Annotated in this window: 102 protein-coding genes, 1 tRNA gene and 3 pseudogenes (2 of these 106 cut by a window edge); 42 read left to right on the forward strand and 64 right to left on the reverse strand. The window is 61.2% G+C overall.

Features of this window, described 5'->3' with window-relative positions; genetic code table 11:
• From QD408_RS02820 to QD408_RS02830, 3 genes are all read right to left on the reverse strand, one after another.
• Window positions 1-463 carry the 5' portion of a GrpB family protein gene (locus QD408_RS02820; RefSeq protein ID WP_414138413.1) on the reverse strand. Its footprint begins 128 nt before the window's first position, so the window shows 463 of its 591 coding nt (coding positions 1-463); it begins with the start codon at window positions 461-463; its stop codon lies beyond the left edge, outside the window.
• Window positions 367-1038: a DsbA family oxidoreductase gene (locus QD408_RS02825; RefSeq protein WP_414138271.1), complete on the reverse strand. Its 672-nt coding sequence runs from the start codon at window positions 1036-1038 to the stop codon at window positions 367-369. Before QD408_RS02825 ends, QD408_RS02820 begins: the two co-directional genes overlap by 97 nt.
• Before the next feature lie 62 nt (window positions 1039-1100).
• Window positions 1101-2906: an extracellular solute-binding protein gene (locus QD408_RS02830; protein ID WP_414138272.1), complete on the reverse strand. Its 1806-nt coding sequence runs from the start codon at window positions 2904-2906 to the stop codon at window positions 1101-1103.
• A 284-nt stretch (window positions 2907-3190) separates the two neighbouring features.
• Here QD408_RS02830 and QD408_RS02835 point away from each other — a divergent pair, with 284 nt between their 5' ends.
• Window positions 3191-3841, forward strand: coding sequence for an invasion associated locus B family protein (locus QD408_RS02835; protein ID WP_088685059.1), 651 nt, complete (start codon window positions 3191-3193; stop codon window positions 3839-3841).
• A gap of 137 nt (window positions 3842-3978) precedes the next feature.
• On the opposite strand, the gene hspQ is transcribed toward QD408_RS02835, so the two are convergent.
• From hspQ to QD408_RS02850, 3 genes and pseudogenes are all read right to left on the reverse strand, one after another.
• The gene (gene hspQ / locus QD408_RS02840) at window positions 3979-4308 is read right to left on the reverse strand and encodes a heat shock protein HspQ (RefSeq protein WP_088685058.1); all 330 of its coding nucleotides are present in this window, start codon (window positions 4306-4308) and stop codon (window positions 3979-3981) included.
• Between the two features lie 161 nt (window positions 4309-4469).
• Window positions 4470-5879, reverse strand: a complete 1410-nt coding sequence (gene glnA, locus QD408_RS02845) for a type I glutamate--ammonia ligase (RefSeq protein ID WP_003579238.1) — start codon at window positions 5877-5879, stop codon at window positions 4470-4472.
• Between the two features lie 89 nt (window positions 5880-5968).
• Window positions 5969-6307, reverse strand: a pseudogene (locus tag QD408_RS02850) (P-II family nitrogen regulator).
• A gap of 345 nt (window positions 6308-6652) precedes the next feature.
• On the opposite strand from QD408_RS02850, the gene QD408_RS02855 reads away from it, so the two are divergent.
• Window positions 6653-8122 (forward strand): NAD(P)H-hydrate dehydratase, encoded by a 1470-nt coding sequence (locus QD408_RS02855; RefSeq protein WP_414138273.1) that lies wholly within the window; start codon window positions 6653-6655, stop codon window positions 8120-8122.
• 180 nt (window positions 8123-8302) lie between these two features.
• Window positions 8303-9322 (forward strand): DUF808 domain-containing protein, encoded by a 1020-nt coding sequence (locus tag QD408_RS02860; RefSeq protein WP_088685055.1) that lies wholly within the window; start codon window positions 8303-8305, stop codon window positions 9320-9322.
• A gap of 100 nt (window positions 9323-9422) precedes the next feature.
• On the opposite strand, the gene QD408_RS02865 is transcribed toward QD408_RS02860, so the two are convergent.
• From QD408_RS02865 to uvrA, 3 genes are read right to left on the reverse strand one after another with little or no spacing between them, the layout of a single operon-like run.
• A complete protein-coding gene (locus QD408_RS02865) occupies window positions 9423-10229 on the reverse strand; it encodes a DUF72 domain-containing protein (RefSeq protein WP_414138274.1) in 807 nt (268 codons plus the stop codon).
• A 24-nt stretch (window positions 10230-10253) separates the two neighbouring features.
• Window positions 10254-10715: a GNAT family N-acetyltransferase gene (locus QD408_RS02870; RefSeq protein WP_414138275.1), complete on the reverse strand. Its 462-nt coding sequence runs from the start codon at window positions 10713-10715 to the stop codon at window positions 10254-10256.
• On the reverse strand, window positions 10712-13633 hold the full coding sequence (uvrA, locus tag QD408_RS02875; RefSeq protein WP_414138276.1) for an excinuclease ABC subunit UvrA: 2922 nt from the start codon (window positions 13631-13633) through the stop codon (window positions 10712-10714). Before uvrA ends, QD408_RS02870 begins: the two co-directional genes overlap by 4 nt.
• Window positions 13634-13915: 282 nt before the next feature.
• Between uvrA and QD408_RS02880 the strand changes: the two genes are divergently transcribed.
• A complete protein-coding gene (locus tag QD408_RS02880; protein ID WP_414138277.1) occupies window positions 13916-14428 on the forward strand; it encodes a single-stranded DNA-binding protein in 513 nt (170 codons plus the stop codon).
• A gap of 121 nt (window positions 14429-14549) precedes the next feature.
• On the opposite strand, the gene QD408_RS02885 is transcribed toward QD408_RS02880, so the two are convergent.
• Entirely contained in the window at window positions 14550-15197 is a 648-nt protein-coding gene (locus QD408_RS02885; RefSeq protein WP_088685049.1) for a MarC family protein, read from the reverse strand.
• A gap of 226 nt (window positions 15198-15423) precedes the next feature.
• On the opposite strand from QD408_RS02885, the gene gyrA reads away from it, so the two are divergent.
• On the forward strand, window positions 15424-18228 hold the full coding sequence (gene gyrA, locus QD408_RS02890; RefSeq protein ID WP_414138278.1) for a DNA gyrase subunit A: 2805 nt from the start codon (window positions 15424-15426) through the stop codon (window positions 18226-18228).
• 172 nt (window positions 18229-18400) lie between these two features.
• Entirely contained in the window at window positions 18401-20401 is a 2001-nt protein-coding gene (locus QD408_RS02895; RefSeq protein WP_414138279.1) for an ABC transporter ATP-binding protein/permease, read from the forward strand.
• 140 nt (window positions 20402-20541) lie between these two features.
• On the opposite strand, the gene QD408_RS02900 is transcribed toward QD408_RS02895, so the two are convergent.
• The 3 genes from QD408_RS02900 to QD408_RS02910 form a co-directional block, all read right to left on the reverse strand.
• The gene (locus tag QD408_RS02900; RefSeq protein WP_010056528.1) at window positions 20542-20676 is read right to left on the reverse strand and encodes a hypothetical protein; all 135 of its coding nucleotides are present in this window, start codon (window positions 20674-20676) and stop codon (window positions 20542-20544) included.
• A gap of 36 nt (window positions 20677-20712) precedes the next feature.
• Entirely contained in the window at window positions 20713-20898 is a 186-nt protein-coding gene (locus QD408_RS02905) for a hypothetical protein (RefSeq protein WP_414138417.1), read from the reverse strand.
• Between the two features lie 63 nt (window positions 20899-20961).
• Entirely contained in the window at window positions 20962-21291 is a 330-nt protein-coding gene (locus tag QD408_RS02910; RefSeq protein WP_414138280.1) for a hypothetical protein, read from the reverse strand.
• 104 nt (window positions 21292-21395) lie between these two features.
• Here QD408_RS02910 and coaD point away from each other — a divergent pair, with 104 nt between their 5' ends.
• From coaD to tgt, 5 genes are all read left to right on the forward strand, one after another.
• A complete protein-coding gene (coaD, locus tag QD408_RS02915; protein WP_088685045.1) occupies window positions 21396-21890 on the forward strand; it encodes a pantetheine-phosphate adenylyltransferase in 495 nt (164 codons plus the stop codon).
• Window positions 21891-21916: 26 nt separating this feature from the next.
• Window positions 21917-22489: a peptidylprolyl isomerase gene (locus QD408_RS02920; protein ID WP_414138281.1), complete on the forward strand. Its 573-nt coding sequence runs from the start codon at window positions 21917-21919 to the stop codon at window positions 22487-22489.
• A gap of 28 nt (window positions 22490-22517) precedes the next feature.
• Window positions 22518-23027: a peptidylprolyl isomerase gene (locus QD408_RS02925; protein ID WP_088685043.1), complete on the forward strand. Its 510-nt coding sequence runs from the start codon at window positions 22518-22520 to the stop codon at window positions 23025-23027.
• 72 nt (window positions 23028-23099) lie between these two features.
• Window positions 23100-24185: a tRNA preQ1(34) S-adenosylmethionine ribosyltransferase-isomerase QueA gene (queA, locus tag QD408_RS02930; protein WP_414138282.1), complete on the forward strand. Its 1086-nt coding sequence runs from the start codon at window positions 23100-23102 to the stop codon at window positions 24183-24185.
• On the forward strand, window positions 24182-25312 hold the full coding sequence (gene tgt / locus QD408_RS02935; RefSeq protein WP_088685041.1) for a tRNA guanosine(34) transglycosylase Tgt: 1131 nt from the start codon (window positions 24182-24184) through the stop codon (window positions 25310-25312). Before queA ends, tgt begins: the two co-directional genes overlap by 4 nt.
• A 17-nt stretch (window positions 25313-25329) precedes the next feature.
• Here the strand turns inward: tgt and QD408_RS02940 are convergent, their stop codons facing one another.
• The 4 genes from QD408_RS02940 to QD408_RS02955 all read right to left on the reverse strand — a co-directional run bounded on the left by QD408_RS02940 (window position 25330) and on the right by QD408_RS02955 (window position 27929).
• Complete coding sequence (locus QD408_RS02940) at window positions 25330-25758, reverse strand: DUF4864 domain-containing protein (RefSeq protein WP_414138283.1); 429 nt, start codon at window positions 25756-25758, stop codon at window positions 25330-25332.
• A gap of 80 nt (window positions 25759-25838) precedes the next feature.
• Window positions 25839-27104: a beta-ketoacyl-ACP synthase II gene (gene fabF, locus QD408_RS02945; RefSeq protein WP_414138284.1), complete on the reverse strand. Its 1266-nt coding sequence runs from the start codon at window positions 27102-27104 to the stop codon at window positions 25839-25841.
• A 13-nt stretch (window positions 27105-27117) separates the two neighbouring features.
• On the reverse strand, window positions 27118-27621 hold the full coding sequence (locus tag QD408_RS02950) for a winged helix-turn-helix transcriptional regulator (RefSeq protein WP_088685038.1): 504 nt from the start codon (window positions 27619-27621) through the stop codon (window positions 27118-27120).
• Between the two features lie 119 nt (window positions 27622-27740).
• Window positions 27741-27929, reverse strand: a complete 189-nt coding sequence (locus QD408_RS02955; RefSeq protein ID WP_414138285.1) for a hypothetical protein — start codon at window positions 27927-27929, stop codon at window positions 27741-27743.
• A gap of 195 nt (window positions 27930-28124) precedes the next feature.
• Between QD408_RS02955 and QD408_RS02960 the strand changes: the two genes are divergently transcribed.
• The 6 genes from QD408_RS02960 to QD408_RS02985 all read left to right on the forward strand — a co-directional run bounded on the left by QD408_RS02960 (window position 28125) and on the right by QD408_RS02985 (window position 33725).
• Window positions 28125-28520, forward strand: a complete 396-nt coding sequence (locus tag QD408_RS02960) for a hypothetical protein (protein WP_414138286.1) — start codon at window positions 28125-28127, stop codon at window positions 28518-28520.
• Between the two features lie 158 nt (window positions 28521-28678).
• Window positions 28679-29509, forward strand: a complete 831-nt coding sequence (locus QD408_RS02965) for a metallophosphoesterase family protein (RefSeq protein ID WP_414138287.1) — start codon at window positions 28679-28681, stop codon at window positions 29507-29509.
• Window positions 29506-30687: an ABC transporter ATP-binding protein gene (locus QD408_RS02970; RefSeq protein WP_414138288.1), complete on the forward strand. Its 1182-nt coding sequence runs from the start codon at window positions 29506-29508 to the stop codon at window positions 30685-30687. The genes QD408_RS02965 and QD408_RS02970 overlap by 4 nt, the downstream gene beginning before the upstream one ends.
• Window positions 30680-31603 (forward strand): carbohydrate ABC transporter permease, encoded by a 924-nt coding sequence (locus QD408_RS02975; RefSeq protein WP_414138289.1) that lies wholly within the window; start codon window positions 30680-30682, stop codon window positions 31601-31603. The genes QD408_RS02970 and QD408_RS02975 overlap by 8 nt, the downstream gene beginning before the upstream one ends.
• Complete coding sequence (locus tag QD408_RS02980) at window positions 31600-32433, forward strand: carbohydrate ABC transporter permease (RefSeq protein ID WP_414138290.1); 834 nt, start codon at window positions 31600-31602, stop codon at window positions 32431-32433. Before QD408_RS02975 ends, QD408_RS02980 begins: the two co-directional genes overlap by 4 nt.
• Before the next feature lie 26 nt (window positions 32434-32459).
• Window positions 32460-33725: an ABC transporter substrate-binding protein gene (locus tag QD408_RS02985; protein WP_414138291.1), complete on the forward strand. Its 1266-nt coding sequence runs from the start codon at window positions 32460-32462 to the stop codon at window positions 33723-33725.
• 73 nt (window positions 33726-33798) lie between these two features.
• Here the strand turns inward: QD408_RS02985 and QD408_RS02990 are convergent, their stop codons facing one another.
• The gene (locus QD408_RS02990) at window positions 33799-34767 is read right to left on the reverse strand and encodes a substrate-binding domain-containing protein (RefSeq protein ID WP_414138292.1); all 969 of its coding nucleotides are present in this window, start codon (window positions 34765-34767) and stop codon (window positions 33799-33801) included.
• Between the two features lie 342 nt (window positions 34768-35109).
• Between QD408_RS02990 and QD408_RS02995 the strand changes: the two genes are divergently transcribed.
• Together QD408_RS02995 and QD408_RS03000 are read left to right on the forward strand one after the other, a co-directional pair.
• Complete coding sequence (locus QD408_RS02995; protein ID WP_414138293.1) at window positions 35110-35544, forward strand: EF-hand domain-containing protein; 435 nt, start codon at window positions 35110-35112, stop codon at window positions 35542-35544.
• Window positions 35545-35625: 81 nt separating this feature from the next.
• A complete protein-coding gene (locus QD408_RS03000; RefSeq protein WP_414138294.1) occupies window positions 35626-35988 on the forward strand; it encodes a hypothetical protein in 363 nt (120 codons plus the stop codon).
• Window positions 35989-36022: 34 nt separating this feature from the next.
• On the opposite strand, the gene QD408_RS03005 is transcribed toward QD408_RS03000, so the two are convergent.
• The 8 genes from QD408_RS03005 to QD408_RS03040 all read right to left on the reverse strand — a co-directional run bounded on the left by QD408_RS03005 (window position 36023) and on the right by QD408_RS03040 (window position 41524).
• Complete coding sequence (locus QD408_RS03005) at window positions 36023-36484, reverse strand: DUF411 domain-containing protein (RefSeq protein ID WP_414138414.1); 462 nt, start codon at window positions 36482-36484, stop codon at window positions 36023-36025.
• Between the two features lie 57 nt (window positions 36485-36541).
• Window positions 36542-36829, reverse strand: coding sequence for a copper-binding protein (locus QD408_RS03010; RefSeq protein ID WP_414138295.1), 288 nt, complete (start codon window positions 36827-36829; stop codon window positions 36542-36544).
• A 21-nt stretch (window positions 36830-36850) separates the two neighbouring features.
• The gene (locus QD408_RS03015; RefSeq protein ID WP_088685026.1) at window positions 36851-37330 is read right to left on the reverse strand and encodes a plastocyanin/azurin family copper-binding protein; all 480 of its coding nucleotides are present in this window, start codon (window positions 37328-37330) and stop codon (window positions 36851-36853) included.
• 35 nt (window positions 37331-37365) lie between these two features.
• A complete protein-coding gene (locus QD408_RS03020; RefSeq protein ID WP_414138296.1) occupies window positions 37366-38712 on the reverse strand; it encodes a multicopper oxidase family protein in 1347 nt (448 codons plus the stop codon).
• Between the two features lie 14 nt (window positions 38713-38726).
• Window positions 38727-40190 (reverse strand): TolC family protein, encoded by a 1464-nt coding sequence (locus QD408_RS03025; protein ID WP_414138297.1) that lies wholly within the window; start codon window positions 40188-40190, stop codon window positions 38727-38729.
• On the reverse strand, window positions 40187-40414 hold the full coding sequence (locus QD408_RS03030) for a hypothetical protein (protein ID WP_414138298.1): 228 nt from the start codon (window positions 40412-40414) through the stop codon (window positions 40187-40189). Before QD408_RS03030 ends, QD408_RS03025 begins: the two co-directional genes overlap by 4 nt.
• 91 nt (window positions 40415-40505) lie before the next feature.
• Window positions 40506-40901 (reverse strand): hypothetical protein, encoded by a 396-nt coding sequence (locus tag QD408_RS03035; RefSeq protein WP_414138299.1) that lies wholly within the window; start codon window positions 40899-40901, stop codon window positions 40506-40508.
• 119 nt (window positions 40902-41020) lie between these two features.
• Entirely contained in the window at window positions 41021-41524 is a 504-nt protein-coding gene (locus QD408_RS03040) for a cytochrome b (protein ID WP_414138300.1), read from the reverse strand.
• A gap of 73 nt (window positions 41525-41597) precedes the next feature.
• On the opposite strand from QD408_RS03040, the pseudogene QD408_RS03045 reads away from it, so the two are divergent.
• Window positions 41598-41723: pseudogene (locus QD408_RS03045) on the forward strand (cytochrome C); the annotation flags it as partial.
• A gap of 17 nt (window positions 41724-41740) precedes the next feature.
• On the opposite strand, the gene QD408_RS03050 reads toward QD408_RS03045, so the two are convergent.
• The gene (locus QD408_RS03050) at window positions 41741-42421 is read right to left on the reverse strand and encodes a peroxiredoxin-like family protein (protein WP_414138301.1); all 681 of its coding nucleotides are present in this window, start codon (window positions 42419-42421) and stop codon (window positions 41741-41743) included.
• Window positions 42422-42487: 66 nt separating this feature from the next.
• On the reverse strand, window positions 42488-45733 hold the full coding sequence (locus QD408_RS03055) for an adenylate/guanylate cyclase domain-containing protein (protein ID WP_414138302.1): 3246 nt from the start codon (window positions 45731-45733) through the stop codon (window positions 42488-42490).
• A gap of 325 nt (window positions 45734-46058) precedes the next feature.
• Here QD408_RS03055 and QD408_RS03060 point away from each other — a divergent pair, with 325 nt between their 5' ends.
• On the forward strand, window positions 46059-46514 hold the full coding sequence (locus QD408_RS03060) for a pyridoxamine 5'-phosphate oxidase family protein (protein ID WP_088685019.1): 456 nt from the start codon (window positions 46059-46061) through the stop codon (window positions 46512-46514).
• 46 nt (window positions 46515-46560) lie between these two features.
• On the opposite strand, the gene QD408_RS03065 is transcribed toward QD408_RS03060, so the two are convergent.
• Window positions 46561-47391: a universal stress protein gene (locus QD408_RS03065; protein WP_414138303.1), complete on the reverse strand. Its 831-nt coding sequence runs from the start codon at window positions 47389-47391 to the stop codon at window positions 46561-46563.
• A 227-nt stretch (window positions 47392-47618) separates the two neighbouring features.
• Between QD408_RS03065 and QD408_RS03070 the strand changes: the two genes are divergently transcribed.
• Window positions 47619-47984, forward strand: coding sequence for a hypothetical protein (locus QD408_RS03070; protein WP_414138304.1), 366 nt, complete (start codon window positions 47619-47621; stop codon window positions 47982-47984).
• 203 nt (window positions 47985-48187) lie between these two features.
• Window positions 48188-48406, forward strand: a complete 219-nt coding sequence (locus QD408_RS03075) for a hypothetical protein (RefSeq protein ID WP_088685016.1) — start codon at window positions 48188-48190, stop codon at window positions 48404-48406.
• Window positions 48407-48657: 251 nt separating this feature from the next.
• On the opposite strand, the gene QD408_RS03080 is transcribed toward QD408_RS03075, so the two are convergent.
• Both QD408_RS03080 and QD408_RS03085 read right to left on the reverse strand, forming a co-directional pair.
• Window positions 48658-49026, reverse strand: coding sequence for a hypothetical protein (locus QD408_RS03080; RefSeq protein ID WP_414138305.1), 369 nt, complete (start codon window positions 49024-49026; stop codon window positions 48658-48660).
• 67 nt (window positions 49027-49093) lie between these two features.
• Complete coding sequence (locus QD408_RS03085; protein WP_414138306.1) at window positions 49094-49780, reverse strand: hypothetical protein; 687 nt, start codon at window positions 49778-49780, stop codon at window positions 49094-49096.
• A 262-nt stretch (window positions 49781-50042) separates the two neighbouring features.
• Here QD408_RS03085 and QD408_RS03090 point away from each other — a divergent pair, with 262 nt between their 5' ends.
• Complete coding sequence (locus QD408_RS03090; protein WP_088685013.1) at window positions 50043-50651, forward strand: TerC family protein; 609 nt, start codon at window positions 50043-50045, stop codon at window positions 50649-50651.
• A gap of 24 nt (window positions 50652-50675) precedes the next feature.
• Here QD408_RS03090 and QD408_RS03095 read toward each other — a convergent pair whose 3' ends face one another.
• From QD408_RS03095 to metG, 3 genes are read right to left on the reverse strand one after another with little or no spacing between them, the layout of a single operon-like run.
• Complete coding sequence (locus QD408_RS03095) at window positions 50676-51500, reverse strand: MBL fold metallo-hydrolase (RefSeq protein ID WP_088685012.1); 825 nt, start codon at window positions 51498-51500, stop codon at window positions 50676-50678.
• 4 nt (window positions 51501-51504) lie between these two features.
• The gene (locus tag QD408_RS03100; RefSeq protein ID WP_414138307.1) at window positions 51505-52287 is read right to left on the reverse strand and encodes a TatD family hydrolase; all 783 of its coding nucleotides are present in this window, start codon (window positions 52285-52287) and stop codon (window positions 51505-51507) included.
• A 4-nt stretch (window positions 52288-52291) separates the two neighbouring features.
• On the reverse strand, window positions 52292-53842 hold the full coding sequence (gene metG, locus QD408_RS03105) for a methionine--tRNA ligase (RefSeq protein ID WP_088685011.1): 1551 nt from the start codon (window positions 53840-53842) through the stop codon (window positions 52292-52294).
• A 233-nt stretch (window positions 53843-54075) separates the two neighbouring features.
• On the opposite strand from metG, the gene QD408_RS03110 reads away from it, so the two are divergent.
• Window positions 54076-54864, forward strand: a complete 789-nt coding sequence (locus QD408_RS03110) for a sulfite exporter TauE/SafE family protein (RefSeq protein WP_088685010.1) — start codon at window positions 54076-54078, stop codon at window positions 54862-54864.
• A gap of 44 nt (window positions 54865-54908) precedes the next feature.
• Here QD408_RS03110 and QD408_RS03115 read toward each other — a convergent pair whose 3' ends face one another.
• From QD408_RS03115 to QD408_RS03130, 4 genes are all read right to left on the reverse strand, one after another.
• Entirely contained in the window at window positions 54909-55934 is a 1026-nt protein-coding gene (locus QD408_RS03115) for a DNA polymerase III subunit delta' (protein ID WP_414138308.1), read from the reverse strand.
• A complete protein-coding gene (tmk, locus tag QD408_RS03120; RefSeq protein WP_088685008.1) occupies window positions 55927-56610 on the reverse strand; it encodes a dTMP kinase in 684 nt (227 codons plus the stop codon). Before tmk ends, QD408_RS03115 begins: the two co-directional genes overlap by 8 nt.
• 132 nt (window positions 56611-56742) lie before the next feature.
• Window positions 56743-57936, reverse strand: coding sequence for a D-alanyl-D-alanine carboxypeptidase family protein (locus QD408_RS03125; protein WP_414138309.1), 1194 nt, complete (start codon window positions 57934-57936; stop codon window positions 56743-56745).
• 72 nt (window positions 57937-58008) lie between these two features.
• The gene (locus QD408_RS03130; RefSeq protein ID WP_414138310.1) at window positions 58009-59115 is read right to left on the reverse strand and encodes a septal ring lytic transglycosylase RlpA family protein; all 1107 of its coding nucleotides are present in this window, start codon (window positions 59113-59115) and stop codon (window positions 58009-58011) included.
• A 498-nt stretch (window positions 59116-59613) separates the two neighbouring features.
• Here QD408_RS03130 and QD408_RS03135 point away from each other — a divergent pair, with 498 nt between their 5' ends.
• The 4 genes from QD408_RS03135 (at window position 59614) to QD408_RS03150 (ending at window position 61739) form a co-directional block, all read left to right on the forward strand.
• Entirely contained in the window at window positions 59614-60435 is an 822-nt protein-coding gene (locus tag QD408_RS03135; RefSeq protein WP_414138311.1) for an Ig-like domain-containing protein, read from the forward strand.
• A 235-nt stretch (window positions 60436-60670) separates the two neighbouring features.
• A tRNA-Ser gene (locus QD408_RS03140) sits at window positions 60671-60760 on the forward strand.
• 283 nt (window positions 60761-61043) lie between these two features.
• On the forward strand, window positions 61044-61373 hold the full coding sequence (locus QD408_RS03145; protein ID WP_414138312.1) for a hypothetical protein: 330 nt from the start codon (window positions 61044-61046) through the stop codon (window positions 61371-61373).
• Between the two features lie 141 nt (window positions 61374-61514).
• A complete protein-coding gene (locus QD408_RS03150) occupies window positions 61515-61739 on the forward strand; it encodes an alkylphosphonate utilization protein (protein WP_010035073.1) in 225 nt (74 codons plus the stop codon).
• A 45-nt stretch (window positions 61740-61784) separates the two neighbouring features.
• On the opposite strand, the gene QD408_RS03155 is transcribed toward QD408_RS03150, so the two are convergent.
• From QD408_RS03155 to QD408_RS03165, 3 genes are all read right to left on the reverse strand, one after another.
• The gene (locus QD408_RS03155; RefSeq protein WP_414138313.1) at window positions 61785-62612 is read right to left on the reverse strand and encodes a transglutaminase-like domain-containing protein; all 828 of its coding nucleotides are present in this window, start codon (window positions 62610-62612) and stop codon (window positions 61785-61787) included.
• Between the two features lie 94 nt (window positions 62613-62706).
• Complete coding sequence (locus QD408_RS03160; RefSeq protein ID WP_088685142.1) at window positions 62707-63579, reverse strand: transglutaminase family protein; 873 nt, start codon at window positions 63577-63579, stop codon at window positions 62707-62709.
• 464 nt (window positions 63580-64043) lie between these two features.
• Window positions 64044-64199, reverse strand: a complete 156-nt coding sequence (locus QD408_RS03165; protein WP_088685004.1) for an entericidin — start codon at window positions 64197-64199, stop codon at window positions 64044-64046.
• A 539-nt stretch (window positions 64200-64738) separates the two neighbouring features.
• Here QD408_RS03165 and QD408_RS03170 point away from each other — a divergent pair.
• Entirely contained in the window at window positions 64739-64993 is a 255-nt protein-coding gene (locus QD408_RS03170) for a GlsB/YeaQ/YmgE family stress response membrane protein (RefSeq protein WP_088685003.1), read from the forward strand.
• A gap of 72 nt (window positions 64994-65065) precedes the next feature.
• Here the strand turns inward: QD408_RS03170 and QD408_RS03175 are convergent, their stop codons facing one another.
• Complete coding sequence (locus QD408_RS03175; protein ID WP_088685141.1) at window positions 65066-65347, reverse strand: hypothetical protein; 282 nt, start codon at window positions 65345-65347, stop codon at window positions 65066-65068.
• Between the two features lie 219 nt (window positions 65348-65566).
• Here QD408_RS03175 and QD408_RS03180 point away from each other — a divergent pair, with 219 nt between their 5' ends.
• From QD408_RS03180 to glp, 5 genes are read left to right on the forward strand one after another with little or no spacing between them, the layout of a single operon-like run.
• Window positions 65567-67459, forward strand: coding sequence for a peptidylprolyl isomerase (locus QD408_RS03180; RefSeq protein ID WP_088685002.1), 1893 nt, complete (start codon window positions 65567-65569; stop codon window positions 67457-67459).
• Between the two features lie 16 nt (window positions 67460-67475).
• On the forward strand, window positions 67476-68492 hold the full coding sequence (trpD, locus tag QD408_RS03185) for an anthranilate phosphoribosyltransferase (protein WP_088685001.1): 1017 nt from the start codon (window positions 67476-67478) through the stop codon (window positions 68490-68492).
• Between the two features lie 9 nt (window positions 68493-68501).
• The gene (gene trpC, locus QD408_RS03190) at window positions 68502-69314 is read left to right on the forward strand and encodes an indole-3-glycerol phosphate synthase TrpC (RefSeq protein WP_088685000.1); all 813 of its coding nucleotides are present in this window, start codon (window positions 68502-68504) and stop codon (window positions 69312-69314) included.
• 1 nt (window position 69315) lies between these two features.
• Window positions 69316-69813, forward strand: coding sequence for a cyclic pyranopterin monophosphate synthase MoaC (gene moaC, locus QD408_RS03195; RefSeq protein WP_414138314.1), 498 nt, complete (start codon window positions 69316-69318; stop codon window positions 69811-69813).
• Entirely contained in the window at window positions 69810-71033 is a 1224-nt protein-coding gene (glp, locus tag QD408_RS03200) for a gephyrin-like molybdotransferase Glp (RefSeq protein ID WP_088684998.1), read from the forward strand. Before moaC ends, glp begins: the two co-directional genes overlap by 4 nt.
• Window positions 71034-71035: 2 nt before the next feature.
• Here glp and QD408_RS03205 read toward each other — a convergent pair whose 3' ends face one another.
• The 5 genes from QD408_RS03205 to QD408_RS03225 form a co-directional block, all read right to left on the reverse strand.
• Window positions 71036-71707, reverse strand: coding sequence for a class I SAM-dependent methyltransferase (locus QD408_RS03205; RefSeq protein WP_088684997.1), 672 nt, complete (start codon window positions 71705-71707; stop codon window positions 71036-71038).
• A gap of 44 nt (window positions 71708-71751) precedes the next feature.
• The gene (locus tag QD408_RS03210) at window positions 71752-73701 is read right to left on the reverse strand and encodes a DEAD/DEAH box helicase (RefSeq protein ID WP_088684996.1); all 1950 of its coding nucleotides are present in this window, start codon (window positions 73699-73701) and stop codon (window positions 71752-71754) included.
• Between the two features lie 98 nt (window positions 73702-73799).
• On the reverse strand, window positions 73800-75656 hold the full coding sequence (locus QD408_RS03215) for a CHASE2 domain-containing protein (protein ID WP_414138315.1): 1857 nt from the start codon (window positions 75654-75656) through the stop codon (window positions 73800-73802).
• 3 nt (window positions 75657-75659) lie between these two features.
• Window positions 75660-76178 (reverse strand): FecR domain-containing protein, encoded by a 519-nt coding sequence (locus QD408_RS03220; protein WP_414138316.1) that lies wholly within the window; start codon window positions 76176-76178, stop codon window positions 75660-75662.
• Between the two features lie 129 nt (window positions 76179-76307).
• The gene (locus tag QD408_RS03225; RefSeq protein WP_414138317.1) at window positions 76308-77453 is read right to left on the reverse strand and encodes a citrate synthase; all 1146 of its coding nucleotides are present in this window, start codon (window positions 77451-77453) and stop codon (window positions 76308-76310) included.
• An 83-nt stretch (window positions 77454-77536) separates the two neighbouring features.
• On the opposite strand from QD408_RS03225, the gene QD408_RS03230 reads away from it, so the two are divergent.
• Window positions 77537-78625, forward strand: a complete 1089-nt coding sequence (locus tag QD408_RS03230) for a citrate synthase/methylcitrate synthase (RefSeq protein ID WP_414138318.1) — start codon at window positions 77537-77539, stop codon at window positions 78623-78625.
• 72 nt (window positions 78626-78697) lie between these two features.
• Here QD408_RS03230 and QD408_RS03235 read toward each other — a convergent pair whose 3' ends face one another.
• The 4 genes from QD408_RS03235 to QD408_RS03250 all read right to left on the reverse strand — a co-directional run bounded on the left by QD408_RS03235 (window position 78698) and on the right by QD408_RS03250 (window position 82871).
• The gene (locus QD408_RS03235) at window positions 78698-80326 is read right to left on the reverse strand and encodes a CTP synthase (protein ID WP_088684991.1); all 1629 of its coding nucleotides are present in this window, start codon (window positions 80324-80326) and stop codon (window positions 78698-78700) included.
• A 143-nt stretch (window positions 80327-80469) separates the two neighbouring features.
• A complete protein-coding gene (gene secG / locus QD408_RS03240) occupies window positions 80470-80955 on the reverse strand; it encodes a preprotein translocase subunit SecG (RefSeq protein WP_414138319.1) in 486 nt (161 codons plus the stop codon).
• Between the two features lie 119 nt (window positions 80956-81074).
• Window positions 81075-81845: a triose-phosphate isomerase gene (gene tpiA / locus QD408_RS03245; protein WP_414138320.1), complete on the reverse strand. Its 771-nt coding sequence runs from the start codon at window positions 81843-81845 to the stop codon at window positions 81075-81077.
• Window positions 81846-81971: 126 nt separating this feature from the next.
• Complete coding sequence (locus QD408_RS03250) at window positions 81972-82871, reverse strand: alpha/beta hydrolase (RefSeq protein WP_414138321.1); 900 nt, start codon at window positions 82869-82871, stop codon at window positions 81972-81974.
• Between the two features lie 207 nt (window positions 82872-83078).
• Between QD408_RS03250 and parE the strand changes: the two genes are divergently transcribed.
• Window positions 83079-85151, forward strand: a complete 2073-nt coding sequence (parE, locus tag QD408_RS03255) for a DNA topoisomerase IV subunit B (protein WP_414138322.1) — start codon at window positions 83079-83081, stop codon at window positions 85149-85151.
• Window positions 85152-85454: 303 nt separating this feature from the next.
• Complete coding sequence (locus tag QD408_RS03260) at window positions 85455-85874, forward strand: hypothetical protein (protein ID WP_414138323.1); 420 nt, start codon at window positions 85455-85457, stop codon at window positions 85872-85874.
• A gap of 632 nt (window positions 85875-86506) precedes the next feature.
• Here QD408_RS03260 and QD408_RS03265 read toward each other — a convergent pair.
• Window positions 86507-88786: a restriction endonuclease gene (locus QD408_RS03265; RefSeq protein ID WP_414138324.1), complete on the reverse strand. Its 2280-nt coding sequence runs from the start codon at window positions 88784-88786 to the stop codon at window positions 86507-86509.
• A 427-nt stretch (window positions 88787-89213) separates the two neighbouring features.
• On the opposite strand from QD408_RS03265, the gene QD408_RS03270 reads away from it, so the two are divergent.
• Together QD408_RS03270 and QD408_RS03275 are read left to right on the forward strand one after the other, a co-directional pair.
• A complete protein-coding gene (locus QD408_RS03270) occupies window positions 89214-90014 on the forward strand; it encodes a TIGR02391 family protein (protein ID WP_414138325.1) in 801 nt (266 codons plus the stop codon).
• A 146-nt stretch (window positions 90015-90160) separates the two neighbouring features.
• Window positions 90161-91252: a S1 family peptidase gene (locus QD408_RS03275; protein WP_414138326.1), complete on the forward strand. Its 1092-nt coding sequence runs from the start codon at window positions 90161-90163 to the stop codon at window positions 91250-91252.
• A gap of 438 nt (window positions 91253-91690) precedes the next feature.
• On the opposite strand, the gene QD408_RS03280 is transcribed toward QD408_RS03275, so the two are convergent.
• From QD408_RS03280 to QD408_RS03300, 5 genes are all read right to left on the reverse strand, one after another.
• Window positions 91691-92311, reverse strand: coding sequence for a hypothetical protein (locus QD408_RS03280; protein WP_414138327.1), 621 nt, complete (start codon window positions 92309-92311; stop codon window positions 91691-91693).
• Window positions 92304-92717, reverse strand: a complete 414-nt coding sequence (locus tag QD408_RS03285; protein WP_183907997.1) for a hypothetical protein — start codon at window positions 92715-92717, stop codon at window positions 92304-92306. The genes QD408_RS03280 and QD408_RS03285 overlap by 8 nt, the downstream gene beginning before the upstream one ends.
• Before the next feature lie 15 nt (window positions 92718-92732).
• Window positions 92733-93791, reverse strand: coding sequence for a hypothetical protein (locus tag QD408_RS03290; RefSeq protein WP_414138329.1), 1059 nt, complete (start codon window positions 93789-93791; stop codon window positions 92733-92735).
• A gap of 386 nt (window positions 93792-94177) precedes the next feature.
• A complete protein-coding gene (locus tag QD408_RS03295) occupies window positions 94178-99739 on the reverse strand; it encodes a DUF3320 domain-containing protein (protein WP_414138330.1) in 5562 nt (1853 codons plus the stop codon).
• A gap of 190 nt (window positions 99740-99929) precedes the next feature.
• Window positions 99930-100373 carry a hypothetical protein gene (locus QD408_RS03300; RefSeq protein WP_414138331.1) on the reverse strand — a complete coding sequence of 148 codons (444 nt, stop codon included), beginning with the start codon at window positions 100371-100373 and terminating at the stop codon, window positions 99930-99932.
• Between the two features lie 737 nt (window positions 100374-101110).
• On the opposite strand from QD408_RS03300, the gene QD408_RS03305 reads away from it, so the two are divergent.
• Window positions 101111-102211 carry a heparin lyase I family protein gene (locus QD408_RS03305; RefSeq protein ID WP_414138332.1) on the forward strand — a complete coding sequence of 367 codons (1101 nt, stop codon included), beginning with the start codon at window positions 101111-101113 and terminating at the stop codon, window positions 102209-102211.
• Between the two features lie 42 nt (window positions 102212-102253).
• On the opposite strand, the gene QD408_RS03310 is transcribed toward QD408_RS03305, so the two are convergent.
• Window positions 102254-102376, reverse strand: coding sequence for a hypothetical protein (locus QD408_RS03310; protein WP_414138333.1), 123 nt, complete (start codon window positions 102374-102376; stop codon window positions 102254-102256).
• Window positions 102377-102454: 78 nt separating this feature from the next.
• The gene (locus tag QD408_RS03315) at window positions 102455-102649 is read right to left on the reverse strand and encodes a hypothetical protein (protein ID WP_414138334.1); all 195 of its coding nucleotides are present in this window, start codon (window positions 102647-102649) and stop codon (window positions 102455-102457) included.
• 733 nt (window positions 102650-103382) lie between these two features.
• On the opposite strand from QD408_RS03315, the gene QD408_RS03320 reads away from it, so the two are divergent.
• A complete protein-coding gene (locus QD408_RS03320; protein WP_414138335.1) occupies window positions 103383-103691 on the forward strand; it encodes a DUF982 domain-containing protein in 309 nt (102 codons plus the stop codon).
• Between the two features lie 176 nt (window positions 103692-103867).
• On the opposite strand, the pseudogene QD408_RS03325 reads toward QD408_RS03320, so the two are convergent.
• From QD408_RS03325 to QD408_RS03345, 5 genes and pseudogenes are all read right to left on the reverse strand, one after another.
• Window positions 103868-105685, reverse strand: a pseudogene (locus tag QD408_RS03325) (OB-fold nucleic acid binding domain-containing protein); the annotation flags it as partial.
• Between the two features lie 260 nt (window positions 105686-105945).
• Entirely contained in the window at window positions 105946-106752 is an 807-nt protein-coding gene (locus QD408_RS03330; protein ID WP_414138336.1) for an RDD family protein, read from the reverse strand.
• A 113-nt stretch (window positions 106753-106865) separates the two neighbouring features.
• On the reverse strand, window positions 106866-108341 hold the full coding sequence (locus QD408_RS03335; protein ID WP_414138337.1) for an HlyD family type I secretion periplasmic adaptor subunit: 1476 nt from the start codon (window positions 108339-108341) through the stop codon (window positions 106866-106868).
• Window positions 108338-110545, reverse strand: a complete 2208-nt coding sequence (locus tag QD408_RS03340) for a type I secretion system permease/ATPase (RefSeq protein WP_414138338.1) — start codon at window positions 110543-110545, stop codon at window positions 108338-108340. Before QD408_RS03340 ends, QD408_RS03335 begins: the two co-directional genes overlap by 4 nt.
• A gap of 67 nt (window positions 110546-110612) precedes the next feature.
• On the reverse strand, window positions 110613-115343 hold the 3' portion of the coding sequence (locus QD408_RS03345) for a hypothetical protein (protein ID WP_414138339.1). Its footprint extends 2730 nt past the window's final position; the window shows 4731 of its 7461 coding nt (coding positions 2731-7461); the start codon falls outside the window, past its right edge; it ends in the stop codon at window positions 110613-110615.

Consider the following 115343-nt stretch of genomic DNA (forward strand, 5'->3'; position numbering starts at 1 on the left):
GCCTTTGCTTGATCAGCGCATAGGCGCTCGCCGCCGTTGGGTGGGTGCGCAGGAAATCGCGGCAAAGAAGAGAGTAACGCTGATTGAAACGGCCTCTTTCGCGGACGTGAAGATTGGCCGGACGCCCCTTGCTGCGATAGAAAGCCTTGCGCAGTTCGCCTTCCGGCAGATCAAAGCCCGGAGGGCAATGATCGGTGACGACAGGCCTGCGCTCAAAGCCTGCTTGTTCCAACGCGCCGGCATCGACGTCAGTCAGATGATTCACTGTCAGCTGGATATCGATGATATCCTTGGCGGGGAGCCCGGGGACGGCCGTCGAGCCGATGTGATGCAGATAGGCCCCGGCGGGTGCTGCGCCTATGATCGTCAGTTCAGCCCGGACCGCGCCTCGGCCTTCGCCTTGGCGATATCGCGCAAGGCATTCGCCAGCACGTCGGGCGTTTGCGCGCCGCTGACAGCATATTGCTGGTCGAAGATGAAGAACGGTACGCCGTTGACGCCCATCTCCTGCGCTGCCGCGATTTCGGCGACGATGAGATCGCTGTCGGCATCGGAGGCAAGCAGCGAGGTGATGACCGAGCGGTCGAGGCCGGCCTTTTCGGCGATATCGAGCAGTACCGCGTGATCGCCGACATTGCGGCCTTCCTCGAAATTCGCCTTGAAAAGGGCGGTGACGGCCTTGTCCTGCTTTTCGCGGCCTTCGACCATCGCCCAATGGACCAGCCGGTGGGCGTCGAGCGTGTTCGGGCCGATCTTGATCGCTTCGAAATCGAAGGCGATGCCGACCTCCCGGCCGAGGTCGGTGAGCATCTTGTGCGCCTGCGCCACGCGCTCCTCGCCGCCGAGCTTCTGCGCCAACGCCTTCTTCTGGTCGACGCCTTCCTTGGGATAGTCCGGATTCAGGCGGTACGGCCGCCAGTTGATGTCGACGCCGATCTCGTCCTGCACTTCGGCGATGGCGAGCTCCAGCCGCGCCTTGCCGAGATAGCACCAGGGGCAGACGACATCTGAGACGACGTCGATGGTGATACGCTCCATGAGGGTCTTCCTTATTCTATGCGTCTCCGGAGAGACATGGGGCCGCGGCGGTTCGGCGGCGTTTACTGCACGCTCGCATCCCACCATACCGGCAGCTGATAGCCGTAAAGCGGCATCGTATCGGGATGGCCGATGCGCTTGCTGCGCGCCACCCATTGCTGGTCGATATGATAGAGCGGCAGCACGTAATGGCCGGAAAGCAGCAGCCGGTCGTAGGAGCGCACCGCCGCGGTGAAATCCTCAGCCGAGCGCGCCCTGAGCAGATGGTCGATCAGCGCGTCGAGATCGGGATCGTTGGCGCCGGCAAAGCTGTCGGTCCCCTCGCGCGTGCGTGCGGCGGAAGACCAGCGGCCAAGCTGCTCGTTGCCGGGCGAAAGCGAGGACGTGTAGGATTTCATGATCATGTCGTAGTCGAAGCTGTTCGTCCGGCTCTGGTACTGCGAATCATCGACGGTGCGGATCGAGGCTGCGATGCCGATCGCCTGCAGCGAACGCTGGTAGGCGACCGCGAGCTTCTCTTGGTCGGCGTTCTGCGTCATGATTTCGAAGGCGAGCTGGCGGCCGGAGGCATCGAGCATCTTGCCGCCCTGGATCGTATAGCCGCCCTGTTTCAATAATCCGACCGCCTGCTTCAGCACATTGCGGTCGCGGCCGGACCCATCGGTGACCGGCAGCTTGTAAGTGCCGTCGAGAATGTCGGGCGCGATTTTGTCCTTGATCGGCCCGAGTAGGGCAAGCTCGGCGGCATTGGCAGGAACGCCGAAGCTCGAAAGCTCGGAATTCTGCCAGAAGCTCTGCGTGCGCTTGTAGGCGCCGGAATAGAGGTTCTTGTTCGCCCATTCGAAATCGAACACCAGCGACAGGCCTTCGCGCACCTTGGGATCGGTAAAGATCGCCCGGCGCGTGTTGAACACGAAACCGAGCATGCCGCTCGGCAGTTTCGGCGTGTACACATCCTTGACGATGGCCCCGGAAGTGACGGCTGGGAAGTTGTAGGCATTGGCCCAGTGACCGGGGTTGCCGTCGGGATAGATATCGACGTCGCCCTTCTTGAAAGCTTCGAACAGCGTGGTGTCCTGCAGATAATACTGGACGGTGATCTGATCGTAATTGTCGGTGCCGACCTTGGACGGAATATCCTTGCCCCAGTAGTTCGGGTCCCGCTCATAGGTGATGCTTTCGCCGGGCTTCACCGTCTCCACCTTATAGGGACCGGAGCCGACAGGCGGCGTCAGCGAGGTGCGGTCGAAGGCCTCGGGATCGATCGCATGTTTCGGCAACACCGGGAAAAGGCCGAAGATCAGCGGTGTTTCCCGATCGGCTTGGTCATTGAAAGTAAAGCGTACACTGTGCTCGCCGACCTTCTCCATCTTGGCGACGACTTTGAGGCGGTTGGCGAAGGGTACGCGGCCCTTGTCGCGCATCAGCTGGAAGGTGAACATCACGTCTTCGGGCGTCACCGGCTGGCCGTCGGACCATTTCGCCTTCGGATTGAGGTTGAACTGGATGAAGCTCCTGGCGTCATCCCATTCGACCGTTTCGGCAAGCAGGCCATAGAGCGTGAAGGGCTCGTCCCGGGAGCGCTGCATCAGCGATTCGTAGACGAGATTGCCATACTCGGGGTCCCACATGCCGCGCGCCGTCGTGCGCATGCTCTTCAGGATGAAGGGGTTGAGATTGTCGAAGGTGCCGACGACGCCGTAAGTGATCTTGCCGCCTTTCTTGACGTCCGGATTGACGTAAGGGAAGTGCTTGTAGTCAGGCGGCAGGGCCGGCTCGCCATGCATCGCAATACCGTGCAGCGGCTCGGCAGCAACAGTGCCGCAAAGCAGCAGCGAAAGGACGAGGGGGACGACAATCCGGAGCATTCGGCAATCCTTGATCCGTGAAAACGGGCATGATTCACCGCGAGATTACCATCTGGTCGACCGATTCCAACACGTAGACGCCATTTCTTTGGCCTGGCGACGAAATTGCTGCCCGAATTGCCAAAGAAATGCTGGATATCTTGAACGCTGCGATGTAACAGGTGAACCCGAAGTTTCGGGGTCATGCATTTGCCTTATTTTTCCATGAGGTGGAGTGCCGAACGACCCGATGGTTGGGGCGGCACGTCGCTGCTCCGAACGGATATCAGGAGACGGAATTCGTTATGATGTTCAAGTCTGAAAAGAAAATGCGGGCAGCACTGTCCGTTCTGGCAGTGGTGTTCGGCGCTTCGGCACCGGTCTCCTCCTTCGCACAGGATGCGGCGGCGCAGGCGCCGGCCCAAGGTGTCGGCGCGCCCAAGCTCGGTTGGTACAAGACCTGCAGCAAGCAGGAAGACAACGACATCTGCGTCGTCCAGAACCTGATCCTTGCCAATGGTGGTCAATTCGTCACGGCTGCCGGTCTGATCTCGGTTTCCGGCAAGATCAACCGCAAGCTCCTCCAGGTTTCCGTCCCCAGCGCGCGCCTGATTCCCCCGGGCATCATGATGCAGATCGACGGTGGCAAGGGTCAGAAGCTCGACTACGTCGTCTGCCTGCCAGACAAGTGCACCGCCGAAGTTCCGCTGACCGACGCGATGATCGCCAGCCTCAAGAAGGGCAGCGACGTGATCTTCACCTCGATCAACTTCCGCCGTGCCCCGACCCCGATCAAGATCTCGCTCGAAGGCTTCACCGGCGCTTATGACGGCGAACCAGTCTCCGAATCCAAGCTTGCTGAGACCCAGCGCAGCCTGCAGGAAGGCATGCAGAAGAAGGCCGAGGAAGCCCGCAAGAAGCTGGAAGACGCCCAGAAGGCAGCTAAGGCGCAGTAATTCAGCCGACAGGCTTGAACAGAAACCCGGCTTCGCGCCGGGTTTTTTGTTGCACAAGGATCTGCCCGCCATCGCGCAAAGAAAAAGGCCCCGCTGGGAGATGCGAGGCCTTGGTTCATTCAGCAGTCAGACCGATATCAATGGGCGAAACTCATCTTGGGTTTGAGCTGCCCGGACGGGGCCTGATCGAAAATCTGGTAGATCTGCGGATTGCGAAGCGGCGTACCGCTTTCGTCGTTCACAAGGTTCTGCTCGGAGACATAAGCGACATATTCGCTTTCGTCATTTTCGGCGAGCAGGTGATAGAAGGGCTGGTCCTTGCTCGGACGCACCTCGGCAGGAATCGAATTCCACCATTCTTCCGTATTCGCGAACTCCGGATCGACGTCGAAGATGACGCCGCGAAACGGAAAAACCTTATGCCGGACCACTTCGCCAATACTGAACTTTGCAACTCTTTCTTTCATGGTACGACTTCCTTTCATCACCAAAGTTGGTGATTGGCTCTCCATAAATCAAGATTTTTGAGCGCCGTTCGTCACATGAACGTCATGTCCTCGCCATCTGCCGTCCGTGACCTGGGAGGCGAAAGCCCCGGCGGGACCGGGGCTTTCCGTGTTCGGGCCGATCAGGCCGAGTAGTACATGTCGTATTCGACCGGGTGCGGCGTCATTTCGAAACGCATCACTTCCGCCATCTTCAGCTCGATGAAGGCGTCGATCTGGTCGTCGTCGAAGACGCCGCCTGCCGTCAGGAACTTGCGGTCCTTGTCGAGGCTTTCGAGCGCTTCGCGCAACGAGCCGCAGACGGTCGGGATTTTCTTCAGCTCCTTCGGCGGCAGGTCGTAGAGATCCTTGTCCATGGCCTTGCCGGGATGGATCTTGTTCTTGATGCCGTCGAGGCCGGCCATCAGCATGGCGGCGAAGGCGAGGTAGGGGTTGGCGGTCGGATCCGGGAAGCGGACTTCGACGCGCTTGGCCTTCGGGTTGGAGCCGAACGGAATGCGGCAGGAGGCCGAGCGGTTGCGGGCCGAGTAGGCCAGCAGGACCGGCGCTTCGTAACCGGGTACGAGACGCTTGTAGGAGTTCGTCGACGGATTGGTGAAGGCGTTGATCGCCTTGGCATGCTTGATGATGCCGCCGATATAGTAGAGGCAGCTTTCCGAAAGGCCCGCATATTCGTCGCCGGCGAAGGTCGGCTTGCCGCCCTTCCAGATCGATTGGTGCACGTGCATGCCCGAGCCGTTGTCGCCGAAAATCGGCTTCGGCATGAAGGTCGCCGTCTTGCCGTAGGCGTTCGCCACCTGATGCACGACATATTTGTAGATCTGCATCTTGTCGGCGTTGCGCACCAGCGTGTCGAACTTGATGCCGAGTTCGTGCTGGGCGGCAGCCACTTCATGGTGATGCTTTTCGACGACGACGCCCATTTCCGAGAGCACCGTCAGCATCTCCGAGCGCATGTCCTGGGCGCTGTCGACAGGAGGAACCGGGAAATAGCCGCCCTTGACGCGCGGGCGATGGCCGAGGTTGCCGGTTTCGTAATCGGTGTCGTCGTTCGACGGCAGTTCGGTCGAATCGAGCTTGAAGCCGGTATTGTAGGGATCGGCCTTGTACTTGACGTCGTCGAAAACGAAGAATTCGGCTTCCGGGCCGACGAAGATCGTGTCGCCGATGCCGGATGCCTTGAGATAGGCTTCGGCCTTCTTGGCGGTGCCGCGCGGATCGCGGTTGTAGGCCTCGCCAGAAACCGGATCGAGGATATCGCACATGATGACCATGGTCGACTGAGCGAAGAACGGGTCCATATGCACCGTCTCGGTATCGGGCATCAGCACCATGTCGGACTCGTTGATGGCCTTCCAGCCACCGATCGAGGAGCCGTCGAACATTACGCCGTCAGCGAACATGTCTTCGTCGACGCAGACGACGTCCATCGTCACATGCTGCAGTTTGCCCTTCGGGTCGGTGAAGCGCAGATCGACGAACTTCACGTCGTTTTCCTTGATCTGCTTCAGAATTTCGCTTGCGGTCGCCATTAAATACGTTCCTCCGATTTGCAATGACAATAGGTAGGTGTTCGATTTCGCGATGACGGTATCGGACTTTGCGCGATTGGCAAAGTGGCTCAGATGGCGTCTATGCCGGTCTCGCCGGTACGGATGCGGATAACTTCTTCGACATTGGAGACGAAGATCTTTCCGTCGCCGATGCGGCCGGTCTGCGCCGCCTTGCGGATCGCGTCGATGACGGCTTCCGCGTTTTCGTCGGCCAGAACGACCTAGACTTTTACCTTCGGCAGGAAGTCGACGACGTATTCGGCTCCGCGGTAGAGTTCCGTGTGGCCCTTCTGACGGCCGAAGCCCTTGGCTTCCGTGACTGTGATACCCTGCAGGCCGACTTCCTGAAGGGCTTCCTTCACTTCGTCCAGCTTGAAGGGCTTTATGATCGCTTCGATCTTTTTCATGAGAAAATGTCTCTCCGCTTCTCCCGTTATGGCAGGACCGTTCCCGCTCGCCGGATATGATGCAGATATCATGCCAGTTTGAAATCCATCTTTTCGAAAAAAGATGCCGTTTTTGACGAAACCGGTGCGTTTGCGGGGGATTCTATGTCGTTTTGGTGACGGAGATATGGGAAAACTTTCGTCTGCCGATCAAAATCATATCGAAAGCCGGAAAATCCACACGTATTCGCAATTACGAAAATATGGTCCATTGAGATTAAAATATAGGCAAATGCATAAATTGAGTGCTTCTGTTTGTTGTGCTGGGCGGTTGTTTTTTAGGCGTTTTTTGAATTGAATAGGGCCATGAGCGATCTGTCCGACCTTCTTCTCTCGCCTGCTGAAATGTCCGCCGTCGATGCGGCCGCCGCCGCATCGGGTATCGATTCTTTCGGCCTTATGGAGAGGGCGGGTGCTGCCGTCGCGGCAGCCGCGCTGCGGCTTCATCCCGGCTCTCTGCGTTTCGTCGTGCTCTGCGGCCCCGGCAACAATGGCGGCGATGCCTATGTCGCGGCAAGACATCTGCGGGAGAGCGGGGCGGCGGTGGCGCTCTTCCATCTCGGTGATCCCTCCCGGCTGAGGGGCGATGCCGCCCGCGCCCGCGCGGGCTGCGCGGTGGAGGGGGAGGGACTCGGCCTCTACCGGCCCGCAACCGGCGACGTCGTCATCGACGGCCTGTTCGGTGCGGGGCTTACCCGCGAGGTGCCGGAGGATGTGCGTGCTTTGATCGGGCGCGTCGCCGAGGCCGGCCTTCCCGTGCTCGCCATCGATCTCCCGTCCGGCCTCGATGGCCGCACCGGCAAGGTGCTGGGCGCGGCCTTCGCAGCGCATAACACCATCACCTTCATGACGCGCAAGCCCGGTCATCTCCTGATGCCGGGCAGGGAGCTTTGCGGTGAGCTGGAGGTGTTCGATATCGGCATTCCCGCCCGCATCATCAGGGCCGAGGCAAGCGGTATCGTCGCCGAGAACACGCCCGAGGCCTGGAAAGGGGTGCTGCCGGCCGAGCATCTGGAAACACACAAATATAAGCGCGGCCATCTGGTGGTCTTCTCAGGCGAGGCCGACAAGACGGGCGCCGCGCGGATGTCGGCCATCTCCGGCCTGAAGGCCGGCGCCGGCCTTGTGACGATCGCAGCGCCCCGGGCGGCGATGGCTGCGAATGCGGCCCATCTGACTGCCGTCATGCTGCACGCGGTCGACGATGAAGCCGAGCTCGAAGACTGGCTCTCCGACCGACGGATGCAGACCTTCATCCTCGGTCCCGGCTTCGGTATCGGCGCCAGGGCGCGGGGTTTCGTCAAGGCTCTTGCCGAACGCCGGCTGGTGCTCGATGCCGATGGTATCTCCTCGTTCAAGGACGATCCGCATGAGCTCTATGACCTTTTCCGCGGCGAGCCGCGTCTGGTGCTGACGCCGCACGAGGGCGAATTCACGCGGCTCTTTCCCGATATCGGCGGCGACAAATCGCTCGGCAAGGTGGACAAGGCAGTGGCCGCCGCCCGCCGCGCCAATGCCGCGATCGTTTATAAGGGGGCCGACACCGTCATCGCCTCGCCGGACGGGCGTGCCCTCATCAACACCAATGCCCCGGCATGGCTCGCCACGGCCGGTTCCGGCGACGTGCTTGCCGGCATCATCGGCGGATTGCTCGCCCAGGGCCTGCCGGCCTTCGAGGCCGCGGCCGCCGGTGTCTGGCTGCATGGGCAGGCCGGCCATCGCGCCGGCAAGGGGCTGACGGCGGAGGAGCTCGCGGCAGCGGTGTTGCCGCTTTAGCGCTTGCGCCAGGATTCTCCGATGCGCACTTCCTTCCATCGACGCGAGGGATGCTGCAACAGTTTAAATTACTGAACGATTTTATCCTTGGATCGATTTCGATTTAAGGAATTATGCAGTAGGTCTCGGGTAATGGATTTCCCGTTTTCTATGTAAATCTGCCTTTCGACGGAGGCTCGAATGAGTGTTGGCCTGATCGCCCTTCTTGATGATATCGCGGCATTGGCCAAACTGGCTGCGGCATCGCTCGACGATATTGCCGGTCAGGCTGCCAAGGCAGGCGCGAAAGCGGCTGGCGTCGTCATTGACGATGCGGCGGTCACGCCCCGCTACGTCACCGGATTTTCGGCGGCACGCGAACTGCCGATCATCGGCAAGATCGCGCTGGGCTCGCTGAAGAACAAGCTTCTAATCCTGCTCCCCGCAGCACTCGTCCTGAGCCTTGTCGCACCGCAGGCGATCACACCGCTGCTGATGATCGGCGGACTTTATCTCTGCTACGAGGGCGTGGAAAAAGTCTACGGGCTGGTCATGCCGCATGCGGCTCATGCTCACGAGGCGGCCCTCGAGGCAACGAGCCTCGATCCCAGATCGATAGAAGACGAGAAAGTTGCCGGCGCGATCAAGACGGATTTCATCCTGTCGGCCGAAATCATGGCGATCACACTCGGCGCGGTGCCCTCAGGCGGCATGGTTACCCAGGCCATCATCCTTGCCGTCGTTGGAATGGGCATAACTGCCGCTGTCTATGGCGGCGTGGCGCTTATCGTGAAGGCCGATGATCTGGGCTTGATGCTGGCGCGTGTCCGCACGGCATCTTCGATGGGCGCGGTCTTGCGTTCGATCGGAAGAGGGCTCGTCACTGGCATGCCTTATTTTCTGAAAGTCCTCGGCATCGTGGGAACGGCCGCCATGATCTGGGTCGGTGGCGGTATCATCGTTCACGGCCTCGAAACCTATGGGGCGGGCGGTCTTGCGCATCTGATCCATGATGCCGGCGAGGCGACCGCGCATGCTGTTCCCGTTCTGCCTTCCGTGCTGCGCTGGATCGTCGAGGCCGCAGGGGCGGGCATCGTCGGTATTGTCATCGGTCTGATCGCAATCCCGCTCGCAGGCTACGTCGTCTCACCGACGTGGCGGTACATCAAATCACTGCTGCCGCGCCACCGGAAAGAGGCGCCGGCGGACGGGAAGAAGTGAAACAGCGTTTGCGCATCTCAAAAGTCGTGGTTCCGCAGGCTTCTTAGCGCTTGATGGCGATGAGCGCCGATGCCGCTGCCGGCCGCGAGATGGGCCCGGCTTATTTCGTCAGCGCCTGCTGCAGCGCGATTGCCCCGTGCGGCGCATTGACCTTGCCCTCGTGGATCATGAAGGCGAAGACGTCGCGCGGCTCGGCCTTCACCTTGCGATCACCATCGATCAGCGGCAGGTCGTCAGGAACCCTGCCTTCGGCCCAGGTTTCGAGCCGCTTTGCCCAGGCCTTCAGCTCCTTGTCAGGGTAGCAGGTAGCGATATCGTCCGATCCCTTCTGTAGCCGGGCATAAACGAAATCGGCCGTGACGTCGGCGATCATCGGATATTCGAAATGTTCGGCGCACACCGGCGCCACGCCATATTTGGCAAGCAGTGCCACGAATTCCGGCACCTTGAAGGAATCGTGCCGAACCTCGACCACATGGCGCAGTTTCAGCCCATCCTGTTTTTCCGGCAGCAGTTTCAGGAAGGCCTCGAAATCTTCCGCATCGAATTTCTTGGTCGGCGCAAATTGCCAGAGCAGCGGCCCGAGATGATGGCCGAGCTCGCTGATTCCGGATGACAGGAAGCGCTCCATCGATTCACCGGCCTCGGCCAGTACCCGCCGATTGGTGACGAACCGCGTCGCCTTCAGCGAGAAGATGAAACCGTCTGGAACATCAGCCGCCCATTTGGCAAAGACCGCAGGTTTCTGCGTGCTGTAATAGGTGCCGTTGACCTCGATGACCTTCAACTGACGGCTGGCATAATGCAGCTCGTCCTTCTGTTTCAGGTCATCGGGAAAGAAATGCCCGCGCCAAGGCTCGAAGGTCCAGCCGCCGATGCCGGTGCGGATAGTGCCGGATTTCGTCATGTCGTCCTCCCTGTTTGCAGCCGTTCAGGCTGCTTCGATCTCTTTCACCATGTCGACGAGCGTCCATCCTGGCCGGTAACGGCTCGGCCGGCGACCCGTTCCCTGAAATCCGAAGGCGCGATAAAGCGCGATATTTCGCTCCATCCGCGCATTGGTGTAGAGCCGGATCTCCGGAATGTCCCATTCCCGCGCCTTGCCTTCGAGCCAGCGCAGCATCGAGAGCCCATGTCCGGCGCCCTGAAAGGCCGGCGAGACCGCGATGCTGAACAGCATGAGGTGATCGGAATGCCGCTCGATGACCACGAGGCCCGCCGTTTCGCCGCCGACGTCGCGCAGCCAGACCTCGCCGCGGTCGATCCGCGGCGCGTAATCCTCCGTCACGGGGATCGGTGGAGCGCCGAACAGCTCGGTATAGGGCCGGTAGGCGGCTGCCGTCAGCGTCGCGATCATCGGGAGATCATCGGGCGACGCCAGCTGCATCGTCATTCCGCCGCAACCGCCTTCTTCGCCGGCCGCCGCTCCAGCAACTCCTTGAGGAACTGTCCGGTATAGGAACGCTTCTCCCTGACGATTGCCTCGGGTGTGCCGGTCGCGACGATCTCGCCGCCGCCATCGCCGCCTTCGGGACCGAAATCGAGCACCCAGTCGGCGGTCTTGATGACTTCGAGATTGTGCTCGATCACCACGACGGAGTTACCCTGATTGACCAGCTCGTGCAGCATTTCCAAGAGCTTGGCGACGTCGTGGAAATGCAGGCCGGTCGTCGGTTCGTCGAGAATGTAGAGCGTGCGTCCGGTCGAGCGTTTCGACAGCTCCTTGGCAAGCTTGACGCGCTGTGCTTCGCCGCCTGAAAGCGTATTGGCCTGCTGGCCGACCTTGATATAGCCGAGGCCGACATCCTTCAGCGATTGCAGCTTGTCGCGCACGGCAGGCACCGCCGCGAAGAAATCGACGCCTTCCTCCACCGTCATGTCGAGCACGTCGGCGATCGACTTCTGCTTGAAGGTGACGTCGAGCGTCTCTCTGTTGTAGCGCTTGCCGTGGCAGACGTCGCAGGTGACGTAGACATCAGGCAGGAAGTGCATCTCGATCTTGATGACGCCATCGCCCTGGCAGGCCTCGCAGCGGCCGCCCTTGACGTTGAAGGAGAAGCGGCCCGGCTGGTAGCCGCGCGCCTTGGCTTCCGGCAGGCCGGCGAACCAGTCGCGGATCGGCGTGAAGGCGCCGGTATAGGTCGCCGGGTTCGAGCGCGGCGTGCGGCCGATCGGCGACTGGTCGATGTCGATCACCTTGTCGATATGCTCGAAACCGTCGATACGGTCGTGGTCGGCGGGAATTTCGCGCGCGCCCATGACGCGGCGCGCCGCCGATTTATAAAGCGTCTCGATCAGGAAGGTAGACTTGCCGCCACCGGAAACACCGGTCACCGCCGTGAAGACGCCGAGCGGGATCGACGCCGTGACGTTCTTCAGATTGTTGCCGCGCGCGCCGACCACCTTGATCTCGCGGCCCTTCTTCGGCTTGCGGCGCTCCTCGGGAACCGGCACGCCGAGTTCGCCGGAGAGATATTTGCCGGTCAGCGACTTCGGATTGGCCATGATATCCTGCGGCGTGCCATGGGCGATGACCTGGCCGCCGTGAATGCCGGCGGCCGGACCGATATCGACCACGTCATCGGCCGTCAGGATGGCATCCTCGTCGTGTTCGACGACGATGACGGTGTTGCCGATGTCGCGCAGGTGCTTCAGCGTGTCGAGCAGCCGGGCATTATCGCGCTGATGCAGGCCGATCGAAGGCTCGTCGAGCACGTATAGCACGCCCGTCAGCCCCGATCCGATCTGCGAGGCGAGCCGGATGCGCTGACTTTCGCCACCCGACAGCGTGCCGGAGTTGCGCGAGAGGCTCAGATATTCCAGGCCGACATCGTTGAGGAAGCGCAGGCGGTCGCGGATTTCCTTCAGGATGCGCACGGCGATCTCGTTCTGCTTGGCATTGAAGCTTGCCGGCAGTGCCTCGAACCAGTCGCGGGCGATGCGGATCGACATGGCGGTCACTTCGCCGATATGCAGCCTGTTGATCTTCACCGCCAGCGCCTCCGGTTTCAGGCGGAAACCGTTGCAGGAAGGGCAGGGGGCGGCCGACATGAAACGCTCAATATCCTCGCGTGCCCAGGCGGAATCGGTCTCCTTCCAACGCCGCTCGAGATTGGTGACGATGCCCTCGAAATTCTTATGCGTCGTATAGGAGCGTGCGCCGTCGGCGTAGTGGAACTCGATCTTGTCGTCGGTGCCGTTGAGGATGACGTCCTTGGCCTCGTCGGAAAGATCCTTCCAGCGCGTGCCGAGCTTGAAACCGTAATGTTTTCCGAGCGCTTCCAGCGTCTGGTTGTAATAGGGCGAGGTCGACTTGGCCCAGGGCGCAATCGCCCCGTCGCGCAGCGTCCGTTCCGGCTCGGGCACGATCAGGTCGGCGTCGATCTTCTGCTGGGCGCCGAGCCCGTCGCAGGTCGGGCATGCGCCGAAGGGATTGTTGAAGGAAAACAGCCGGGGCTCGATTTCCGGAATGGTAAAGCCTGAAACCGGGCAGGCGAATTTTTCCGAAAACAGCACGCGCTCATGCGTCTCGTTCAGCGATTTGTTGGCCGAGCCGCCGGCCGCAGTCTCTTCCGGCGGCAGCGGCTTGTCGGCGAATTCGGCGATCGCCAGCCCATCGGCGAGCTTCAGGCTGGTCTCCAGGCTGTCGGCCAGGCGCGCGGAGACGTCGGAGCGCACGACGATACGGTCGACCACAACGTCGATGTCGTGCTTATATTTCTTGTCGAGAACAGGCGCCTCGGCGATCTCGTAGAACTGGCCGTCGACCTTGACGCGCTGGAAGCCTTTCTTCATCAGCTCCGCCAGTTCTTTTTTGTATTCTCCCTTACGGCCGCGCACGAGCGGCGCAAGAATATAAAGGCGGGTGCCTTCGCCGAAATCAAGGATGCGGTCGACCATCTGGCTGACGGTCTGGCTCTCGATCGGCAGGCCGGTCGCCGGTGAATAGGGAACGCCGACGCGGGCGAAAAGCAGGCGCATGTAGTCGTAGATCTCGGTGACGGTGCCGACCGTCGAGCGCGGATTGCGCGAGGTCGTCTTCTGCTCGATCGAGATCGCCGGCGACAGCCCGTCGATCTGGTCGACATCGGGCTTCTGCATCATTTCGAGGAACTGCCGGGCATAGGCCGACAGGCTTTCGACATAGCGCCGCTGGCCCTCGGCATAGATCGTGTCGAAGGCGAGCGAGGATTTGCCCGAGCCCGAAAGTCCGGTCATGACGATCAGCTTGTTGCGCGGCAGATCGAGATCGATGCTCTTCAGATTGTGCTCGCGCGCGCCGCGGATGGAGATCGTCTTCAGTTCGCTCATCGTCTCTGCTTTGGTTTTCTGGATAACAGCCCTTATTTAGTGATGCCGGCGGGCGAGTCGAGGCTGAATATCCTGGAAGGTTCAAGGTTTTCGATTCTGTTGACAGGATCATACGGATAAACTAGAACAAATAAAGAACAAAATTCCTGATGAATGCATGCGGCTTTCTGATGGGATAAATTGTGGATTAAACACCGTTCACGCGCATCTGCGGTCCTCTATGGTTTAAGGTGCGCTGATCGATTAACGCCGCCGGGCAGGGCGGCAGGCAGGGTGAGAAGCATGGCTGGTAGCGTGAACAAGGTAATTCTGGTTGGAAACGTGGGTGCAGACCCCGAAATCCGCCGCACTCAGGATGGCCGGCCGATCGCCAACCTCCGTATCGCCACCTCGGAGACCTGGCGCGACCGCAATTCCGGCGAGCGCCGCGAAAAGACCGAATGGCACACCGTCGTCGTCTTCAACGAAGGCCTCTGCAAGGTCGTCGAGCAATATGTGAAGAAGGGCGCCAAGCTCTATATCGAAGGCCAGCTGCAGACCCGCAAATGGCAGGACCAGCAGGGCCAGGATCGTTACTCGACGGAAGTGGTGCTGCAGGGCTTCAACTCGACGCTGACCATGCTCGACGGCCGCGGCGATGGCGGCGGCGCAAGCTCCGGCTTCGGCGGCGGCCGCGGCGGGAGCAGCAGCAACAATGATTACGGCGACGATTACGGCGCCCCGTCGCCGTCCTCATCGTCCAACCGCGGCGGTGGCAACTTCTCGCGCGATCTCGACGACGACATCCCGTTCTGATCGGCCGCCGTTCCTAGCTTGATGAAAGATTTAAGAGCATGATGCCGTTGACGGTATCATGCTCTTTCTCGTTGCTTGATAAGGATGGTTCAGGCCGATCTGCCCGAGCCGTCCCGCCATTTCAGCGCGGCGTCGCGCTGATGAGATTGAACGCCGATTTTGCGCCGTCGACGACGAATTGCGTCGCAAGCGCGGCGAGGATGACGCCGAGGAGGCGCGTCAGGATCGCCCGGCCGGTGACGCCGAGGAAGCGGTCGAGCCTTTCGGCGACGAGCAGCATGAGGAAGGTCAGCAGCAGATTGGCGGCGATGACAGCGATGAGCTGGGCTTTTTCGATTGTCGTCGGCAGCGTGCCGGCAAGCAGGATCGTCGCGGAGATCGCGCCCGGGCCTGCGATCAGTGGCAGGGCGAGGGGAAAGACGGCGATATTCTCGATATGATCCTTGGTAACGGCAGCCTCCGAGGCCTTCTCCTTGCGTTCCTGCCGCCTTTCGAAAACCATCTCGAAGGCGATCCAGAAAAGCAGCAGCCCGCCGGCGATGCGGAAGGCGCCGATAGATATCCCGAGCACGCCGAGCACGCCGGAGCCGAACAGGGCGAAGACGGCGAGGATGATGAAGGCGATGGTCGAGCCGCGTAGCGCCACCTGCGTGCGTTGGGCTCGGCTCATGCCGATCGTCAGCCCGAGAAAGATAGGCGCGAGGCCGGGCGGATCGATGGTGACGAGAAGCGTCGTGAAGGCGTTGATCAACTGGTCGGCGCTTGCCATCGTCTCTCCCGAACCCCATATGAATGCCTGGGTTTTTACGATTGTGGAACGGGGATTTCAATTTGGCAAATATCCCGCGGCGGATTGCCCGATCCGGCCGCGAAACTTCTGTGTTTTACCCTCTTTAGGCCGCAAAAGCCTGTTCAAAACGCGCTCAGAAATTGGCGTGGGAACGGGCTTTCCGCTATAAATCTTCAAGTGATTCTAGAAGAGATCGTGATCTGTTTTGACTGAGCAAACACCCCCCGGCGGCGGGAAGCTCCCGCCAGGCATCGAGCCTATCTCCATCATGGAGGAAATGCAGCGGTCGTATCTCGATTACGCCATGAGCGTCATCGTCAGCCGCGCGCTGCCCGACGTGCGCGACGGCCTGAAGCCTGTGCACCGGCGCATCCTCTACGGCATGTCCGAGCTCGGCATCGACTGGAACAAGAAATACGTCAAATGCGCCCGCGTCACCGGCGACGTGATGGGTAAATACCATCCGCACGGCAATGCCGCGATCTATGATGCGCTCGCCCGTATGGCGCAGCCCTGGTCGCTCAGGCTGCCGCTGATCGACGGCCAGGGGAATTTCGGCTCGGTCGACGGCGATCCGCCGGCGGCCGAACGTTACACCGAATGCCGCCTGGAAAAGGCCGCTCATTCGCTGCTCGACGATCTCGACAAGGAAACCGTCGATTTCCGCGACAACTATGACGGCACGCTCTCCGAGCCGGTCGTGGTTCCCGCCAAATTCCCGAACCTGCTCGTCAACGGAGCCGGCGGCATCGCCGTCGGCATGGCGACCAACATCCCCCCGCATAACCTGTCCGAAGTCATCGATGGCTGCATCGCGCTGATCAACGATCCGGCGATCGAGCTGCCGGAACTGATGCAGATCATTCCAGGCCCCGATTTTCCGACAGGCGCGAAGATCCTCGGCCGCGCCGGCATCCGCTCCGCCTATGAGACCGGCCGAGGCTCGGTCATCATGCGCGGCGTCGCCACCATCGAGCCGATGCGCGGCGACCGCGAGCAGATCATCATCACTGAAATTCCCTATCAGGTGAACAAGGCGACGATGATCGAGAAGATGGCCGAATTGGTGCGCGAAAAGCGCATCGAGGGTATTTCCGACCTGCGCGACGAATCCGACCGCCAGGGTTATCGCGTCGTCATCGAGCTGAAGCGCGACGCCAATGCCGAGGTCATCCTCAACCAGCTCTACCGCTACACGCCTTTGCAGACCTCCTTCGGCTGCAACATGGTGGCGCTGAACGGCGGCAAGCCGGAGCAGCTGACGCTGCTCGACATGCTGCGCGCTTTCGTCTCCTTCCGCGAGGAAGTCGTTAGCCGGAGAACGAAATTCCTGCTGCGCAAGGCGCGCGAGCGCGCCCATGTGTTGGTCGGCCTCGCCATCGCCGTTGCCAATATCGATGAAGTCATCCGCGTCATCCGCCAGGCGCCCGATCCGCAGTCGGCCCGCGAAGAGCTGATGACGCGCCGCTGGCCGGCGGAGGATGTGGAAAGCCTGATCCGCCTGATCGACGATCCGCGCCACCGCATCAACGAAGACCTGACCTACAACCTCTCCGAGGAGCAGGCGAGGGCCATCCTCGAACTGCGTCTTGCCCGCCTGACCGCGCTCGGCCGCGACGAAATCGGTGATGAACTCAATAAGATAGGCGAAGAAATCCGGGATTACCTGGATATTCTCTCCTCGCGCGTGCGCATCCAGACCATCGTCAAGGACGAGCTCACTGCCGTGCGTGACGAGTTCGGCACGCCGCGCCGCACCGAGATCGTCGATGGCGGCCTCGAAATGGACGACGAGGATCTGATCGCCCGCGAAGACATGGTCGTCACCGTCTCGCACCTCGGCTATATCAAGCGCGTGCCGCTGACGACCTATCGCGCGCAGCGCCGCGGCGGCAAAGGCCGCTCCGGCATGACCACCCGCGATGAAGATTTCGTTAGCCGGCTATTTGTTGTCAATACCCATACGCCGGTTCTGTTCTTCTCCTCGCGCGGCATCGTCTACAAGGAGAAGGTCTGGCGGCTGCCGATCGGCACGCCGACCTCGCGCGGCAAGGCTCTGATCAACATGCTGCCGCTCGAACCGGGCGAACGCATCACCACCATCCTGCCCTTGCCGGAGGATGAGGCGAGCTGGGACAATCTCGACGTCATGTTCTCGACGACGCGCGGCACGGTTCGCCGCAACAAGCTGTCGGACTTCGTTCAGGTCAACCGCAACGGCAAGATCGCCATGAAGCTCGATGAGGAGGGCGACGAAATCCTCTCCGTCGAGACCTGCACGGATCAGGACGACGTCCTGCTGACGACCGCGCTCGGCCAGTGCATCCGCTTCTCGGTCGATGACGTCCGCGTCTTTGCCGGCCGCAATTCGATCGGCGTACGCGGCATCAATCTCGGCGAGGGCGACCGCATCATCTCGATGACGATCGTCGGCCATGTCGATGCCGAGCCGTGGGAGCGTGCCGCCTATCTGAAGCGTTCCGCCGCCGAGCGTCGCGCGACGGGCGTCGATGAAGAGGATATCGCTCTGGTCGGTGAGGAAGTCACCGAGGAGGGACAGCTCTCCGACGAGCGCTATGAGGAGCTGAAGGCGCGCGAGCAGTTCGTGCTCACCGTCTCCGAAAAGGGCTTCGGCAAGCGCTCCTCTTCTTACGATTTCCGTATCTCCGGCCGTGGCGGCAAGGGCATCCGCGCCACCGACACCTCGAAGACGGGCGAGATCGGCGAACTGGTGGCGGCCTTCCCGATCGATGACGGCGACCAGATCATGCTCGTTTCCGATGGCGGCCAGCTGATCCGCGTGCCGGTCGGCGGCATCCGCATCGCCAGCCGCGCCACCAAGGGCGTCACCATCTTCTCGACGGCCAAGGATGAAAAGGTCGTCTCCGTCGAGCGCATCAGCGAGCCGGAAGAGGATGAGACGGAGGAGACGGCCGACGTCGCCGGCGGCGGCGCTCCCGACGACACGCCGTCTGCCGAGGGCGACCCGGCAGGGCCTGGCGAAGAGTGATCAAAGGAATGGGCGGCTTCGAGCCGCCCTTTTCTTTTGAAGGGGCCAAGCCACGAATAGAAAAAGCAATTTCCTATTATGCCGGCTCCGGCAATTCGGTTCTTCGACGGCTTTCCCGCCCATCTTCGGCGCTGTCATGAAACCTTTTGATTTTTAAGCCGTTATTGCGCTCATGACCGACGCTAGATTGAAACCGAAATCGGTCGACGGCACCAGGCCGAACGGTGCCGAGAAGCCGCACCAAGAGAAGGCATCGACTGACGAAGTCGCGCCGCCGCCAGATGTCATCGAACCCGATCCGAAGCTGACGCCCGAGGAGGCCGAAAAGGCGCGGAAGAAATATTTGCTGAAGCGCTTTTGGATCAGTGCGCGCGGCTACTGGGGTGGCCGCGGCGATGGCTTCGCCTGGCCGTGCTGCATTGGCTTGCTGGTCATGATCGTCATGAATGTCGGATTCCAGTATGGGATCAATCGCTGGAACCGCGGGATTTTCGACGCCATAGAGCGGCACGATGCCGGCACCGTCTATTATCTGAGCGCCGTCTTCCCGCCGCTCGTGCTCGGAAGCGTCGCTCTCGTCACTGGCCAGGTCTACGTTCGCATGATGATCCAGCGGCGCTGGCGCCGGTGGCTGGCGACTGCGCTCATTGCGCGCTGGCTTGCCAACGGCCGTTATTATCAGCTGAACCTCATCGGCGGCGACCATAAGAACCCGGAGGCGCGTATCTCGGAGGATCTGCGGATCGCGACCGAATCCCCCGTCGATTTCCTCGCCGGCGTCACCTCCGCATTCCTGTCGGCCTCCACCTTCATCGTGGTGTTATGGACGATCGGCGGCGCCCTGACCCTGCCGATCGGCGGATCGACCATCACCATTCCCGGCTTTCTCGTCGTCACCGCGGTGCTCTACGCCGTGATCACGTCGACGACGATCGCGGTCATCGGCCGGCATTTCGTCCAGGTGTCCGAAGTCAAGAACCAGATGGAAGCGGAGTTTCGCTATACGCTGACGCATGTACGCGAAAACGGCGAAAGCATCGCGCTTCTCGGCGGCGAAGAGGAAGAGCGCAACGATCTCCACAAGACGTTCGGCAATGTGCTGCGGCAATGGGCGCTGCTTGCCCACCAATATATGCGCACGACCTTCGTGTCGCATGGGTCCATGCTGATTGCGCCCGTCGTACCGGTTCTGCTGTGCGCACCGAAATTTCTCGAGGGCAGCATGACGCTGGGGGAGGTCATGCAGGCTGCCTCCGCCTTCGCCATCGTTCAGTCGGCCTTCGGATGGCTGGTCGATAATTACCCCCGCCTTGCCGATTGGAACGCCTGCGCGCGTCGCGTCGCTTCGCTGATGACGTCGCTCGATGGGCTGGAGCGGGCCGAACAAAGCGATGCTCTGGGGCGCATCAAACATGGCGAGACGGGAAGCGATGCGATGCTGAGCCTCAACGATCTCTCCGTGTCGCTGGACGACGGCACAGCCGTGGTCAAGGAAACCCGGGTCGAGATCGAACCGGGCGAACGGGTGCTCGTCGCCGGCGAATCCGGGTCGGGCAAGAGCACGCTGGTGCGCGCGATTTCAGGTCTTTGGCCGTGGGGACACGGCAGCGTCGATTTCCGCACCGACAGGCGATTGTTCATGCTGCCGCAACGGCCCTACATCCCCTCCGGCACGCTTCGTCGCGCCGTCGCCTATCCCCGTGCTGCCGATGGATGGCCGCTGGACGAAATCAAGGCGGCCCTCGATAAGGTGGGGCTCGATTATCTGAATGAGAGGATCGAGGAAGAGGCGCCGTGGGACCAGATCCTGTCTGGCGGCGAAAAGCAGCGGCTCGCCTTTGCGCGTCTCCTCTTGCACAATCCCGATATCATCGTGCTCGATGAAGCAACGTCGGCGCTCGATGAGAAGAGCCAGGACAAGATGATGGACATGGTGATCCGGGAATTGCCGAAGGTGACCATCATCAGCGTCGCGCATCGCGCCGAGCTGGAGGCCTTCCATAGCCGCAAGATCACCTTGGAGCGTCGCGAGGGCGGCGCAAAGCTGGTCAGCGATATCGACCTTATTCCACGCGAGAGAAAACGGAACGTACTTTTGCGCCTTCTGGAGGACCGGCGCTCGCTGCAGAAAGGCAGCCTGACTTCAGGTAAAGCCCCTCAAAATAAGACCTGAAATTCGCCTGGCTGGAGGATTTGGTGAACCTGTTGGCGCCGGCCAGAAAAAAGCCGGACGCTTGGTGCATCCGGCTTTGAATGGCCCTGGCGATGGAAGGGTGTCGCTCCAGGGTGGGAAGAGATTGGAAGAGCGGATTGTCAGAATGCGCTATGTTTCTCGTTCAGCGCCTTCACCTCTTCGCCTTCGCGCCTGAGCGCGGAGATCGTCGAAGCCACGGACACTATGAACATGACGCTGATGAGGGCTGTGAGCACTGTCAAGATCGTGAACATAGGCATTCCTTTCCTGGGGAGTTGCGTTCTCGCCCCTCAGTACTGGCCCAGCACGGCCGTCCGGGCCGAAGCATAGGGACCATAAACCTTGGAGGTATCGACCTTCTGATCATAGAGCGCGACGGTTGCGGTGAGCATGCCCGTGACCATCGCGATCCAGAGCACGTTAATCATCGTAATCTTGCCGGGCATCTGCAGTCCTTCCTGGCGCGCTTGTCGCATCTATGTGTCGGTTGAATGAACGCATCCGTCTGAAATTGGTTCCGCCGGATGTTGAGCGGGTGTTTACCAAGCCCGATCTGAAGCGACTTTGAATGTCTCGTTCATCTGGCGTTCAGATTCGAAGCTCGTTTTTTGGCGCGACCGGCCCTGTGCGGCGCGCACGATCGCCGCATGTTCGGCAAGTTCCGGCCGTACCCAGTTCACCTCGTAACGATCGGCGAAATAGCCATAGGCCATCTCGGCGGCGAGAGAGGATATAACGGCAAGTGCAACGAGCACGATCAGCATGGATTTGGTCTTTCCGGGAGCGCCGGATGCCGGAATGGCATCGGCCGACTTGATGATCCGATCTAAGCGGATCGCGTCTGAAACGGCCTTGAACGGCACATTCATCCATCGTTCAGCCGCCGGGAGCGGCCGGCCAAATCACTTGCGGCAAATTACTTGCGGCAAGGCGGCATCCATGACAAAAGGCGTCAAACCAACGGCCGGGTCAGATGACGACAGCTTTTTATCCGGGGTCCTTCGACCCGATCACCAATGGACATGTGGATGTTCTGGTTCAGGCGCTGAATGTCGCCGAGAAGGTCATCGTTGCGATCGGCATTCATCCCGGCAAGGCGCCGCTCTTCTCCTTCGAGGAGAGAGCCGAGCTGATCCGCCATTCGCTGGCCGAGGCGCTGCCAGGCAAGACCGGGGACATATCAGTCGTCGCCTTCGACAATCTGGTCGTCGATGCCGCCCGCGCCCACGGCGCCTCGCTTCTGATCCGCGGCCTTCGCGACGGCACCGACCTCGATTACGAAATGCAGATGGCCGGCATGAACAGGACGATGGCGCCGGATATTCAGACCATCTTTTTGCCCGCCGGAACGGCGTCGCGGCCCATTACCGCCACATTGGTCCGCCAGATCGCCGCCATGGGCGGCGATGTCAGTGCCTTCGTGCCGGCCGCCGTCTTGCAAGCCCTCACATCCAAGCGCCAAAACTAGGCGGAAATCGCCGCAACGGAGCTCATATGAAACTCTTTTATCTCGCATTTGCCGGCGTGCTGTATCTCGCCTCCTTCGCGGGGGATGCCTTCGCCCAATCGGCCGACCACTACCTCACCATCCAGCTGAAGAACGGCCCGGTCGTCATCCAGCTCATGCCTGATGTGGCGCCGAAGCATGTCGCCCAGATCGAGGCGCTGGCAAAGAAGGGCGACTATGACAACGTCGCCTTCCACCGTGTCATCGAAGGCTTCATGGCCCAGACCGGCGACGTCAAATACGGCAATATGGAAAAGGGCTTCGATGCCAGCCTCGCCGGCACCGGCTCTTCCGATCTGCCCGACATTCAGGCTGAATTCTCCAAGACGCCGTTCGTGCGCGGCACGGTCGGCATGGCCCGCTCGCAGGATCCGAATTCCGCCAATTCGCAATTCTTCATCATGTTCGCCGACGGTTCCTTCCTCAACGGCCAGTATACCGTGGTCGGCAAGGTCGTTTCCGGCATGGAGAATGTCGACAAGATCAAGCGCGGCGAAGGCCAGAACGGCGAAGTCAAGAATCCCGACCGGATGATCAAGGTCACCCTGGGCAAGAAGTAAATTACGAAAGAAACAAGAGGAGAAGACAATGGCCGAGATCAAGGATCCCGAAAACACCATCATTCTGGAAACCACCAAGGGCAAGGTTGTCATTCAGCTTCTGCCGCAGGTCGCCCCGGAGCATGTCGCCCGCATCAAGGAACTCGCCCGCGAGAAGGCCTATGACGGCGTCGTTTTCCACCGCGTCATCCAGGATTTCATGGCCCAGACGGGCGATGTCGAATTCGGCAAGAAGGGCTCGGAAACCTTCAATCCCGGCCGTGCCGGCATGGGCGGCTCTTCCAAGCCGGACCTGAAGGCTGAATTCTCCGCCACCCCGCATGTGCGCGGCACCTGCTCGATGGCGCGTTCGCAGAACCCGAACTCGGCCAACTCTCAGTTCTTCATCTGCTTCACCGATGCTCCCTGGCTGAACAAGCAGTATTCCGTCTGGGGCCAGGTCATCGAAGGCATGGACAACGTCGACAAGATCAAGCGCGGCGAGCCGGTTTCCGATCCGGACTCGATCGTCTCGCTGCGGGTTGCCGCCGACGTCTGATTGTGATTTCTGCTGAAACCCGCCCTTGCGCGAGAGCGCGGGGCGGGTTTCGCTTTGCCTGAAAGTGCCACTATGCGCGTAGACCTTTTCGATTTCGACCTGCCGGATGAACGCATCGCGCTGCGGCCCGCCGAGCCGCGTGACAGCGCACGCCTTCTGGTCGTCGATCCCAATGCGACGGAGAGCCTTTCGGATCATCGCGTCGGCGATCTGCCGTCGTTCCTGCGGGCCGGCGACGCGCTTGTATTCAACGACACCAAGGTCATTCCGGCCCAGCTCGAAGGCATCCGCTACCGCGAGGGCGCCGGCGGCCAGCAGGTTTCCGCGACGCTGCACATGCGCGTCGGCGCGAGCCGCTGGAAAGCCTTCGCCAAGCCCGGCAAACGTATCAAGGAAGGTGATCGCATCTCCTTCGGTCATTCCGGCGAAAGCTGCTTTCTCGGCTCGCTTGACGCCACCGTCGAGGAAAAGGGTGAGGCCGGCGAAGTCACGCTCGCCTTTGACCTTTCCGGCCCGGCCCTGGACGAGGCGATCGCCGCCGTCGGCCATATTCCGCTGCCGCCCTACATCGCCGCCAAGCGGCCGGAGGATGAGCGCGACCGTGCCGACTACCAGACCATCTATGCCCGCGAGGAGGGCGCTGTCGCCGCTCCAACCGCCGGCCTGCATTTCACGCCTGATTTGTTCGAGGTGCTCGACAAGGCCGGCATCGAGCGCCATTTCGTCACGCTCCACGTCGGCGCCGGCACGTTCCTGCCTGTGAAGGCCGATGATACCGCCGATCACAAGATGCACCTCGAAAGCGGCTATGTCAGCGCTGAGGTCGCTGCGAGGCTGAATGCTGTGCGGGAGAGGGGCGGGCGCATCATCTGCGTCGGCACGACCTCGCTGCGGCTGATCGAGAGCGCAGCGGAAGAGACGGGAGAGATCAAGCCCTGGGCGGGTGCGACCGGCATCTTCATCACGCCGGGCTATCGCTTCAAGGCGGTCGATATCCTGATGACGAATTTCCATCTGCCGCGTTCGACGCTGTTCATGCTGGTCTCGGCCTTTTCAGGTTTCGAGACCATGCACGCGGCCTACGAACATGCCATTTCGACAGGCTACCGCTTCTATTCCTATGGCGACGCCAGCCTTCTTTTCCGGAAAGACCAATGACCGAGACCTTCCAGTTCACCCTCAAGAAGACTGACGCCGGCGCACGCCTCGGTGAAATCTCCATGCCGCGCGGCAATATCCGCACGCCGGCCTTCATGCCGGTCGGCACCGTCGGCACTGTTAAGGCCATGTATCTCGACCAGGTACGCGAGACCGGCGCCGACATCATCCTCGGCAACACCTATCACCTGATGCTGCGCCCGACGGCCGAGCGTGTCGCCCGTCTCGGCGGCCTGCACAAGCTGATCCGCTGGGAGCACCCGATCCTGACGGACTCGGGCGGTTTCCAGGTCATGTCGCTGTCCGGCCTGCGCAAGCTCGACGAACAGGGCGTCACCTTCAAGTCGCATGTCGACGGCAGCCTGCACCATATGTCGCCGGAACGCTCGATCGAGATCCAGGGGCTGCTCGGTTCGGATATCCAGATGCAGCTCGACGAATGTGTGGCGCTGCCGGCCGAGCCGAAGGAGATCGAGCGCGCCATGGAAATGTCGTTGCGCTGGGCTGAGCGCTGCCGGGTCGCCTTCGGTGAGCAGCCCGGCAAAGCGATGTTCGGCATCGTCCAGGGCGGCGATATCCCGGCGCTGCGTGTCCGTTCGGCCGAGGAGCTCACCAAGCTCGATCTGAAGGGCTATGCCGTCGGCGGTCTTGCGGTTGGCGAGCCGCAGGAAGTGATGCTGAACATGCTGAAGGAGACGCTTCCCGTCCTGCCCTTGGAAAAGCCGCGTTACCTCATGGGCGTCGGCACGCCAGACGATATCCTGAAATCGGTCGCCCGCGGCATCGACATGTTCGACTGCGTCATGCCGACCCGGTCCGGCCGCCATGGCCTGGCCTTCACCCGCCGCGGCAAGGTCAATATCCGCAACGCCCGCCATGCCGAGGACATGCGCCCGCTCGATGAACAGTCGAACTGCCCGGCCTCGCGCGATTATTCACGCGCCTATCTGCACCATCTCGTCCGCTCCAACGAGGCCCTCGGCGGCATGCTGCTCTCCTGGAACAATCTCGCCTATTACCAGGAACTGATGCAGGGCATCCGCAAGGCGATCGCCGAGGGCCGCTTCGCCGATTTCATGGCGGAGACGCAGGAGGAGTGGGCGAGGGGCGATCTGGAACCCGTGTAATCCCGAGTGGGTGCTGCCTAGATGCCCTTGCTTTCGGCATCCGGCATGATCTGCACACCGTTGATCCGGTAGCTGCCGTCTGGCTGCCGGGTGATCTGGTAGATCGCCGTCCAATCCTTGCCGTCGCGGCCGGAGATCAGCACCTCATGATAGATCAGCGCGCCATTGTCGATCGAGCGGCTGCGCCCGAAGGCGTAGTTGCCGGGATGGTAGACGGGTTCGTAGCTCTTTTTCACCATCGCGAAGAACAGGTTTTTGTCGGGGTACATCGCCTTGATGCCGGGGGCGGCGAAGGAATAGGCGGTCTCGGCATCGTCCTGAAGGAAGGCTTTGATCTGCTCCTCGATCATCGTCCGCGTCGTGTCGATCGGGTCTTCGGCGCGAGCCGAGAGAGGAGAAAGGGCGGACGCGGCACACAGAATGAGAACTGCGAAGAAAGCGCGCATGGTTGATCTCCGGCTCCATCGGGGAGTGAGCCCCGATGGAGTGGAAGTGTAGGCCAATTTCAGCGCAAGAAAAGCGGACTTTACGACCAACGCCGGAAGAGGGCGCTGGCATTGACGCCGCCAAAGCCGAAACCGTTGGTGATGGCATAGTCCATCGCCAGCGGCCGCGCCGTCTTGCCGACGATATCGATGCCGTGGGCGTCAGGATCAGCTTCATCCAGATTGCGGGTTGGCGGCGCGATCTGGTCGCGCAGCGCGAGAATGGTGAAGATTGCCTCAAGCCCGCCGGCAGCGCCGAGCAGATGGCCGGTCGCCGACTTCGTGGCACTGACGGCGATGCCGCCATTGCGGCCGAAGACCGTGCCGATCGCCGCGATCTCACCTTTGTCACCGACCGGTGTCGAGGTCGCATGCGCATTGAGATGCTTGACCTCGGAAGCCGGAATCTTCGCCTGCCGGAGTGCTGCTTCCATCGCGCGCCGCGCGCCGTCGCCGTCCTCGGGGCCTGACGTCATGTGATAGGCATCAGCCGCCGTGCCGTAACCGACGAGTTCTGCGAGCGGCTTGGCGCCGCGGGCAAGTGCATGCTCCAGCGTTTCGATGACGAGGATGCCGGCACCTTCGCCCATGACGAAACCGTCGCGCGCCGTGTCGAAGGGCCGCGAAGCAAGCTCCGGCGTCTCGTTAAAGCCGGTGGAAAGGGCGCGCGCAGCGGCAAAGCCGCCAAGGCTCACCTTGTCGATGCAGGCCTCGGCGCCGCCGCAGATCGCCACCTCAGCTTCACCGGAGCGGATCAGCCGCGCCGCATCGCCGATCGCCTGGACGCTGGCCGCACAGGCCGTCACCGGCGCTCCGAGAGGCCCTTTGAAGCCGTAGCGGATGCTGACCTGACCGGCGGCGAGGTTGACGAGGAAAGAGGGCACGGTAAAGGGCGACAGCCGCCGTACTCCACGGGTTTCGCCGATCCGCACCGCCTCGGCGATGGCCGGAAAGCCGCCGACACCGGAGGCGATGATCGTTGCCGTGCGCTCGCGTTCGCCCTGGTCGGCCGGCGTCCAGCCAGCCTGCCTCACCGCTTCCTCCGTCGCCGCCATGGCGAACTGGATGAAGCGGTCCATCTTCTTCTGGTCCTTGGGCGGCACATACCGGTCCGGGTCGAAGCCGGCCTGCGCATCCTCCGCGATACCAGGGACGACACCGCCGACCTTGGCCGAAAGCTCGCCGACGACATCGTCTGCCAGCACTCTCAGACCCGAAGCGCCGTCGACAAGACGTTTCCAGGCAGGCTCGACGCCCGTGCCGAGTGGCGAGACAAGTCCCATGCCGGTGACAACGATCCGATCCATTCCACTTTCCTTTCTATGCGTCGATGCCGAGATACCAGGCGCGCATGCGGGCGATCCGCTCGCGGGCTTCGTCGTCGGCGGCTGGACCTGCAAGCAGGCTGGTGTTTTCGGGTGTTACTTCTTCTCCGGTTTGCGCGTCGACCAGCATCGTCCGACGCTCTCTGCCGGAGGCGTCGCCGAGCAGGAAGGCGAGATCCTCTTCCGGAATGTGACGGCTTCCCCAGGAAAACAGCGCCATGAGGACAGGGAAGAAATCGCGGCCCTTTTCCGTCAGCACATATTCGTAGCGGGCAGGGCGCTGATGGTAGAGACGCCGTTCGAACAGCCCTTCATCCGTTAGATGCTTGAGCCGCCGGGTGAGAATGTTCGGCGCCACGCCGAGGCTCTTCTGGAATTCGTCGAAGCGCGACAGGCCATGAAAGGCATCGCGCAGGATCAGGATGCTCCACCAATCGCCGACGCTGTCGAGCGCGCGCGCCGCCGGGCATTTGAAGTCGCTGAAGCTCGTTCGTTGCATGATGATAGTCACTACATCAGTGACTATCATCATGCAAGTTACTATCTAGCGTCGTCTTCGAAAAGCTGGGCGAGCAGGATGTTCGCGAATGGAGTGCGGAAACGCCGCCCGCTGAACGCTCAGGCGAAGCCGAGCGGGAGGTTTTCCAGTTTTCGGTCGGCGCCATAGTCGCGCTCATGGGGCGAGCGTCGGCGGACGTGATGGCGGCTGGAAAGATCGATCCGGTTTTCGGCAAAGATCCCATCGGCATAGGTGCCGGTGTCATGGCAATCGGTGTCGATCTTCGGGGCAAGGATTTTCAGGATCATGGGCTTCCTCCGAGGCGCACCGTCAACATTCGGACAGGTCGGTTGGTTCCATTTATAAATCCCGAATTATTAATAAATTAACCATAAGCGACGCGGAGCGCGCATTTCGCTCGGCCGCCGTCACGGCGTCGAAGGTGTCTCGATGGAACTCCGAACCTTGCCCACCGTTGATGTCGATGAGCACAGGAGGTTTCCATGCAACTGACAGACACTCGGGTGACACAGGCCGGCGGCTTCCTCACCGTCGAATTCCTGGGCGAGGGAGGAGAATCGGTTTCCGTCAGGATCGACAATTCCAATGGCGAGCTCGATGAGAAAACGGCGGTGGATCACGCCAAGGTCATGATGGTTCAATTGACGGCCTTTACGGGACCCGGCACCGACGGCAGCGTCAACCGCTACGATGCCTTGAGCAACGGCAACTTCGATGAGGGCAGCCAGGGCTTGACCGGCCAGGCCAGCGCGCGCTCGAGCAAAGATCGGGAAACGCTGGAGGACGAACTCGAGGAGGGGCTTGAGGATACGTTTCCGGCGAGCGACCCGGTTTCGGCAACGGTTTCGTCCATCCCCGCCAGCGCTCCGCGGCGCTGATCTGCGGACGGCAGGTCGGCCCGTATGACAGTTTGATGTCGAAACTGAAAAACAGCTGAAAACCGCCAGCACCTGTTTGACATGGGAGCCTTCTAGAGAGGGCCTGAGAAGGAAGCGTACATGCCGCGCTTCCAAGGTCTCGGAGACGCTTGCGCCCCATGAAAATCATTCAGATCACCGACACCCATTTCAGCCCGAACAAGCCGCATTTCAACGGCAATTGGGCGCCGCTTCTGAGCTGGATCGAAGGGACAGGCGCCGATCTGATCGTCCATACCGGTGATCTCACCGTCGACGGAGCCGACAAGGACGAGGACATCACCTTCTCGATGGATCTGATGCGTCAGGTGTCGATCCCGATGCTGATCGTCCCCGGCAATCACGACGTCGGCCATTTCAGGGAATCCGATCAGCCCGTCAATGCCGAGCGGCTCGCGCGTTGGCGCAGCCTTGCCGGCGACGACCGTTGGCTCGAAGATGCGGCCGGCTGGCGTTTCATCGGGTTGAACTCGCTGCTTCTCGGTCACGAGGACGAGGAGGAGGAAAGCCAATTCGAATGGCTCGCCCAGGCGCTTTCCGAAAGGGCAGGGCGGCGCGTGGCGCTTTTCGCCCACAAGCCGCTGTTCGTCGATGCTTCCGACGAGGGCGATACCGGATATTGGAGCGTTCGTCCCACGCAGCGCCGGCGGCTCTATGATCTGATCGCGGCCCATGACGTGGCGCTTTTCGCGAGCGGCCATCTTCACTGGGCCTGGCAGGGGCGTTTCGGCAATACCGCGCTGACATGGGGTCCCTCGGCCGCCTTCATCATCGACAAGATGGAGCGGGAAATGCCGGGCGAACGCCTGATCGGCGCCGTCATCCATGAATTCGATGCATCGGTCGCAAGCACGATCGTCGCCGTTCCCGGCATGACCGCGCATGTGCTCGATGATGTCGTGCAGGAAGTCTATCCCCAGGCGGTCAAGCAGCGGGAGCCCGCCGAATGAGCGCGCTCTCGCTTCGCGGCATCACCAAAGCCTTCGGCGGCAACCACATTCTGAATGGCGTCAGCCTCGACGTCGAACCTGGCGAATTCATCGCCTTGGTCGGCCCCTCCGGCTGCGGCAAGAGCACCCTGCTGCGTGTCCTCGCCGGCCTCGACCATGCCGATAGTGGTGAGATCCTGATCGGCGGGAAAGATATGTCCGGGGTCGCGGCGGCCGACCGCAACATCGCCATGGTCTTTCAGTCCTACGCCCTCTATCCGCATCTGACGGCCTCTGAGAACATCGCCGTGCCGCTGGCGATGCGCCGGCTGTCGACGACGCAGCGGCTGCCATTCATCGGCTCGTTGATGCCGGGCCAACGCGCGATCCGCGCGGTGATCGCCCGCGACGTCAGGGAAATGGCGACATCGCTGAAAATCGAACACCTGCTGGACCGCAAGCCCGGCCAGATGTCCGGCGGCCAGCGCCAGCGCGTGGCGCTCGCCCGTGCCATGGTGCGCCGGCCGAGCATCTTCCTGATGGACGAGCCGCTGTCCAACCTCGACGCCAACCTGCGCGTCCATGCCCGCGGCGAGATCGTCGACCTGCATCGCCGCGCCGGCGTGCCGACGCTCTACGTCACCCACGACCAGGCGGAAGCACTGTCGATGGCCGACCGCGTCGCCGTAATGATGGGCGGCCGGTTGCTGCAGATTGCAAGCCCTGAGGTCATCTATGACGATCCTGCCCATGTCGAGGTCGCCCGTTTCATCGGCCAGCCGCGCATCAATCTGCTGCCGGCGGAAGCCGAGGACGGCGTGGTTGCCTTCGGCGACCTGCGCCTGACGCTGGAAAACCCGCCCACAGGCAAGATGCCGGTCACGCTCGCCATTCGCCCCGAGTTCGTCGCTGTCGAGTGGAACCGCCAGGACGGGCTTGCCGCCCGGATCGAGCGTGTCGAGTTCCTGGGATCGGAGGTCATCCTCTACTGCCGCCTCGATGCGATCGGCGAAACCGTGATCGCCAAGGTTCAGCCGCCCGAAGCCGCGGGCCTCGCCGCCGGCGATCCGGTCGGGCTGCGGCTTGCCGCAGGCCGGACGATGGCCTTCGCCAAGGACGGCAGCCGGTTGGCTGCTCGCGCCGAGGCCGGCAATGGGCTCGCCGCAGGCGACATCGCGCGGGAGAGGGCGCATGGCTAGCGTCGTCTCCATGGCCATGCCAGCCAATCCCGCCGTTGCGCATCGACGCAGCGAGGCCCGCATCGCCTGGATGTTGGTGCTGCCGGCGATCGTGCTGCTGTTCCTCTTCGTGCTTTTGCCGGTCGCGGCTGTCGTCTTCCTCGGCTTTACCGATTTCGAACTCGGCTACGGCAAGTTCCGTTTCGTCGGCTTCGAGAACTACGCCCACCTGATCACCGACCGCACATTCCGCAAGTCGCTGTGGAATACGACGGTCTATACGGCGATCGTCGCGCCCGTCTCGATCCTTCTCGGCCTCGGCATCGCCATGTTGATCGAGAGCGAGACCGCCGCGCGCAGCTTCTTCCGCACCGCTTATTTCTTGCCGGTCGCCTCGCTGATCGTCGCCATGGCGACCGTCTGGCAATACATGTTTCATCCCACAATCGGCCCGATCAATGCGCTTCTGGCATTGGCGGGATTGCCTGGCCCGAACTGGCTCGGCAGCTCCGGCACGGTGCTTTACAGCCTCTCGATCATCGGCGTCTGGCAGTCGGCGGGCTTCAGCATGGTGCTGTTCCTGGCCGGGCTGACCGCGATCCCGCGCGAGCTTTACGCAGCCGCCGAAGTGGACGGCGCCAGATCCGCCCTCGATCGCTTTCTGCTCGTCACCTGGCCGATGCTCGGACCGACCACGCTCTTCGTCATCACCATCAGCATCACCAACGCCGTGAAGGTCTTCGAGACGGTTAAGACACTGACGGAAGGCGGCCCGAACAAGGCGTCGGAGGTGCTGCTCTTCACGATCTACCAGGAAGGCTTCGTCTACCTGCGCGTCGGCTACGCCTCGGCGATGACCGTCGTCTTTCTGCTGATCCTCGTGGTGCTGATGTTCCTGCAGTACCGCATCCTCGATCGGCGGGTGCATTACACATGACGAGCGCTTTTTCCCTCGGCCGGATCATCCGCCTGACGCTGCTTTCCCTCGGCGCGATCATCTTCCTCTCGCCCTACGTCTTCATGATTTCGGCGGCGGGCAAGGCGCAGGGCGATATTTTCACTTCGTCGCTGTCGTTGATCCCGGCGCACTTCGCCTATGCGGAGAATTTTGCCAAGGCCCTGAGCCGGGTGCCGATGGCACGGCTCCTGTGGAACGGCGTCGTCGTCTGCGGGCTGATCTTCTTCTTCCAGGTGCTGGTGGCGATCCCTTGCGCCTATGCCATGGCGAAACTGCGTTTCGGCGCGGCGCGCGCCATGATGGTGCTGGTCATGCTCGGCCTGCTTGTGCCGATCCATGCCACCGCCTTGCCGCTATATGTCGCCTTCGACCGCGCCTCGCTGCTCAACGGCTACGCCGCCCTCGTTGCGCCCTTCACCATTTCGGTTTTCGCGATCTTCATGTTCCTGCAGTTCTTTCGCGCCATGCCGGATGACCTCATCCATGCCGCGCGTCTCGACGGCATGTCGGAGCTCGGCATCGTCGCCCGCGTCATCGTGCCGAATGCCTGGCCGGCCGTCACCGCCTTCGCCATCTTCTCGGTCGTCGCGCACTGGAACGATCTCTACTGGCCGCTGGTCGTCATCAGCAAGCAGGATTACGCCACGCCGCCGCTTGGGCTGATGTATTTCCGCGCCGCCGAAGCCGGCGACGATTACGGCGCGCTGATGGCCGCCACCCTCATGATTACCCTTCCCCTCGTCGCCGCCTTCCTGCTTGCGCAGAAGCGTTTCGTCGAGGGCATCACCATGACCGGTCTCAAAGGCTGACCGGCTTCAACCCAGGAGAACGAGCGATGAAACATATCACCCAGCTTCTCGCCGCAGCGGCCGTATCCTTGGCAATCGCGCTTCCCGCGCATGCCGAGACGACGCTGACGGTTCATTACCCGATGCCGGGCTTCTTCAAGGACGTAATGGACACGATCTCCAAGAAGTTCATGGCGGAACACCCCGACATCAAGATCCAGTTCGCCAGCCCGTCCGCGACCTATGAGGAAGGCATCCAGACGATCCTTCGCCAGGCCGGCACCAGCGAAATGCCCGACATCACCTTCATCGGCCTGAACCGCCTGCGCATGCTCGACGAGCGCGACGTCGCCGTCGATCTCGGCCCGCTCGTCCAGAAGGACGGCAACATGGCCGAACAGGGCTTCTCCGACACGATCCTCAAGCTCGCCCAGGTCAAGGGCAAGCAGGTCGGCCTCGCTTTCGCCACGTCCAACCCGATCATGTATTATAACGCCGATCTCGTGAAGGCAGCCGGCGGTAATCCCGACAATCCGCCGAAGACCTGGGACGAGGTCATCGCGCTCGGCGGCAAGATCAAGGCGCTCGGCAATGGCGTCGACGGCATCGATTTCCGCTGGCAGGGCGACGACTGGATGTTTTCCGCGCTGCTCTTCGGCGCCGGCGGCAAGATGCTGAGCGACGATGAAAGCAAGGTCGCCTTCAACGGTCCGGAAGGCCAGAAGGCCGTCGAAGTCCTGCATCGTCTCGCCACCGAAGGCGGGATGCCCGTCTTCACCAAACCTGCCGGTGAGCAGGCCTTCGCGGCCGGCAAGGTCGGCTTCGAATTCCAGACGACGGGCGCGCTGCGCAACACGATCAAGAACGTCGGCAACAAGTTCGATCTGCGCACCGCCAAGATCCCGCTGATCGATCCGGTGAACGGCCGCCTGCCGACGGGCGGCAACGCGGTCGTCATCCTGACGCACGACGCCGCCAAGCAGGACGCCGCCTGGAAGTTCGCCAAATTCGCCGCCGGCCCTTATGGCGCCTCGGTCGTCGTGCCGGGCACCGGTTATGTCTCGAACAACGAGCTTGCCGCCAAGTCGCCCGAATATCTCGGCGATTTCTACAAGCAGAACCCGCTGTTCCAGGCAGGCCTCAGCCAGATGCCGGTGATGATCCCCTGGTATGCTTTCCCGGGCTCCAACGGCGTCAAGGTCACGCAGACGATCGTCGATAACCTCTCGCGCATCGTCGACCAGTCGGCCGATCCGAAGGAAGCGCTTGACGACGCGGCCGCCGATGTCGAGGGCATGCTGCCGCGCAGCTGATCGGCTTCCCCGCAGGCAATAGGATAGGGGCCGCCACGCCAAGCGCGTGGCGGCCTCTTCTTTTCCTGGCATTTCAGATGGCGCGCACCGTGCCGCCGCGGCGAAGCGTATAGGCGACATCGAGATGGCGGGCAGGGGCGGCATTCTCCGCCATGTCGAGAAGCAGCGAGGCGGCCGTCGCGCCCATGCTAGCATCCGGCATTTCGATCGTCGTCAGCGGCGGATCGATCAGCCGGCCGATGGCGATGCCGTCGAAGCCCGCGACCGAAACATCCCCCGGCACCGACAGCCCCTCGCGCTTCAGCGCGCCGATGACGCCGAGCGCAAGGAGATCGTTGGAGGCGATGATCGCCGTCGGCGAAAGCGAATTCATCGCCGCGTGGAGATCGAGCTGGTCATAGCCGCCGACGAAGGAGATCTGGATCACATCGAGCGGTGTCAGGCCGTTTTCTGCCATGGCGTCGAGATAGCCCTGGTAGCGAAGACGGGCGCGGTCGGAGGCGGCGAAATTGCCGGAGAGAAAGAGAATGTGACGATGGCCCATGCCGATCAGGAAGCTTGTGATCTCGCGGCCGGCGCCGCGGTTGTCGGCGGTAACAGCCGCCGGAAACTGCGCCGTCGGCAGGTTGTTGAGAAGCACCGTCGGCGGCAGCCTGGCAAGCAGCGCCTCGCTGGTCGATGGATCGCAGACGGTCAGGATCAGCCCGGTCGGCCGGTCGTTCAGGAGTGCGGCGACGGCATCGGCCTCGCGTGCCGGATCGTAATTAGACTGGGCGATCAGAACACCGTGGCCGGCCACCAGCATGCGGTTCTGAATGCTGGACAGCGACGAGGCGAAGACCGGATTGGTGATGCTCGGGATCAGCACGCCGACCACCGGCCGGCGACCGGGCCGCCCGGCGGAGTGATAGCCGAGTTCGGCTGCGGCGCGGCGCACCTTGCGCACCATCAGCTCGCTGGCGGGCCCGTTGCGGTTGAGAACGCGGCTTGCGGTCGCCAGCGAGCAGCCTGCCCGGAATGCGACCTGCTCCAAAGTCGCCATCGAAAACGCCTCCTGGTGACAGTATCGAGGCGCAATCCTTTAGGTGGGTTCGATGACAGTGATCTGACACTCGCTCACCGTTCAGGAGCGCCGTTTGACCACACGCACTTTCATTTTCGACACGATCAAGCCGGCGAAGGCGCCAGGCGAGCCCAAGCGTCGGGGCTGCAATGTTTTGACCTGAATCAAGGACGTTTACGACGAGCGGGCAGATGATCGCGCTATCGCCACGGCTGCATATGGGAGGATCGCTCGATGGCTGCGTTCACCGGAAACGGCTCCGAAATTCCGCCACCCAGTTCGGGGACAGGCGGATGCAGACCAAGCGAAAGGAGAAACGACATGAGAACGACAAAAATTGCAGCCGCGGTCTTGCTGGCCGCGGCGATCGCCGGCGGCAGCGTGGGACTTGCCATCGCACAGACGAGCGGGGCAGATCCGCATCATCCCGCGAATGGATCTGAGGGTGCCTCGCCCGCGGGAACGGAGGCGACGACCGGACAGGACCAAGAGGCCATGCCCGGTTCCGGCTCGATGCCCGGCGGAATGATGGGACGAGGCATGATGATGCAGCCGGGCATGATGGGCGGCATGCCGCCGATGGGCATGCGCGGACAGGTGATGAAGATCATGTTTGCGATCGCCGACGCGGATGGGGATGAGGCACTGTCCTTCGAGGAGGTGACAGCTATCCACAAGCGCATTTTCGATAGTGTCGACGCCAACGGGGACGGCAAGGTTACGCGCGAGGAGATGCAGGCGTTTTGGCGGCCGTAATCGGGGTTCGCAGTTTACCGGCAGTCGCGGTACCTCCTGGAATATGATAGGTTGAAAGAGCATTGACCGCGGGAGGGGGAGATGCGCCGGATCCTTCTGTCTCTGATCCTTTGTGTCCAGTCCGCATCGATGTCGGCCGCATCAGGCGTCTTTTACACGACTGCGTTCGACGGCAGCCGGTCGGTGAGCCTCAGTCTGGCCGAGGGCTGGCCGGCCGACGATCCCGCCTTCGATTTCGACGTCGTCATCACGCTATCGGAAATCGACCGCGGCGGGGTCGTGTTCTATCAGGACGGAGGAAGGCACGAGGCAAGCGTGCGCTGCGTTTCGCCCGCCACCGTGCGTCTGAATTCCGCCGAATATGCCGTCGACGTTTCGGCCCGGCCGGGAACCGATTGGAAGCGCGATCTCTGGGCGAGGCTATGCACCGCTCCGGCTTTCTGACCGGTGGTATGGCGCGGCCCGATCGCTCGCGGCGTCAACCTTTGCGCGGACGGATCTCCATGAACAAGTAGGGTGCTCCGGCGCCGGAGGGGATGGCGTAGACGTCACAGGACGCTTGCGGGTCGTCGCCCATCCCCAATGAGCCAGGCGGCATGCCCGGCACGGCCAGCCCCCTGACCGGTGGTCGCTCCCGCAGCAGGCGCTGGACGGATTCGAGCGGCACATGCCCCTCGATGTAATATTCTTCGACCACGGCGGTGTGACATCCCTCCAGGTCGGCGGGCACACCCAGCCGCGCCTTGACGGCGGCAAGGTCGTCGGTATCGCGGGTGTCGACGGAAAATCCGGCCGCCGCCATCGCCTTCGACCACTCATGACAGCAGCCGCAGTTGGGGTCCTTGTAGACGGTCATCTTCGCCGGCGCGGCGGCGAGGGCCCAGCCGCCGGGGAAAGCCAGGGCGGAAGTCGCCACTGCAATGAAGCTTCTTCTATGCATCATCTCCACTCCTCGTTCGCTGCCGCCCGGACACGGAGCCGGGCGGCAGGAGTTCAGCTACTTGACGTCAGTGACCGTCAGCTTGCCATTCACCCGTTCGGCGACGAACTCGATGCTCGAACCTTCCTTCAGCTTGTCGATGAGAGCCGGATCTTCGACCCGGAAGACCATCGTCATGGCGGGCATGTCGAGGTTTTTCAGGTCCTCGTGCTTGATGGTGACCTTCTTCGCCTTGGCGTCGACCTTGTTGACGACGCCTTTGGTGAACTCCTCGGCGAGCGCCCCGAAGGCCGCGCTGACGGAGAGCAGGGCGGCTAGACTGATTTTGATCATCGCAGTTTTCATATTCGTGGCTCCTTGTTGGGATTATTTCCCGGCGACGCTGACGTCGCCGTGCATGCCGGCTTCGTAGTGGCCGGGGATCAGGCAGGCGAACTTGAACTCGCCGTCGGTCGTGAACTTCCAGACGATCTCGCCGGATTGACCGGCCGGAAGGCGGATGGAATTGGCGTCGGCATGTTCCATTTCCGGAAACTTCTCCATGACCTTCTTGTGCTCCAGGATCTTGTCTTCCTGATCGAGCACGAATTCATGGTCGACGGTTCCGGCGTTCTTGATCGCGATCTTGACCGTCTGTCCCTTGCGGACGTTGAAGACCGCAGGAATGAACAACATCTTCCCGTCGTCGGTTTCCTTCATCGTGACGCGGATGGTCTGCGTCGCCTTGGCCTTGTCGCCGGGCTCTCCGACAGCCATTTTTTCGCCGTGACCGCCGGCATGGTTGCCGGAGGCGAGGGCAGGAGTTGCAAGCGCGGCAAGCGCCAATGCCAATATGAGGTTTTTCATGCGTAGATCCTTCTTTTGACGTGGGAGGTTGGGCCTCAGCCGTTCGTCGGCTTCGGTGTAATCTGCGTCTTCGCGTCCTTGGCCTTGGTTGCGTCCGGCAACTCGCCGGTCCACTCCCAGGCCTGCGTTCCCGGCGGGTTTTCGTACCAGCCGGGATCGGAGTAATCGTCCGAGGAGATCCCCTCGCGGACTTTCACGACCGAGAACATGCCGCCCATCTCGATCGGTCCGTGCGCCCCCCAGCCGGTCATCATCGGAAGCGTGTTCTCGGGAATGGGCATTTCCATTTCGCCCATGTCGGCCATGCCCTTGGTGCCCATCGGCATGTAATCCGGCTGAAGCTTCCTGATCTTCTCTGCAACCTTGGACTTGTCGGCCCCGATGAAGGTCGGAATGTCATGACCCATGGCGTTCATCGTGTGGTGCGACTTGTGGCAATGGATCGCCCAGTCGCCGAGGTATTTCGCATCGAATTCGTAGGCGCGCATGGCGCCGACGGGAATGTCGATGCTCACCTCGGGCCACCGTGCTTCCGGCCGCACCCAGCCGCCATCCGTGCATGTCACCTCGAAGTCATAGCCATGCATGTGGATCGGATGGTTCGTCATCGTCAGGTTGCCGACACGCACGCGCACTCGGTCATTCCTGGAAACGACGAGCGGGCTGATGCCGGGAAAGACGCGGCTGTTCCAGCACCACATGTTGAAGTCGGTCATTTCCATGACCCGCGGCACGTAGGAGCCCGGATCGATGTCGTAGGCATTGAGCAGGAAGACGAAATCGCGGTCGACGCGCATGAGCGCCGGGTTCTTGGGATGGACGACGAAAAAGCCCATCATGCCCATCGCCATCTGCACCATCTCGTCGGAATGCGGGTGGTACATGAAGGTGCCCGATTTCACGAGGTCGAACTCGTAGACATAGGTCTTGCCGACCGGAATGTGCGGCTGCGTCAGCCCGCCGACGCCGTCCATGCCCGATGGCAGGATCATGCCGTGCCAGTGGACCGTCGTATGTTCCGGCAGCTTGTTGGTGACGAAGATGCGGACCCGGTCGCCTTCGACCGCCTCGATTGTCGGACCCGGGGACTGGCCGTTATAGCCCCAGAGATAGGCGGTCATGCCTTCGGCCATCTCGCGTTCGACCGGCTCGGCGATGAGGTGGAACTCCTTGACGCCGTTGTTCATCCGATGCGGAAGCGTCCAGCCGTTGAGGGTGACGACCGGCTGGTAGTCCGGGCCGGTGGCCGGGTGGAGCGGCGGCTGCATGTCCGCCGATTCCATCGTCGGGGCGTCGGGCAGGCCCATCGCCGAGGTCTTCGTCCAGGCGCCGGCCGCCAGCAGGGCCGCACTTGCGCCGAAGAGTTGTCGTCTGTTGAACATGGTGAGTTCCTTTCTCAATGACCGCCGCTGCCGCCGCCGGAGGCAGCGGCGACGTCCGTCTCTTCAGACGCGCTGGTCGCGCCGCCGCCGTAGATCGCCGGCGCGAGATTGGCCTCGGCGAGCCAGAAGTCGCGCTTGGCGTTGACGGAGAGCAGAATGGAATTGATCTTGTCGCGGGTGTCGGCCAGCAGCTCGAAGGTGTTGGAGATCATGCCGTTGTAGGTCAGCAGGGATTCCTCCTCGACCTTGGTGCGCAGCGGCACGACATTGTTGCGGTAGTGCCGCGCGATGTCGTAGTTCGAGCGATAGGCCTCATATGCGGAGCGTGCTTCCGAGCGGACGTTCACGGCCTTCTCCGCCAGCAGGTTCGCCGCGCGCATATATGCCACTTCGGCCTTGCGCATCCGGGCCTTGCCGGTGTCGAAGATCGGGATCGCGAATTCCAGCTCGATCTGGCCGGTCGTTCTGGTGGTCTTTTCGTCGTCCTCGATTTCCCGTTCCGTCTCGAAGCCCGTCAGGATTTCGAGATCTGTGACATAGCGCGTCGCTTCGGTGAGCCCGTAGGACTTGGCTGTCGCCTCCAGTTCGAGCTTCGCCACCTGAAGGTCGATGCGGCTCCTCAGAGCCTCGGCCTCGATGGTATCGCGTTTGACGACGGACTTGGGCAGCGGCGGCAGGCTGTTCGGGATCTGGTAGTCCAGATCCGATCCCCAGAGCCCCATCAGCCGCGTCAGCTCTTCCTTGGCGAGGCGTGCCGAAAGGCGGGCCTTTGCCGTCTCGCCGGCGAGTTCGGCGACGAAGACATGTTCGCGCGCCTGGCCGCCTTTGGTCATCGCACCGGTCTCGCCAAGTTTTTCCGCCAGTTCGGAAGCCGCGTCCGCCGTCGCCTGGGCGCGCTGGAGCTGCCCGACATTTTCCCAGGCCGCCACCGCCCCGATCCAGGCACGCCGCATATCGGCGGCAACCTCCAGCGTTTTCACAGCGGCGGTCAGTTGCGCCTGCCGGAAACGGGTGTCGGCGATCGCCACATCCCGGTTCCGCGTCACAAGCGCCAGGATGTTCGTCGCGATCATTCCTTCGATGGTCTTGAACGCCTCCAGTTCCGGCGTGCCCATGCCGGTCGTACCGATGGAAACGGTCGGGTTGATGAGCGTCGTCGACTGCCAGGCATCGGCCGCGCTGTCCCCGAGATCGGCATAGGCGGCCTGGAGGCCCTTATTGTTGAGCAGGGCGATCTGGACGGCCGTCTCGACGTCGAGGACTTTTCTTCGCGCGAGCAGGCTTTTGACCTCGGCGGCGACCGACTGGGCCTGGTGCTGGTTCTGGATCCAGACCGTCTGCTTCGCCGTCGCGATGGCCGTCTTGTCGGCAACGGAAGCGAAGCCTGCTTGCTCGCCGGAATATTCGGCGCCCGTGACGCAGCCGCTCAGCGCCAGCGGGAACGCCAGCATGGCCGTCAGTTTTCTAAGGCCGATCATGAGGCGTCTCCTTTCGCGGGAGACTGCAGATCGTTCTGTCTGCGCCATGGTTTGGGATCGACGGGCTGCCTGGCGACATAGCCCGAAACCGGCGACCGATATGCGGTCGGGCGCGGCGACGGCTGTTCGACCGCGGCGGAAGATGCTACCACGTCGGGAGGAAGCGTGGATGCGCAGCCGCCGATTGCAAGCGGCAGCCCCACCACGAAAAGCGAGGGTTTCATTATGAAATTTCCGAATGAGAGATAAGCTGCGGGCGCTCGCCCGAAGTCAGGCGGCGACCGAATGGACCCGATCGAGCGGGCGCGTCTCTATTCAGATATTCGGGGGGCGGTGGAGCGGCGGCAGTTCGCCGAAGGTCGTGCGGTCGTCCACGAACTGACGGATCGAGGTGACGACAGGTCCGCCGACGTCGGGGCTTTCACAAATGATGCCGAGCCCGCCGCAGAAATCCTTGCAGCATTCCTGCTTGACGAGCTTCGATGTGCCGCCATCGTCATCGGGCACGTCGATGCGCGAGTGGTCGTGATGGCCCGCTTCCGCCATGTCGTGGCCTTCATGGGACAGCATCACCTCTTCGGCGACTTGCAGTTCGGGGAACGGGGAACCATGCATCGCCGCGCTGGCGTTCGACAGCGAGTACCCCGCCAGTGATACGATGATCACCAGCCGCATCATCACGAGCAACGTGCTCATTGTGATTCGGTACATCTTGCCCATTCCCGAAGAGCTACAGGTAAAGCAGCTCGTTTTCAATCGCGGAAACTAGCTACCGCCGACGTTCGAGTCCTTTATATGACGTATCCCGCAAGACGTGTGACGCTGGCCACTTAGACGTTTTCTGCCGGCCGCTTCCGGCGCGGCAACAGCATCCGGTCGACCGTCTCGTCACGGGCGACCAGCGTGTGCCATGCCGCCGCGGCAAGATGCAGCGCCACCATCGCCAGGATGATCTTCGACCCGACGACATGATAGGGCGCGATCCCGAACCAGAAATAGCTGGCGATGAATCCCATGCAGGCCTGTCCGATGATCGCGGCGTAGAAGGCGTGATGAAGCGCCGTGGCGATCCGCCCGGTCCATGTGCCGGGCGCGGCAGGCTCGGGTGGCTGAAATATGCGAAGAACGAGCCGGATGCCCATCAGCAGGCCGATGCCGATCCCAGCGTAGTTGTGGATCTGATGCTGGACGATGTCCCACGCGGATGGGGTCGTCCCCATATGGACGGCATGATGAATTCTCTCGATGCTGCCGCCAGTCAGATACTGCACCGGCACCATGAGGGCGACCAGCCAGTGAAGCCCTATTTGAGCGAGCGAATAGCCACCCTTCATCGATCCTCTCCCTGCCAGAGGCGCAGACTAATCGGCGGCGGTTAACGCTTCCTCATAGGCAATAGCCGGGAACCTCGGGGGAGCGCCCGGCACGCACGTCCGCAGCGAGCAGGCGCTGTCGGCAATGCCGGCGGAGCACGCCTTTCACCTCATGCTCCAGACCTGCACGACCTGCCACGCCAGGTTCAGGGCGCAATAGGTATTGCCGCTACACGTTCAAACAGCCATGTTCGACGCCGCCGACATCACTTCCCGAGGGGCGGGAACGCCGAACATATGACGCCCAGCCTCCTCGACCTCCGTGAAGCACCAGCGCACCACGCCATCGCGATCGAGCAGGAATTCCCCGACGAGCTGGCCTTCGCCGGAAGCGATCATTCGCGTGTCGTCTTCGGTGAACTCATAGCCATCCGCCTTGTCGAGATATTCCGTCGCTGCCATCACGTTCATCGGAGCAGGGAGCTCGTTCGGCATGTCCACGCGCATCGAGGTCACCGTGCCCATGCTGATTTTGTGTGGCCAGTCGTCCTCGGATTCGGTGAACTGAAGGCTCGGCAAGCCGAAAGCCCGGTGCGATACCCGCTCCGGGTCCGAGGCCGCCAGCAGGTTGGGAAGCGGGTGATAGCGGAAGTAGAGGCGGGCGCGTTCGATCGGCGTGTTGACGACGGTCAGGCTGTCGATGCCTTTCTCCTGCAGAGCATCGGTGAGTTCGGCCATGGCGGCGATCTGCCGCCGGCAGAAGGGGCAATGCAGTCCGCGAAACAAGCCGACGAGCACCGGCTTCTGGCCGCGAAAATCGTCGATGGCTATCTTGCCCTGGCGGGTGATCGCATCCAGCACCACGTTCGGCGCGCGATCGCCGGGCTGTAATGGTCTTTCAGCGTGGTTCTCCTGCATGTTTCGTTCCTCCCTTTATCCTTTTGAATCGACTGGACTAACCGACCCTCATGATAATGACGGCGATCAGTCTAGAAATGGCAGGACGACGAGCGTGGACGGATCGAGGTTGTGGCGGATGCACACGTCCTGCGCCAGCGTGAAATATCGTTCCGCCTCCTCCATATCGTCGTATTCGAGGCTTAATGTCGCCAAGCCATCATAGCACGGAAAGAGCAGTTGCGGCTCGTCAATTTCTTTTGCAACCTCAAGGGCTTCTTCGTAATACTTACGAGCTAGCTTCGGCTGCCCGTGGCATTGGTGAATCTGACCGAGCACGATCAAGGGCACGGAAAGATGGTCGCGCTGATCGAGTGCCCTGTCGATTTCGACGGCCTTCTCAGCTGCCGGTACGCCCTCGGCGCCGCAGCGATCGGTGAAGGTGCAGCAGGAAACCGCGAGATTGGCGAGAAGGCGCGCCTGGAAGCCGAGATCGCCGATGCGGGTGGCGACCTCCAGCCCGCGCCGGCAGACCTTGATGGCATTGGCGGGATCGACGATCGTGTAGAGAACGCCGAGATTGGAATAGGCGCGGCAGGCGGCGCTCTGAAGATCGGCCCTTTCGGCGACAGAGAGGCTGCGCTCCACTTCCTGCACGGCATCGCGGCGGCGCCCGAGCCGCGCAAGCGCCGCCCCTTTGGTGTTCAGCGCCTCGGCCATCGCCCGCGCTGCCTCCCGTCCGGCTTCGGTCGTTCCGTCGATCGGCAGCGTCTGCAGGCATTGGAGCGCCTGTGTCGCCCATTCGGCGGCGGCGGCCTGATCCCCCATGCGGAAAGCCAGATGGCCGCGCTCCTGCAGGAGATGCGCATGTTCGACCGGCGCATCGATCGACGCGATCATCGCTTCGGCTTCGGCGCAATGGATCTCGGCTTGATCGCGGCGGCCGGCGTCGAGATGCAGACGGCCGATCTTCCGCAATATCCTCGCTGCGGCGATGGGCTCATCCTTACCGCGGTGGATCGCAAGCGCTTGCTGATAATGGTTCAACGCGGCCTCGCGCAGGCCCGCAGGACCGCAGAGATCGGCGAGACGCTCGAGGAGCGCCAGTTGCTCGGGGGTCACTTTCTCCTCGTTTGCGAAGGCCGCAAGCGCCTGCCGGTAGAGGCGCATCGCGTCGTCATTGGCGTAGGTCTTGCGCGCCAGATCGCCCGCCGCCATCAGATAGCTGGCCCCCTTGGCCTTTTCGGTGGTCAGGCTGAAATGATGGCCGAGCTGTGACAGATGCTCGGGCCGGTCGGGCGCCGCGCCATATTGATGCTCCAGAACCTCGCCGATCCGCCGATGGAGCTCCATACGCCGTTGCAGCAGGAGATTATGGTAGATGACGTCGTGCATCAGCGTCTGGCTGAAGCGATAGCCCGGCGATATCACGGCATCTGGCCCGCGCAGTTCCTCGACGATGTTGGCATCGCAGAGATAATCCAGGGCGGCGTCGATGCCGGCCGGATCGGTGGCGACAGCGCGGAGGAGGGCGGTATCGAACTTCGGGCCGACGACCGCCGCCTCCTGCGCCAGCCGTCTTATCTCCTGCGGCAGACGATCGACACGGGCAAGCAGCAAGGCCTGCAGATTGACCGGAATATCGGCATCCGTGTCTTCTGCCGCCACATGCCAGCGCTGACCGTCCTTGTGCAGCGCGCCGATGTCGATCAGTCCCCGCAGGAATTCCTCGATGAAAAGCGGATTGCCGCCGGCGCGCTCCAGGATTCGTTTGCGCATCGCCACTGGCAGCTTGCCGTGACTCTCGCCGAAGAAGGCGGCCAGCAGCTTCTGCCCATCGGTCGCGGCGAGCGGGCCGAGACGCTGCATGGTGACGCTGACGCGACCGGAATTCAGCGGATCGGTCTGCGATGTCGGCCGGTAAATCGCGAGCAGCATGAGGCGGCTGCGTTCCAGCCGGTCCATCATGAAGCGAAGCACCTCGAGCGAGGCGGCGTCCACCCAATGCAGATCCTCGATGATGAGCAGCAGCGGACCTTGCCCCAGCCGTCGCTCGAAGACTGTGCGGATTGCATAGAAGATCTGCCGCCGCAACTGTTCCGGTTCGATATGCCGCAATACGCCGTCGGGATCGCCGAGCCCGAGCACGTACAGGAAGAGCGGTAAAAGCCCCTCGACGTCCTCCTGCGTAAGATCCAATGCACGAAAGCCCGTCGTCAGCAATTGCCGCGTTCTGTCGGGATCATCCCGCTCGCCGATGCCGTAGGCGCTGCGCACGACGGCGGCGAGCGTGCCATAGGATTGTTCGCCAAGGGGAGAGCAGGTGGCTTTGCGAATGGCCAGCCCCGGGAAACGGCCGGCATTGCCGGCGATTGTCACGAATTCATTCGCCAGCCGCGATTTGCCGATGCCCGCTTCGCCGATCAGCCGGACAAGCTGTGCCGCGCCGCCGCAGGCAAGATCGAGGCATGTCAGCAACCGCGACAACTCCGTGTCCCGCCCGATCATCGGCGCCTCGAGGCCGAAGCTTTCGAGCCCACGCGCCGTATGGGGCGCCTCCAGCAGCCCTGTCAGCCGATGGACGAGGACGTTTCCGCTTTTGCCGCGCAATGCCTGCGCGCCGAGGCTCTCGAAGGCAAAGGCATGGCGGGTGAGGCGATAGGTCAGCGGTCCGACGAGGATATCGTTTTCGCCGGCCATGGATTGCAGGCGCTGCGCGGTGTTCACCGTGTCGCCGGTGACGGAGTAGGATTTTGCGCTGACCGCACCGAAGCCGCCCGTGACGACAGGGCCGCTGTTGATGCCGATATGCAGACGAAGCGGCACGCCGGCGCGCGAATGCCAGCGCTTCCCGACCTTGTTAGCCCGATCAATCATATCGAGGGCGGCGCTCAGCGCTCGCACAGGATCGTCCTCATGTGCGACCGGGGCGCCGAACAGCGCCAGGAGCGCGTCGCCCACGAACTTGTCGACGAAGCCGCCATAGGCCTCGACCGCCTGGGTCATCTCTTCGAACAATTCGTTCTGCAGCACCCGCATGACTTCCGGATCGATCTGCTCGCTGAGCGTCGTGAAGCCGCAGAGATCGGCAAAGAGCACGGTCACCGGCCGCCGGTCGGCATCGCCGTCTGATTGAGACGGAACCGTCTCGATGGGAGCCTTCGCCGCAGGTTGAGCTTTGTTCGAGAGCGACGCACCGCATTTGGGGCAAAAGGCAAAGTCGGGCTGAGAGGGATAGCCGCAGGCGGCACAGGAGAGTGGCTGCTTTGCGCCGCATCGCGGACAGAAAGCAAAATCGCTCTGAATATCGAAACCGCAGCCGGCGCATTCCATCGGAGCGTCTCACCGAAAGCTCGATGCGTCACGATCGTTCAGCCGCAACCCACGAGCCAACGACAGCCAGAATGAACCTGCCGCCCCAACTCCGCAAGCGCTAACAAGCGGCTGCACGGCGGCGGTCGCGGCCTTAGGCAATTCCGCGGAACTGCGCGCCGCTTGATGGATCATTCACGCGCACTGGAACAAGCATCGGGACGCATCATTGTCGCGGTTCTCAGATGTTTTGATGGAGAAGAAACCGCTTCCTTGCGCTCCATCAACGACGGGGTCGTGATTGGGTTGTATTGTGGCGACCCGTTGGCTGCAGGGAGAGATGCCGATGACCTATATGCTGAAAAACCTGACCCCAGCAGAATGCTCGGCCATTCTTGAGCAGTCCCGCTTTGGCCATCTGGCGTGTTGCAAGGATGATCGGCCCTACGTCGTGCCCATCTATTTCGCCTATGCAAAGGGCGCGATCTACAGTTTTTCAATGCCGGGCCAGAAAGTCGACTGGATGCGCGCGAACGAAAATGTGTGTCTACAGATCGATCAGCGCGGCACTGGTAGAGGCTGGACCAGTGTCGTCATCGATGGACGCTTTCAGGAGTTTCCCGATAGCGATCTCTGGCGCGAGGAAAGACTGCATGCGTGGTCTTTGTTGCAAAAGCATTTCGACTGGTGGGAAATCGGCGTGCTGAAACCGGCGGAGCAAACGAACACGGCCTCCGATCCCATCTTTTACGGCATATTCGTCCGGGAGTTGACCGGTCGGACGGCGCTTTCGATTGATTGAGACAATGGCAGGGGCGCCCCGGGACGATGATCCCGGGGCGCCTTGTTCAATGGGCGAGGAAGAGGGGAACCCGGCTTTCCTCCAGCATCGATCGCGTTACACCACCGAAGAGACGCTGTTGCAGCCGAGGATGGTTATAGGCGCCCATGACGATCATGTCGGCAGCAATGTCGAGGGCGCGCTGGCGCAGCACCTCGTCGACGCTGCGCCCGCCGCTCGCCACGCGATCGACATCGACCTTCACGCCATGGCGCGCCAGGAAGGTCGCCACGTCGGCGCCTGGTTCTTCTCCGTTCGCTGATGAAGATGCCAGCGGATCGACAAGAGTGACATGCACCGATTGAGCATCTTTCAAGAACTCGATCGACTGTCGTGCCGCCCGCGAAGCCTGGTTGCTGGAATCCCAGGCCAGCAATATTGTCTTCGGAGCGTAGGCGATGCTCGTTTTTCTTGGGCTGATCAGCATCGGTGTCGCCGACTGGAACAGGGCGCCGTCGATGACTCTGCGCCGGAGGTCTTCATCACTTGCGGCCTGCGGACCGATCAGGACAAGATCGGCATAGAGTGCCCGCTCGGCAATATCTTCATCCGCCCAGGCAAAGTCGGTATAGATCTCCACCACTTCGGAGGAGGTCTCGCTCTGTGCGAGGATCGACTTGATATCGGCTGCCTTTTCCGCGAGGCGTTCGATGTCGCGCTGGCGCTCTTCGATCCAGACCGTCGAGACGAGTCCGTAGGAACCGGTGGCCGTTGCGCCCATCGAAATCACCATGGCGGTCAGATGGGCGCCAAGGGTTTCGCAAAAATCTATCGCGACTTTCAAATCCTCGTGGAATTGATTGACGCCGAGAACACTCAAAACAGTTTTGATGGCCATGATCGGATCGCCTTTCCTGTTGGAGATGGCGAAACTTAATCATCCATGCTCACGTCATGCATTGATCTGTCGCAAAGCGGCGAAGTTCGCGAAGACTAGGATGCTCAGATAGGTGAGGGCGGACGGCGTCAGATCCGATTTATATTTTCGCGATACTGCCGGATTCGCCACAGGCTCCCACTTACGTCGTGAAGAGCCGACGAAAAGTGAGTGACAGGAGAGCGAAGATGTTGATTACAGATCGTGACTGCCAGGAAGGAGGAGCACGTTTTGCCGTGCCGACATTCGGCGAAATCGAGGGAAAGCTATTGGTGTGCGAAGTCGTCGCGACTAGCTGCCTGCGACAGCTTCTCACTCACTCCGGTGCCGCCGCCGTGCCGGTGATCAAACGTCGGGTCAGGCGATTGCTGGAGGCCCGTTGCGAGGGCGAAAAACTCTGCCGTGACGATACGGAGGCGGCGGTGGAGTATGCATTCCAACTGGTGGAAGCCGCCGCGGAAGCGGCCGGAAAGAAGCCGAGAGTTTCGCGAACCGCTGACGGCTGCGATACAATCCGCCGGCTCAGGGCAGTGCGAGCTCCGCAACGCCGCTAGTTTCGGAAAGTTTGCGATGTAAGTCACGGCCTTTCAGGAACGAATGGCTCAACAGAGACCAGCTTGAGCCTGCTGCCGCATTCCGACCGGTTGGCGCGCGGGAAACCACCTCAGGCTGCAGCTCCAAGAAAAAGCAATCGCGCTTGGAACAAGTCGACGCCTTTCGCGTTTTCGCTCTTCGGTGTCAAGAAGAGGAGGATTTCATGCCTACGTTCGCAGCGACGCAGGTCACGCCACCTGACGAACACGTCGTTACAGCCCGCGAGGCTCTCGAGCCACTTTACGAAAAGCTGGAAATGCAGACGGAGTCGACGCTTCTTGCCGCTGCCGTGGAAGCAGGGTGGCCTCCCGAAGAGGCAACCAGGGCCTTGGCGACGCTCAGATTGCATGATGCGCTGGCAACACTCGGACGGACAGTCTGAGCTTGGTTGGGCAGGTCTCGGTCATTCATTGCCGCAGCGTCTCCTTGGCGCAAGCGCCATTCAGGCGCGGGGAGAATGTACCCCGGCTACAACACTTAATCGCATAAGATAGATTATGGAACATTGGCGTATGCCCTGATGCATAAGGGCCTGCGGTTTCCGCCCTTTGCACTAATCTGCCGGACGTGCCCAGTTCGTTCAGTCCGCCATATAATCGCACCGGATGACGACGTTGGATATCTGATATCCTGTCATCGTTGTCTCGCCTCGGAGAAATACCCTGCCAGGCCGGCAAGCACGACACCGAACGGGACACTTCGAATGACCCTGGCGGCAACGAAAGCAGCGCCTGTGGCCAAGGCAAGCTTTGCCCAAGGATAATCTCCGAGCTGGACGTGGGCGTTTGCATCGATCGATGCCGCTTTGGCTTTCAGCGCCGTTTCCGCATCTTCGCGCAGCATGCCGATGCGGGCGCGCAGCAGCCTTAGCTCCCGCCGCAGAGCGGCCAGGCTCTGGTCGGCATCGTCGCGCGCGGCATCGGCAAAAGGCAGTTCACCTTCCTCGATCAGTTCATCGGGATCCGGCGGAAGGAACCCGTCGCGGTTGATGGATGATTGCATGGACGTATCCTCGAATATGCGAGCAGGACGAATTGAGGCCCCGCGTGACCGCGGGGCCTCGTTGACATCAGTGATCGCGTCGGAAACCCTGGCTTTGTTGCGAGCCGCCTTGCGACTGGGTCTGCGATTGCCGATTATCAGCGTCGGATGGCGCCGAACCGGTGAAGGTGTAGGCGCGTACTTTGGCGCTTCCATGCGTGGTGTCGCGCCTCGCGACCGGGCGCGCGTCGTCGGAAGCCGAAACGGATTCCCGGCCTTCGAATGCGCTCTCCGACACGGCGAGGTCATCGGAAGCTTTGCCCCCGTGGGCTGATCCGGCAAAGCCCGTGTTCGAGGCGCCTTCGAATGCGCCCTCTGACGACCAGAGATCTGCCCGCTCATCCATATCGATGCTGCCCTCGTCGTCCAGGATATCGTGGACGGTCTCATAGAGCGCGTCGTCGATATCGTTGACCTGGACGAGGAAGCCGCCTCGCCGCAGCCCTTCCGCATAGACAGCGCGATCCTCGTCGGGGAGGAAAAAGTCTGCCAGCGCATCGAAGAAGCCGCTGCGGTCATCGCTCATCGCGCCGGCATTTTTTCCATCCGCCTCATATCCGGGCATCAGCCGTATTCGCGCAACCGGCACGCCCGCGTCTTCAAGACGGGAAACGGCAGACTCGGCTTCCGATCGGCTATCGAAAAATGCCGTAAGGCTGCTGCCGCCAGTCGGGCCTGAAAAGGCCGGGTTGGTATCGTTGTAAATGCTGCTCACGGGGCTCTCCTCTCGATGTGCAGATCCAGCCGCCGATCGACGTCTGGCTTCCTGAATCGGAGAACCGGCGGATGAAGTGAAGGTTCCAAGACAATGGCGATGAGAGCGGCGGTGGCCGCCCCTCGCCCCCGGTTCCATAACGTGCCCAAATTACCTCAGAGGCGAAGTGTCGTGGATCACGCTGCTCGATGCGCGCCGTGAGCGGTTGACGTCAAACCTTCGAGGCGCTAGCACGCTTTCAACGTATCGGGGATAATTCATCATGGATTTCTTTTCGGCAGCCGCTATGACGGCTTTGCTGCAGGTCATTGCTATCGACCTCGTTCTCGCCGGCGACAACGCCGTGGTTATCGGCCTTGCCGCCGCCGGCCTTGAGGCCGCGCAGCGCCGCAAGGCAATCATCGTCGGCATTCTGGCCGCGACCATTCTGCGTATCCTCTTCGCCAGCGTCGCGGTTTATCTGCTGGCGATCGTCGGCCTGCTGCTGGCCGGCGGCCTGCTGCTCCTGTGGGTCTGCTGGAAGATGTGGCGTGAACTGCGTGCCGGCCATGGCGAGCATCACGAAGCGGGGGGCGCTGCAAGCGCGCCGAAAAAGACTTTCTTCCAGGCTGCGACCCAGATCGTCATCGCCGACGTTTCGATGTCGCTCGACAACGTGCTCGCCGTCGCCGGCGCGGCGCGCGAACATCCGAGCGTTCTGATCATCGGTCTTGCACTGTCGATCGCGCTCATGGGCCTCGCCGCAAACCTGATCGCCCGGTTGCTCAACAACCACCGCTGGATCGCCTATGTCGGCCTGCTGATCATCCTCTACGTCTCGCTCGACATGATCTATCGCGGCGCCACCGAAGTCCTGCCCTACGTGCAGTGACGTTTCATCAGTTCGGGGGCGGGCTCAGCCCCCGATCCTGACCTCGGTCTCGAAACTCATCTGGTCATAGGCCGGCTCCACATGGTCCGGCGTTTCAGCCATCACCGCGTCATAATCGAGCGGCGTGTGCATGTGCGTGAGGATCGCGCGCTTCGGCTTCAGCCTGCCGATCCAGTCAAGCGACTGTTCAAGCGACAGATGGCTCGGATGGTAGGTATATTGCAGCGCGTCGATGATCAGCACGTCGAGATCTCGAAGCTTGTCGACGGTTTGGGGCGGAAAGTCACTGATATCGCTGCAATAAGCGACATCGCCGATCCGGAAGCCGAGCGAGTGAATGTCTCCGTGCTGCTGGATATGCGGATAGAAATCTATCCTGCCCCCGGGACCGCGGATTTCGACGGGGCCATCCAGGTTTTCGATGACAACAGGCAGCACGATCGGCGGATAGTTGCTGCCGGGCGGCGTTTCCAGGCAATAGCCGAAGGCTTCGCGCAGCCTGTCCATCGTGAATTGATCGGCAAAGATCGGCACGCGCCGGCGCGTATTGTGAAAATAGCCGCGCAGATCGTCGATGCCATGGATATGATCGGCATGCGGATGGCTGTAGAGCACGGCGTCGACGTGGTCGGCCCCTGCCCTGATCATCTGTTCGCGAAAATCCGGTCCCGTGTCGATGACGACGGTCGTCACACCACCATCAGGCGCGAATTGCTGCACCATGAACGAGGCGCGCGTGCGCCGGTTCTTCGGATTGTCGGGATTGCAGGCGCCCCAGTCGCCGGTGATGCGTGGTACGCCCGGTGACGACGAACAGCCGAGAATGGTGAAACGCCGCCGGTAGAGCACGCTCTCAAATCCTCGGCATCTTCGAGAACAGGCGGAAAGCGTTATCCGTCGTGATCCGCGCGACGTCGGCATAGGAAAGGCCGATGGTGTCGGCGAGCACCTCCGCCGTATTGACGACGTAGGAAGGCTCGTTGCGCTTGCCGCGCCAGCGCTTCGGCGCGAGATAGGGTGCGTCGGTCTCGACGAGGAGCCGCTCATGCGGGATCGTCTTGGCAATCTCGCGCAGCTCTTCCGATTTCGGGAAGGTCAGGATGCCCGAGAAAGAGATGTAGCCGCCGAGCTCGACGCCGGCCTTCGCCAGTTCCGGGCCGGCCGAAAAGCAGTGCAGGATGAAGGGGAAGGCCCCCTTCCCCATTTCTTCCGTCAGGATCGCAGCCATGTCCTCGTCGGCGCTGCGGCTGTGGATGACGAGCGGAAGCTGCGTTTGCCGGGCGGCGGCGATATGCCGGCGAAAGCCGGTCTGCTGGTCCTCGGGCTTCTGCGTATCGTAGAAATAGTCGAGACCGGCCTCGCCGATCGCAACGACCTTTTCATGGGCATTGGCCAGCCGCACCAGATCTTCCGTCTGGATATCCAGCTCGTCGCCGGCATTGTTCGGATGGGTGCCGACCGAGCAGAAGACGGATGGATATTTCTCGGTGATGGCGAGCAGCCCGTCGAGCTTGCGCACCCGCGTCGAGATCGTCACCATCTGCGCGACGCCCGCCTGATGGGCGCGCGCGACGATCTCGTCGCGCTCCGCTTCGAAGTCGGCGAAATCAAGATGGCAATGCGTATCGACCAGCACGGCCTCAAGCCTCCGGAGCGACATAGCGCGGGAAGACCGGCGCCGGTGCCTCGAGCGCCGTTCCTGCAACGAGGCGGCCTGCCTCACCGAGGGCGGCAAAATCGCGCTTGTCGGCAGGTGCGGCCACCAGATCGAGCAGCTTGCCTGACGATTCCGGCATGAAGGGCTGCAGCAGGATCGCGATCTGGCGAACCACTTCGGCCGTGACGTAAAGCACAGTGCCCATGCGTGCCGGATCGGTCTTTTTGAGCGCCCATGGCGCCTGCCCGGCAAAATAGCGGTCGGCTTCCGAAACGACAGCAATGATCGAGGCAAGCGCACGATGAATGAGCTGCTTGCCCATGTCTTCGCGGGTCGATGCATGCAGCGCGTCGGCCTGCGCCAGCATTGCCTTGTCCTCGTCGGTCAGCGGCCCGCATTCAGGGATCTTGCCGTCGCAATTCTTGACGATCATCGACAGCGAGCGGCTGGCGAGGTTGCCGATGCCGTTGGCGAGATCGGAATTGATGCGCGTGCCGATCGCCTCTTCGCTGTAGCTTCCGTCCTGGCCGAAGGAGACTTCGCGCAGGAAGAAGTAGCGCACCTGATCGAGGCCGAAATGGTTCACGAGATTGACCGGATCGACGACATTGCCGAGCGACTTCGACATCTTCTCGCCCTTGTTGAGCAGGAAGCCGTGGGCAAAGACGCGTTTCGGCAGCGGCAGCTTCGCCGACATCAGGAACGCCGGCCAGTAGACGGCGTGGAAGCGGATGATGTCCTTGCCGATGATATGCACGTCGGCGGGCCAGTATTTCGCCCGGGGACCGTTCCTGTCTTCGATATAGCCGGTCGCCGTGATGTAGTTGGTCAGCGCATCGACCCAGACATACATGACGTGGGCGGGATCGTTCGGCACCTTGATGCCCCAGTCGAAAGTCGTGCGCGAGACTGAAAGGTCCTTGAGGCCCGACTTGACGAAGGAGATCACCTCGTTGCGGCGCTCGGCCGGACCGATGAAATCGGGGTTCTCCTCGTAGTGCTTCAGCAGCTTGTCCTGGTATTCGGAGAGCTTGAAGAAATAGCTTGCCTCTTCCACCCATTCGACAGGCGTGCCCTGCGGCCCGTAGCGCACGCCGTCGGCGCGCAGCTCCGTCTCGTTTTCCTGGTAATAGGCCTCGTCGCGCACCGAATACCAGCCGGCATAGCTGTCCTTGTAGATGTCGCCGTTGTCGGCCATCAGGTTCCAGATATTGCGCGAGGTCTCGTGATGGCGCTCCTGCGTCGTGCGGATGAAATCATCGTTCGAGGCGTTGAGCAGCTTCGCCATCGCCTGGAATTCGCCGGAGTTGCGGTCGGCGAGCGCCTGCGCGGTGATCCCCTCGGCGCGCGCCGTCTGCTGCATCTTCTGGCCGTGTTCGTCGGTGCCAGTCAGGAAGAATACGTCCCTGCCGTCCAGGCGCTGGTAGCGCGCCATCGTATCCGTCGCGATCAGCTCGTAGGCGTGGCCGATATGCGGCTTGCCGTTGGGGTAGGAAATCGCGGTGGTGATGTAGAAGGGTGTCTTGTCTGTCATGGCGGCCAATGTCCGGCTAACTCTATAAAAATGGTCAGCCGCTCTTAGCGCATGTCACCGCCGAGCGAAACATCAAGTTTCGCCGCCGCCAATGATTTCCGGGATACGGCGTCGTGAACTTGACTCATGTTGCGCCGCAATTTACCCGTCATGAAAAAGAGGGCGGGACAGAACGAAGTGCTAGTTTTCATCTACCGGAAGCGTCGCAGCCGCGCGCCGTCGGAGGCGCTTGATTGACATTCGAGCCTCTCTATTCGCTTTCGGGCCTGCTTGTCGGGGCACTTGTCGGCATCACCGGCGTTGGCGGCGGTTCGCTGATGACGCCCCTGCTGGTGTTGCTCTTCGGCGTCCACCCCGCCACCGCCGTCGGCACCGATCTTCTTTATGCGGCGATCACCAAGACGGCCGGCACGGCCGTTCACGGCATGCACGGACGCATCAACTGGAAGATCGTCGGAGGTCTCGCCGCCGGCAGCGTGCCGGCCGCGTTGCTGATGCTCTGGCTGCTGGCCGGCGTCGATCGCAAGAGCATCGGCGTGACGAACACCATCACGACTGCGCTCGGCTGGCTTCTCGTCATGACCGCGATCATGCTGGTCTTCCGGGGGCAGATACTCGAGTTCGCGCGCCGCGCCATCGGCGATCGCACGCCGCCGAAGCCGATGACCATCATCGTCTTCACCGTCATCCTCGGCTTCCTTCTCGGCGTGCTCGTCACCTTGACCTCGGTCGGCGCCGGTGCGCTCGGCGTGACCATCCTGCTGGTCCTCTATCCCAGGCTCGATGTGCGCGAGATCGTCGGTTCCGATATCGTCCATGCCGTACCGCTGACCTTGATCGGCGGCATGGGTTACTGGTTCATCGGCGAGATCGACTGGTCGATGCTGTTTGCCCTGCTCATCGGCTCTATCCCCGGCATCATCATCGGAAGCCTTCTGGCGCCGAAGCTGCACGAGCGCACCATTCGCATCGTCCTTGCCGTTACGCTTGCGCTCGTCGCATGCAAGCTGCTGGCTGGCTGATCAGGGATGATGCCGAACATGAATCAAGTTCGGCGCGATGCGCTTTAAAGTCCCGGCCGCTTGATGTCGGCGAGAATGCCGATGATCGTCTGCTTGCGGTCGAGGTTATAGGCATCGGAAACGGTCAGCCGCTCGGTGATCTCGGAATAGAGCCGCGCCAACCGCTCCGCGGCAGTGATCTTCCCCTCACCCGCCGCCACACGCGCCCGGTTCATGATGTCGTCGCCGATATGGCTGACGAAGAAATCGAAGATCGTGTCGCTTTCCTTGCCGGACAGCGCGTCGGCCAGCCGGTGCATCGCCTTGCGGGCCGCCGGCCCTTCGGCGGAAAGCATTTCGTCATAGGCGGCGATGATCTCGCCGCCGCCGTAGTTCAGTAGTTTCAGGGCCTCGCCGACGCTGCCCTTGGCGGCCGCAAGCACCGCCCCGTCCTCGCCCGATATGCCGAGATTGCCAAGGGCGGCGGCGAGCGCGTCGTCGGCAAGCGGCGCCAGTTTCAGCGGCAGGCAGCGTGAGCGGATCGTCGGCAGCAGCCGTCCCGGCGCGTGCGAGAGCACCAGGAACAGCGCCCGCTTCGGCGGCTCCTCCAGGATTTTCAGGATGGCATTGGCCGCATTGCGGTTCAGGTCGTCGGCCGGGTCGACGATGACGATCCGCCAGTTGCCGGTGCCCGACGTCTGCGAAAAGAATTTGCCGGCGCGGCGCACCTCGTCGACGGTGATCGCCGATTTCACCTTGCCGGTCTTCTCATCCACCGGCCTGGCAAGGTGCAGGAGATTGTGCGAAGCGCCGGATACGATCTGCCGGCTAACGGCAGAGGCGGGATCCGGATCGGCGATCGTCTCCGGCGCCGTGCCGGGATCGGGGTGCGAAAGCACGTGATTGGCGAAGCGGAAGGCGAGCGTCGCCTTGCCGATGCCCTCAGGTCCCTCGATCAGGATGGCGTGATGGCCCTTGCCGGACCGATAGGACTGGGCAAGGAAGGACTCCGCCTCCTCATGGCCGAACAGCCTGGTATTTTCCGCCGGCCAGATGGCGCCGTCGAGCAGTCCGGGCCTTTCCTCACTCATGATGGGCGGCTTCCGGCGTTCTGATATGACCTGCGGGCGGCGATTTGAGCTGCTTGACGATCGCCAGGATCTCGGCTGCGATCGCCTCTTCTGCCTGTAGGGCGTTGACCACATGGCAGCGCTCCGGTTCGCGGGCGGCGATATCCAGAAAGGCTTCGCGCCGTTTCTCGTGCGTTTCGAGCTGCTCTTTTTCGAAGCGGTCGGGAGCCTCGGCCGCGGCGCGCTTCTGCGCCCGCTCCAGACCGATCCTGGCAGGGATGTCGAGGATCACGGTGCAATCCGGCACGACGCCGTTGATCGCCACGCGCTGCAACGTCTCTATGAAATCCGGTTCGAGATTGCCGGTGACGCCCTGATAGACGCGGGAGGAATCCATGAACCTGTCGCAGAGCACGACCTTGCCTTCGGCAAGTGCCGGCCGGATCACCTCTTCGACGTGGTCGTTGCGCGCTGCCGCAAAGAGGATCGCCTCCATGCGCGTGCCGAAGGCTTCGGCGGCGCCGGAAAGAAGCACATGGCGCACGGCTTCCGCACCCGGCGATCCGCCCGGCTCCCGCGTCACCAGGACGTTATGGCCTTCGCTCTTCAACGCCTCGGCGAGGCGGCGGATCTGCGTGGATTTCCCAGCGCCTTCCCCGCCTTCAAACGTAACGAACAATCCCGTACCGGAGGACAATGATAGCTTCCCGCATTCCAGGCGCCATATGCGCCCCGCTCCTTCTATCTATCCGAAGATATCGGGGAGGAAAACCTTTCGCCGCGGCGACATATTCACCTTTCCCGATAAATCGTATCGGAAAGAAGGCGTTCAACCCGGCGCAGATTTATCCCAGAGCCAGGAGAAGAACAGCGATTCGCCGAGTTCCAGCATGGCATCGACCGCCCGGCTGCTGAGCGAACCCTCCCCTACCGCCTCCACGGTATAGAGCGGCACTTCCCTGAGCAGTCGGCTGCCCGCGAAAATCCTGAGCGTGCCGGCCTGGGTATCCGGCTTGACCGGCGCCATCAGCGGCCAGCGATAGACGATGCGCGCCGACAACCGGTCCGGGTTGCTGATCGGAATATAGACGCTGACCGGCGCCTTGGCGATGAGATCGACGGTGCGCGCCGTGCCGCCATAGACGCTGGCTGCGCCGATCACTTCCTTGTCGGCAAAGATCTGCCGGCTCTCGAAGGCCGTCAGCCCCCATTCGAGCACGCGCTTGGTTTCCTCCGTCCGCTCCTTGTCGGAGGCGATGCCGGCAAGCGCCAGAAACAGCCGCCTGCCGTCGCGCTCGACCGAGGCGACGATCGAATAGCCCTCGCCCTCGGCAAAGCCGGTTGCCAGCCCGTCGGCGCCGAGATCCAGCCCGAGCAGCGGGTTCCGGTTGCGCTGGAGGATCTTGTTCCACTCGAATTCCGGCTGCGCGAAATAGGGGTAGAGGCTCGGATAGGTTTGCTGAAGGGCGGCGGCGAGCGTCACCATTTCGCGCGCCGTCACCTTGCTCTTGCCATCGGGAAGGCCGGTGGAGTTGCCGAACACCGCCTTCTCCATGCCGAGTTCGCGGGCGCGGCGCGTCATCGATTCGGCGAACTGCTGTTCGCTTCCCGCCATGCCTTCCGCAAGCACGATGCAACCGTCATTGGCGCCCTGGATGGCGATGCCTCTGAGCAGATCTTCGACGCGCACGCGCGATTTGAGCGCGGCAAACATCGTTGCCGTCCGCGACGGCGCTCCGCCCGTCCGCCAGGCATATTCCGAAACGGGATATTCAGTATCCAGCGTGATCTGGCCCTTGGTCACCGCCTCGAAGGCGAGATCCAGTGTCATCAGCTTGGAAAGCGAAGCCGGCGAAAAGCCCTGGTCCTCGTTCTTGGCAAGAAGCACCGTGCCGGTGGAGGCCTCGATCATGTAGGCTTGCGTTGCCTTCGTAGCAAATCCGGAGGCGCCGCCGTCGGCTGCGAGCGCGCCGGTGGCCAGGGGCATCAGGCATGCAAAAAGGCGAAGCAAGGGCTTCAGCATTGCAATTTCCATCGATCGAGCGGCAGATTTCAGAAGGTTAGAGCGAGAGGAAATCCGATGCAATTGCCATGCTCAGCGCGCGGCGGATTTTGCCTGCTGACGCTTGGCAGAGGCCAGGATCGATTCCTGCGTCAGCCCGTCATTGCGCGCCATCACCGCGTCGAAGGCGAGATCGACAGTCACCGTCTTCACCTCCTCGTTCTGGTAGCCGAGCGCAAGCGAGCCCTGACGCCCGCCATAAGGCCGTTCATAGGGCATGGGTCCGATTTCCGGCAGTATGACCATCTGCTCGAAAGCAGGAGCACCGTTGCTTGCGGATTGCGCGGACGGAGCGACCAGAACATGAGCCGGGGCGGCGAGTGCCGGCGCTGCATTGTAGCGCGCACTCGGCGTTGAGCCGGCATAGGAGGTGGCCGACATCGGCACCGGCACGTTTGCGGGCGTCTCGTAGCTTTCCGCGCTCTGCAGCTGATCACGGGTGATCTTGCGGCTGTTGGAGGCGACCATGACGCCGGTTGCGATCTGCCCTTCCGGATTGACGCCGGGAATGCGGCTGCCCTTCGGCACGTAGGATGCCATCAGATAGGGCATGTCGTGGCCGTCCATGCGGGCGCGACCGACATATTGCACGCGCACCTTGCCGGTGCCGCTGTGCTGCAGATCCAGCATGTCGGCCGTCTTGTTGGAAAGGTCGATGATGCGGCCCTCGTGATAGGGGCCGCGGTCGTTGACGCGCACGATGACGGAGGAACCGGATTCGAGATTGGTAACGCGCGCATAGCTCGGCAGCGGGAAGGTCGGATGGGCCGCGGAGAGATGCATCTGGTCGTAGACTTCGCCGTTCGCCGTCAGGCGCCCATGAAAGGCCGAGCCGTACCATGAGGCGACGCCGACCTTGTTATAGGAGAAGTCTTCCTTCGGATAATACCACTTGCCCTTCACTTCGTAGGGATTGCCGACCATGTAGCGGCCGCCGCCCTTCGGGATGTTGTTGCCGGTGGCGACGCGCGGACTTGCCTTCACGCCATATTCGGATTCGGAAAAATACTCTTTGCCATGGGCTTTCTTTTTAGGCACCGCCTGCGTCGTGCCGCATGCCGCAACCGTCGCACACATCGCCGATATCGCCAGCCACCGCGCTGTCGTTGCGAATGACGCCGCCCCGTATTCCAGTTTCATGTGTCCCACGCCGCTTATATGGTTAAGGAACCCTGCCCGATAATGGGTCAATAGCGCCTTATTCCCACCCGCCTAACGAGACCTTAATCTTGCGAGCTTCGTGGCAAATTTGCGAACGATTTCGCAGCGATAGCGACAATTCTAGGGATTATGGTTTATAAATTGCTAACGCGGCGATCCCTGCCCCGCCCTCCAGCGGCGCCCATGAGCCGGAATTTACCGTGCCGATATGTGACAGACGGTAAACGAGCGGGTGGGTCCTTATGCTGAAATAGGCTCCGATGGGCGGCATCAGCCGAAATTATTGGTTTCATCCTCTGGTAGTATGAGGCTCAGGTGGTCGCCATCAGGTATTCGCCGCCGACCGCCAACACCGGCAGCGCCTCCCTTTGAACGTGTAGTTTATTTCTTGACTCAAAGTGGAGTAGAAAGTTTATTTGCGGGCGTTCGGGTGGTAGCCCGGCGTCCTTTCCACGCTCACCTTTAGGGGGACGAGCCATGGCAAATCACAAGCCAACAGTGCCTAGCGTGTCGATCCACGACTATTCACCTACGGAAGCCATCGAAGGAAGCCTTCTCGACAACGCATCGGATCCGGATGGCGACCTGCTTCAGGTTCAGTTCGTCAACGGGATGAGAATTCCCGGCAAGGTAGGCGAGCCCGGATATCTTACCGTCGAGGGCGAGCACGGGACGCTGACGATCTGGAGCAACGGCAGCTATAGTTACGAGGTCAACGATCCGGCGAGCCTCGAGCCCGGCGGGGCCTTCTCCGAGAAATTCTCTTTCAAGGTCTCCGATGGAAAAGGCGGCACCGACGTCGCCAATTTCCACATCGCCGTCAACACGCCGCCGCAAGGACTCTATTCGATCGATTTCGAGAACGCGCCGACGGAATATCCAGGGCAATCCGATATCGCATCCGGCTATGCAGGCTTCAAGTTCGGCGACAAAGTCGATGGCAACCTTTGGGCGGTCGCGGAATCCGCCGGCAACGAATACGTCGTCAGCAATCCCTACAATCCCTTTTTCGATCGCGTCGACGGCAAGCTCTTCACGATAGAAGGCGTCGACATCGCGACCAATTTCGACCCCGGCTATGAAGGGGTCGATGCCCTCGTGACCTTCGAGGGCTACATCGATGGCAACAAGGTGAGCGAGATGGCCGTGAAAGTTTATGGCGACACCATCGCCGATGGCCAGCATATTTCGCTGGAAGCGCTTGGAGCAGTCGATTTCGTCCGTTTCGATATCGCGCCCGACGTCGAGCCCACGGGCTTTCCGCAGCTCGCCTTCGACAACTTCACCGTCCTCGTCTGACGACGGTCGAGAAGCGGCCGTTGAAGCCGCTCCTTGAGGCTCTCGTGAGCGCTGAGCGCTTTCGAAGCAACCGATTTATTCCTACCATGCCGGTATGAAGCGAACGGCGCGGAACAAGTTGACGCTGCGGTCAAAGCTGCTACAAAGCCCGCCTGTGTGATGGGCGGCAAATCGGTGGAAGACACCGATCCAACGGAATACCGAAACGGAATTTCCTTGGGCTTCTCAATTGCCTGGAAGAGTGTCCGAGTGGTTTAAGGAACCGGTCTTGAAAACCGGCGTGCGGGAAACCGTACCGTGGGTTCGAATCCCACCTCTTCCGCCAATTTCCAAGCAAATTTTATGATCGTTCAAGACCGACGCCATGGCGCGCGATGCCGCGGTTTCGGGGCGCTGCCGGTTCACTCATCCTCATTCGTAATGCGCGAAAGAGCTCTACGACAACAGTGAATATATCAGGACGCCAATAGACCCCCAGAAGATGACGGGCGTCAATATCATCCCCGCGACGATGATCTTAGTCACAGCAAAAACTCCGAATACCTTCATGCGTGCCGAAAGAACCTATCGTCGCGGCTGAGAGTTGCTATGGGCATGAAGTCCGGGGCGTGTCGGACCTTGGTCCGATCGCCTACTATGGTCCCGACAACCGCCGCGCCACGAAGGCGGCCGTGTCCATCATCCCGGCGACGGATTCGGACGCGGCTGATCTGCGCCGATGGTTTGCCGAAACCGGCGATCTCAGGACGGACGAGACCATCATTGCCGAGATCGCCGCCTTCCTTCGCGAAAATGATGTGAAATCGGTGGCGGCGATGGAGGGAATTTTCGGTTGCCCTCACGAGGAGGGGATCGATTACCCGTCCGGCGAAGCCTGCCCTGATTGCTCATATTGGAAGGGGCGAAACCGCCTGACCGGCAAGCATGAGGCAGGCTGAATCCAGCCGGCTTTTGCGCGACAGGCCTGCTAGGGCGCTATGGCGTAAATCTAACTCCGGGCACCAGATCGACCCGCCGACAGCGGTTGACTATCCCGTGCTGCCATGATTTCCCGTCCCGCATCATCAAGCGAGGACATCATGGCAGACGACATCATTGTAAAGGACAGCAACGGAAGCCAGCTTCACGACGGTGATTCCGTGACGCTGATCAAAGACCTCAAGGTCAAGGGAACCTCCGAGACGCTGAAGCGCGGGACGCTCGTCAAGGGCATTCGTCTGACGGACAATCCCGGCGAGATCGAGTGCAACACCAAGCAGGTCAAAGGTCTCGTGCTGAAAACGGAATTCCTGAAGAAGGCATAGGACCTCCCTCGCCTCGCCGATGCATTCCGAGACAGATCCTGCGGGTCACTCCTCGTCGGCGTCTTCCTGAGGCACTTCCGCGGTGATCACCTCGAAACGGGAAAGCGTTGCCGGGCCGAAGGCCGTCGACATCGCGACGTCGGTGGCGTCGCGGCCCGTCGCCATCAATATCCGGCCGATGCGCGGCGTATTGTGGCGGGCATCGACCGTGTGCCAGTGACCGCCGAGAAAGACCTCGAACCAGGCGCTAAAATCCATCGGATTGGGGTCGATCGGAACGCCGATATCGCCGAGATAGCCCGTGCAGTATCTGGCCGGGATGTTCATGCACCGGCAAAGCGCGATGGCGAGATGGGCGAAATCGCGGCAGACGCCGCTCTTGTCGGTGAAGCCGCCATGCGCGGTCCTGAGCACATCGGCCTTCTGGTAATCGAAGGTAATATGGCTGTGAACGAAATCGCAGATCGCCTGGACGCGCGCCCATCCGAGCGGCGTCGACGAGAAGGTCGCCCAGGCGAAATCCGAAAGCCTGTCTGTGTCGCAATAGCGGCTGCCGAGCAGGAAGACGAGCACCTCGTCAGGCAGGTCCTTGATCGCGTGCTGCACGGCATTCTCAGGGACGATGTCGGCTTGGCCGCTGTCGTAGATCTCGAACTCGGTGGAAATCGTCGTCAGTCCGGGTGGCGCCACGATGCGGCTGCAGGCATTGCCGAACACGTCAATATACTCCCAGACTTCGATCGGCCGGTCGAATGTCAGGACCTGTTCGCTCAGAAGATCGGCACGCCGCGAGGGATGAATGTTGAGGACGAGCAGCATGGGTGTCGGCTGTACGCATTCGTATCCCAGATGAAACCCGGCGCGTATCTTCATGGCGGCTTCCTCGTCGCGATTGCGCATGTGCGGCTGCCTATCGAACGTTGATCGGCGCTGCGCGGTTCCGCAGGCTGCGGGCGTTTCGGCGCGGCTATCCGGTCGTGACGTTGACCTGCACGGTCATGCCGTCGAAATCCCCTTGCCCACCGTCGTAGCTGCCGCTCAACGGGACCGCCTGGCGGGGGTCGCGGGCAACGGCGACGCGGATGAGGTCGCGGTTGCCGACGATCCCGTTGGTCGGGTCGAACTCCGCCCAGCCGGCGCCGGGAAGATAGATCTGGCACCATGCATGGGTGGAGCCGCCGCCTAGCACGGTGGAGCCGTCCCGGTCGGGAACATAGACATAGCCGGTGACGAATCGCGCCGCGAGGCCGAGCGCCCGTGCCGCTTCCATCATCAGAAGCGCGAAATCCCGGCAGGTGCCGGAGCGAAGCTGCAAGGTCTGGACCGGCGGCTGCGTTCCATGTTCCAGGCGCCGCGCATAAACGAAGCTTTCCCGGATGGCGTAGCAGAGCGTCATCAGCAGATGCCCGGTTTCCGTCGGGCGCCCCTGTCGCACGAACCGGCTTGCCCAGCGCCCGACCTCATCATTCGGATCGGGATAATGACGCTGCATCGATGGCGCGAGATCGGCGATTTCGTCCTGATCGTAGGGGAAGGGATAGCTCAGGGCCGCATCTTCGACCCGGAGATCGAGCGCGACCTGAGGCGTATGATCGAGCGTGATCCAGGTTTCGAAACGAAGTTCGGAGGATGGGGTCGGAATATCGATGAGTGCGACGCAGTTGCCGAAGACGTCGTGGATCCAGCGCACGCGGCTTTGCTCCGGATAGATCGTCAACGACGCCTCCATGAGCCGCTGGTCGAAGCTGTCGCGTGGCCGGAACATCAGGCGATGCTGGCCGAAATAGACCTCTCTGAGATAGCGATAGGAGGTGATATGGCGGACAGTGAAAATTGTCATGGGCCGCCGCCCCGCGATCTGTTCACGTTGCTGCTCCAAGGCGGCCATGCCGCCTTTCCCTTGGACGTGCTCTGCCCACTTCTTCGCTCATCCCGATTTCTTGTCATATAAGCGGATTCGAAAGATTGCTATTGTAGCTTCACCGATCGACGGCAGAGCCGTCCAACCTAAGGAGGGTACGATGCATATCGCCTGGGACGTTCTTACGCTTCTGCTGACAATCGGTTCGCTCTATGGCGGTCGCGAATACCGGATTATTCGCGCCCGTGCCCGCGCTCAGAACTGGGGCAACTTCTGACCTCGATTGTGCCGATCCTTGCCGGAACGGTGTCGGTCGCGGTGACGTCGAATGACATAGCCCTGCGCTATTAGTTTCCAGACGGCTTGTCCGTTATTTCTCTCTGTTACCAAGCCCGCCTCACCCCAGGCGGGCTTTTTTGCGCGGTTATTCCGGCCGCCCGGCTTTACTTTTTGGCGCCGGCCGAAAGCACCCGATGCGTTGCATTGTCCAGTGCGTGGCTGGTTTCCTGCCCATCCTTCTTCAGCCCGTATGCGGTATTGCCGCAGCCGGAAAGCGTGAGCAGGCAGATGCAGGTAATGGCGATGGCAGCTTTTGGCATCGAGTGTCTTCCCCGGATGAATCGTGATCAGAAGAAAATGATGCACTCCGCGGCAAAATCAATCGCCGGAGGTCCGGAGCGCAACAATTGCGGAATGGCTGGTGTAGACCGATGGCGGTTATACCAGATCGTTGCTTTCCGAAGTGACGAAAATCGCAGAAAGCCACATATCGCGTCAGCTGCATCATCTGTTCGAGTATTTCTTGCCATGTCCCATAGAATAACACCTTGTACCATTTTGATGTATTAAATTTTAATCAAATATGGCGCTTAACTAATCATTAATAATATCCTTGCGCGGCGTCATCTTCAGCTTATGCTTTACTCAAAAGGGAGAGGAAGATGTTTAGCAAAAGTCTGATCATGCCTGTCGGCTTCGCCGTGCTCGCCATTGCCGGCCTCCTGTTCCAGGTCGCCGTTCATGCACTGGAAACTCCGGTCACCCTGTTGCAGCCGTGAAGGCTTAAGTTCTTCCAGGAGTGGAACTTTTTTTCGTTTCGTGCATAGTGACGAGGCATTTCATCAGGAGGGAAACTATTATGGAAAATGCAGGCGTGGGTTGGATCGCGGCCATCATCATTGGCGGTATCGCCGGATGGCTGGCCGAAAAGGTCATGAGCAGCAATATGGGCCTGCTCATGAACATATTGCTCGGCATCGTCGGCGCTATCGTCGCCAACTGGATCCTGGGTCTGTTGCACATCCAGCCGCTGGCCGGTTGGCTGGGTTATCTGATCACCGGTTTCGTCGGTGCCTGCATCCTGATCGCGGTCGGGCGAGTCATTCGCCGCTAACCCTTTATTGCAGACAACACCGAAAGCCGGGCGCTGATCGCGTCCGGCTTTTTCCTTGTCCAATGTCCGAGTTCAGCGGCGGCTCAGCAGGCCGAAAAGATAGGCTATGCCCGCCGTCATCGCGAGCGCCATGAGCGGTTCTTCGCGCACCTTGTCGCGCAGCCGCTCCGTCATCAGCGAAGCCTCGTCGGTAACGACCGACTTTGCTCCCTGCCCCAGCGCCCGCACGCTTTCCGTCAGCCTGGAGAGGTCTTCGCGCAGCGCCGTGACCTGCGCCGACAGATCGTCTGCTGCGATATCAGCCTTGACGCGCGCAGCGGTGGATTCGGCGGAAGCGGTTTTCAATTCTGCCATGGTCTGCTCCTGTTTCATGGGATGCCGCTTCAACGAAATGACGGCCGGAAAGGTTCCGTTCCAGCCGATCTTTTGTTCCTCGCCGGGACCGGTCGCGACGGCCGTCGCCCCGCGCAGCTTTTCGCGCGACAAACCCTTCATTTCCTGTCGGGTTTGTTTTAAGGAACGTCGAATGTCTGCCCGCGTGCGGGCCAATGATACTGCGAGGTTTGCGTTTTCATGTTCCATTTCCTGAGAAGAGCTGCTCAGACCTGGGTTGCCAAGCTGCTCCTGCTCCTGCTCGTCGCCTCTTTCGGCATCTGGGGCGTGTCGCGCGAGCTGATAACGGGCGGCAACAGCACCACGGTCGTGACCGTCGGCGATCAGCAGGTGGGCGTCAACGAATTCCATCTCGCCTATCAGCGCCAGGTGGCAAGCCTCAGCCAGCAGTTCGGCATGCGCCTCACTCCCGAGCAGGCCCGCGCCTTCGGCGTCGAGCAGCAGGTGCTCGCCCAGCTCGTCGCCGGCGCTTCGCTCGACCAGCTTGCCGAGGACATGAACCTTGGCCTCTCCGAGGACCGCCTCGCCCAGCTCATCGGTGACGATCCGGCCTTCAAGGCCGTCAACGGCAAGTTCGACCGCGAGCTCTTCATCTCGCGCCTGCGCAATGCCGGCATCCGCCAGGAGGACTACATCAAGGAGCGCAGCAAAGTCGCCGTTCGCAGCCAGATCGTCGATGCCGTTTCCAACGGCTTCACCGCGCCGAAAACGCTGGTCGACGCTCTCAAGCTCTATGGCGAGGAAAGCCGCGGCGTCGACTATCTCTTGCTCACCAACGCCAATATCGAGCCGATCAAGGCGCCTGCCGACGACGTGCTGGCTGCCTGGTTCGAAGGCGTCAAGCAGCGCTACCGCGCACCGGAATACCGCAAGATCATTTATCTGAAGCTACAGCCAGCCGATATCGCCGACGCGGCGACCGTCGCCGACGACCAGATCCGCGAGGCATTCGACAAGGGCAAGGATAGCTACCGCACGCCGGAAAGCCGCACCATCGAGCAACTGGCATTCGCCAACAAGGATCTTGCCACCGCCGCCGAAACGGCTCTGAAGAGCGGCACCAGCTTCGATCAGCTGGTCACCGATCAGGGCAAGACGGCAAACGATGTGCTGCTCGGCGAATTCACCAAGGACAAGGTTCCCGACCAGGCCGTCGCCGATGCCGCTTTCGCTGTTTCGAAGGATGGCGGCACGACGCCTGTCGTCGACGGCTCGTTCGGTCCGGTCATCCTGCGCATCAGCAACATCAAGCCGGAAACGGCCAAGAATTTCGATGAGGTGAAGGAAGATATCCGTAAGCAGCTGGCACTCAGCAATGCCTCTCAGGAAGTGATCAATGTTCACGACCGCATCGAGGATATGCGCGCCGGCGGTTCCACGCTCGAGGATATTGCCAGCCAGCTGAAGCTCCAGGCGGTGACGGTCGATGCCGTCGATATGACCGGCGCCGGCAAGGACGGCAACGAGATCAAGGATATCCCGATCCGGCAGCAATTGCTCGGCGAAGCCTTCAAGACCGAGGTCGGCGTCGATGCGCCGCCGCTCCCGATGGGCAATGACGGCTATGTCTGGTTCAACGTCCGCGAAATCACGCCGGACCGCGAGCGTCCCGTCGCCGAGGTGCGCGAGAAGGCCGTCGAGGACTGGACGGCGGAGCAGCAGAAAGCCGCACTCGCCAAGAAGGCCGACGAATTGAAGGCCGAGGCGGCCAAGGGCACCGCACTTGCCGATATCGCAACTCCGCTCGGCATCGCGGTCGAGAGCAAGAGCGGCGTCACCCGCTCCACCGACGATCCGGTGCTCGGCCGCGCAGGCATCAGCGCCGCCTTCTCCGGCCCGGTCGATACGGTGGCGAGCGCTGTCGGCGCCGATCCTTCGACGCAGATCCTCATGAAGGTCACGGAGGTCAACACCCAGCCGACCGGCGACGTGCTGAACAACCGCGACGCCCAGATCACCGCCATGGCCAACGCCGCCGGCGATGATATTCTCGATCAGATGGTCAACCTGCTGCAAACGCAGTATGGCGCTCAGATCAACCAGACGCTCGCAGAGCAGGCGACCGTCCGCTAGGAGGCTTGGAAACCGTATGACCGATCTCAAGCCGTTCCTGGCCAAGACCGCGAGCCGCGAGGCACTGACGCGTGACGAGGCCCGCGCCGCCTTCGACATCCTGATGTCCGGCCAGGCGACGCCTTCGCAGATCGGCGGCTTCCTGATGGCGCTGCGTGTGCGCGGCGAAACCGTCGACGAGATCGTCGGCGCCGTCACCACCATGCGGTCGAAAATGCTGACCGTCGAGGCGCCGGCAGACGCGATCGACATCGTCGGCACCGGCGGCGATGCCAGCGGCACCTACAACATTTCGACGCTGGCGGCGCTGATCGTGGCCGGCGCCGGTGTGCCCGTCGCCAAGCACGGCAACCGGGCGCTGAGCTCGAAATCGGGTGCGGCGGACAATCTCGCGGCGCTCGGGGTCAATATCGATGTCGGTCCCGAGATCATCACGCGCTGCATCGCGGAAGCCGGCGTCGGCTTCATGTTCGCGCAGCTTCATCATTCCGCCATGCGCCATGTCGGCCCTTCGCGCGTCGAACTCGGCACGCGCACCATCTTCAACCTGCTCGGGCCGCTTTCCAATCCGGCCGGCGTCCGCCGCCAGTTGCTCGGCGTCTTCTCGCCGCAGTGGCTGGTGCCGCTTGCCGAAGTGATGCGCGATCTCGGCTCCGAATGCGTCTGGGTGGTCCATGGCGACGGCCTCGATGAAATTACCACGACGGGAATCACCCAGGTCGCCGCGCTCGAAGACGGCAAGATCCGCACCTTCGAGCTGTCTCCTGCCGATTTCGGCGTCAGCCCCTGCATCCTCGCCGATATCAAAGGCGGCGACGGTGTCGCGAACGCCGCGGCGCTCCGCGAGGTTCTGGGCGGCGCCAGGAATGCTTATCGAGACGTCTCGCTGGCCAATGCCGCAGCCTCGCTCGTCATCGCCGGCAAGGCCGAGACGATCCGCGACGGCATGATGCTGGCCGCGCAGTCGCTGGATAGCGGCGCCACGGCGCTCGCGCTCGACAAACTCGTCGCCGTTTCCAACGATATCGATTAGGATTGGCCGATGACCGATATCCTGAAGAAGATCGAACTCTACAAGCGCGAGGAAATCGCCGCCGCCAAGGCGGCGGTGTCGCTCGCCGACCTGAAGGCGATGCAGGCCGATCAGTCCGCTCCGCGCGGCTTCCTTAAGGCGCTTGCCGCCAAGCGCGACGCCGGCCATTTCGGTCTGATCGCCGAGATCAAGAAGGCGAGCCCCTCGAAAGGTCTCATTCGCCCCGATTTCGACCCGCCGGCGTTGGCCAAGGCGTACGAAGCCGGCGGCGCTGCCTGCCTTTCCGTGCTGACGGATACGCCGAGCTTCCAGGGTGCGCCGGAATTCCTGACGGCGGCGCGCGCCGCTTGCGCCCTGCCCGCGCTGCGCAAGGACTTCATGTTCGAGACCTATCAGGTCCATGAAGCGCGCGCCTGGGGTGGCGATTGCATCCTGCTCATCATGGCGTCACTGACGGATGACGATGCGGAGCGTCTGCAGGACGAAGCCTTCTCGCTCGGCATGGACGTGCTGGCCGAGGTTCATGACGCGCCGGAAATGGAGCGCGCGCTGAAGCTCTCCTCGCCGCTCGTCGGCATCAACAACCGCAATCTGCGGACCTTCGAGGTCAGCCTGACGGTCAGCGAGACGCTGGCGGCCATGGTTCCTGACGATCGGCTGCTCGTCGGCGAAAGCGGCATCTTCACCCATGCCGATTGCCAGCGCCTGCAGGCCTCCGGCATCAATACCTTCCTTGTCGGCGAGAGCCTGATGCGTAAGGATGACGTAGCGGCTGCCACCCGCGGGCTGCTCTTTGGCGAAGCCGCCATCGCGGCTGAATGATATGAGCGGCGGAAAGCCCGGCCTCACCCATATCGATGCCTCCGGCGAGGCGCATATGGTCGATGTCTCCGATAAGGCCGAGACGGTGCGCATCGCCACGGCCGAGGGCCATGTGAAGATGGCGCCGGAAACCCTCGCGCTCATCCGCCACGGCAATGCCAAGAAGGGCGATGTCATCGGCACGGCCCGCCTTGCCGGCATCATGGCGGCAAAACGCACCGCAGATCTCATCCCGCTCTGCCATCCGCTGATGCTGACGAAGGTCTCGGTCGAGATCGAGGAAGATGCTGCCCTGCCCGGCCTGCGCGTCACGGCAACCGCCAAGCTCACCGGCAAGACCGGCGTGGAGATGGAGGCGCTGACCGCCGTCTCGGTCGCTTGTCTCACCATCTACGACATGGCCAAGGCCGCCGATAAGGCAATGGAGATCGGCGGCGTCAGGCTGCTCGAAAAATCCGGCGGCAAATCAGGCGATTTCCGTCATCCGGAGGCAAAATGAACCTTCTGCCGGTCTCCGAGGCCCTGAGCCGCCTGCTCTCTCGCGCAAAGCCCGTCGCTGCCTCCGAGACGCTGCCGCTCGCCGAGGCCGAAAGCCGCGTCCTGGCTGTCGATCTTAAGGCGCGCCTGACCCAGCCGCCCTTCAATGCCTCTGCCATGGACGGCTATGCGCTGCGCCGCGAAGACGCGCCGGAGCCGGGCGCCGTATTGAAGGTCATCGGCACGTCTTCCGCGGGCCACGGCTTCGAGGGAAGCGTTGGTCAGGGAGAGGCCGTCCGCATATTCACCGGCGCGCCGGTTCCGCCGGGCGCCGACAGCGTCCTGCTGCAGGAGGATGCGGAGAAGATCGAAGGCGGCGTCAGAACCAATTTTCCGGTACGGCAGGGACAGCATGTCCGCCCCCGCGGCCAGGATTTCGTGGACGGCGAAGCGGTGCTGTCTGCCGGCATCGTGCTCGATTTCTCGCGGCTGACGGTCGCCGCCGGCATGAACCGACCCGATGTCGAGGTGCTTCGTCGCCCTCTGATAGCCATCCTCGCAACCGGCGACGAACTGCTGCCGCCCGGAAGCACGCCCGGCCCCTCGCAGATCATTGCATCCAACACCTTTGGTATTGCAGCCCTTGCCCGCAAAGCCGGCGCCGATGTGCTCGATCTCGGCATCGTGCCTGACGATAAAGCCAGGATCACCGGTGCAATCGAGAGGGCGCGGGATGCCAAGGTGGATGTCATCGTCACGCTCGGCGGCGCTTCGGTCGGCGATCATGATCTGGTGCAGGCCACTTTGATCGAGGCCGGCATGCAGCTCGATTTCTGGCGCATCGCCATGCGCCCCGGCAAGCCGCTGATGGTCGGCAGCTTCGGCGAGACGCATGTGCTCGGCCTGCCCGGCAATCCGGTCTCGAGCCTCGTCTGCTCGTTGCTCTTCCTCGAGCCGTTGATTCGTAGACTTGCTTCCCTGCCGCCGGTGCGGCGCGAGGCCGTGGCGGAAGCGGCAGTCACATTGCGCGCCAACGATCACCGGCAGGATTATATCAGGGCGAAACTTTCGAAATCCGCCGCCGGCGACTGGCTGGTCGAGCCCTTCGACAAGCAGGACTCATCGATGATGAAGACCTTCGCCCATTCGGACTGCCTCATCGTCCGCCCGCCGCATGCGCCGGAGCTGCCGGCCGGAGCGCCCTGCCCCGTCATGCTGCTGCGCCCAGAGCTCTTGGTCTAGCTTTACGCCTCAGCGATTGCCGAGAGCGAGAACACGCCCGCCTGCACCGCTTGGCCGCCCACGCCTGCCCCGAAATCCGCAACGGGATGGGTGGCGATCCGCCTGAATTCCTTTTGCGGCAGATAGGCCCGCTCCGGGTCGCCAACCAGCACGTCGATGCCTGCGGCCTGGCAACGCCGCAGGAAAGCGACGACTCGCAAAGCAAGTGACGGATCGTAGAACAGGTCGCCGACGACGAGGAGATCGGTCTCCGGCAGCGAGGCCTCGATGATATCGGCGGCGACCACGTTGATGGTCACACCGTTCACCGCCGCGTTGAGGCCGATTGCGACAATGGCGTTGGCATCGATATCGACCGCGGTAACCGCGCCGGCTCCAGCCTTTGCCGCCGCAATGGCGACGAGCCCCGAGCCGGCGCCGAGATCGAGGACGCGGCGGCCGGCAACGGTTTCCGGCCGGTCGAGCAGATGGCGGGCAAGGACGGCGCCGCCTGCCCAGGGATAGGCCCAGTATGGCGGCGGATCGGCTTCTCCGCGGCCGGCAAGCCGCCAGAGCCCGCTCGCCGGTCCTGCGGTGTGCAGCAGGATCTCGGGGATCAAGGGGACCGCTGAGATCGGCAGATTGGCCTTGATGAAGGCGGACGGATCGACACGTGACATGCCGGAGCGTTTCATCGTCGTCTGATCCTGCCGGTCAAGAAATCACGCGGCGATCAAAATCAGCCGGGCTTCTTCTTCGAAAATTTGCCCTTCGGTCCAGCGCCGCCCTTGCCCTCATATTTGCCGCCTTCGAATTTCGGCTTATCATATTTGGGCTTGTCGGATTTCGGACCGTCGAAGCCGGGCTTGCCCGGTTTCTTGCTCCAGGGCTTGGAATCCCGTTTTTCCCCGCTGCCATTGTCGGCTGCGGCGTATCCCGGACCCTTGCCGAACTTCTTCTTCGGCCGCTCGTCGCGGAACGCCTCGCCCGGCCGCTCATCACGGGAGGGCTTGCCGGCATAGGCTTTCGGCGCCGGCGCGCGGCTGAAGTCAGGCGTGCCGGGAAGCCTTGTGACCCGGATACCGCGTTCCAGCGCCTTGTTCGGGCCGATTGCATTCAGGAAACTATCGGCGCTCGCTGCCGCGATCTCCACATAGGTTTCCTCGGGCTGCATCTTGATCGCGCCGATCTCGCGCTTGGTCACGTTGCCGTTGCGGCAGAGCATCGGGATCAGCCAGCGCGGCTCGGCATTCTGCTTGCGCCCGACCGAGACGGAGAACCAGACGCTGGGGCCGAAATCTTCGCGCGGTCCCTTCTGCGCCGGCTCGTAGGGCGTGGCATTGTCGCGGCGCTTGCGGCTGCGATCGTCCTGAACCGCAACCTCGATGAGATCTTCCGGCGCCGAATGATTGGTGCGGTAAAGACGCAGGAAAGCGGCGGCAAGCTTTTCGGCGCCATGGCTCGAAAGAAGCTGCTGCACCAGCCCCTGCTCTTCCTCCTGCGGCGCGTCGTGGAAGATCGGATCGGCAAGCAGCCGCTCGTCGTCGCGTTCGCTTACTTCCTCGGCCGAAGGCGGCCGCGCCCAGGCGGCCGAAATCCCGGCATTCTCGAGCAGGCGCTCGGCCTTGCGCCGTGCATTCAGCGGCACGATCATGGCGCTGATACCCTTGCGCCCGGCACGGCCGGTACGGCCGCTGCGGTGCAACAGCGTTTCCGGATTGGTCGGCAGGTCGGCGTGGATGACGAGATCGAGGCCCGGCAGGTCGATGCCGCGGGCGGCGACGTCGGTTGCGATGCAGACGCGAGCGCGCCCATCGCGCATCGCCTGCAGCGCATGGCTGCGCTCGTTCTGCGTCAGTTCGCCTGATAGTGCCACGACGGAGAAATTACGGTTGTTGAAGCGCGCAGTCAGGTGATTGACCGCCGCGCGCGTCGAACAGAAGACAATGGCATTGGTCGCTTCATAATAGCGCAGCACGTTGATGATCGCGTTCTCGCGGTCGCTCGGGGCCACCACGAGCGCGCGATATTCGATATCGACATGCTGCTTCTCTTCGGCCGCAGTGCTGATGCGCACGGCATCGCGCTGATAGCTCTTGGCGAGCTTGGCGATCGCGGCCGGCACCGTTGCCGAAAACATCAGCGTGCGACGCTCGTCCGGCGCGGAGTCGAGGATGAATTCCAGGTCCTCGCGGAAGCCGAGGTCGAGCATTTCGTCGGCCTCGTCGAGCACGGCGGCTTTCAGTTCCGACATGTCGAGTGCGTGGCGGCGGATATGGTCGCACAGGCGACCCGGCGTGCCGACCACGATATGGGCGCCGCGTTCGAGCGAGCGGCGCTCGCTGCGGATGTCCATGCCGCCGACGCAGCTCGCGATCACCGCACCGGTCAACTCGTAGAGCCATTCGAGCTCGCGCTTGACCTGCAGGGCAAGTTCGCGCGTCGGGGCGATCACGAGGGCGAGCGGAGCGCCGGCATTGCCGAAGCGCTCCCTGCCTTCGAGCAGTGTCGGCGCCAGCGCCAGTCCGAAGGCGACGGTCTTGCCGGAGCCGGTCTGGGCCGAGACCAGCGCGTCGGAAGCGGCAAGCGCCGGATCGAGCATCGCCTGCTGCACCGGGGTGAGTTCGGCGTAACCGCGCTTCTGCAACGCCTTGGCGATCGCCGGAACGACGCCGTTGAATTCTGTCATGAGTTCGATCTTTCGGAGCTGTCAGGCGCGATCTGCGCCATGGCCGGAGCCAGCCGGCTGGATGTTTGCGCCGTTCCTATCGACTCCCGCGGCGATTGTCAAAGCGTGCGGGTTCGCCACAGCCAGGCGTCGATGTGGCTTGCCCGGCCGCGCAGCTCCGTTTCCAGCGGCCCCTCGATCCGGCCGGACTTGAGGAGCACGCTCTCAGGGCCTGCGGCGCGAACGATTTCGGCACTGAGCGCCAGCTCGACGCCATGGCGGGCGGCGACTTCCATCAGGCGGCTGCCGACATTCACCGTATCACCAGCCGCGGTGATCTGCTGCCGGTCGCCGGTGCCGAGCCGCGAGGCGACGATCGGCCCGCAATGGGCGCCGACCTTGAAACCGATCTTCTTTTGGGCGAAGCCGGCATGTACCTCCAGCCAGGCCCGCGTGCGGTCGCACAGGCTGACCGCACAGGCGACGGCGCGGGCGGCATCGTCATCGGCAGGTTCCGGTAGGCCGAACAGGATCATCGCACCGTCGCCCATGAAGCTGGTGATGGCGCCGCCATGCGCACGCGCCTCCTCATCGATCACTTCGAAGAAGCCGCTCAGAACCTCGCTTACCTTGACCGGTCCGAGGTTTTCGCTGAGGCCGGTAAAGCCCGAGAGATCGATGAACACAACGGCGGCGTTCTGGCGTACCGGCTCGGCAAGGAAATCCGGGTTATGCGCCAGCCACTCTCCAAGGCCAGGCGCCTCGATGCGTTGCAGCAGCGCGCTCTGCTCAGCGAAATGGCGGGCCCGGCCACGGTCAAGCCAAAGCTCAGCTGCGCCGAAGAGCAGCGCCGGCGGCAAGGCTGCGGTGATCGGCAGCGCCGCGCTCAGCCAATAGCCATGCGCATAGGCCGACAGGTTCAGCATTGCCCAGACGATCAGCGTCAGCACGATGACGACATAACCGGCGGCGCTGCGCCGCCACGCGATCAGCGAAACGAGCAGGATCGGCAGCCCGATCGCGATGCCGGCGTCGATCAGGCGTATCCTGTGGTCCCGCACCATCCCGTCGCCGGCAATGAGATGGGTGATCGCCGTGGACATCACCTCCACGCCGGGCATGACAGGATCGAACGGCGTCGGGAACACATCGCCGCCGCCGGTCACAGTCGAACCGATGACGACGATACGGCCTGAAACCGCATCCGCCGGCAGCTTGCCTTCAAGCGCATCGGCGGCGCTTGACGTGGCGATGCTGCCGTGCCCGCCGTAAAAGGTTACCGGTAGGCGCTGGCCGGTATCTGTGGGAATGCGGAGTTTCCCGAGCATGATGGCATCGGGTTCGATGCTGGGATCGACACCGAGCGCTACCGAAGCGGCGCGCAGGGGAAAAGCCGGGTCCAGCCGGTCGGCGGCGCGCGAGATCAGCGGAATGAAACGCGGCGTGCCGGTCTGGTCGGTGGCGACATTGACAACGCCGACTGCGGCTGCCCCGGCAAAACGAGGAAGCGGCAAGAGAAGATGGTTTGCCTCGGGGATGGCGGCAAGCGGATCGCCGGCCGCATCGGTGACACGCTGGCGGCTCTGAGCAAAGGTGGCTGCCGCCGCAATAACGGTCGGTCCCTGGCGAAGGGCAGCAGTGAGCGCCGCGTCACCCTCCTCCGGCCCCGGGTCGACGAGCAGAATGTCAAGCGCCAGGGCTTTCGGCTTCAGCGCGGTGATTGTGCCGACGAGGCGCGCGAGTGTGGCCCGATCAAGCGGATAGCCGTGGGCCGCTGCCGTGCGATCATCGATCGCTACGATCGAGACGATCGGCGGCGGCGTTTTCGCTCCGACGACGACGCTGCGGATATCGGCGAGCGAAGCTTCCATCCGGTCGAGAAAGCCGCTTCCCCCATTGACATGGAGATAGCCGAGTGCCGCTCCCCAAAGACCGGCGAGCAGCAGCACGATCACCGTCAGCAGGCGATGGCTCATGGATTATTGGCCGAGGCGGGCAAGAAGAGCGGCCACACGCGGCGCCGGCCAGCGGCGCACGACGAGCGGCTCGGTTCCGCTCCTGACATCGACGCCCTCGCCTGGCGCCAGCACCACCGGCTCACCGGCCGGGCGGCGGACAGCGACATTGCCTCTGACAACCAGCACCGAGGTTGCGCCGCCTGCAACGTCGACGGCCCATTGCGTGCCGCGCACCGCAGCGATCGCCTGCGGCGTCACGACCTGGAAACCGCCGGCGTGCTGGCCGCTGTCGACGTCGACCAAAACGGCCTTGCTGCGCAGCGATAGGGAAACGGGGCTGCCATCGCGATTGCGGTCGGCGAGGCGGAACGAAGCGCCGGCTTCCGCCGTCACTTTGACGCCGCCCGGGCAAGTGAGGACCTGACGGGCGCTGGCATCGCGCGACACCGCGCAGCCGGCGGACTGAGCAAAGGCGGTCTCATGCGGAAACAGACCGATCACGAGCGCGGCGGCAAGCAGACTGCGAAGCATCTTATTCATGGAAAGCCCCTTTGACCGTGCGGAACAGCTTTTACGAGAGTGTCCGCCAACCGTCTTCTTCCATTTGGGGCATGATAGCCGAATTCGGATATTTCCCCACGCGAAAAAAAGCGAAGCGGCCCCAAGCCTTCAGCGGCGGGTAACGGTTTCTGGCGCCGGGCCGGCATAGCGCGCTCGCGGCCGGATCAACTGTCCGCTCTCGATCTGCTCCATCGCATGCGCCAGCCAGCCGACGGAACGGGCGAGTGAAAAGATGACGATCGGCGCCTCCCTGGGAAGATCGAAGGCGGCGGTCATCGCGGCCAGCGCGAAATCCACATTGACCTTCTCGCCGATCATGGCTTCGCCCGCCTCCTGGAGTTCGGCAAATTTCGACGGCAGGGGGAAATGCGCAAGCAGCGCCGAGGCCCTGATATCGCCGTCAGGATAGAGCGGATGGCCGAAGGCAGCGAGGGAGTTGCCCTGGGCAAGTGTGCGCCGGATTGCCTGCTCCGCCCCGACGGCAATTGTCGCTTCGATCAATGCGTCCACGCCCTGCCAGGCCGCGCCATGCAGCGGTCCCGTCAGTGTCGCGAGACCAGAAAGCACGGTGGCCGAAAGTGCGGCCCCCGCCGATGCCGTGACGCGCGCGGCGAAGGTCGAGGCATTCAGTTCGTGATCGGCAAGCAGCACCAAAGCGCGACGCAGGCAATCGGCTGCTTGCGGCCGCTGCCAGCTTTCCGCAAGCCTGAGATGCAGCGGCCGGTCCGGGAGCCCGGGTGCCAGTGCGTCGCTGACGGTGGAGAGAACTCCGTGCGCCTCGCGCCGAAGTGCTGCCTGCGACCGGCCGAGCGACGGCAGATCGGTCGTCACGCGCCCGGCAAGCGCCAGAAAGGCGGCCTGAAGCGATGGAGAAGCATTTTCGCCAGTGGTGCCCGACGACAGTGCTTCCGCACCGTTCCAGAGCAATGCGGCCGTCTGCTCCAGCGTCGCCGTGTCGGCGAAATCGACCGCATCCCGTCCCCGGTAGAATAGGCGCCCGTCGATGATGGTCGAGACCGCCGAAGTGAGAACCGGATCACCCCAGCGAATCGTCTCGGCGGCAACCGTTTCGGCCTTGCGGCGGCCGGCATGGCGCTCGGCAAGCCGCTGCACGTCGGCAGCCTGATAGAGGCTGCGGCGCGGGTCGGCGGGATCGGGCTTGGCGCGAATGCGCCCACGGCTGACATTGGCGTAGAGCGTCTGCGGCTTGGTTTTCAGTGCCTGCAGCGCTTCCTCGGCGGTCAGCCACGACATCGGAGCCTCATATTGATCAATTACGTCAAGATTGACGTCAATAAAAGTAGATCCGATCATCCAGGCCGTAAAGGAGAAACATCATGAAAAACGGCTTGGAAGACGTCATTGCCGCCGAAACCCAGCTTTCGGACGTCGATGGCGAAGCGGGACGGCTGATCATCCGCGGCGTATCGCTGGATCACCTGGTCACAGACTGCAGCTATGAAGGCGTCGCCGCATTGCTGCTCGACGGGCTGATGGAACGAAGTGTCGGCGAAGCGCAATTGCGTGAATGGTTGGCGAAAGCCCGAATAAGGGTTTTCGGCCATATCGAGGCTGCCGATGCCACCCTGCTGGCTCTGCCGCCGGTCGATGCGATGCGGGCGCTGATCGCCCGGCTGCCCGACGGTGAGGACTTCGACACCGCACTCGGTCTGCTGGCCGCGCCTGCGGTTTTCCTGCCCGCGATCCTGCGCCTCCAGCGCGGTGAAGAGCCAATCGCGCCCGACGCCTCGCTACCCCAGGCGGCCGATATCCTGCGCATGTTGACCGGAAAATTGCCAAGCCCGGAGCAGGCAGCGGCCCTCGATGCCTATCTCGTGACGATTTCGGACCATGGCCTCAACGCTTCGACCTTCGCATCACGCGTCATCGCCTCGACGCAGGCCGGCCTCACCTCCTCCGTGCTGGCGGCACTCAGCGCGCTGAAGGGGCCGCTGCATGGCGGCGCGCCCGGTCCGGTCCTCGACATGCTGGATGCGATCGGGACGGCCGAGAATGCCGGGCAATGGCTTGGTCAGGCGCTCGACCGTGGCGAAAGGCTCATGGGCTTCGGCCACCGCATCTACCGTGTCCGCGATCCTCGCGCTGACGCGCTGAAAGGCGCGCTGAAGCCGTTGATCGCGTCAGGACAGGTGAACCGCGCCCGTGGCGAACTCGCCGAAGCAGTGGAGGCCGCCGCACTGGCGATTTTGAAGCGGCGCAAACCGAACCGGCCGCTCGACGTCAATGTCGAATTCTACACCGCGCTGCTGCTCGAAGCGCTCGGCTTTCCCCGTGAGGCCTTCACCGGCGTCTTCGCGATCGGGCGTACGGTGGGATGGCTGGCGCATGCGCGTGAACAGGCGCTCGACGGCCGGCTGATCCGTCCGCGTTCCGTCTATATCGGACCGTTGCCAGCCGCTGCCTGAAGGTGAATTCGGCGGCAGGATATGCCCCTGCCGCCGTTCGTTGGCCGCCGACGAAGGCGGTATGGGCATGCGTCAGACGAGACGGCTCTGTTCCGTCGCCGCTTCGATGAAGCTTGCAAACAGCGGATGCGGGTCGAGCGGCCGGCTCTTCAGTTCGGGATGGTACTGTACGCCGATGAACCAGGGATGATCGGGATATTCGATCGTCTCCGGCAGCACGCCGTCAGGCGACATGCCGGAGAAGACGAGGCCGCAATTCTCCAGCCGGTCCTTGTAGTCGATATTGACTTCATAGCGATGGCGATGACGCTCGGAAATATCGGTCGAGCCGTAGATTTCCGAGATCTTCGTGCCCTTCTTCAGAGCCGCCTTGTAGGCGCCGAGACGCATGGTGCCGCCGAGATCGCCGGCCGCCGTGCGCTTCTGCAACTCGTTGCCCTTGACCCATTCCGTCATCAGGCCGACCACCGGCTCTTTCGCCGGACCGAACTCCGTCGATGAAGCGTCCGTCACATCGGCCAGATTGCGGGCGGCTTCGATGACGGCCATCTGCATGCCGAAGCAGATGCCGAAATACGGCACCTTGCGCTCGCGGGCGAAGCGCGCCGCTAGGATCTTGCCCTCGGAACCGCGTTCGCCGAAGCCACCGGGCACGAGAATGCCATGGACCTTTTCGAGATAGGGCGCGGGATCTTCCTTCTCGAAGATCTCGGACTCGATCCATTCCAGCTTGACCTTGACGCGATTGGCGATGCCGCCGTGATGCAGCGCCTCGATCAGCGACTTATAGGCATCCTTGAGGCCGGTATATTTGCCGACGATCGCGATGGTCACCTCGCCTTCCGGCGTGCGGATGCGGTTGCAGACCTCTTCCCACTGGTTGAGACGCGGCTTCGGCGCCGGCTCGATGCCGAAGGCGGCGAGCACTTCGTCGTCGAGGCCTTCCTTGTGGTAGGCCATCGGCACGTCGTAGATATTGGCGACGTCGAGCGCCTGGATGACGGCGGACGGGCGAACGTTGCAGAACAGCGAGAGCTTGCGGCGCTCGGCTTCCGGGATTTCGCGGTCGGCGCGCACCAGCAGGATATCGGGATGAATGCCGAGCGCCTGCAGTTCCTTGACGGAATGCTGCGTCGGCTTGGTCTTGAGCTCGCCGGCCGCCGGAATATAGGGCATCAGCGTCAGGTGGACGTAGACGGCGGTGCCGCGCGGCAGGTCGTTGCCGAGCTGGCGGATCGCTTCCATGAAGGGCATCGCCTCGATGTCGCCGACCGTGCCGCCGATCTCGCAGATGACGAAATCGTAGTCGTCATTGCCCTCGATCACGAAATCCTTGATCTCGTTGGTGACGTGCGGGATGACCTGCACCGTCGCGCCGAGGTAATCGCCGCGCCGTTCCTTGTCGATGATGTTCTTGTAGATGCGGCCGGTGGTGATGTTGTCGGTCTTGGTCGCCGAACGCCCCGTAAAGCGTTCGTAGTGGCCGAGATCGAGATCGGTTTCCGCGCCGTCGTCGGTGACGAAGACTTCGCCGTGCTGGGTCGGGCTCATCGTGCCCGGGTCCACGTTCAGATAGGGATCGAGCTTGCGAAGCCGTACCCGATATCCACGGGCCTGCAGCAACGCTCCGAGAGCCGCGGCCGCAATTCCTTTTCCGAGGGAGGAAACCACGCCGCCAGTGATGAATACGTATCGCGCCATGGGATTCACCGGATACCTTTTCAAAAACGATTCCACCAGCCCAAAAATTCTTTTCCAGAACTTTTGGAGCGCGCCGCGGGAATCTGAACAAAAGAAAACCGGCAGACCCGAGGGCCTGCCGGCGGTTTATGTCGAAGCCCGGTTTACTGTCCCGTCGGGACGCCGGAGGGCTGAGTCGGTGCGGCCGGAGCTGCGGGCGTTGCCGGAGCAGTCGCGGCCGGTGCCTGGGTTGCAGGCGCAGACGTCGCCGGAGCCTGGGCGGCCGGTGCCGGAGCGGCAGCGCCGCCGTTCGGAACGCCGTTGCCGGTCGGCTGGGCCGGAGCCTGTGCGCCGCCGCCGAGCGAATCGAGAATGCCGTTGCCCTGGCCGCCCGTTGCCGGAATACGGTCGAGAATGTCGGTCGGACGGCCTTCGTAACGCGTCAGGATGCCGAGGCCGAGCGAGGTGAGGAAGAACAGGGTCGCAAGGATCGCGGTCGTGCGCGTCAGCGCATTGGCCGTGCCGCGGGCCGACATGAAGCCCGAACCGCCGCCGATGCCGAGGCCGCCGCCTTCAGAGCGCTGGATGAGCACGACGCCGACGAGGGCGAGCACGATCATGAGATGGATGACAATCAATACTGTCTGCATGGGTCCAGTCCTGCCCGCCTGGAGACGGACATAAGTAAGAATTCTGGCGGCTCTTTACATGAGGCTCTCGCCTATTCCAAGCCCTTCGGTCAGGAATAAACCGAGCAATGAACAATGTCTCAGGCGAGCAGCGCCTCATAGGCCCGGTAGATGGCGAGGAAGTCGGCGGCTTTCAAGCTTGCCCCGCCGATCAGCGCGCCGTCGACATTGGCGATGCCGAGCAGTTCTCCGGCATTGGCGGGTTTGACCGAGCCGCCATAGAGAAGGCGCATCTTGCGGCCTTCGTCGCCGAAGCGGGCCACGAGCTCTGCGCGCATGAAGGCGTGCGCCTTTTCGACGTCGGCTGATGTCGGCGTCACACCGGTGCCGATCGCCCAGATCGGCTCGTAGGCGATAACGGTGTTTTCGGCGGTCGCGGCATCGGGAACCGAGGCGGAAAGCTGGCGCTTGATGACGTCGAGTTCCTGCCCGGCGCGGCGTTCGTCGGCCGTCTCGCCGATGCAGATGATCGCCGTCAATTCCGCGGCAAAAGCCGCTTCGGCCTTGGCGCGCACCAGATGGTCGGTCTCGGCATGGTCGGTGCGCCGCTCGGAATGGCCGACGATCACATAGGTGCCGAAGCTGTCGGCGATCATTTCGGCGGAGATGTCGCCGGTATGTGCGCCGGATGGTTTCTGGTGGCAGTCCTGCGCGCCGATCGCAAGCGGGCTGTCGGTGCAGAGCGCGGTGGCCACGTAAAGCAGCGTCGTCGGCGGGCAGATCAGCGCCTCGACCTTGTTGGCGAGCGGCGGGCGAACGCCCTCGGCGATCGCCTTGATCTGATCCAGGGAGGCACGCGTGCCGTTCATCTTCCAATTTCCCGCCACGAGCGGGCGCACATCAGGGGTCATGCCGGCCTTCCAAAATCTGCTTATGCCTGCGGCAATATCAAAAGCTTGCGGCAAAGAAAAGCATCATGCCCTTGACGTAAGGGAAATCTCTGCGTGCTCGCGCATATTTTCTGCCAAAAACCGTCATTAGCCGGCAAGAATCCAGTTCAGCACCCTGCGCCAGTCGATCATCCGGATCGGCGTTCCGTGGTTGCCGGTCTGAAACAGCGTGAAGCGCGTTGGATACTTCGCCTTGCGCAGGCTCTCGAACAGCGCCTGCTGGTCGGTTGCGGCGTAGACCGGATCACGGCTGCCATGCGCAAACCAGAGCGGCAGCTTGGCCTTGTAAAACGCGCTCCTGGTGAAATCGGGATCGGTGACCCCGCTCATAACAAGCATGCCCTTCAGCCGCTTGACGCTGTCGCCGTCGCGCGCAACGCCCCAGCAGACCTGGCTGCCCATCGAAGCGCAGGAAAGGACGATCGGCCGGCCAGGCGATTGCGCGCCGGCATAACGGATCAGGCCTTCGATCGCGGCAACGCCGTTGCTGTCGAAGCTCCTAACCGTCGGCGAATAATAGACGCCGCCATTGCCGGCGACGAGGTTCTTCAGCCGGTTGAAATTGCCGCCGAAGCTGTAGTCGTTGGCCCCGAGCCGCCGGTCGCCGTCGCGGCCGTGAATGAAGATCACCGTGAACGCGGCGTTCTGAGCTGGTCCCACCCTGGTGACATCGAGCCTGATGCCGTCGAGAGAGAGGGTTTCGTCGACTTGAGCCTTGCGGATGCCGAGCGAGACATATTTTTGCTGCGCCCGCTTTTCCGGGATCTGGTCGCGGCCGTTGATATCGCGCATCTCGTCATAGCCGATCACCTCGAAGGCGCCGTCGTCGCTTGTCTGCAGCACGGCCTGTTTCGAGAAGAGATCGTCCTTGAAAGGTGGCAGCGCGTCGGCCGCCCGCGCCGGTCCGCCGGCGGAAAGCGCGGCTGCGGACAGCAAAAAGGCCGCAATTGCTGATATAACGGTGCAATGACTTGTGGACATTCGCATGCGGATGGTTTCCTGAAGCCTGCCGCCGCTTGCCATTCCGCGCCCGGCAACGCAAATCATGTCTGAAAAAGCCGCCGAATAGGCGGTGTCGCGTATAGAGGTGCTTTCTGGCAGAATCTGCCCGATTCGCAAACGTGACGTGAAATGCGGTGATTTTGGGCCGGCGCGGATGCCAGCTCGAAACAGGATGAAGATCTGAACGGTTCCATGGACGACAGCAACGACCTTTTTTCCGGAATGCCCCTCTCTGAAAAACGCGAGGAGGCCCAGAAACCTGCCGCCCAGGCCGAACGGCCGCCGGTAACGGATGTGCCCGTCGCCTCGCGCCCGGCGCCCGCCGCCTCGAACGCGGATGAATATGGCGCCTCGTCGATCCGCGTCCTAGAAGGCCTCGAGCCGGTGCGCATGCGCCCCGGCATGTATATCGGCGGCACCGACGAAAAGGCGCTGCATCACCTCTTTGCCGAAGTCATCGACAATGCGATGGACGAAGCCGTCGCCGGCCATGCCAATTTCATCGAGGTCCATCTCGATCTGCAGGGTTATCTCACGGTCTCCGACAACGGCCGCGGCATCCCGGTCGAGAACCATCCGCAGGTGCCGGGCAAATCGACGCTCGAAGTCATCATGACCAAGCTGCATGCCGGCGGTAAGTTCGACGGCAAGGCCTACGAGACCTCGGGCGGCCTGCACGGCGTCGGCGTTTCGGTCGTCAACGCGCTCTCCGACTTCCTCGAGGTCGAGGTGGCGCGAAACCGCAAGCTCTATCGCCAGCGTTTTTCCCGCGGCCTGCCGCAGGGCGGGCTCGAAGAATTGGGCGACGTCCACAATCGCCGCGGGACCCGCGTGCGCTTCCATCCCGACCCCCAGATCTTTGGGGATCACATGAAGTTCGACGCCGGCCGCGTCTTTCGCATGGCGCGCTCCAAGGCCTATCTCTTCGGCGGCGTCGAAATCCGCTGGAGCTGCGAACCGGGCGTTTTGCCGGAAGGTTCCGAAGTTCCCGACAAGGCCGTCTTCCACTTCCCCGGCGGCCTGAAGGACTACCTGCAGGCGACGATGGGCAAGGAATTCACCGTCACCCGCGAAATCTTCGCCGGCAAGACGGAGAAAACCAGCGGCCACGGTTCGATGGAATGGGCGATCACCTGGTATGGCGGCGATCCGCAGGTACATTCCTACTGCAACACCATCCCGACCCCCGAAGGCGGCACGCATGAGGCCGGCCTGCGCATCGCGCTGACCAAGGGCCTGAAAGCCTATGCCGAGCTGACGCAGAACAAGCGCGCCGCGCAGATCACCACCGACGACGTGATGATCTCGGCCGTCGGCATGCTGTCGGTCTTCATCCGCGAGCCGGAATTCGTCGGCCAGACAAAGGACAAGCTGGCGACCGTCGAGGCCCAGCGCATCGTCGAGAATGCGCTGCGCGATCCCTTCGACCATTATCTCGCCGACAATCCGAACGAGGCGGCCAAGCTACTCGACTGGGTGATCGAGCGCGCCGAGGAGCGCCTGCGCCGCCGCAAGGAAAAGGAAGTCAACCGCAAGACGGCCGTGCGCAAGCTGCGTCTGCCCGGCAAGCTTGCCGACTGCTCGCAGAACACGGCCGAAGGCGCCGAACTCTTCATCGTCGAGGGTGATTCGGCAGGCGGTTCGGCCAAGCAGGCGCGCAATCGCGCCAACCAGGCGATCCTTCCTCTGCGCGGCAAGATCCTGAACGTCGCCAGCGCCGGCCGCGAAAAATTCGGCGCCAACCAGCAGCTCGCCGATCTCATCCAGGCGCTCGGCTGCGGCACACGCTCGAAATACCGGCAGGAAGACCTGCGCTACGAGCGCATCATCGTCATGACCGATGCCGACGTCGACGGCGCCCATATCGCCTCGCTGCTCATCACCTTCTTCTATCAGGAAATGCCGGAGCTGGTGCGCGGCGGCCACCTCTTCCTCGCCGTGCCGCCGCTCTACAAGATCACCCAAGGGGCGAAATCCGCCTATGCCCGCGACGACAATCATCGCGCCGAGCTGATGCAGACGGAATTCAAGAGCAAGGCCAAGGTAGAGATCAGCCGCTTCAAAGGTCTCGGCGAAATGATGCCTGCCCAGCTCAAGGAAACCACCATGGACCCGTCCAAGCGCACCCTGCTGCGGGTGCTGATCGACGAGGTGGATTTCGAGGGCACCCGCAGCGCCGTCGACGACCTGATGGGCACCAAGCCGGAAGCCCGCTTCCGCTTCATCCAGGAGCGTGCGGCTTTCGCCGAAAACCTGGATATTTAAATGAGAAATCGAAGCTAATTCTGGCCAAAAACCTCTGAAATTGGCCATTTCCGACAGAAGAAATGGCCAACACTATATAGGAGGCCTTCCGGGCACCAAAAAGTGCCCGGAAAATGCTTCGAGGAACAAATAGTGAAACAATCGCAAGAGTAGCCAACGGCGACGCGAAGATACCATTTAGCATTGGGGTCCGCCCGGAAGGCGATTTAGAAGGAAGTTGAATGGGAGGCGAAGACCCTCGCTGAGGTTCTTGCACTTCCGCGCATCGCGGTGACCCGGCCACCGAAACACGAACTGCTGGCTGTGGGCAAGGTGCCGCATGACTGCCACGCGAACTGCGCCGCTCACGAAGCGAACGATCCCGATGGCGAGAGCCGACACGTTTGCGGTTGGCTGATCAATCGCTCGGACGTTATCCTGCATTCGGTTGTGGAGATCCGCGGACAGTGGCTTTGCATGACACCGCAGCAACGTGAGGGCCCTGCAAGATTCCACTTCACTCCGGACGCGGCTATTGAATGGCGCGCCGCGGTAAACGGGAAAGAGCCTTTCCGCGGCGGCATGCAGGTTCCTCAGGGGCTTCGGAGCCATCCTGAACAACATATCCGGATGTGGGAACGGTTCCGAGACCTGGTTGCTTCGGGCATGCCGGTGGTCGAGGCCCGGCAGGTTGTCGATGACACTCTCGGCGCGGAGCTTCGCCAGATGCCTCAACTGATCTGACCTGTCACGGGCACTACTCAATCTGGTGGCGACCTTCCAAAACGCAGTGCCAGCCAAGAAACCGAGGAAAAGGCCAAACGGCTTCCAGAACCGCCTAACTGAGAAACTCACGCTGGTCCTGGCAAAATGCCGCTGAAACTGGCCATTCTTAAAGGAAAGGCCACTGCATACCACAATCCCAGGCACTTTCGGCCTGGGATTTATTGAAAGACGAGATGAGATATTGTTCTGCCAGTGATTGCGAGTGTCCGATTAGGGGAAGCTCGTGAGATCCATGGCGCCCAAGTACAGCCGAAGAGTAACGTGCTGATGCGAAGTCCGAGGTTAGACCCGTCTAATTAGGGGGCGATCTTCGAAATTGTAAACATGATCTGATGTGGGACTTCAGTACGACCCGAGAGATCCACTGTAAGCCTCTGGAAATTCCACGAACGCTCTTCGACCATGCCCTTGTCTTCCACGTTATCAAATAGCATCCATCTGGGCAGCTTGAAATCCTTGTCGATCCGTCGCGAAACCTCCAGTCTTTTTTGAAGTCCTCGAGTTGGCTGTCGATCCTTCTGTTCAAATCAGCCATCGCTGTTTCACGACCGGTAGACACGGATGGCGACCCTCAGCCGAAATCCAGATGCTCATTTTTTCAACGACGAGAACATCGAGTCGATGTCGGCATTCGAAAAGGGTCTTTCGGAAGCTTGGCGATGATCCAAGGACTCAGTCTCCAGCCGCGCATGCCGGAGTTCTTGATATCGTCCCCTCTCATCCCGGAGGTGATAGAGCGTAGTGATCCGATCCTCGAGCTCGTCTCTTTTCCAGTAGCCGATCGATTTGGGTACCAAGTTTTCAATTTTCTCGATCTCGTCGAGCCAATCCTCGATCACCTGCACTGGGTCGTCATGATCGGCGATGGAACTCAGACTGATGGCATCGATCGCCTCCTCGGCCGCCTCCTCGAAGTTTCTGTAAAACTGCTCCGACATCTGGAGTCTGGCCGAGGCGAGGCCCGACGCGAGATCGGCGAGATCCTGAAGATCCATCACTTCCTCTCTTTCGGACGACACGAACCTGTATATCTCCAGGCGCAGGTATCTCCCAAAAGCCTTGGCGTAAGGCAGATGGTGGTAGGTCCCGCCGTCAAGCTCATCGATAAGAAGGGGAAGCCTTCCCTCGCTTATCCAGAAGAGACGTCTGGCGCTCTCCCTTCTCAAGCGTTCGCAATAACTCAAGTCGCCGGCTGCCATGATGAGTTCGCCGACAGCCTTAGCAAAGTCGTGCAGGAAAACGTGGCCTGTCACCTCTCCGCCGATGATTGCGTCCAGCAAGGCCTTGGCCGCCACCGCTCGCGTCTCACCGGAAGCTTTCGTGTCGATTTTTTTCCATAGTGTTACCGCACCGTTGATCGTCGATACACATGGGGCGAGCGTTGACAGAACCGTTGGGTCCGCGGTTTCCCGAGACAGGTAGTCCTGAACGGACGGGTTAATGAAGTTCGCGCGGCTTTCGTTGATCAGCACGAACGAAGATTTCACTTCCCGAAGTGTGTCTTCGAAGACTGAGGTGCGAAGATCTTCTTTCGGAAGGACTCCGAATTTGACGATCGCTCGTTCAAAGAACGGCCGAAGAATGTCGAGTTTTACACTTGGTCCTGCGAACCGCTCCTGGTCTGCGAAATACATGCAGAACAACAGGACTTGGGCCTTCTTGCTGATATGATGCCTGAAAGCCTTATCCCAGATCTTATTCGGGCTCCTCAGCGTTTCCAGGAAAGCCTGCGGGTACTCCGTCGACGGCACGTCGCGCTGTCTCAACTCGTCGGTCATCCAGTGGATGATGCGGGGCATGTAGTTGGGATGATCCACTATCTCGCGAATGGTCGAACCATGCAGAAGCGCCTGGATCGCAGCTTCGTCGATTTCCGAATGGTAGAGGTGATTGTACAGGATTCGCGCTTTCAGTTCCCTCGTATAGTTGGAGAGGTCCAGCACCATCTCGGAGACTTCAACCTTCGTGTCGTCGATCGACTCGGAGAGCACGCGAGCCGCCTGCAATATGTAGGAACGTGTCGTAAGGATGAACCGCTTCGCCTTGTCCCGGTGAACCATTGACATGAAGCGAACGATCCGATTTTCGTCGCGCGCCAAGGATGCCGGATCGAGCCGTATTTTCCCGAGGAAGTCGTCAAAGACGAACACCTGCTGACTCTCGCGCCGGAACGCCCGAAAACCATCGTCAATCGAGGTGATCGAAACAAGCTCCCAGCCGTCATCGCTGTATTCGGCGGCGAGCACTTGCGCTAGCGTCGTTTTGCCAACACCCGGCGGTCCGGAAACAATTAAGCAGTGCGTTGCCTTTAGAATCTCGGCGGATTTGCCGAGACTGGGATTGGCAACATAGACCTTCAGGATCCGCTCGATCTCGTCGTAGGTCGCCTCGGTGAACACGGCGATGTCGCTCGTCAGCAATCTGTCGAGCACGGCCGCGCTCGACAGCCAAAGCTTAATGTTCTTTCTCTCCACCTTTGAATAGTCGGCCAAGTAGCCATTTAGCTCGGCGCGGCCCCAGATATTCGACGCAGTCACCGACTGATGGTCTAGGATCGAGACTAGAATGTCTTTTCGGCCCGGTGTTAAGGGTTGGGACGTAAGAAAATAGTATGTTTTGGGATTCAGCTTCAGAAGGTTCTTCTTCTCGGCCGTGGCAGCCTTCTGAAGATCCGTCCACGAGCTGTTCTTGTAGTGCTTGGCCTGAAGAATGATGTCGCCATCAGCACGGCTATGCCGTCCATCGATACCGCGATCGGCGCCTTCGGAGAATCGCTCGAATCCGAGACCTGTTACCGCTGCGACCAAGTCGACACACAGGCTTTCGAACTCAACGGGAGACAAATTTGCAAAATCGTATCGATCGGACATCTGCGCGCGAATCCATGAGAAGCAACGATCTCACTGATAGCGTGATGTCAGTTCATCGATCCAGACCACAATCGCGCAAGATTTCTACAATGCTACCACATAGCTGCGGCTCTGTGGTAGCAAGGCGCCCATATTAGACCTCTCGAAGATACAGATCGCAACCGGGATAGCTCCCAGGTCGCAGCCGATCTGGACCGAAGGTCAATTCGATGTCGTCATCATTCTCGGATGGATGGGGCCCTTATTCCACAACTAAATCCGACGCCGAACGATGTGACCGAACAACGGCGTCGCTCCATTCGTGATGCGGAGTGTATGAGCCAACAACGCACTTCGCTGTGAGAAATGGCGTGTGAAAACTCGCAATCCGTTGCATGTCTGGTCGCCACTAATATTATGACGTGATTGCATAGGGGAACGTCTGCGCTTGGCGGTATTTGAACAGTCTCAACTTGAAGCAATTGCCGACGCCCTCGGCGACACTGGGGATGGCCTGACCGGTACCGAGATCGGCCACCTGTTGTCCATGACCGAGATCACGGACACTGATCCGACAATGACCAAGCGGAAACGGCTGTTCAATGCGTTCGCTCATGACCAGAACAAGAGGCGAGACCGCTCCCGGATTATCGGCTTCATCCGAAAGGCAATGAAACCCGCACGTTTTTCCCGCGAACCGCACCGCTTTGAGCCGATGCGGGCACGCTTAAACCGCGCCCTCGCCTTTAGCGGGCTTGCCGTAGACGAAGATGGCACTCTGGTTTCGACGTCGGCGGCCAAGACTCTGAGCGAGGCCACCCGAAGGGCACAGGAATTGCGTAAAGATCTTGCATCACGCGGCGTGCATCCGGATGTTCTGAAATTTTGCCGCGAGGAATTACTGGCCGACAATTATTTTCACGCCGTACTTGAGGCGGTGAAAAGCGTCGCCGAGAAAATTCGGCAGCGTACGGGGCTAATGGATGACGGCGGCGGCCTTGTCGATCATGCTTTCGCAGGAAATCCGCCGATGCTTGCGATCAACGCGCTGCTGACGGAGAGCGAGAAGAGCGAACAAAAGGGCTTCGCAAATCTACTCAAAGGAACGTTCGGCATGTTCCGCAACACGACCGCGCACGCTGCCAAAGTAAACTGGACGATGTCGAAGGCAGATGCCGAGGATTTGTTCTCACTGGTGTCGCTCATCCATCGCAGAATTGACGCTGCTGTTATGCCCCCGAGGGCGTAGGCAGCCCTCAAATTTTCAGGGGAGGTATCTTGCCTTGAATTCAAGAACCTTTTGCCGTCCGTCCGCAAGCTCTGACGCTCCTCCACCTTGCGCACCACCGACGTATGTGCTCTGCGAGAACAGTCGTTTAGCTCATGGAGTGCCAGATGCCGCTCGCCGACCACCCGAATTACCCGATCACAGTGGCGACTTGCGAGGACCGTAACCAGGACAGGCGTCTCCACGCATTGGTTCCGGAGCAAGGCGGGACCGCAGCCCTGTTTCGGTTCCATGACCCGTTCGGGCTTCGAAAGGCCATAGTGCCCATTTTCCAAGCGGACCGCGACAATATACTCACAGGGATGGGTACGGGGTTCGCACTGGATCCATGGGGCAGTTTCCTCACTGCGGATCACGTCACGGACTTCTTGCGCGAGGGGACCAACCAATCGGGCCAGACGACCATTCGGACCGACGTCAGGGCTCTGACGTTGCTGGGCATGGGGCTGGTCTTCGGCGAGGTGGGCGTTCCACCAGAGGCGCTGGGTCTCATGGCTTCCCTCCGAACGCCTCTGGTGGAAGTGGAGGATCCCTTGAACTTCATCACCGCAGCTTCCACGCGTCCTATCGATGTCACCTTTCTGAACGCAGCGATGTCTCCGCCCTCGGACATGATAGGAAACCTGCCCCTGCGACGCCATCCGAGCACTCCCGGAGTCGGAGAGCTGGTAGTCGCCGTCGGCTTCCCCGAAATCAAGCTTGCCCACGGAGCAGCACCGGACCTTCCGACGTCGATCACCGAGGGAATGTTCGCCGCTTACGGCGTTGTCACGCGGCACCACCCCGAAGGCCGCGACCGTTCCGCTCCGACCCCGGTCTTCGAGGTGCGGGCGAACTGGCCGTCGGGCATGTCCGGCGGCCCCGTGTTTAATGCCGTTGGCGAAGTCATCGGGCTGGTGAGCAGGAGCATTGCGCCCGCCGGCGGCGAGGAGTTGGGTACTGCATGGGCGACATGGCTGGCAGCTTCCATTCCGCCGGAGCATCCGACGGTTTCGTGGCCGGAAAGCATTGACCCCGACGACCCCCATTTTCGCAGGGCTTGGGGTGCGTTGAGACTGGATCCTTGGACACTCGAGGGCTTCCCCTCCACCCAAGCAGACGCGACGGCACTGGTAGCTTCACTGGGCGATGGTTTCGAGGCCCGGATTGTCAGCCAGCGGCTTGGCACCGAGACGTATAGCACCACCTCGCTCGCATGAGACGTGCCGAGACCGCGTTTCACCTAACGCGCCACCGGTCCGATCTTTCGCAGCTCATCTCTCGTGACCTCGCGTTCGGCCGGCATCTCGAGGATGAGTTCGACATCCGCGCGACGGCGGGCCACGTTTTTACCAGCTCCAGCGGCCAGAAGAGCCTCCAAAGCTATGATATCAGGGTTGTCGACCGGGGTACCGAAGGGTTCGGCTCCGATAGCAGAAAGGACCTGGATCCCTTCATTTCCTCGAGCAGCCGGATGGTGTAGTTCCGTAATCGGTGCTGGATCGTCGTGTCACGGTACAATCGTGTAGCGACTTGGCGATCCACCGAGGAAACTCGGTGAAAGCGGCACCAGGAAAGGAGTCCCACATGGGTCGCCACGAAGGGCGAAGCGCGTGACGGTTGGGGAGGAACCATTGGCGGCACCCGCCACTTCACCATCACTTGGTCGGATCGAAGTACAATGGCACGATCGTATGACGAACGCGAAAGTTTCGGCCTGTCCCCACGTGGACATGTGTAGATCGCCGGAACAGGCCGCCGTTGATAGTGCCATCGAAATTTACATCTTTCCGCGCCGCCTCAAGCCTCGTCTGGTACTCCGCCAACACTAGGTCGGCCCGTTGCCCGAAGCAGTAGATGAGCATTTCGCCTGCATCCTGTCCGGGTAGTCCGGTGGTGTAGCGTCGGTCAAGCTGTTCGAAGCCGCCGAGGAGCCAATCATAGTCTTTGTGGATCTTCGCTTCCGCGATCCAGAGAAAGTCGCCCTTCGCTTCGACGATAATATCGCAATGTCCCCCGTACTGCGTGTCGTGCGCGGCATCGAAACCCATGGCTTTCATAAATGTGACGATCTCGATGGACAGCCCGTCCTCGGTCATTTTCTGTTTTACATGACGGGTCTTCACGAGTTCCTGGACACTCCAGTCGACGGCACGCTCCACGAGCGCAAGGCGTTCGTCGTGGGTGTCTGCGAGAACCATCTCTAGCATGATGGTGCCCGACGTCGACTTGGCGAGTGCGCCCCTGAGGTACGCCAGGGAATCCTTGTAGTCAGTCATGCGTCAGTTCGCGCTGAAGCTCTTCCGTAGGTGTGAAGAACGGGATCAAATGGGACTCGAAATCGGGAACTGCCTCCCCAGTCCCCGGGTGGATCAGCATTCCGGTCTTTCGGGCCTCCGCGAATTCCTCCGGAGTCAGTTCGTGCTCGGTATCGTCGTCGTCGATGAGCATGGCATGCGACTCCAGAATCGCGAGCCTTGATCCTGTGAGAAGGTTGATGGCTGCGAGCAATTCCGTATCGATGGCTTCCCGTCCCGCCGCTTGCGACAAGGTAGTGAAAGTCAGGAACTGGAGTTGATCGAGAGGTTTCGATGCGACGAAGTCTATGATGTCGAGGCACACCGATCCGACTGGAAGCTCTCCCCAGCGACTGCGAAATTCTTCCCTGATCTCCCCAAGCGTCACGTCAGCCTCCGGTGATTATCTGCCGAGGTGATGTGCGATCCGGGACCTGACGTGATCATAATCGTCACTTCCCATGCATCGACGGATTACAACGCGATCGAGTACCGGCTTGCTCGAGCCGGCAGCTCTTGAATTGCTGTTCAGACCGAGTTCGGGTTCGGACGCAAGTTTCTTTCCGATGACCCGGTGCCAGCGGATGCTAAGCTTGAAGGGTTCGATCGGCGTATCGAGTGCAGCCTTCCCGCCTTTGTGGTACGTTTCGTTCCGAAGATCAAGTTTCCTTCTCCGCATCTTCTCGTGCTTCAGGGAAGCAGTGGTGGTCCCGAAACCGAGTTCTACGACCGTGCCTTCGGATCCGTCGCTGTACATCCTGTCGATCAGGGGAAACATGTTGATTGGCTCGGGTACCACGGCCCCTGTCAATCGGACGAGTTCTGCAATGACCATCTTCCGGGCGGCGATCGCGACTTCCGACAGGGTACCCTCCGGGAAGTCGATGCGCACGTCCAACGTCTCTCCCTCGATGGGGATCCATATCACGTCGAAAGCATGGAAGCGGATGGTCTTTACGCCAATGACTTCCTCATAATCGTCGAAGACGGAGGTCATTTCCGCGTCCAGGGATTCGACATCTATCCGCTCGCGAACGGTGGTCACCCGGGCGGAGGAGAAGACGACAGCCAAGCCGCCTTCCTGGGTTTCAACCGAGGTCAGGACGAGACCTGCGGGAGCCGCCTTCAACTCGTCCTGCGACAATGTAGAAGGGTATCGCCGCGAGAAGACTGTATCCTGCGGCTCGAGGCCCGCAAGCTTCTCGCGCATCGGTCCGAGGGTCGCAGCATCGAATTCGTAGAAGCTGACCAGTTTCTCGCCGCAGATCTGGTGGGATTTGAGGGCATCGAGAAGTTCGTCGATCTTCTCCTCGCTCTTGCTTGGGTTCTCCGCAATTTTATTGAGGGTATTGTTCCATCCCTGACCGCGCGTGATGCCAATATCCGCGAATATCCTGCGTCCGACGGGCCATGGTGCACGTTCACGAAGACTTTTCAGTACTTCCGAGACAGGCAGGTCCATATTTAATGCTCCAAGGATTCGTTTACGGAGAGACTATCCCCAAGACATCGCAAGTCCAGATGAGTTCGGCGTTGCGCACATATTTGGATCAACGGGTCGACGGACACCCGCGGCGCCCGTCTGGAACCGCGGCAGCCTCAGACGAATGGCATCAGCGAATTCGCATACGCAGATGGACCTGAAAGCGCTCGATGCTGTCTATCCGAACGGCTCCATGCGCAAAACCTTAGCATCCAAGATGCCGTGAGGCACGCGCGAGATGCCGCTCTTTCGCCGGCCGGCATCGCACCCTGGAATAGTGGTGGCAGTTGCTACGCAATTGCGGACTTTTCCTTCTGGGAAATCTTCCTTCGGAGTCCGTCCCATCCCAATCAATTTTCTGTTCATTAGGCAGGCGCCAGGGCGTTTCCGGAAACCAGCATCCCGTCTCGGATCGACAGCTCACCATGGGACTTAAGCGCTTCGATGCGAGCAACGATCACGTCTCGCAACTGGCTACTGGTTGCCTTGAAGCCCAAGCCGCGGGCGACAGCGTTCACGGCCTCGTTCTCCGTAGCACCCAGGCTCGTGGAAATGAGAGAGGTCAGTCCCTGATCGATTTCCATCGGCGGAATCATCTCTATCCGGCGCAGGCTCGGCGACGTGACAGCGGTTCGGTCACGAACGCGGATTTCGGCGCCAGGCCACAGCAGGAATTCACCGGATCTGTAGACGTGCGCCGCATTGACTGCCGTATTGATGGCGTTGCCGACATGTGAATCGATCCGGTTGCCAGCACGCTGCAGCCCCCACGCTGTCCGGATGCGCGTGATCACCTCGTCCCGATGGATCGGGCCTTCTGCCTCCACCGTCTGCTTGATCAAACCAACGAGCACTCCAAGCGGCGCTTCGTGAAGCTCGGTTGTGGTGTTAGGTGTGAGCGAAACTTCCTCGTACAAAGGCGTCGTGCTCTCAAAGGAGACCTGCTGAAGGCCGATTTCTGTGACGTCCGCACGCTCGATCGTGATGACTTCGACAGGCACCGCCCTCGTTGCCGCATGAGCGACATGATCGCCGGACAGCGCGTTCGCTTTCGCTTGTTCAATTGCTGTCACGAGGCGGTCGAGTTCAGCCTTAGGGCGCTGAAACCAATCAGTGCTCCAGATCCGGTGGATCGTCCATCCGTGATCTTCGAGCACTGACTGGCGCAGCCGATCGCGGTCGCGCGCGGAGCGGGACGAATGGTATTCGGCACCATCGCACTCGATACCAAGCAGATAACGACCGGGGACCGCTTCGTCGGCAACGGCGAGATCGATGAAGAACCCTGCGATCCCGACCTGTGGATGAGCCTGATATCCCCTCTCCTGAAGAGCTGCCATGATCTGCTCTTCGAAGACGCTGTCCATCTGGCGATCAGTGCGCTGGCTCATCGACAGACGCCCGGTTCGCGCGTAGTGCAGGAACAGCTTGAAAGCGAAGACCCCCTTCCCCTTGCCGCGCTCAAGATCGATGTCATCATCTGTGATCGAGGCATAGACTTCGCAGCGGCGTTTTGCGCGGCTGATCAGAACGTTGAGGCGGCGTTCCCCACCTTCGGCGCCGAGCGGCCCGAAGCGCATGCTCATTGGCGCGCCACCCGGCCCCTTGGCGTACGCGACGGAGATCAGAATGACATCCCGTTCGTCGCCCTGCACGTTTTCCAGGTTCTTTATGAAGAACGGTTCGTGAGGATGCGAATGGAAGAACTCTTCCGTCTGCGGGTTCAACCGCCGCAGAAGTTCGAGCTGGTCCTGGATCTCTCGCCGTTGCTTGATCGAGAACGCCGCAACGCCTAGGGAAAGGCCGGGTGAATTAAGCGCATGCCGGATGATGGCTTCGGCAACCGCCTTCGCCTCCACCTTGTTCACTCCGTCTTCGAACGTCCCGCCTGGAATGTGGTTGAACCGCAGTCCCATCCCGGCCTCCTGGGTGTAAGGACTGGGAACGATGAACAACTTGCTGTCGTAGAATTGGGTATTGGAGACCGCAATGAGTGATTGGTGGCGGCTGCGGTAATGCCAGCGAAGCATCTTCTCGGGTAGACCGCGGGCAGAGAAGAGACCAAGAATGCTCTCGATATCGGAGACCTGCGCGCCGCCGTCGTCATCGTCATCCGACGTTCCGGACGTCATCTTTGAGAAGAATTTCGTCGGTGGTAGCTGTCTTTCGTCGCCGACGACCACGACCTGCTTTGCGCGAGCAACCGCACCCAGTGCATCCACGGGCTGGATCTGACTGGCTTCGTCCATCACGAGCAAGTCGAATTCCAAGACACCAGGCGGCAGGAACTGGGCGATTGACAGCGGGCTCATCATGAAGACTGGCTTCAATGCCTGAATGGCGAGCGAAGCCTTCTGCATGAGTTGCCGGATTGGCATGTGGTTGCGGCGCCGGGCCATTTCTCCACGAAGGATCCCGACAGGACCGAGGCCGCTGACCGCCGGGATGTTCCTGTGATGTGCCTTCACGACTTCAAGCCGAGAAATTCGCATGCGGTTCCGGTCGAGCGATGCGAATTCGTCAACCAGCCTGCTGTGGACTTCGCCGTCGAATCTCGTGAGATCCGGATCCTGCGAATGCTGATGGCGCAATATCGCCTCGTAGAAAGCCATCTCGAAGTACGGGATGACATCCGTTGTTGCGACCCGACCATCCTGGAGGCGCTCAACGACCAGACCGACGCCGAGATTTCCGGCGTCGTGAGCGCGTCCGTTGTAGGCAGCGTACTTCGAGAGCTGCTCGTCGCTCTCGATCCAGCGGGCGAGCTTTTCACCGATTGACGTGAGCGAGGCCTGGGCGACGTCGCTCTCGCCGAAGAGCACAGCAATATTCGCCTTCAGGAATTTCAGGATGTCTTGGAACTCGGCGGCAAACCGCTGGCCGTGCGATGCCGCAGCCTGCGCTTTATTCACAATATTAGTTCTATCGGTTACCTGGGAAGCAAGCATTCGAATATCACCATTCCGCGACATCCAGTCGAAAACGGCCGCAAGCTTCATCCAATCGGACTCTGCGCCATTCCAAAGGCCGTCGAACGCGGCGCGCCCGAGGTCACCGGAGTTCTCGACTGCCCGCTTGCGTGTCTGCGCGGCTGCGAGCAACTCCAAGGCGCCTATCCTGGCCGCGTTGTTTTCCGAAACACCCTTCATCAACGCCGCAATGGCGCGGTCGGCGGTCGCGATTTCCTTGAGGACTGCTGAAGCCTGCGTCAACACCGCCTCGTCAGGTCCGGCGGCAGCTTGAAAAAGCTGGGCCGTATCGTCACCAAGATCGGTCCAAAGAGAAATCATCAGCTTACGCATGTCCTCGAGCAGAGCTCTCACCTGCTCGCACCGCGTCGCCACCGATCCTTTGTCTGTCAACCTGCTGGCGATCTGCCGTGCTTCGGCCCCTACCCCGCGAAGACTGCGCATCCACAGTACGAGGTTCTCGAGAGGTTGAGGATCCGACTTTTCTCCCCGCCAGTCGGCGCCGAACGCACCGCGGCCCAGACTGTCACCGTCCTTGATCGCCGCGCGGGCCGCTTTGCCCTTTTGCAAGAGATCGAGCAGCCGGACCATTTCACTTGGATTGGTTTCCGACATCACAGTGCGGAGAAGAGCCTTGGACCTGCGCCAATCACCACTCAGGAACTTGAGGGCACGCTGGCCATGGATGGCCACAGCCGTTCGCGCAGCCGTCAGATCCATGTCCCAGGCTTGGTCGCTGACCTTGCCAGTCAATTCCGTCTTCATCTGGCGATACGTCGACACGGCCTCAGCGAGATCACTGGCTTGATCCAGGCCACGTTCCCAGATTGCTGCGACGAATGCGTCCGGGCTAGCGTCGGGTGCATCGGCGACTCTCTCGCCGATGGTCACCAGCCTGCCGATGGACCCAAGGGTGGCCGACGCGTTCACGCCGAGCATCTGCTTGAGCGATCCGGCGGCATTCAGGAACCTCGGCAACAAGGCATCAAGCTGCTCAATGGTCTGATGGCCTGATTGGGAAAACGACGCAGGCAGGCGCCGCAGCGTGGTCACAAGCGGCGAAGTCTCTGCTTCCCACGCAGCGTCATTAAACTGAGCTTCCACCTGCTCGGACAGGCGAAGGAACTCCGCTCCGTCACGAATGACGCTGACAATCTGCTGTGGAGAAACTTCCCATGCTGGATTGGCCAAGGCTTCAGACGATATCTCGGGCGGGCATGTCGCGAGACGTTCTGCAAGGATCCGAACTTCGTCGAATGACGCGACCGAATCCGCAGGCTCCCGGTGGAGGGCGTCTGTCACGTCCCTCGTAGAGTTCAAAAGGCTCGCGAGATCTCCGGAAGCATTGGTCAGGCGTGTCGTCAGTCTCTCGAGATCGAGTGGGCTAATGCCTGTGAGACCGACACCATGCCAGGCATGTTTCGATGGCAGGCCGATATCGTCAATTCGCTGCGCCAGTTCAGAAAGGATGGTGACTATTTGATCCTTTACGTCCTGGCTCCAACCGACAGCCGCTGGAAGTTCGATATCCGATGGCTGCAGGCCCATCCTACGCAAGCGCGTCAGGTGACCGATCACCTGGTAGGGCGTGAGGTTGTAGGGACGGTAGATCTGGTGCATCCGCTCCGGATGTGCATTCAGGCTATCTCTTGTTTCCAGCAGACGGCGGTCGTGGGCCTCGGCGGCCTCGCCCTTGGGGGCGCCGAGCTCCCATACGTGCTGCAGTTCGGCGAGAAGCGCACGCTTGTTGGCTTTGCTGGAGTGAAGTTCGAGACAAGCATCGCCAACATTTGCCTGATCGAGGCGTCGCTTTACGACCTCGAGAGCGGCCATCTTCTCGGCCATGAACAGGACTGTTTTCCCGTCCGCGACCGCTGCGGCAATGATGTTCGCGATCGTCTGCGACTTTCCGGTGCCGGGTGGCCCCTGGATGACAAGGTCGCGTCCGCGGCGGACCTCGTGGATAGCCACCGCTTGCGAACTGTCCGCATCGACGATGTGGGTCATCGCCTGCGGGGAGATATGTAAGTCGATCTTCGTATCATCGTTGAGAAGAGCGTCGCCGCGTTCGAAACCATTGGACACAAGTCCGGTGATCAGAGGACGCTCGGTGAATTTCCCGTCCGCGGGCCAAAGTGTCGGGTCAAGATCGCGGTACATAAGGAATTTCGCGAAGCTGAAGAATCCGAGAACGATGTCATCCGGCTGGACGGACCAGTCCGGCTTCACGGATACTGCCGATGCCACCTGGCTCGCGTAGGACTCGAAGGAGAATTCGTCGGTTGCCTCGAAGTCAGGCATCCGAATCTTATGAACCCGGTCGAGAAACGCCTCCAACGACAGGTTGGATGCAAAGTCCTCAGGACGCGCCTTCAGTTTAAAGCGTTCAGCCGCGCTACCGCGCATAAGCGAGACTGGTACGAGAACGAGGGGCGCATAACGGATGTTTTCCGCGTTCTGGGGGTCGATCCACTTTAGCGTGCCGAGCCCGAGGAACAGGATGTTGACGCCTTGCTCTTCTTCCAGAGTGCGGGCATCGAAGTACAGATCCAACAGGCGCTTCTGAAGAGCATTCGGAGTCATCCGGGTTTGAAGCTTAGTATCCGAATGCCGTGTCAGACGACCGCTCTCATCGCGGTCGTCGTCGTCTGGAAGCGCAAGCTCGATCAGGTCTTCGGCGTCCTCGCCGTCTTTCGGATCCCTTCCCTTGGCTCCAGCCAAGAAAGTCATGGACTTGCCTTCAGTGACGAGGACCCGAAAGATCTCGGCTGATTTCTCGTCCACGATGTCGATCGTCTTGGCGCTCTTGGAAAACCGGGGAACGTTCAGGAGTCTGTTTCTTGCCGACAAGTCCAGCAGCTCGGTTCGTGCCCGTTCAATTTTCGCCTCGACCGAGAGGTTGCTGTCGAAGATCGATTGCTCTGGACTTTCTACTGTATGTGTATTGTCAGCTTGCATAAATTCACCCCATTCCCATCATTGCAACTGATGCATAAAGTTGGGGCGGCGGTCCAGTAGCGAGAAAGCAACTTGGGCGATTATTTAGTGATTCCGCCTGAAGGGCGTCTTGAGGCGGCCAAGGCCGTGCAAGCGATGACCAGCATTTCGGTTGGCGCCATCAGGTGTGCGGTGCACGATGACTACTGAGTCATCTTGTCGTAGTGCGTTTGACACTCGATCGAGCTTGGGTGGCGGCGGGGTTCTTCGCTGCGCGCGTCGCCTTCTTACCGGGCTTTTTCGCGTCTGACGGATTGGACAGACCAACGGGAACCACGAACCTAATCTCGACTGCGGTGCGATCCAGATCGTCAAGCGGGGTGACTTGTACGGAATCCGTCAGTCGGAGAATATCGGCGTCCGATGCCGGGGTGTAGGCAACCAGCGTAAAAAAGACCCGCTGGCACATTGCGATGCCGTATCGGTTCGCTTGATAGGGCGCGTGTGCCTTGCTCTCGAATGGCTTCCGTCCAGCACCGACCTTGTTTTCAATCAAGCACCTCTCATCGATGATAACGTCCGTCTCGCCGCCAGCAAATTCCGCGCCCTCCTTGGCGTTTGCTTTCCGAGAACGCAGATGCCGAAGTAGTTGCATCTGAAGCTCTTGCTCCGAGGGATCGGACTTCGAAAGCTGAGGGTCGAGTATCCACACCCTGACGAATGACGACAGGTGTTCAATCCCGCGAGCGACAGCCAAGCGATCAGCATCGGACAGCCCTTGCGGCAGATAAGGCGGCCAGACTATAGAGCGGCGCCCTGATGATGCAACGATCACCGACCTCAGGTCGAAATCTCAACGAGAAACGCGCTCAAATTCTGACGGAAAAAGGTGCGCTAAATTCAAGCCCTTGAGGCTGGGGTACGTCTTCTTCGTTCCTTGCCAAAAGGCTCTCTGCCTATGGCTTCGGCTATCTTTCGCCAATCTCTCCCACCCATACCCGAAATTCGCAGGCACTCGACGGTTGAGAGATGCGCCATGTCTTTACCATCCAGGAATCCGAGCTGATGAAGCTCGGCGAGAAGATGGGGCTTTAGCTTGAGGTCGGCGAGATTTGTGATCATGAACCGATCAAACCAATGGCCAGCCACGAAATCAACTCGCAGATTTGGCAGTGCTGGCCGCCGAAGCACAAGTCCGGTCCCGACGATCCCAGAATCGAAACCAGATCAACGCCATGGATGACCGCCTGTCGCCGAGGGTGGTCGGCATTGTCCGATCCGCAGGAACGTTCGGCACACAACTTACACCCGAAAAAAGTCCAGGGATTGGATATTCAACTTTACAGCGAACGTGCTATCAATTTTGCATCTCATTGATCTGGGGGGACACAAATGAGATCGATCCTACTTTCAGCTATGATGAGTTTGGGCGGCGTCGCGTGCGCTGCCGGACTGGATGACCACTTCGACGGCTCCAAGGTGGATCCGTCAAAGTGGACGACACAGCAGATTCTCTCACGCCAGATCGAGTTCACCAAACCCGGGCGCTGCGGGAACGCTGCCATCGACATCGTCACGAAAGACGGCGACGACGGTCTCGAATGCGAGGACGATTGCCAGAGGGCAGAGCTTCGCATCGTCAAGAAGACGTGGCCGAACTTCGGCGATGAGGTTTGGTTCTCGTTCAGCTTCAAGATCACAGGCGACGTGCCATCTAAGGGCAGCGCACGATCCGTCATCGGGCAATGGAAAGGTCCGGGAGACAGTAGCCCAATGATCGCCCAGCGCTTCGACAACGGCGTCTTCCATATTACGGTCCAGGACAACGATGTGCGACGTGTCATCGCAAAGGCGGAAGGAGATCCCGATGCCCTGCTTACGGCGCAGAACCTCCTTGGAAACCTTGAGTTCAACGAGCGGAACGTGAACGCGATCAAGTCCCTGCAGTCGCTTGACCTGATCAGCAGGAACGCGCCGGAGGTCTCGAAGCAGTTCTTCAGCCAGAATCTCATGCAGAGCATGGGGCCGGAGGCGAAGGATACAGACGCCAAGGCTCTGTCGCAGGCCCTTGGGCTCCCCGGTGATGGAGACCTGGTCTCCCAGTTCCGGTCGCTTGCGTTCGTCGCCGAGCCAGAAAAGTATATCGGCAAAGCGGACATCGAGATTATTCCGGAAGCAAACCGCCCGCTGCCCGATCCCCGCAAAGGCTGGGTCGACATGGTCTACCGGGTGAAGCCCGGCCGCACCGACAATGAATATGGACCACGTCGGGCAGCCGAAATCGACGTGTGGGCGAACGGCCAGAAGATCGTATCCGTGAAAGGCAACATCGGTGCAACCCTAAAGAAAAATACTCCTCTGCCTCTTTCAGGCCCGTACTTTAAATTTGGGACCTACCGCCTCCGCATCCCAGGGGAATTTCACTTTCAGTTTGATGAGTTTTCTCAGGCTGCAACCAAGGCCGGCCTCGTTCAAATGTGCCAGGCGCACTGAGATGATTTACTCGCTCTGTCGCCATTTCCCTGGGCCGAAGCTTCAGCGCTTGACGACAGGCCGGCGATCCGTGAGCGAATTCGTCTCCCCTGCCCTTAGAAGTGTCACCAAGGCGGAAATGCCTTCGTGCAACTCAGCAAGATCCTGCTCGCTGACAGCCGACATCGATCGCGAATCCTCTCGAAATCAACTTCGAAAAGATCTGCGACTTGGCCTCATCAGACCAATGTGGGTGAGCCTCTCTCAGTGCATAGTGATCGCACGACCGCTGGACGCGAGATGCTCAGTAATGGCGCGCCGGATTTCGGTAACCGTATCGAAGAGCCTGTTGTCCAGGTCGATGACATTGAAGCGCACAGCGATGAATTTGAGGCGGTTCTCCACGGGGACCGCGATCCCGACTTCCTGACCATTGAATACGACAGCTTGCTTTTGCATAACAAACCTCGGGCGCGCCACACGGGAGCACCATCTTAGAAAAGTGGAACAAAGGGTTACGACGCGTCAGATTGCCGTCGTAGGTCGGCATCGGATCGAGATGACATCACGCATTCGCTGCACCACCGGGAAGAAACGATGTCGGTCAAACAAAGTCATGATCCTCCGTCAAGCGAGGTCAAACGACCGCTGAGTATTGCCGGCGGGGCCGGTTATTTCGGAACTCTTCTGAAAAAACGTAGTGGAGAATTCCGAAGTAAGCAACTGATTTTTGGCATTATTTAGCGTTTAGAATCGTATGACAATTACCGCAAGTGCGAAGTAACAAATGATGTACGTTCGTCCTCCGAGCCCGACCGACCGACGTTGAGCTGAGCTTCGCCATTGGATCAATATCCGTGTTCAGACCTTTCGGCCCACCTTGGACAGTTCGGAGAGGAAAGCATTGCCATAGCTCTCGTCCGTTGATGCTGAATTCCGCCTCACGGGACACAAGAATTAAAGTCGGCGACTTAGTGACTTTCAAGTGCAGCGTGATCGCTCGATGTGGGACTGTGAAACTCCTCCGCCATGAGACTGTTGGCGCAGCATATCGCGTCGATAACGGGTCGACCGTTCTTGATTCCCCAAGTCGAAATCTTATCACCCAAGCAGCTCCCTCACATATTTTTAAATTCCAACGTATAACACGTACGGTTATACTGCAGGCACGCCGATGGGTTGGGGCGGGAACATGTGGGCGAATACATCATCGGCATTCACGCCGGTCGGGCTTGCTTTTCGGGATCCAGCGGCACGCAAGATCATACGGACTCTGGGAGATGCTGCGCGTGTCCTGATGAGAGACTGGCCCCGGAACGACGGAGACGAATATACCGCTGCCGTGAAAGCCTGCGTCGACGCAATCAGCGGGAATCTTGCGCCAGAACAATTCCGGGAAGTGTTTTTGCGTGCGGTCGATGAGGCAGGCATAGTCACGCTGAACGTAGTCCAAGGTGTAAGGGCGCGACGACCGCATCTACCCTCGACGGTTCGCAGATAAGCCATGATCGCAACTTCCTTAGGTGATCGGCTCCGGCGACTCGCGCTGTTGGATCAGCTCGCGAATCTTGGTCCGTCCTCACAAGCACTCCAGGATTAGAGAATTCTTGCCGCGAGTTCCGCAGCATTGCTACCGGCAACAAAATCGCCGCGGCGCACAGCCAAGGCGCTGGTTCTTCAGTGGAAGTCCCTTCCCTTCACCTTCAGCGTGTCGATATGCAGGTCTCTGACGAAGATGTCTCGCGCCTACGGCACTGTCTTCGGCCTGTCCCGTGAATCATGGCTTCCGGGCGATCCATGGGCGAACTCGTCTCCCCTGCCCGTCGGCAACTTGAATTCGCTGTCGCGGTCGGCCAACCCCGACAGATCGCCGGACAGATCGAAGAGCTGGTGCGCCACGAGGTGCACGACATCGCCTTCACGCTGAATCCTGCCATTGATCGCCACCATGGAGGATCCCAGCACGACGCGGCGGCGCTTTTCAAACAGCGATGGCCACACCACCACGTTCGCCGGTCCCGTCTCGTCCTCGATCGTCAGGAACATGACACCCTTGGCGCTGCCCGGCATCTGGCGGACAAGAACTAGGCCTGCGGTCATCAACCATCGGCCGTCCCTCGCGCTCATCGCATCCGAGCAGGTCACGATGTTCCGTTTCTGCAGATCGCGCCTTAGGAATGCGATGGGGTGCTCCCGGAGTGTAAGGCCAACATGGCTGTAGTCTTTGATGACGTTATGCCCTTCGGTCATCTGCCTTAGATCGACTTCCGGCTCCTGCTGTTCGGGGATCATCCTTGCCTCGCGCTCGGCAGCGGCAGCAAACAACGGCAGGGGCTCGTCACGGAGCGCCTTGATGGCCGAGATTGCATCGCGACGCTGAAGCTTCATTGATGGCAGGAAAGCGTCCGCCTCCGCGAGCTGGTTCAAAGCTTCAGTGGGCACGGTCGATCGCCGCCAGACATCATCGACGCTTTCGAACGCTCGGTCCATGCGGGCCGCCACAATCCTGGCAGCATCGGCGACCGCCAGTCCCTTGACCATTCGCATACCGAGCCGGACGGCATGATGATCGCCATCGCCGATGGGCTCGAGCGTGCAATCCCAGCGCGAACGATTGATGCACACCGGACGGATTTTGACACCGTGGTTCCTCGCATCGCCTACGATTTGCGCCGGCGCGTAGAAACCCATCGGCTGCGAGTTCAGGAGCGCGGCGCAGAACGCATCCGGGTAGTGGCGTTTGATATAGTTTGACGCGTAGGCGATGAGCGCGAAGGAAGCGGCGTGGCTTTCCGGAAAACCGTAGGAACCGAAACCTTCGAGCTGGCTGAAAGTCCTCTCGGCGAACTCGGCCGATTAGCCGTTTTTGATCATCCCGGAAACGAGCTTGTCCTTGAAGCGGCTCACCCCACCTGTGAACTTGAACGTGGCCATCGACTTGCGGAGCTGGTCGGCCTCGCCCCCCGTGAAGCCGGCGCAGACCATTGCGACCTTCATCGCCGATTCCTGGAAAAGTGGGACTCCCAGCGTTCTCCCGAGAACCTCTTCCAGTTCCGGTGTCGGATATTCAGCCTTCTCCTTACCCTCGCGCCGACGAAGATAGGGATGCACCATATTTCCTTGTATCGGGCCAGGCCGGACAATCGCGACCTGGATGACGAGGTCATAGAAGGTCTGTGGCTTCAGGCGCGGCAGCATGGACATCTGCGCCCGGCTCTCGATCTGGAAGGTGCCGAGGGTGTCGGCTTTTCGGATCATCGCATAGGTCGCCGGATCCTCCTGCGGGATCGTCGCAAGGTCGAGATCCTCATCTTTGTACTCCCGGATCAATTCGAATGCCTTGTTCATGCACGTCAGCATCCCGAGCGCTAGCACGTCCACCTTCATGAACTTGAGCGCCTCCACGTCGTCCTTATCCCACTCGATGATCTGTCGATCCTTCATGGTGGCGGGTTCGATGGGAACAAGGTCGTCCAGTCGGTCATCCTGGCATACCTGCCAGCTCTCAGGCGCGTCGACACCGTTCAGCCTGATCCGCCGGGCGGCTATCTCGATGGTGTCGCCATCGATAACCGACGCACGACCGGCGATCTGCTCGGCGTCTGCCCGAACTGGGGCCGACAGCAATAGGACCAGGAGGAGCGGCAGTTGTCCGGCCTTGAAAGATTCGAGCATACTCCGCACCGGACTTTTGCTCGCTGCGCCGGATCGGGCCCTTGATACTCGGCGCGAGATATCATTTGTTTGAGATTGCCTCACGTACGGCGGACCTCGCAGCCGGCGAACCGATCATAAAACATCTGGCCACGCCACCTGACGAGCGGCAGGAACCACCATAGCAGCGCGAATACAGTAAGGACTACGCTTGCGATCACAGGAATGGTGGTCGCCGCGTCGCCGTTGCGCATCGTGCGGAACATTGCATCAAGGCTTTGATTGGATCCTGTGGCTGCAACGATTGCGTCGATCCCCACAAAGGCGATCCAAGGCGCAAACTTCAGAAGTTCCCTGTTTAACGCCTTGCCAAAATGGGGCGACGTACCCTCGACGGTGACCACTCGTATCGCCAAAATCCTTTTGCCGGGCGTTCTTCGATCGTTCGCATTGAGGAGGGCAAAAGCGAGCGACGCAAGCAACACACCGACCAGCGGCCCTATAGGATCCCCAAGCCCTTCGATAGGGTCACCATTCTTGTCCAGCCCTACCGACACCGTGCGCCAGGAAGCCGATCCACCGTCGGGATTGCTGGTGACAACCGTCGTCCGGAAGGACGTGCTCTGTGGGCCCAAGAAGTCAGTGATTTGGCAAATTTGATTGACCCTGGTCTCTCTCGGTTTCAGGGGCCATTCGCGCTCCACTTTTTCGACCAACGGGCCAGAGGTGACTTCTCCGCACTGTGTGCTCTGAAAGAGCGGCATTCCGAAATTCAATGGAATGATGAGCGCGACCACCGCAAGCAACATTTCAAAAATTGTCATGTCGATCAGGAAGGCAGATGCACGCCGCCAGAAGAGCCGAGGCTGCAACGTCCTCTGCGAAGAATGTGCAATGTTGACGTCCATGTTACCCCCTGCCCATAACAATGCGAGTTGATGGAAATAGCGAGTCAAGCTCGCGATAGATCCGTAGCTTCCCTATAATGGCGGTCGAGCGCCGCCGATAGTGCTGCTTTCGCTCATCGCTCTTGCATCGCCTCGGAACTAATTTCTGCTAGCGGCGAGTAGAGATATTCAAGGATTCGCCGACTGCCGGTCTTGACCTCAACGGTAACGGACATGCCGGGCGTGAGCGGAACGCGTGTTCCGTCTATGTCGATGTCTGTCTCATCCGGCTTGATGACGACGGGGAAGACCAGATTCTGGACACGCTGGGCGTTGCCGATCGGAATGACGCTCTGCAATTCCTTCGCCGGCTGGCCTTCGAGCTGCTGCGCGTCCGGTTCGGGAATGGCATCGGTCGCGACACGGGTGACCGTGCCGTTCAGGATGCCGTAGCGCGTGAAAGGGAAGGCCTCGACTTTAATGACGGCATGCTGGCCCGGCGAGACGAAGCCGATGTCGCGGTTCGGCAGATAAGCCTCGATCTCGAGAGGCGCATCCTTTGGCACGATCCGCATCAGTTCGGCGCCCGCAGTTACCACTTGGCCGACGGTGCTAATGGCCGAGGTCTGGACGATGCCCTTGATGGGGCTCTTGATCGTCATCGAGTCGAGCCGCTTTGCCGCCTTGACCAGTTGCTGTTCCCGCTCGTCGATCTCGCGCGATGCTTCCGCCTGCTTCTGGGCATTGTCGGCGACGAAGGTCTTGAGTGTTTTGACGGCTTCGCTGGTCGCCGCGAGAATCGCCATCTCCGCCTCCGCCCGCTGACCGATCTGCTCGGCGAGGTTTGCCTCTTCCTTCTGCTTGACCTCAACCGCATCGATAACGCCCGACCTCGATCCCGCGCTGAGGTCCACGAGATTGGACCGCATAGCCACGCGATCTGCAAGTGTCGCCACTAGCGCCTGCTGGGCAGCAACCATCTCGCTATATCGCTTGACGGCCGCGACTTGCTGGTGGCGTTGAGCCGCGAGACTGTCGAGCGCCGAGGCAAGCTGCTCAAGATCGGAATTGTAGAGTAGCGTTTCGCGCGTGCGGATCTCTGCTGGAATCGAATCCTCGAATTCTGGAGGGGCCTCGATTCTTCTCGTGCCGCTCCAAAGGTCCCCACGCTGCCAAGCCTCTACCTGCGCCAGTGCCGCGCCGCGGCGGGTAACCTCCCCTCGCAGGGCAGCAAGGCTGGCTGTCAATGCATCGACTTCGGCCCGCGCTTCAGTTGGGTCAAGCTCGACGAGAATGTCGCCGGCTTCTACCGTTACGCCGTTCGAGACCGGCACTGCGACCGTCCTACCGACCTCGATCGATTGGATCACCTTGACGCGTCCGGTCGGCTGGATCTTGCCTTGGGCTGTCGCGACGATGTCGAACCTGCCGACATAGCTCCAGATCAGCGCGCCGGCGGTGAACAGGCAGATGAACCAGATGAGCGCTGTACGGATCGGCGAGGCTGGCGTTTCCAGGATTTCGAGTGCGGCAGGCAGGAACTCGTTATCGACCGGCAATCTCTTGCGCGGCTTCGGTGGGAGCGGCGGAGGCTGGACGGTCTGGTTCATGACTGAACAGGCCCCGTCTGCAATTGCCAGAGATGAGCATAAAGCCCGTTCGGGCGGGTGAGCAGGCTCTCGTGCGTTCCCTCTTCGACGATGCGCCCGTCCTTCATGCCGATGATGCGGTTGCAGTGCCGCACTGTCGCCAGACGATGGGCGATAATGATGACGGTACGGCCGCGAACGATCTCGCGCATATTGCCGAGAATGATACGCTCGCTCTCATAATCGAGCGCGCTGGTTGCCTCATCGAGGATCAGGATCGGCGGATTGGTGGCAAGCGCGCGCGCAATGGCGAGACGCTGCCGCTGACCGCCGGACAGGTTGGCGCCGCGCTCCTCAATCAGCGTGTCGTAACCGCGCGGCAGCTTGGCGATGAACTCGTCGGCGCCCGAAAGCCGCGCCATCTGCATGGCGGCCGCCCGTGACATTGCCGGATTGACCATGCAGATATTGTCGTGGATCGTCCGGTTGAACAGCATGTTCTCCTGAAGCACGACCCCGATATTCGACCGCAGCCACGCCGGATCGACCTGGGCGATGTCCTGGCCATCGACGAAGACCTGGCCGCTGTTCGGAATATAGAAGCGCTGCACCAGCTTGGTCAGCGTCGATTTGCCGGAGCCGGAGGGGCCGACGATGCCGATGACTTCGCCCGGACGGATCGAAAAGCTGATATCCTTCAGAACATCCTGGCCATCGGGGGAATAGCGGAAGTTCACCGACTTGAAGCCGATCGCACCTTTCGGCGGCGGCAGGCTGACGGCAACGCTGGGGCGCGGCTCCTGCGGCGCGTTCAGGATATCGGAGAGCCTGGCGACGGAGACCTGCACCTGCTGAAAATCCTGCCAGAGCTGCGACAAGCGCAGGATCGGCTGCGAGACCTGGCCGGCGATCATGTTGAAGGCGACCAGAGCTCCAACCGTCAGTTCGCCATCGATGACCGCCTGTGCGCCGAAGAGAAGCAGGGCGGCGGACGTGATTTTGTTGACGTACTGAATGGCGTTCTGACCCTTCGCCGCCAACATGGTCGCCAGGAATGACGAGCGCACATAGGCGGCCAGCCGCTCCTCCCATTGCGAGGAAACCACGGGCTCAACCGCCGAGGCCTTCAGCGTCTGGATGCCGACGACGGTTTCGACGAGTAGTTGCTGGCTGAAGGCGCCGCGCTCGAACTTCTCGTCGATCCGCTCCTTGAGGAAGGGGCGGATGAGGAAGCCGATCGCCATGTAAAAGGGAATGGAGGTGACGACGATCCAGGCGAGGGTCGAGGAGTAAGAAAACAGCACGAAGATGAAGACGACGGTGAAGATGAGGTCGAGTCCGGAGAATAGGCCCTGACCGGTCAGGAAGTTGCGGATGGTTTCAAGCTCGCGAATCCTTGCAACAGTCTGGCCGGTGGCCCGCGTCTCGAAATAGCTGAGCGGCAGGTTGAGGAGATGCCGGAATAGCCGCCGGCCAAGCTCGACATCGATGCGGTTGGTCGTGTGCGACAGCGCATAGGTTCGGAGATACTGCAGCACGACATCGAAGAGACCGACGGCGGCAAGACCGACGACGAGCACGATCAGCGTCGAATAGCTGCGATGCGCCAGCACCTTGTCGACGACCACCTGGAAGAACAGCGGCGTCACCAGCGCGAAGATCTGAATGACGAGCGAGGCAATCAGCACGTGGCCGAAGGCCCGCCGATAGCGCCAGATCGCCGGCAGGAACCAGCGGAAGCCGAAATTCTGCTGCGAGGCGCCGGGACCGGCAAACTTACGCTGAACGAGAATGAATTCGCCGGAGGTCAGTGCCAGCAGTTCGTCTGCCTCGACATTGCGGGCGGAGAAATCGATGGGGTTGATCAGCCGATAGCGGCCCTCGGCGGCCGCGCCCGCGAAGACCGCGAAGGTGCCGTCCTTCAACGAAGCAAGGGCGGGCGCAGGAAGGGTCGTCAGCCGTTTGGCTTGATCTACGCGAACAGTGCGCGCTTTCAGGCCGATGATCTTTGCGGCGCGCAGTAGGTCGTCCCGCAGCGCGGGCTTCGTCAAGGCGAGTTCGCGGCTCAGCGTATCCGGGCGCGATGCGATCCGGAAATAACCAGCAACGGCAGCAATCGCCGCCAGTCCGCTGTCGGCGATTGCTGCTTCAGGTGATGGTCTGGGTGCGTCTTCAGTCTCGGCCTCCGCCGCGTCAAGGCCGGATGCTGTCTGGATGTCCGTCATATTATGGGATCAATAAAGAGAGGATATGCCGGCGCCATGAGGCGCCGGCGGGAAACAAGAGATCTTGTTATGCGGCATTGACCGTCTGACTACCTCGCACGGCGAGCATGGCATCACCGACCAGATAGTGGTTGCTGCCATCGACAGACTGATAGGTACTGGTGCCTGTGATCGCCGAACCATCGGCAAAGGCCTGCGCCCCGTCGTTGCTCGGCAACAGGTTGATCAACAGGATACCCGCACTCGTCATTGTCTGCAGCTCGCCGGCATCGCTGACGCCGTTCTGGTTGAGGTCGCGCCAGACCCTGAACTCGCTCCAACGTTCGTCGTTTACATCAAGAACGTTGTCGTGGTTCGTATCAAAGGCGAGGCGCAGGCCGTCAAGGTCCGAGGTCGACTCGTTACTCCAAACGCTGAACGCCAGTTCCCGCCCCTGGTCGATCTTTCCGTCCGGGCCGGCTGTCCCATCGGCACCGAGATCGATCGCCAGGAAGCCGTCCTGGGGGCCTACCCAGGCAGTTTGATCCGCCACGCCATCGTCATCCCAGTCGAAGCCCACTGATGAGCCGAGTGAGTCAAGAGGGCGAAGATCAACATGACCGTCGCCATTCATATCCAAGAGAACGGGACTAGTGCCTCTCGCTACGACACGCCCTTGTGCATCATACCTTTTCCACCAATCCAACGTGCCACCCCGATCGGAATGGTACTCGTACTCTATGCGGGTGCCGTCATCGAAGTAGGTATCTCCGCTGGTCCTGACCCCATACCTGTCATAGCGGACTATGAGCCTCGTCCAGGGCTGATTCCCAAGATAGTCGCGATACTCAACCGACCACTTCTTAGCCTCATCCATTTGCGTGAACGTTTGCATGAGGACATTCGAGGTAGCAGTTGTATATGTATTAGTTTGGTAACGCCAATTACTGCCGTTACCAACGTCATAATTCGTCTTGTCCGTTTGGCCGCTATCGAAGGTTGTTTCTTCATAAGTCGTCTGCCCGGCGCTATTTTGGATCACCAGACGGGATGACCAGTTTGCGTTCGCTCGGTCCCACGCCTCGAAGCGCTTCTCGCCGTTGTCGTAATAAGTATTTTTTACCGTCAGTTGGCTGCTGGCATTGTAGGAATAGTCGATACGAGACCATACCGCTGCATTCGCGGGATCGTAGCTAGTGACATAGCGCGTGCCGTCACGATTGGCTTGATCGACCCCGACCAGCCTGCTGGCAGTGTCGTAAGTTTGCTTGATGGTCGACCATGACTGAGTGCCGGCAATATCGTAGGCGGTCTTCGTTCCGTCGTCGCCGGTTTCCAGCTTGTAGGTCAACTGTCCGGCCGCATTGTAGTTTTGTTGAATCTGCGACCACGCCGCAGCATTCGATGGATCGAAGCTGATCTCGATCCGGGTGTTGTCGTCATAGAACTGCTTTTCCAGCGTCTTCCTACCGGCAGTGTCATATTGTTGCTCGACACTTTTCCACGTTTGCGCACTCAGCGGATCGTAGTAACTGACGGTTGTCAGCAAGCCATCCTTATTGGCATTGGCGACACTCAGCGTCTGTCCGCTCGCCCCGTCATAGGTCTTCGTCACCGAGGTGCCGTCGGCGGCGACGATAGTGTCAGCAGTCTTGCGACCGGCCGAATCCGTCGTGAGGCTGGAGGAAAGCGAACCGAGCGCGGTCACCTGAACGATGGTCGTCTGCGTCATCGCGCCGCTAGCGTTGAGATCGACCTTGGTCAGAGTGACCGAACCGTCGGCACGGGTCACTGCCGTTTCAGTATGATCGACGGTGCCGTTGTTGCCAACATCCTTCGACAGCTTGGTGATCAGGCCATCGGCGCTGGTCGAGATCGTGCCCTTCGCCGTCACCGTGCCACTGGCGTTGGTTTCGGTCACAGTCGTCACGACGGAGCCGTCGACCTGGATGGTCGACTGCATGACTGCATCGTAGACGCCGTTACCATCGTAGTCGTATTTGGCGATCTTAGTGCGGCCATCGGCCGAGGTGGTGGTCTCGATCTTGGCAGCGATCGCCTGACTCCAATAGACGACGCCCGATGTCAGGTTGGAAACCTTTTGCGCCGTCGCATTGTTGGTGACCACGGAGACCGAGCCGCCTGTGGAATCGATGGTGACGGTTTCGACCTGATCGTCCGTGCCATCGCCGTTGATATCCTTCGACGTCGTCCTCACCCTACCGTCTGCAGACGTCTGGATCGTCGTCTTGGCAGCCAGGGTATTGGCCGGGAAATCGCTATCTGAGATGATGGTCGTTCCGCTGCCATCGGCATTCGCGGTCACATTCACCACCCGCTGGCGATCGATCGTGCCATTGCCATCGAGATCCCAGGTTGTGGTCGTAAGGCGGCCGTCGGCCGACACCACCGTAGTCGACTTGTCCTTAACGGTTCCATCGGCCTTGAAGTCCGTCGTCACTGATGTCTGGATGCCGGAATTGGCTGTGACGGTCTCCTGACGCTGATCGACGATGCCATCGCCGTTTCCGTCGCGATCAATCGTGACGGTCAGCTTGTCGGCGCTGGTCAGCGTGACGATCTTGCCGATCAGCGTCCCGGTATTGTCTTTCGTCTCGACGGTTTCACGGACGGCGCCATCCGCCAACACCGTGGTCGTGTCGGTAACGGTCTGGTTGGCAAAGCCCGGACGCTCCTCGCTCGATGTAACGATCAGGCCGTTCGCGCTTGTTGTGGTGGTGGTCCTGGAGATCAGCGAACCATCGGCTTTCTTGCTTTCCACCGTCCTCGTGTTCGTACCATTGGCATTCAAGACCGTGACATCAGTCGCCGTCTGGCTGTAGGTGCCTGCACCTGTGGGGTCGATCTGGGTGATGATCGACAGGCCGTTGGCGCTTGTCGTGACGAGCGTGCGGCTGGTCAGCGTCGTGCCGGTCAGGTTGCTGATCGTCCGCGTCGTCGAGCCATTGGCACTGAGAACAGTGACGTCGGTCTGGCTCTTGTCGAAGGTCGTGCCGCCACCAGTGCCGGCAGTGTCCCATTTGGTGGTGGTGGTCAGGCCGTCTCCCGATACATCGACGAGAGTAATGCTCTTGGTGACGCTCCCGACGATATTCTTCGTCGTGGTCGTCTTGCTGCCATTGGCCTTCAGAACCGTGGTGCTGGTCGTTTTCTTGTCGACCGTGGCGTTGCCGTCAGTGTCGTATTCTATGGTCTGCGTCAGGCCATCGGCAGAGGTCGTGACGGTCTTGGTATCCTTCAGCGCAGCACTGGCGCCGAAGTCGCTGAGGACCTGCACGATCGAGCCGTTCGCCTGCTCGGTCGTGACAGACTTCTTATCGACGTAGCCATCGCCATCGACATCGGTGGTCATGGTGGTCGTAAGGCCATGTGCCGCGACCGTGGTGACGGTCTTGCTTTCCAGCGTCGTCCCATCCGCCTTGAAGTAGGACAGCGTCTCCGTCGTGCCGCCATCGGCTTTGAGGACGGTGACGTCGCTCATCGAGCGAACGGTCTCCCCATCGGCATCGGCCCAGCTCGTCGTTTTGGTCAAGCCGCTGGCGCTGACTTTAGCCGTCGTAAGGGAGATCAGCACATCTCCGAGCCCCTTTTTCGAGATCGTCTCCGTGCGGCTACCGTCGGCATTCAGCACCGTCACATCGGTGGTGACGAGTTCGAAAACCCCGTTACCATCGAGATCAGAACTCGAGGTCTTCGACAGCCCGTCATCCGAAGTGGTGACAACGGCCTGGCTTTGGAGCGCGCCGGCAGCATTGTACTGCTTGACCTCGTCCTTCTGCGTTCCAGCGTTGTCGATGGTGATCGTTTCCACGAAGTCATCAACGGTATCGCTGTCGATTCTGGTCTTCACCGTGGTGGTTTTCTGATCGGCGCTGACGGTGGTGATTTTCTGCGAGATCAACGTGGCGGCGGTGTCGGTTGCCTTGACCGTTTCGGTGGTGGTAACCGAACCCATCGGATCGAGCGGCGTTTTCTTCCACGACAAAGTCTGGTTGACCGTGCCGTCGCCGTCCAGATCGTAATCGGTCGATCCGTTGAGACCGTTAAGGTTGGTCGTCACCTTCGTCGAATCTGTGAGCGTCGTTCCCCGATAGTGCGACACGGTCTGGAACTGCAGCCCATAGGTGTCGAATGTCGTGACATCAGTTGTCTTGGTATCGACCACCTCGTCGGCGTTGATGTACCCGCTCGTCGTGATCGACATGCCGTTGCCGCTGGTCACGATCGTCTTCTTGTCAAGACGCGTGGCATCGCTGCTCGTCACAGAGATCGTCTGCGTTTTGCTGCCATCGGCATTCAGCACCGCCTGGTCGCTGGTGATACGGTCGCCGACGCCATCGTGGTTCAAATCCGCCGACACGGTCTTGGTCAGGCCATTGCCGCTGATGTCGGCGATTGTCGTGCTGATCGTCGATGCATCCGCAGCGTATTGCCGCTCCCAGATGTTGATGTTGCCGCTCGTCGAGACCGTCTCAACCCGACGCGTATCGGTCCTGCCGTCGCCATCCGCATCCGTCACGGTGGTGGTGGTCCGTCGATCGGCGCTGACGTCGGTGACGATCTGGGTCTTGAGCGTTCCGTCGGCGCTCGTGCTCCTCACCGTTACCTTCCGCGCCCCGGTGGCGTCAAGGACGGTGACGCTTTTCGTCATGTCTTCGTAGACGCCGTCGCCGTTGACGTCGGTCTGCACGTACTGAGTCAGGCTGTCGGCCGATGTGTTGGTGAGGGTCTTGGCGACGGTCGCGCCGTTGGCGTTCTTCGATGTCACCGTTTCAGTGCGGCTGCCATCCGACCAGGT

Source organism: Rhizobium sp. BR 249, from assembly GCF_047445895.1.
GTDB lineage: Bacteria > Pseudomonadota > Alphaproteobacteria > Rhizobiales > Rhizobiaceae > Rhizobium.

Coding starts and splice junctions, on each gene's coding strand:
- coaD (WP_088685045.1), top strand. CDS start 21,396: ATGACGACAGCTTTTTATCCGGGGTCCTTCGACCCGATCACCAATGGA.
- QD408_RS03025 (WP_414138297.1), bottom strand. CDS start 40,190: ATGATCGGCCTTAGAAAACTGACGGCCATGCTGGCGTTCCCGCTGGCG.
- QD408_RS02955 (WP_414138285.1), bottom strand. CDS start 27,929: ATGATCCTGAAAATCCTTGCCCCGAAGATCGACACCGATTGCCATGAC.
- QD408_RS02825 (WP_414138271.1), bottom strand. CDS start 1,038: ATGGAGCGTATCACCATCGACGTCGTCTCAGATGTCGTCTGCCCCTGG.
- QD408_RS03320 (WP_414138335.1), top strand. CDS start 103,383: ATGTGGGCGAATACATCATCGGCATTCACGCCGGTCGGGCTTGCTTTT.
- QD408_RS02975 (WP_414138289.1), top strand. CDS start 30,680: ATGGCTAGCGTCGTCTCCATGGCCATGCCAGCCAATCCCGCCGTTGCG.
- QD408_RS03035 (WP_414138299.1), bottom strand. CDS start 40,901: ATGTACCGAATCACAATGAGCACGTTGCTCGTGATGATGCGGCTGGTG.
- QD408_RS03030 (WP_414138298.1), bottom strand. CDS start 40,414: ATGAAACCCTCGCTTTTCGTGGTGGGGCTGCCGCTTGCAATCGGCGGC.
- QD408_RS02885 (WP_088685049.1), bottom strand. CDS start 15,197: ATGGCAAGCGCCGACCAGTTGATCAACGCCTTCACGACGCTTCTCGTC.
- moaC (WP_414138314.1), top strand. CDS start 69,316: ATGAGCGGCGGAAAGCCCGGCCTCACCCATATCGATGCCTCCGGCGAG.
- hspQ (WP_088685058.1), bottom strand. CDS start 4,308: ATGAAAGAAAGAGTTGCAAAGTTCAGTATTGGCGAAGTGGTCCGGCAT.
- QD408_RS03340 (WP_414138338.1), bottom strand. CDS start 110,545: ATGACGGACATCCAGACAGCATCCGGCCTTGACGCGGCGGAGGCCGAG.
- QD408_RS02830 (WP_414138272.1), bottom strand. CDS start 2,906: ATGCTCCGGATTGTCGTCCCCCTCGTCCTTTCGCTGCTGCTTTGCGGC.
- QD408_RS03135 (WP_414138311.1), top strand. CDS start 59,614: ATGGCAAATCACAAGCCAACAGTGCCTAGCGTGTCGATCCACGACTAT.
- QD408_RS03235 (WP_088684991.1), bottom strand. CDS start 80,326: ATGGCGCGATACGTATTCATCACTGGCGGCGTGGTTTCCTCCCTCGGA.
- QD408_RS03290 (WP_414138329.1), bottom strand. CDS start 93,791: ATGGACCTGCCTGTCTCGGAAGTACTGAAAAGTCTTCGTGAACGTGCA.
- glp (WP_088684998.1), top strand. CDS start 69,810: ATGAACCTTCTGCCGGTCTCCGAGGCCCTGAGCCGCCTGCTCTCTCGC.
- QD408_RS03130 (WP_414138310.1), bottom strand. CDS start 59,115: ATGAAACTGGAATACGGGGCGGCGTCATTCGCAACGACAGCGCGGTGG.
- QD408_RS03080 (WP_414138305.1), bottom strand. CDS start 49,026: ATGCAATCATCCATCAACCGCGACGGGTTCCTTCCGCCGGATCCCGAT.
- QD408_RS03075 (WP_088685016.1), top strand. CDS start 48,188: ATGCCTACGTTCGCAGCGACGCAGGTCACGCCACCTGACGAACACGTC.
- tgt (WP_088685041.1), top strand. CDS start 24,182: ATGACCGAGACCTTCCAGTTCACCCTCAAGAAGACTGACGCCGGCGCA.
- QD408_RS03205 (WP_088684997.1), bottom strand. CDS start 71,707: ATGAAACGCTCCGGCATGTCACGTGTCGATCCGTCCGCCTTCATCAAG.
- QD408_RS02970 (WP_414138288.1), top strand. CDS start 29,506: ATGAGCGCGCTCTCGCTTCGCGGCATCACCAAAGCCTTCGGCGGCAAC.
- queA (WP_414138282.1), top strand. CDS start 23,100: ATGCGCGTAGACCTTTTCGATTTCGACCTGCCGGATGAACGCATCGCG.
- QD408_RS03315 (WP_414138334.1), bottom strand. CDS start 102,649: ATGCAAAAGCAAGCTGTCGTATTCAATGGTCAGGAAGTCGGGATCGCG.
- QD408_RS03310 (WP_414138333.1), bottom strand. CDS start 102,376: ATGTCGGCTGTCAGCGAGCAGGATCTTGCTGAGTTGCACGAAGGCATT.
- QD408_RS02965 (WP_414138287.1), top strand. CDS start 28,679: ATGAAAATCATTCAGATCACCGACACCCATTTCAGCCCGAACAAGCCG.
- QD408_RS03265 (WP_414138324.1), bottom strand. CDS start 88,786: ATGTCCGATCGATACGATTTTGCAAATTTGTCTCCCGTTGAGTTCGAA.
- QD408_RS03060 (WP_088685019.1), top strand. CDS start 46,059: ATGACCTATATGCTGAAAAACCTGACCCCAGCAGAATGCTCGGCCATT.
- QD408_RS03065 (WP_414138303.1), bottom strand. CDS start 47,391: ATGGCCATCAAAACTGTTTTGAGTGTTCTCGGCGTCAATCAATTCCAC.
- QD408_RS03000 (WP_414138294.1), top strand. CDS start 35,626: ATGCGCCGGATCCTTCTGTCTCTGATCCTTTGTGTCCAGTCCGCATCG.
- trpD (WP_088685001.1), top strand. CDS start 67,476: ATGACCGATCTCAAGCCGTTCCTGGCCAAGACCGCGAGCCGCGAGGCA.
- metG (WP_088685011.1), bottom strand. CDS start 53,842: ATGACAGACAAGACACCCTTCTACATCACCACCGCGATTTCCTACCCC.
- QD408_RS03055 (WP_414138302.1), bottom strand. CDS start 45,733: ATGGAATGCGCCGGCTGCGGTTTCGATATTCAGAGCGATTTTGCTTTC.
- QD408_RS02995 (WP_414138293.1), top strand. CDS start 35,110: ATGAGAACGACAAAAATTGCAGCCGCGGTCTTGCTGGCCGCGGCGATC.
- QD408_RS03170 (WP_088685003.1), top strand. CDS start 64,739: ATGGAAAATGCAGGCGTGGGTTGGATCGCGGCCATCATCATTGGCGGT.
- QD408_RS03040 (WP_414138300.1), bottom strand. CDS start 41,524: ATGAAGGGTGGCTATTCGCTCGCTCAAATAGGGCTTCACTGGCTGGTC.
- glnA (WP_003579238.1), bottom strand. CDS start 5,879: ATGGCGACCGCAAGCGAAATTCTGAAGCAGATCAAGGAAAACGACGTG.
- QD408_RS02900 (WP_010056528.1), bottom strand. CDS start 20,676: ATGTTCACGATCTTGACAGTGCTCACAGCCCTCATCAGCGTCATGTTC.
- QD408_RS02950 (WP_088685038.1), bottom strand. CDS start 27,621: ATGCAACGAACGAGCTTCAGCGACTTCAAATGCCCGGCGGCGCGCGCG.
- QD408_RS03005 (WP_414138414.1), bottom strand. CDS start 36,484: ATGCATAGAAGAAGCTTCATTGCAGTGGCGACTTCCGCCCTGGCTTTC.
- parE (WP_414138322.1), top strand. CDS start 83,079: ATGGACGACAGCAACGACCTTTTTTCCGGAATGCCCCTCTCTGAAAAA.
- QD408_RS03225 (WP_414138317.1), bottom strand. CDS start 77,453: ATGTCGTGGCTGACCGCCGAGGAAGCGCTGCAGGCACTGAAAACCAAG.
- secG (WP_414138319.1), bottom strand. CDS start 80,955: ATGCAGACAGTATTGATTGTCATCCATCTCATGATCGTGCTCGCCCTC.
- QD408_RS03300 (WP_414138331.1), bottom strand. CDS start 100,373: ATGCAACTACTTCGGCATCTGCGTTCTCGGAAAGCAAACGCCAAGGAG.
- uvrA (WP_414138276.1), bottom strand. CDS start 13,633: ATGAGCGAACTGAAGACGATCTCCATCCGCGGCGCGCGCGAGCACAAT.
- QD408_RS02835 (WP_088685059.1), top strand. CDS start 3,191: ATGATGTTCAAGTCTGAAAAGAAAATGCGGGCAGCACTGTCCGTTCTG.
- trpC (WP_088685000.1), top strand. CDS start 68,502: ATGACCGATATCCTGAAGAAGATCGAACTCTACAAGCGCGAGGAAATC.
- QD408_RS03305 (WP_414138332.1), top strand. CDS start 101,111: ATGAGATCGATCCTACTTTCAGCTATGATGAGTTTGGGCGGCGTCGCG.
- QD408_RS03295 (WP_414138330.1), bottom strand. CDS start 99,739: ATGCAAGCTGACAATACACATACAGTAGAAAGTCCAGAGCAATCGATC.
- QD408_RS03335 (WP_414138337.1), bottom strand. CDS start 108,341: ATGAACCAGACCGTCCAGCCTCCGCCGCTCCCACCGAAGCCGCGCAAG.
- QD408_RS02860 (WP_088685055.1), top strand. CDS start 8,303: ATGAGTGTTGGCCTGATCGCCCTTCTTGATGATATCGCGGCATTGGCC.
- fabF (WP_414138284.1), bottom strand. CDS start 27,104: ATGGATCGGATCGTTGTCACCGGCATGGGACTTGTCTCGCCACTCGGC.
- QD408_RS03090 (WP_088685013.1), top strand. CDS start 50,043: ATGGATTTCTTTTCGGCAGCCGCTATGACGGCTTTGCTGCAGGTCATT.
- QD408_RS02905 (WP_414138417.1), bottom strand. CDS start 20,898: ATGCGACAAGCGCGCCAGGAAGGACTGCAGATGCCCGGCAAGATTACG.
- QD408_RS03275 (WP_414138326.1), top strand. CDS start 90,161: ATGCCGCTCGCCGACCACCCGAATTACCCGATCACAGTGGCGACTTGC.
- QD408_RS03220 (WP_414138316.1), bottom strand. CDS start 76,178: ATGAATAAGATGCTTCGCAGTCTGCTTGCCGCCGCGCTCGTGATCGGT.
- QD408_RS03180 (WP_088685002.1), top strand. CDS start 65,567: ATGTTCCATTTCCTGAGAAGAGCTGCTCAGACCTGGGTTGCCAAGCTG.
- QD408_RS02910 (WP_414138280.1), bottom strand. CDS start 21,291: ATGAATGTGCCGTTCAAGGCCGTTTCAGACGCGATCCGCTTAGATCGG.
- tpiA (WP_414138320.1), bottom strand. CDS start 81,845: ATGACCCCTGATGTGCGCCCGCTCGTGGCGGGAAATTGGAAGATGAAC.
- QD408_RS03115 (WP_414138308.1), bottom strand. CDS start 55,934: ATGAGTGAGGAAAGGCCCGGACTGCTCGACGGCGCCATCTGGCCGGCG.
- QD408_RS02865 (WP_414138274.1), bottom strand. CDS start 10,229: ATGACGAAATCCGGCACTATCCGCACCGGCATCGGCGGCTGGACCTTC.
- QD408_RS03330 (WP_414138336.1), bottom strand. CDS start 106,752: ATGGACGTCAACATTGCACATTCTTCGCAGAGGACGTTGCAGCCTCGG.
- QD408_RS03160 (WP_088685142.1), bottom strand. CDS start 63,579: ATGACAATTTTCACTGTCCGCCATATCACCTCCTATCGCTATCTCAGA.
- QD408_RS03010 (WP_414138295.1), bottom strand. CDS start 36,829: ATGAAAACTGCGATGATCAAAATCAGTCTAGCCGCCCTGCTCTCCGTC.
- QD408_RS03210 (WP_088684996.1), bottom strand. CDS start 73,701: ATGACAGAATTCAACGGCGTCGTTCCGGCGATCGCCAAGGCGTTGCAG.
- QD408_RS03015 (WP_088685026.1), bottom strand. CDS start 37,330: ATGAAAAACCTCATATTGGCATTGGCGCTTGCCGCGCTTGCAACTCCT.
- QD408_RS02940 (WP_414138283.1), bottom strand. CDS start 25,758: ATGCGCGCTTTCTTCGCAGTTCTCATTCTGTGTGCCGCGTCCGCCCTT.
- QD408_RS03150 (WP_010035073.1), top strand. CDS start 61,515: ATGGCAGACGACATCATTGTAAAGGACAGCAACGGAAGCCAGCTTCAC.
- QD408_RS03280 (WP_414138327.1), bottom strand. CDS start 92,311: ATGACTGACTACAAGGATTCCCTGGCGTACCTCAGGGGCGCACTCGCC.
- QD408_RS03155 (WP_414138313.1), bottom strand. CDS start 62,612: ATGAAGATACGCGCCGGGTTTCATCTGGGATACGAATGCGTACAGCCG.
- QD408_RS02960 (WP_414138286.1), top strand. CDS start 28,125: ATGCAACTGACAGACACTCGGGTGACACAGGCCGGCGGCTTCCTCACC.
- QD408_RS03250 (WP_414138321.1), bottom strand. CDS start 82,871: ATGCGAATGTCCACAAGTCATTGCACCGTTATATCAGCAATTGCGGCC.
- QD408_RS02920 (WP_414138281.1), top strand. CDS start 21,917: ATGAAACTCTTTTATCTCGCATTTGCCGGCGTGCTGTATCTCGCCTCC.
- QD408_RS02855 (WP_414138273.1), top strand. CDS start 6,653: ATGAGCGATCTGTCCGACCTTCTTCTCTCGCCTGCTGAAATGTCCGCC.
- QD408_RS02985 (WP_414138291.1), top strand. CDS start 32,460: ATGAAACATATCACCCAGCTTCTCGCCGCAGCGGCCGTATCCTTGGCA.
- QD408_RS02870 (WP_414138275.1), bottom strand. CDS start 10,715: ATGACGATGCAGCTGGCGTCGCCCGATGATCTCCCGATGATCGCGACG.
- QD408_RS03125 (WP_414138309.1), bottom strand. CDS start 57,936: ATGCTGAAGCCCTTGCTTCGCCTTTTTGCATGCCTGATGCCCCTGGCC.
- QD408_RS03215 (WP_414138315.1), bottom strand. CDS start 75,656: ATGAGCCATCGCCTGCTGACGGTGATCGTGCTGCTGCTCGCCGGTCTT.
- QD408_RS02990 (WP_414138292.1), bottom strand. CDS start 34,767: ATGGCGACTTTGGAGCAGGTCGCATTCCGGGCAGGCTGCTCGCTGGCG.
- QD408_RS03020 (WP_414138296.1), bottom strand. CDS start 38,712: ATGTTCAACAGACGACAACTCTTCGGCGCAAGTGCGGCCCTGCTGGCG.
- QD408_RS02980 (WP_414138290.1), top strand. CDS start 31,600: ATGACGAGCGCTTTTTCCCTCGGCCGGATCATCCGCCTGACGCTGCTT.
- QD408_RS03165 (WP_088685004.1), bottom strand. CDS start 64,199: ATGCCAAAAGCTGCCATCGCCATTACCTGCATCTGCCTGCTCACGCTT.
- QD408_RS02880 (WP_414138277.1), top strand. CDS start 13,916: ATGGCTGGTAGCGTGAACAAGGTAATTCTGGTTGGAAACGTGGGTGCA.
- QD408_RS02895 (WP_414138279.1), top strand. CDS start 18,401: ATGACCGACGCTAGATTGAAACCGAAATCGGTCGACGGCACCAGGCCG.
- QD408_RS03050 (WP_414138301.1), bottom strand. CDS start 42,421: ATGCAGGAGAACCACGCTGAAAGACCATTACAGCCCGGCGATCGCGCG.
- QD408_RS03070 (WP_414138304.1), top strand. CDS start 47,619: ATGTTGATTACAGATCGTGACTGCCAGGAAGGAGGAGCACGTTTTGCC.
- QD408_RS03230 (WP_414138318.1), top strand. CDS start 77,537: ATGAAAAACGGCTTGGAAGACGTCATTGCCGCCGAAACCCAGCTTTCG.
- QD408_RS02925 (WP_088685043.1), top strand. CDS start 22,518: ATGGCCGAGATCAAGGATCCCGAAAACACCATCATTCTGGAAACCACC.
- QD408_RS03175 (WP_088685141.1), bottom strand. CDS start 65,347: ATGGCAGAATTGAAAACCGCTTCCGCCGAATCCACCGCTGCGCGCGTC.